Here is a 112,945-nt window from a genome sequence, read left to right as displayed (position 1 = left end):
AACCGCCCCATCGTGGCCTCGCCCAGGGGGGTGCGGCTCTGCCGTCCCTCCGAGGCGGTGCTGCCGCTGCTGGAGCGCCTGCCCGCCGGTCCGCTCTACAAGGAGGACGGCCAGATGATCCTGACCGAGGAGGGCCGGATCGTTGAGTGACCTGCCGAACCTGAACCCCGCCTGCTTCGACGCCATCGACCCCGCGCGGCTGCATCCGCCGACGCGCAGCAGCCATCCGGCCCGCATCCTGCTGCTCTACGGCTCGCTGCGCGAGCGCAGCTTCTCGCGCTTCGCGACCGAGGAGGCCGCGCGCCTGCTGACCGCCCTGGGGGCCGAGCCGCGGATCTTCGACCCGCGCGGCCTGCCCTTGGCCGATGCGGCGGAGGCCGACCACCCCAAGGTCGCCCAGCTGCGCGATCTGGTCGGCTGGTCCGAGGGCATGGTCTGGTGTTCGCCCGAACGCCATGGCGCGATGACTGGCGTGATGAAGACGCAGATCGACTGGATTCCGCTGTCCTTGGGCGGCGTGCGCCCCACCCAGGGCAAGACGCTGGCCGTGATGCAGGTCTGCGGCGGCAGCCAGAGCTTCAACACCGTCAACCAGCTGCGCATCCTGGGCCGCTGGATGCGGCTTCTGACCATCCCGAACCAGTCATCGGTCGCCAAGGCCTGGGACGAGTTCGACGAGGCCGGGCGCATGAAGCCCTCGCCCTATTACGACCGCATCGTGGACGTGATGGAGGAGCTGGTGCGCTTCACGCTACTTACCCGAGACATCAAGGATCACCTGGTCGACCGCTACTCCGAGCGCGTCGAGAGCCACGAGGCGCTGTCGAAGCGGGTCAACCAGTCGCAGGCGGTCTGAGGGCGGCATGCCGACAGGTTATGTCGCGGCCCGGCGATCTTCGGCAGGTCCTGCCGTCGCCCCGATGCTATAGCCGAAGGGACGACCCCGGCCCTTCGGCGCCGCGTCCCGGTGTTTCCCTCTTTCCATGCCGCCCGAGGCATGGTCGTCTTGGGCCGGTGGGACATGCGGGTGCCGGATCGGGCCTGCGGTCCGCATGCCGAAGGGGGGACGCCTATCCGATGCCTGACGAGACGCAGCGCCTGGTCGACAGCTTCAGCCTGTCCGCGCGACCGATCACCCCCGAGGCCATCCCGAAGCTGCACGAGCTGTCGGTCGGCGTCGGCTGGATGCACCGCACCGAGGACTGGGCCACCGCCCTGCGACTTGGCGAGGGTATCTATCTGACCGACGAGATCGGCCGGCCCTTCGGCTCCGCGATGTGGTTTCCCGTGGCCCCCGACCTGGCGCGGCTCGGCATGGTCATCACCACCCCCCGCCTGCAGGAGCGGGGCGCGGGGCGCTGGATGATGGAGCAGATCCTGGCGCGCACCGGCCCGCGCGATCTGGCGCTGCATGCGACCCACGCGGCCTATCGGCTCTATGTCGCCCTGGGGTTCCAGACCGGGCCGCGGGTCTGGCAGCATCAGGGGGTCGTGACCGCGGCGCCCAGCCCCGACCCCCGCGTCCGGCCGCTGCGCCCCGAAGACCAAGGCGCGGTCCGCGCGCTGGACGCCCGCGCCTATGGCGCCGAGCGGCGCGATGCGCTGACGCTGTTTCTGGAGCAGTCCACCGGCACGGTCATCGAGGAGGGCGGCGGCGTCACCGGCTATGCACTCTGCCGTCGCTTCGGGCGGGGCCATGTGGTGGGGCCGGTCGTCGCCGCGACGCCCGAGGATGGCGTGGCCCTGGCCGCGCCACACGTCGCCGCGCATCGGGGCCGCTTCCTGCGCATCGACACCGCCCGGACCGACGGTCCCTTCATCGAGATGCTGAGGGCCTGCGGCCTGCCCGCCCATGACACGGTGACCAGCATGTGGCGGGGCCGGCCGCGCCCGGTCGATCCGGGCGCGCAGATCTTTGCGCTGGCGAACCAGGCGCTCGGCTAGGCTCAGGAGCCATTGATTTCAGCCGCGCGGGATGCTTCAGGCTCGGTAAGTAGACTGGATCATGAGCAATCCTTTTTGGCTGACGGATGCGCAGATGGCTCGCCTTCGGCCGTTTCTCCCCAACAGCGACGGAAAGCCTCGCGTCGATGACCGGCGTGTTCTCAGCAGCATTATCTTCAGCAATCGCAATGGCTTGCGGTGGCAAGATGCGCCCAGGGAGTATGGTCCGCCGAAGGCCCTCTGCAATCGCTGGAAGCGGTGGGGCTACAACGGCGTCTTCGTCCGGATGATGGAAGGCCTGGCCTCCGAGGCGGCCGGTCCAAAGACGGTGATGATCGACGCGACCGATCTCAAGGCGCACCGCACGGCCTGCAGCCTGCGGGCCGAAGAAGGGGACCCGGGGACCAGAAGGGCCGCCTGATCGGCCGCATCAAGGGGTTTGAGGGAGACAGAAACTGTCCAGTGGACAGTTTCGCCCGAGAACGGAACACCAGACTGCACGCCGTCACCGACGCTGATGGGCGGCCGGTCCGGTGCCTCATGACGGCAGCTCAGGTGAGCGATCACAGCGGTGCTGCGGCCCTGTTGGGCAGCTTGCCGGCGGCAGAATGGCTGCTGGGCGACCGTGGCCATGATGCCGATTGGTTCAGAGATGCGTTGAAAGACAAGGGGATAAAGCCCTGCATACCGGGACGGAAGTCCCGTGGGAAACCCGCCGAGTATGACAAGCGCCGCGACCGCATCGAGATCATGTTCGGCCGGCTGAAGGACTGGCGACGGGTCGCAACCCATTACGACAGATGCCCGAAGGTCTTCCTCTCAGCCATCGCCCTCGACGCAACCGTCATGTTCCGGCCATGACCCGGGAACGAGTCCCGATCCTAGAACTCCGAGACCTTGCCCCAGCTGCCCTTGGCAAAGCGGTCGGGGTGATAGGCCGCGGGGTCCAGCGCCGGCACGGCGCCCGTGACCATGTCGGCGATCATCTCTCCGGCGCCCGGCCCGATGCCGAAGCCATGCCCGCTGAACCCCGCGGCCAGCACCAGGCCCGGCACGGCGGTCTCGCCGATGGCAGGAACGCCGTCGGGGGAGCTGTCGATGTAACCCGCCCAGGTCGCCTGGACGCGGGCCCCGGCCATGGCGGGGATCAGCGCGTCGGCACGCGCGCGGATGCGGCGCAGGGCGCGGGCGTCGGGGACCGGGTCCAGGACGCGCATCCGCTCCATCGGGGTCGGCGCGTCCAGCCGCCAGCGGCGGCGCGTCTCGTGGCCCGCGCGCCAGGCCTGCGTCCCGCCGGGCCGCAGGATGCGCCAGCGCTTGGCGAACATCGGCAGGAAGTGGCGGGCATGGACGATCTGCTGCGGCGTCGGGTCCACCCGCGCCGCCCCCGAGATGGCCAGCGCATAGCCCCCGTCGCCCCGCCGCGTGACCGAGATCCCGGCCGTGTGCAGCGCGTCCGGACCGTTGACGCCGGGCATCACGCTCATGATCGAGGAGCGGATCGAGGCCTGCGGAAAGCTGACCCCCAGCTGGTGGCAGAAGGACGAGGCCCAGGCCCCGCCCGCCATCACCACGGTCGAGGTGGCGATGGTGCCGCGTTCGGTGACGACGCCCGACACGCGCCCGCCCGACAGCTCCAGGCCCCGCGCAGCGCACATCTGATGGACCGTGCCGCCCGCCGCCATGATCCCGCGCGCGATCACCGGGCAGGCGCGCGACGGGTCGGCCACGCCGTCATCGGGCGAGAAGACCCCGCCCTTCCACGCCCGGCCCGTGGCGCGGCCCCGCTCGGCGGCCTGCGACGCGTCCAGCATGTGCGTCGTGACGCCCATTCCGCGGGCCATCTCGCGCCAGCGCGCCCAACCGGCGATCTCGGCCTCGCTGTCGGACAGATACAGCAGGCCACAGCGGCGAAAGCCGGGGTCCTGGCCGATGTCGCGGGCCATCGCCTCCCACAGGTCCAGGCTGCGCGTGGCCATGGGCAGCTCGCGCGCGTCGCGGTTCTGCTGGCGACACCAGCCCCAGTTGCGGCTGGACTGTTCGGCACCCACGCGGCCCTTCTCGACCAGCGCGACGCGGACGCCCTTGCGGGCCAGGTAATAGGCGGTCGAACAGCCGACGATGCCGCCGCCGATCACCACGACGTCGGCGCGGGCGGGCAGGTCGGAACCGGTCTGGATGGTCAGCAGGGGCGCGGGCATGGTCGTCTCCTTATTCTGAGGTCATTCTGCCCGCCAGCGCCCGCGGGATATGCCGGATCGTCTGCCCGCGCAGCAGGTCCTGCCGTTTGCGCAAAGGGACGCGGCAGCTTTGGGCAGCGGGCGGAATCCGGGCCGTCGGGGCCGAAATGGGCGCCGGAATCGTTGAGGTCGCCGCAGATCATGCTAGACCCGGCAGGCGCAGATCGGAGGCGCCGACCATGAAGCTGGACCGCATCGACATCCGCATCTTGCACGAGCTGCAGAAGAACGGCCGCATCACCAATGTCGAGCTGGCCGACCTGGTCCACCTGTCGCCCAGCCCCTGCCTGATGCGCGTGAAGAAGCTGCAGCAGGCGGGCTACATCACCGGCTATTCGGCGCAGATCGACGTGGCCAAGCTGGGCCCGACCCTGACCGTCTTCACCGAGATCACTCTGAAAAACCACCGCCAGATCGACTTTGCCCGCTTTCAGCAGGCGCTGGAGAAGGTCGAGGAGGCGGTGGAATGCCATCTGGTGTCGGGTGGCTACGACTATCTGGTCAAGTTCGTGACCGCGGGGATCGGCGACTATCAGGCGGTGATGGAGCGGCTGATCGATGCCGAGGTCGGCATCGACAAGTATTTCAGCTTCGTCGTCATCAAGACGCCCTTCTCCAAGGCGCATCTGCCGCTGCAGAACCTGTTCGACCTCTAGCCCGCCGCCCGCTGCGGCACGCGGTCCAGCCAGCCGGTGTCCAGCTGCGGCACCGAGGCGAACAGCAGCTGCGAATAGGGGTCGCGGGCCTCGGACAGGCGGTCGGCGGCCAGGGTCTCGACCACGCGGCCGTGATGCATGACCATGACCTCGTCGCAGATCGCCTCGACCGTGGACAGGTCGTGGCTGATGAAGACATAGGATAGGTCCAGCTCGCGCTGCAGCTCCTTCAGAAGGTCGATGACCGCGGCGGCCACCACCGTGTCCAGCGCCGAGGTGATCTCGTCGCAGAGGATCACCTCCGGATCGGCGGCCAGGGCGCGGGCCAGGTTCACGCGCTGCTTCTGCCCGCCCGACAGCTCTCCGGGCAGGCGGTGGCGCATGGCGCGGGGCAGGCGCACCATGTCCAGCAGCTGCGCCACGCGGGCCTCGCGGGCACTCCCCTTGGCACCGTGATAGAAGGTCAGCGGCCGCCCGATGATGTCGCCCACCGATTGCGCCGGGTTCAGCGCCGTGTCGGCCAGCTGAAAGACGATCTGCAACCGGCGCAGGTCCTCCTTGCTGCGCGCGGCGACCCCCGGCTCCAGCCGGTGCCCGTCCAGCAGGACCCGCCCCGAGACCGGCGGCAGCAGCCCCGCGATGGCGCGGGCCAGGGTCGACTTGCCGCTGCCGGATTCGCCGATCACGCCCAGGTTGCGGCCCTTGTCCAGACGGCAGCTGACATCGTGCAGCGCGATCTTCAGCGGCTGGCCGTCGCGGCCGCGGCCGTAGCCGGCCGTGACGCCCGTCACCTCCAGCGCGGGGACGCCCTGCGCAAGCGGGGGGGCCGCGCTGCGGGGCGCGGGGTGGAAGGCGTCCAGCAGCGATTTCGTGTAGGGATGGGCGGCGCGATGCAGGATCTGCTCGGCCGTGCCCTCCTCCTGCACCTCGCCGCCCTTCAGCACGATGATGCGGTCGGCGATCTGCGCCACCACGGCCAGGTCGTGGCTGACATAGACCCCCGCCATGCCGCCCGCCTTCATCACCGACTTGAAGGCGCGCAGCACCTCGATCTGGGTGGTCACGTCCAGCGCGGTGGTGGGTTCGTCGAAGATCACCAGCTTGGGGTCGCCGATCAGCGCCATGGCGGCGGCCAGCCGCTGCAGCTGCCCGCCCGAGACCTGGTGCGGATAGCGCTCTCCGATGCGGTCGGGGTCGGGCAGGGCCAGGGCGCGGAACACCTCGACCGCCTTGGCGCGGGCCTCCTCCATCGGCATCAGGTCGTGGATGCGCGCGACCTCGATCACCTGGTCGATCAGCCGGATCGCCGGGTTGAAGGCGGCCGCCGCACTTTGCGGGACATAGGCGACGGTGGTGCCGCGCATGGCCGCGCGCCGGGCCTCGGGCGCCGTGGCCATGTCCAGCCCGTCCACCATGACCGAGCCCGAGCGGATGCGACAGCCGGGGCGGCAATGGCCCATCAGCGACAGGGCGATGGTCGTCTTGCCGCTGCCGGATTCGCCGATCAGGGCCACGATCTCTCCGGGCGCGATGTCCAGCGAGACGCCGCGGATGATCTCGACCTCGCGGCCGCTGTCGGTGGTCGCGCCAAGGCGCAGGTCGCGGATCTGGACCAGGCTCATCATTCGCTCCTGTCGCGGATGCGGGTGGGAAGGTTGTCGATCAGCAGGTTGACGCTGATGGTCAGCGTGGCGATGGCCAGCGACGGGACCAGCACCGCCGGCGCCCCGAAGGACAGCCCGCCCATGTTCTCTCGCACCAGCGATCCCCAGTCCGCATTGGGCGGCTGCACGCCCAGGCCCAGGAAGGACAGGCCCGACAGCATCAGCACGATGAAGACGAAGCGCAGGCCCATGTCGGCCAGCACCGGCCCCAGGATGTTGGGCATGATCTCGGCCCGGATCAGGTAGCCGGTGCGCTCGCCCCGTGCGCGGGCGACGGTGACGTAATCCATCGTGTTCACGTTCACCGCCAGCGCGCGGGCGAAGCGGTAGGAGCCGGGCGTGTAGACCACCGCCAGGACCGCGATCAGCACCGGGATGGAGGAGCCGATGGCCGCGACCACGACCAGGCCGAACAGCTTCGAGGGGATCGAGCTGACCGCGTCCAGCACCCGACTGATCGCGGTGTCGGTCCAGCCGCCGATGACGGCCGCGGTCATGCCAAGGACGACCCCCGCCGTGCAGGCCAGCATCACCGCCGCCAGCGAGATGCCGACCGTGTAGCGTGCCCCGGCCAGCACGCGCGACAGCATGTCCCGGCCCAGATAGTCGGTGCCGAGCGGGAACTGCGCCGAGAGCGGCCCGAAGAAGTCGTAATCGACGATCTCTCCGGGCGGGTGGGGGGCGATCCAGGGGCCGATGACCGCGACGGCCGCCCAGAAGACGATGACGCAGGCGGCCAGCACGCCCAGGGGGCTGACCTTCCAGCCGAGGCGGCGGGGGGACAGCGCGCGGAGGGAAAGGGTCATGGCCATCACTGTCGCAACCTCGGATTGGCAAGGATCGCCACGACGTCGGCGATGGTGATCAGGAGCAGGTATCCCAGGCAGAAGATCATCGCGCAGCCCTGGATCAGCGGCAGGTCGCGCGTGGCGACCGCATCCACCATCAGCTTTGCGATGCCCGGATAGTTGAAGATCGTCTCGACGATGATCACGCCGCCCAGCAGGTAGGACAGCGACAGCGCCATCGCGTTCACGATGGGCCCGATCGCGTTCGGGAGCGCGTGGCGCAGCACGATGCGCGCGCGCGATGCGCCCTTCAGCAGCGCCATCTCGACATAGGGGGATTTCAGCGTCTCGATGACGGCGGCGCGGGTCATGCGGATCATCTGCGCCGAGACGACGAAGCTGAGCGTGATGACCGGCATCGCATAGGCGCGCAGCACCGCCCAGATGCTGGAGGTGTCGCCGCCGAAGGACAGCGCCGGCAGCCAGCCCAGCCAGACCGCGAAGATCAGCACGGCCAGCGTCGCGACCAGGAACTCGGGCACCGAGATCACCGCGACCACCACGCTGCTGACCAGCCGGTCGAACAGGCTGCCGCGCCAGATCGCGGTGGTGATGCCAAGCGCCAGCGCGACCGGCACCGCGAATGCCGCGGTGATCGCCGCCAGCTTCAGCGTATTGGCCAGCCGCCCGCCGATCAGATCGGCCACGGCCATGCGGTTGGCATAGGAATGGCCCAGATCGCCGGTCAGCATGCCGCCGATCCAGCCGAAGAAGCGCAGGATCGCGGGCTGGTCGAGGCCCATAGCCTCGCGCAGGCCGGCCACGGCCTCGGGGGTCGCGGCCTGGCCCAGAAGGATCTGCGCCACGTCGCCGGGCAGCATCTGGGTCGCGCCGAAGACGATGAAGCCGACGATCAGCAGGATGACGGCTGACACGCAGATACGGCCGAGGATCAGGTTCAGGACCTGGATATTCATGCGCCTCTCCTGTGAATGGGCCCCCGGCGCGCGGCCGGGGGCGGGCGGTTCACGCGCTGAGCCAGGCGTATTCGGCGAAGGCGAAGCCGCCCGTGCCGCCAAGCGGGTTCGGACGCACGCCGTGCAGCTTGTCGGTATGGATGTCCACGCCGGTCAGGAACAGTGGGATCGCGGTGCCGGCCTCGTTGGCGACCATGACCTGCATCTCGTCATAGATCTCCTTGCGGCGGGCAAAGTCCAGCTCGCCGCGCGCCTCGACCAGCATGCCGTCGAACTTCTCGGACTTGTACTGGCTCTCGTTCCAGGGCGCGTCCGAGGCATAGAGCAGCGAGAACAGGATGTCGGGCGTGGGCCGCGGGTTGATGTTGCCGAAATGGACCGGCGCCTGCAGCCAGTAGTTCGACCAGTAGCCGTCGGCGGGCACGCGCTGGATGTCGAAGTTCATCCCGATCTCGGACCCGGCCTGCTGCAGGATCATCGCCATCTCGTTGGCGCCGTTCGCCGCGTCCGAGCTGACGACCTCGATCCGCTGTCCCAGAAGGCCCGCCTTGTCGAACAGCGAGCGGGCGCGCTCGGGGTCGTATTCGCGGGGCTTCAGCTCGGCATTGTGATAGGGGTTCATCGGCGGGATGGGCTGGTCGTTGCCGATCTCGGCCAGGCCGCGCAGGGCCGAGCGCTGGATCGTCTCGCGTTCCAGCAGGTATTTCAGCCCCTCGGCAAAGCCCGCCTTGTCGCCCGGCGCCAGATCCAGCCGGACGTTGAGGTTGGTGTCGTTGCCCGCGGTGTTTCTGTTCAGCGCGATGCCCGGCTGACCCTCGACCATGCGCAGGAACTGCGGCTTGATGTTGGCGCCCATGTGGATGTCGCCGGCCAGCACCGCGTTCACGCGGGCATTGTCATCGGCGATGGCGAAGATCTCTAGGCTTTCCAGATGGGCAGGCTGGCGGAAATAGTTCTGGTTGCGCGACATCAGGCTGCGGATGCCGGGCTGGAAATCCTCCAGCACGAAGGCGCCGGTGCCGTTGCCCAGGCTGAAATCGGTCGTGCCCTCCGCGACGATCATGAAGTGATGCATCGCGAAGATGGTCGGCAGGTCGGCATTGGGCGCGGCCAGGGTGATGCGGACGGTCGTGGGGTTCTCGGCGCGGGCCTCCTCGATCTGCTCGACGATGGTCGCGACCTTGGAGCCCACGGCCGGGTCCTTGTGGCGCATCAGCGAGAAGACGACATCATCGGCGGTCAGCGTCTTGCCGTCATGGAAGGTGACGCCGGATTTCAGCGTGACCGTCCAGACGCGCGCATCGTCGGATTCGATGGCATCGGCCAGTTCCATCACCAGCTCGCCCTGCTCGTTCAGGAAGGTCAGGCGGTTGTAGATCGAACAGGCGCGGGTGTAGTCGGTGGCATTGGCCGCCGCCGCCGGGTCCAGCGTGTCGGCGGTCGAGGCCGACCAGGTCGCCGACCGCAGATGGCCGCCGCTGACCGGCGTCTGCGCCAGAGCAGCGCCCGCGCGGGTCAGGATCGCGCCGCCCGCGGCCATGGCGATGCCGCCGGCCATGAACATGCGCAAAAGCTCTCGCCGGTTGGCGCCCCGGCGGATGGCGGTCTCGACCATCGCGTCATCGGCGCGGGTCCAGTTGGTGACGTCCCTGTTGGTCATCATGTCTCTCCAGGTTGGGGCCGGGCCCTTGGGGGCTTCTGCGGCGGAAGGTCAGGCAAAGGCGGGTTCGACCGCTGCGGCCAGCTCGGCCATCGCGGTGAAGTGGTAATCGGGCACGGTGACGGCGGCGGGCGCGATGGTGCCGCCCCATCCCGGCTGGTCGTGGCGGCGCTGGATCCAGCAGGTGGCCAGGCCCAGGTCGCGCGCGACGCCCATGTCGTGATGCTGGCTCTGGGCGACATGCAGGATGTCGTCCCGCGCCACGCGCCGCGCCTCCAGCGCCGTCAGGACGTGGTGGAAGAAGGCCGGATCGGGCTTTTCGGTGCCGGTGTCGTCGGTGGTGAAGGACGCGTGGAACGGATGGCCCAGGGCTGCGTCGAAATGCGCGAAGGCCCATCGCTGCGCATTGGTCATCGCCACCAGCGTGTAGCGGCGCGACAGCGCCTGCATGGCCGCGACCGAATCCGCGAAGGGCTGCCAGCGGGCCGCGTCGTCGCGCAGCCGCCGGCCCAGCTCCGCGTCCCGCGGCAGGCCCAGTTGGGGTGCGATGGCCAGATAGACCCGCTCCAGGTCGTCGGGAAAGCGCTGCACGTCGGGGCGATAGCGTTCGGCGCGATAGGCGCTCAGCACATCCTCGCGCGCAAGGCGGGTGCCGTGTTCGGCGGCGATGGCGGACAGGCTGTCCATCAGGCCGCTTTCAAAGTCGATCAGCGTGCCCACCACGTCGAAGGTCAGGCATTTATAGGCGTTCAGGGGCTTCTTCGGCATGGATTCGTCCCGTCAGATGGCCGCGTCGCGGCGTTCCTGTGGCAGGCGGTGCGCCGGGTCGCCCCGGTCGTGACAGTCTGTTCCGCCTGCCGTCCTGTTCAGTCTCCGGCCATAGTCGCGACCGAAAACCCCGAAATCGTCGCCTGCGCCGCAGAAAGTTCCGTATTGGCGGCGCGCGGCGGCACGCTCAGTAGCCGCGGCCGCGGTCGATCAGGCCGGGTGCCGCGCGCCCCGCGCGGTCGGCGCGGATGCCCGCGATGACATGGGCCGCGCCATCGGCGGCATTGGTCTGGCTGGCCACATGCGGCGTGACGACAACGCGCGGGTCGCGCCACAGCGGATGATCCGCGGGCAGCGGCTCGGGGTTGGTGACGTCCAGCCAGGCCGAGGCCAGCCCCGCCTCCAGCGCGCGTTCCAGTGCGCCGGGGTCCAGCTGCGCGCCGCGGCCCAGATGGACCAGATGCGCGCCATCGGGCAGGCGGGCGAACAGGTCGTCGTCCAGAATGCCGCGCGTCTGCTCGGTCAGCGGCAACAGGCAGATCAGGATGTCCGTCCGCGCCAGGAAGGCGTCCAGATCGGTCATGCAGTCCACGCCGGCCAGGCTGCGCGGGCTGCGGCTCCAGCCCGCGCGCGCGAAGCCGAATGGCGCCAGCGCGTCCAGCACCGCCTGTCCCAGCTGGCCCAGACCCATGACCCCGATCCGCGTCGTCTCGGCCGGGCGGTTGGCGCGGGCCTGCCATCGCCCCTGCCGCGCCTGATCCAGATAGGCGGGCAGGTCGCGATGCAGCGCCAGGACCGCCATCACGGCCATCTGCACCATCTGCCGCGCGATGCCCGGCTCCAGCATCCGCACCACACCGACCTGCGGGGGCAGGGCGGTCAGGTCGAACTGATCCACCCCCGCCCCGACCGAGAAGATCAGGCGCAGGTTCGGATAGGCGGAGAGGTCGGCGGGGGGCGTCCAGGCGATCATGTATTCGACCGCCGCCGGATCGGGCGCATGGCCCAGATGGAAGGGCAGGTCGGGCAGGGCCTCCGCAAAGGCGCGTTCGAAGACCGCGCCCCGTGCCGGTTCGGACAGGAACAGGGCCGCCATCAGCGCATCACCGCGCGGATCTCGGGGTCGTCCAGGGTCAGGTCCAGGACGCGGCGGGTGCGCTCGACGATCTGGTCGATCTCGGCCTCGGTGCAGCACAGCGGCGGCGCAAAGCCCAGCACGCCCCAGCCAAAGGCGCGCAGGACCAGCCCCTCGGACCAGGCGCGGTCGAAGATGCGCGTGGCGGGTTCCGCCGTGGCGGGCAGGGGGGTCCTGGCCTCCTTGTCGGTGACCAGCTCGATCGCGGCCAGCATGCCGCGCCCGCGCACGTCGCCCACCAGCGGATGGTCCGACAGCGCCGCCAGCCCCGCCTGCAGTCGCACGCCCATCGCGCGCCCGTTGGCCAGCAGCCCGTCCTCATAGAGGTCCAGCACCGCCAGCCCCACCGCCGCCGAGACGGGATGCGCCGAATAGGTCTGGCCATGGCCGACCGCGGCCTTGCCCGCCCCGTCGGCGATCACCTGATAGACCCGGTCGGACATGAACACCGCCCCCATCGGCACATAGCCCGAGGTCAGCCCCTTGGCGGTGGTGATGAAGTCCGGCACGATCCCCTCATCCGCGCAGGCAAACAGCGGGCCGGTGCGGCCGAAGGCGGTGATGACCTCGTCGGCGATGAACAGGATGTCGTGTTCCGTGCACAGGTCGCGCATCGCCTTCATCCAGCCCGGCGGCGGTACCAGGACGCCGCCCGATCCCTGGATCGGCTCGACATAGAAGGCCGCGACATGCTCGGGCCCGCCCAGGGCCGCGATCCTGTCCAGCAGATGGCGGCGCGAGGCCTCGATCACCGCCTGCGGGTCGCGGCCCACCGGGTTGCGATAGAGGTCGTGCGACGGGATCTTGTGCTGCCAGTCGTAAGGGACACCGAAGCCCGCATGGAAGGACGGCAGCGCCGTCAGCCCAGCCCCGACCGTGGACGAGCCGTGATAGCCCTGCGCGACCGAGATGAAATGCTGCTTGGACGCCATGCCGCGCGCGTTCCAGTAATAGCGCACGAAGCGCACCGTGCTGTCGATCGCGTCCGAGCCGCCAAGCGTGAAATAGACATGGTCCAGATCGCCCGGCGCGGCCTCGGCCAGGCGGGCGGCCAGGCGCACGGCGGGTTCGGCGCCCAGGCCGAAATAGCCCGTCGCATAGCACAGCTGCTGCATCTGCCGCGTCGCGGCCTCGATGACCGAGGGCTGGCCATAGCCCGCATTCACGCACCACAGGCCCGAGAAGCCGTCGATCAGGGTCCGGCCTTCGCCGTCGCGCACGGTGGTGCCCTGACCGTGGGTCAGCAGGCGCAGGCCCGCGGCCTCATGGCCGCGCCAGCTGGCGACGGGGTGGATCAGATGGGCGCGGTCCAGTTCGACCAGGGAATTGGCAAGCATCGGAAGGGTCCTTATTCAACCAAGCGCCTGAGCGGCGAGGGCAAAGCTGTGGATCTGGGCGGCGTGGGGCACGGGGGCCGTGGACATGGCGACCCCGCCGCCCACGGGCGCCAGGCCAAGCGTTTCCAGCCAGGGCGACAGGCCGCTATCCTCGGGCACGTCCACGCGCAGGAACCGACCCTCCTGGCCCGCCATCAGCGCGGACAGGAGGCTGCGCGCCGTGGCGCCGTCCCGGGCGATGACCGGGCCCGCGACCTGTCCGCGCCCGAAGGGCCGGATCGCGCCCCATGCGATGGGCTGCCCCGCCTCGCGCAGCACCGCGACGCGGCCCTGGCGCAGCAGCGCCGCGATCAGGGGCGCGCGGTCCATGCCGGTCGCCTGCCGGTCCAGCGCAGTCAGCGCGGCATGATCTGCGGCACTGGCCCAATCGACGGGTGCTGTGGGCGGCGGCGCGACCGGACCCTGATGCTGGCGAATGCGGCCGGTCTCAAGAAAGCCCAGCTTGCGATAGAGGGGCAGGCCCGCCTCGGTCGCGATCAGGCGGTATTCGGGGATGTCGGCCTCGGCCATCAGCCCCTCGACCAGGCGGCGGCCCAGGCCCCGGCCGCGCAGCGCCTCGCCCACGATGATCATGTTCACCAGCCCCACGGGGCCGAAGCGGGTCAGCAGGGCCGTGCCCGCGACCTGGCCATCCGCCAGCGCGACGAGGCCCCGGCTGAGCGACGACAGCAGGGCCCAGTCCTCGGCGCGATGCGGCCAGGCCTCGGCGCGGGACAGGGCCAAGGCGGCCGGCAGATGCTCGGACGCGAAGGGGGCAAGGGTGATGGTGTCGGACATGGGGCCTCCGGATCGTGTGGGGCCAGTCTGGCGCGGCGGGCGCGGCATCTGCCGCCGTAAGCCCGGTCGCGGCACAATCTTGCGCCGTCATGTCGCGGCCCTGCCGCAGGATATGCCGTGCCCCGGTCGGCCATGCGCGCGGCGCGGCAGGCGCGCCGGACCCGCCGCGACATATCCTGCGGCAGGTCCGGGCCAGAACGGTGCAATCTGCCTTGGCGGCGCATGGATGCGGCGCGTGCGGCCTGCCGGGCGCGCCTAGGCTTGGGGCATCGCCAATCCAATCCAGAGGCCATGCCATGTCCCCCCGCCCCAAGTTCATCACCTTCGACTGCTACGGCACGCTGACGCATTTCGACATGGCGGGCGCCGCGCGGCGCATCTATGGCGAGGCCCTGTCCGAGCCGGCGATGGTGCAGTTCATCAAGAACTTCGCCGCCTATCGCCTGGACGAGGTGCTGGGCGCGTGGAAGCCCTATGCCGATGTGGTCCACAATGCGCTGGAGCGGACTTGCCGCGCGAACGGCGTGCCCTTCCGCCCCGAGGATGCGGTGCGCGTCTATGAGGAGGTGCCGACCTGGGGTCCGCATCCCGACGTGCCCGCGGGCCTGGCCAAGGTGGCGCAGGAGATCCCGCTGGTCATCCTGTCCAACGCGATGAAGAGCCAGATCATGTCGAATGTCGACAAGCTGGGCGCGCCCTTCCACATGGTCATCACCGCCGAGGAGACCGGCGCCTACAAGCCGCAGATGCGCGGTTTCGAGTACATGCTGGACAAGCTGGGCTGCGGGCCGGAGGACATCTGCCACGTCTCGTCGTCGTTCCGCTATGATCTGATGACCGCGCATGATCTGGGAATCACGCAGAAGGTCTGGGTCAATCGCGGCCATGAACCGGCGAACCCCTATTACGGCTATACCGAGATCAGGGATATCGGCGGGCTGCCGGGGGTCTTCGGGCTGTGAGGCAGGTTCCCTACTGGCAGGACAGCGCCACGCCCTTTGCCGGGGCGGTCCGCGGGCCGGTGTCGGGCGATTACGACGTGGCGGTGATCGGGGCGGGCTTCACCGGCCTCGGCGTCGCGCGGCAGCTGGCGATGGAGGGCAAGTCCGTCGTGGTGCTGGAGGCGCTGCGCGTGGGCGCGGGCGCCTCGGGGCGCAATGGCGGGCATCTGAACAACGGCATCGCACACAGCTATCCGGCCGCGATGGAGCGGTTCGGCGCCGAGAAGGCCCGCGCGCTCTACCGCGCCTTCGATGACGGCATCGCCACGATCGAGCGCATCATCGCGGAGGAGGGGATCGATTGCGGGTTCCGCCGGTCGGGCAAGCTGAAGCTGGCCTCCAAGGAGAGCCATGTCGCGGGTTTGCGCCGCAACTTCGAGGCGGTGCATCGCGAGGCGGATCCCGACACCGAATGGCTGGACCGCGCGGCGCTGGAGGCCGAGGTGGTCAGCGACGCGTTCCATGGCGGCATGCTGCAGCGGCGCAGCGCAATGATGCATATGGGCCGCTTCGTCGCCGGGCTGGCCGATGCCGCCGCCCGGCGCGGCGCGGTCATCCATGAGGAGGCGCCGGTGACCGCGCGGACCCGGTCCGGGGCGGGATGGCGGCTGGAGACGCCGCGCGGCGCGGTGACGGCGGGGCAGGTGGTGCTGGCGACGGGGGCCTATACGGGCGACGCCTTCCCGTGGTTCCGCCGGCGGATCGTGCCGGTGGGCAGTTTCATCATCGCGACCGCGCCCCTGACCGAGGCGCAGATCGCGGGCAGCGTGCCGGGCGACCGGACCTTTGTCAATTCGATGAACATCGGAAATTATTTCCGCCTGACGCCGGACCGGCGGCTGATCTGGGGCGGGCGGGCGCGGTTCTCGGCCCGGTCGGACCAGCGCTCGGACGCGCGCAGCGGCGCGGTGCTGAAGGCGGCGCTGGCCGAGGTGTTCCCGCAGCTGGCCGATGTGCGCATCGACTATTGCTGGGGCGGGCTGGTGGACATGACCGCCGACCGCTTTCCGCGCACGGGACAGGCGGACGGGGTGTGGTTCTCGATGGGCTATTCGGGCCACGGCGCGCAGATCGCCACGCATATGGGCGAGATCATCGCCGACCGCATCATGGGCCGCGCGCGCGCGAACCCATGGGAAGACCTGCCTTGGGCCGCGGTGCCGATGCATTCGGGCAAGCCGTGGTTCCTGCCTTTGGTGGGGATGTATTACAAGATGAAGGACAAGGTGAGCTGATGAGCCTGTTGAAGAAGATCGACCTGGCCGAGGCCGGGGAACCCGTGGCCGCGAAATGCGCGCCCGAACGCCTGATCGCAGGGGACCCGGACTTCCTGACCTGGGCCTTTGACGACACGAACGCGGGCAGGATCCGCACGGGCATCTGGCAGGCGACGCCCGGAGAGAACCATTCGATCAAGGGCGAGACGTTCGAGTTCTGCCACCTGCTGGAGGGCGTGATCGAGCTGACCGAGGAGGGGCAGGCGCCGCGCGTCTTCCGCAAGGGCGACAGCTTCGTCATGAAGCCGGGCTATCGCGGGGTGTGGAAAACCATCGAGACGGTGCGCAAGATCTATGTGATCGTCGGCTGACGGGGAAGGCGGGGGAGCCTGCTCCCCCGCACCCCTCGCCCAAGGGGCCCATCGGCCCCTTGGGGAACCCCGCGTCGCGCCAGGGGGCGGGCGTCGTGCCCGCCCTTCGGCGTCAGAGGCCCGCCATGTGGAAGGCCTTGGTCTCCAGGTATTCGTCGATGCCGGCGCGGGCGCCCTCGCGGCCCAGGCCCGACTGCTTGACGCCCCCGAAGGGCGAGACGGCCATGCTGAGCGCGCCGGTGTTCAGGCCCACCATCCCGAATTCCAGCGCCTCGCCCACGCGGAAGGCGCGCGACAGGTCGCGGGTGTAGAAATAAGCGGCCAAGCCGAAGGGGGTCGCATTGGCGGCGGCCACGGCCTCGGCCTCATCGCGGAAGCGGAAGATCGGGGCGACGGGGCCGAAGGTCTCCTCCGAGGCGAGGCGCATCGCGGTCGTGGCCCCGGTCAGCACGGTCGGGCGGGCATATTGCCCGGCGGGGGCGGGGGCCTGGGCCGCGATACGCGCGCCTTGGGCGGTCGCGTCGGCCAGATGCGCCTCGATCTTCTCCAAGGCGGCGGCGTTGATCATCGGGCCGATCTGCGTGTCCGCATCGGTGCCGGGGCCGACCTTGAGGGCCGAGACCCGCTCCGACAGGCGCGCGACGAAGGCGTCGTGGATGCCGTCCTGCACGAAGATGCGGTTGGCGCAGACGCAGGTCTGCCCGCCGTTGCGGAACTTGGCGGCGATCAGCCCCTCGACCGCGGCGTCCAGGTCGGCATCGTCGAAGACCAGGAACGGCGCGTTGCCGCCCAGTTCCAGCGACAGGCGCTTCACCGTGGGCGCGCATTGGCCCATCAGCATGGAGCCCACGCGGGTAGAGCCGGTGAAGGACAGCTTGCGCACCGTCGCGCTGTCGGTCAGCGCAGCGCCGATGGCGGTGGGCAGGCCGGTCACGATGTTGATGACGCCCGCGGGGATGCCCGCGCGTTCGGCCAGCACGCCCAGGGCCAGCGCCGAATAGGGCGTGAATTCCGACGGCTTGACCACCACCGTGCAGCCCGCGGCCAAGGCCGGGCCGACCTTGCGGGTGATCATCGCGTTCGGAAAGTTCCAGGGCGTGATGATGGCCGAGACGCCGACCGGCTCGCGCATGGCCAGGATGCGGCGGTCGGCGGTAGGGGCGGGGATGATCTGGCCCTCGATCCGCCGGGCCTCCTCGGCGAACCACTTGATGAAGCTGGCGCCATAGGCGATCTCGCCGCGCGATTCGGCCAGGGGCTTGCCCTGTTCCAGCGTCAGGATCAGCGCCAGGTCCTCGGTCGCGGCGACCATCAGGTCGTGCCAGGCCATCAGCAGATCGGCGCGCTCGGCTGAGGGGCGATGGCGCCAGTCGGCGAAGGCGGCATCGGCCGCCGCGATCGCGGCGCGGGTCTGGGCGGCGCTGACATCGGGCACCGTGCCCAGGGTCGCACCGGTCGCGGGGTCGGTGACCGCGACCGTGGCGCCGTCATCGGCATCGACCCACCGCCCCCCGATCAGCGCCTGCTGGCGCATCAGGTCCGGATCGGCCAGCCGGCTGATGGGGGCGTGGATGGTCATGGGTCAGTCCTCCAGATGGGCCAGAACGGCCGTTGTGATGGCGTCGGTGGTGTCGCGGCCCGGGCGGGTGCCGATGCCGCGACCGGTGGCGGCCTCCAGCGCGGCCATGATGCGGGCGGCGGGGGCGGTCTGGCCCAGATGCTCCAGCATCATCGCCGCTGACCAGAAGGTCGCCATCGGGTTGGCGATGCCCTTGTCCGCGATGTCGGGGGCCGAGCCGTGGACGGGCTCGAACATCGACGGGTTGCGGCGCGTCGGGTCGATATTGGCCGAGGCCGCGAAGCCCAGGCCCCCCTGGATGGCCGCACCCAGATCGGTCAGGATGTCGCCGAAGAGGTTGGAGGCCACGACCACGTCCAGCGTCTCGGGCGCCATGACCATCCGCGCGCAGATCGCGTCGATGTGGTAGCGGGTGACCGCGACATCGGGGTATTCGGCGGCGATCTGGTCGGTGACCTCGTCCCAGAAGACCATGCTGTGGCGCTGCGCGTTCGATTTCGTGACCGAGGCCAGCATTCCCCGCCGCGCCTGCGCCTGCTCGAAGCCGAAGCGCAGGATGCGTTCGACGCCCGCGCGGGTGAAGATCGAGGTCTCGACCGCGACCTCGTCCGGGGTGCCCTGATGGACGCGGCCGCCAGCGCCGGAATATTCGCCTTCGGTGTTCTCGCGGATGCAGAGGATGTCGAAATCGCGGGTCTTGAGCGGCCCCTCGACGCCGGGCAGCAGGCGGTGCGGGCGGATGTTGGCATATTGCACGAAGGCCTTGCGGATCGGCAGCAGCAGCCCGTGCAGCGACACGGCATCGGGCACGCGGGCGGGCCAGCCGACCGCGCCCAGGAGGATCGCGTCGAAGCGGCGCAGCGTCTCGATCCCGTCCTCGGGCATCATGCGGCCGTGCTGGAGGTAGTGGTCGCAGGACCAGGGCAGGCTCTCGGTCGCGATGTCGGCGCCCGAGGCCTCCATGACGCGCAGGGCGGCCTCGGTCACGGGAATGCCGATGCCGTCTCCGGGGATCAGGGCGATGCGATGTGTCATGGTAAGGCTCCTCAGATGTCGATCAGCACGGTCTTCTGCTGGCGGCTGGCACGATAGGCCTCGCGGCCCAGATCCTTGCCGATGCCCGACTGGCCATAGCCCCCGGTCGGCAGGATGTGATCGCGCGAGCGGCCATAGCGGTTGATCCAGACCGTGCCTGCCCGGACCCGCCGCATCGCCCGCATGGCCCGCGAGAGGTCGCGTGTAAAGATGCCCGCGCAAAGCCCGTAGGTCGGATGGTCCGACAGGGCCATGGCCTGATCCTCGTCGTCGAAGCCCTGCAGCGTCAGGACCGGGCCGAAGATCTCCTGCAGCAAAGCGGGGCTGTCCGGGGGCAGGTCGGTCAGCAGCGTGGGGGCATAGAACCAGCCCGCGCGGTCCAGCCTCCGGCCCCCGGCCAGGACCTGCGCGCCCTGCGCCACCGCGTCCGACACGATGGCGTCGATGCGCTGCAGCTGGCGTTCCGAGATGATCGGCGAATAGGCGCTGGCCCCGTCCCAGGTGGGGCCCACGCCCGTGGGCACCAGCCGCGCGGCCAGCTTCTGCGCCAGGGCGTCGATGATGCGCCGGTCGGCGATGACGCGGCTGCCCGCCACGCAGGCCTGGCCCGCGTTGAAGGTGATCGAGCGGGCGATGGCCTCGGCCGCCAGGTCCAGGTCGGCATCGGCAAAGACGATCTGCGGCGACTTGCCGCCCAGCTCCAGCGTCATCGGCTTCATGCCGGTGCGCGCGACATTGGCCATGATGGCCTGGCCCGCACCGGTCGATCCGGTGAAGCTGACCTTGGCGATGTCGGGATGGCCGGTGATCGCGTTGCCGGTCACCGGCCCGTCGCCCAGGACCACGTTGACCAGCCCCGCCGGGATGCCCGCCTGGACCGCCAGCAGCGCCAGGCGGATCGTGGAGAAGGGGGTCATCTCGGAGGGTTTCAGCACCACGGCATTGCCCGCCGCCAGCGCCGGGCCCAGCTTCCACCCCGCCATGGAGATCGGAAAGTTCCAGGGCGTGATCGCGCCCACCACGCCATAGGGCTCGGTCACCGTCATCCCCAGGGAGGCGTCGCGGGTGGGGGCCAGATCGCCGCCCTCCTTGTCGGCCATCTCGGCGAAGAAGCGAATCTGTTCGGCGGTGACGGCGATGTCGCCGGGCGCCAGCTGCGCCACCGGCCGGGTCGAGGACAGCGCCTCCAGCTGCGCCAGATGCGGGGCGTCGGCCTCGATCAGGTCGGCCCACCGGTGCAGCGCCCGCGTCCGGTCGCGCGGCACGGCCCCGCCCCAGCCCGCCGCCTGCGCGCGCCGTCCCGACTGCACGGCGCGGTCCACCATCTCGGCATCCGCGACCGGGCATGCGGCGTATTCGGCCCCGTCCGAGGGGCGGTGCATCGTCAGCGCGCCCGCCGCCGGGACAAGCGTGCCGTCGATGACATGGCCAAGCGGCAGCGTCAGGCGGTCGGGGTCGAAACTCAGGCTCATGGCGGCCTCCGGATGGGGTTCGGGGCAGGCTAGCCCCGCCGTCGCGGCAGGATTTGCGCGATTCGCGGCCAAGGCGGCGGATCGTTCCGTTCCCACCCCCCGGCTTCGGCAGCATCTGCGCCGCGCCCCGCGCAGACTGGCCGCAAAGGAGCCACCATGAGCCTGACCGACATCCTGGCGCGCCTCGTCGCCATCCCCTCGCTGCCCGGCACGCCGAATGCGGCCATCACCGACGCGATCTGCGACCTGCTGGACCGTCCAGGCATCGCGCTGCACCGCGTCCCCACGCCCGAGGGACGCTGGAACATCCTGGCCAGCATCGGCCCCGCGGACCGCCCCGGCCTGATGCTGTCGGGCCACAGCGACGTGGTCTCGGCCGAGGGCCAGGACTGGAGCAGCGACCCCTTCCGCCTGACGGTCCGGGACGACCGGCTGGTCGGGCGCGGCACCAGCGACATGAAGGGCTTTCTGGCGGTGATGCTGGATCTGGTGCCCGGCCTGCTGGCCATGCCGCTGACCCGGCCCGTGCATCTGGCGATCTCCTGCGACGAGGAGATCGGCTGTCAGGGCGTGCCGCATCTGATCGCGCGCCTGCCCGACCTGATCGCGCAGCCCCTGGGCTGCATCGTGGGCGAGCCGTCGGGCATGGCCCCGGTCCTGGCCCACAAGGGCAAGCGCACGGTGGAGGTCACCTTCACCGGCCGTCCCGGCCACAGTTCGGACCCCGCGCAGGGGGTGAACGCCATCTATCCCGCCGCGCGCCTGGCGCTGGCGGTCGAGGCGTTGGCCGCACGGCTGCGGCGTGACGGCCCGTTCGATCCGGCCTTCGATCCGCCCTGCACCACGCTGCAGGCGGGCGTGATCGCGGGCGGCACGGCGGTCAACATCATCCCCGACCACGCCCGCCTGCTGATCGAGGCGCGAAGCATCCCCGACCAGCCCGCCGAGGCGATCATCGCCGATCTGCTGCGCGACCTGCCGCCCGAGGCGGCGGTCCATCTGCGCGCCAGCTATCCGTCGCTGCGCCCCGCGGCCGATCCCGCGCTAGCGCGGCGCCTTGCCGCGCTGACGGGCCGGGCGCCCATCGCGGCGGTCAGCTACGGCACCGAGGCAGGCCTTTTCGCGCAGGCCGGCATCCCCGCGGTCATCTGCGGCCCAGGCTTGATCGAGCGTGCCCATCGCGCCGACGAGTTCGTCCTGACCGCCGAACTGCAGGAGGCGCGCCGCGTCCTCCACGCCATCGTCCGTGACCTGTGCACCGACCCTGCGGCGCCGGGTCCGACGGCACGGGGCAGGGCAGCAGACGGGCCGAACCTTGTCCTCCGCTGACGGCGCGATCGCCTAGTTGCGATGCCGTTGCAGGCTGTCCGGGTTCTTCAGCGCCGCGACCCAGGCCCCCGGCGCGAATGCCGTGGCCGAAGGTCGATCAGCAACGGGTCAACCAATTCCTTGGCATGGCGGTCGGTCGCCTGCAACGGCATTGCCCGCCAATGGATCCGCGTTGAGTGTCAGTCCCTCGATCACGGCTCATGTGCCAGTGTCCAGAGCCGCTGCATCGAATGAGGTGACGCCCGGATCGGGAACCGAAATTGTGACGGTAATCAGAATTATGTTTCGCGCACCCCATATTCCCGGTAGGCCCGTCGTATGCAGCGGCCGCATCGTGATTTGAGCGTGAGATCGGCGATCAGGATCGGCTTTCGAGGCAGGACGACCGAGAGCGTTCTGGCGGAGAAACCGTGACAATCGCGCGACACAGGAACCAAGGACATCACATCCCCGTCGTCCCGACAGCCGACCTGAACCGCGCGGCCTCTGGGGTCCGGGATGCTGGGGCCGCGACTGCGTACGGGACGCGACACGCAGATGGCCTTGTCGCGTCACAAAATCGGGAGAGCCGGACGCTGGATGGAATCAACCCGCCGGAACTAGCGTGATGACGGCGCCCGCTCGATCTCGATCGTCATGTGCGACAGGTCGTGGATATGCGAGAGCTTGGCACGATAGGCGTCCAGCGACAGCGGCGCCGTCGAACGTATCGCCGCGATCCCGGCGCGCTGCCCCGGCCCCAGCTGCCAGACGTGAAGGTCGGTGATCATGTCCGTGTCCGTCTCGAGGGCGGCGCGGATCTCGTCGGGCAGGTCCTCGTCGGCCGGCACATAGTCCAGCAGGACCCGCCCGGTGTCGCGGATCAGGCCCCATGACCACCGCGCGATGACCAGCCCGCCGACGATCCCCATGGCCGGGTCCAGCCGGTCCCAGCTGTAGAGGCTGCCCAAGGTCAGCGCGCCGATCGCCAGGACCGAAGTCAGGGCATCCGCAAGGACATGCATGTAGGCGGCCCGGAGGTTGTTGTCCGGCGCATGGGCGTGCCAGTGCGAATGCCCGTGCGCATGCTCATGCGAATGGTCCTCGCGCAGCAGCCAGGCGCAGAGCAGGTTGACCGCCAGGCCGATCACGGCCACCACGATGGCCTGCCGGAAATCGATCTCGACCGGCCGGTAGAAGCGCATCACGCTCTCCCAGGCAATCAGCAGGGCCACCAGGGCCAGCACGACGGCGCTGGCGAAGGCCGCCAGATCGCCCACCTTGCCGGTGCCGAAGGTGAAGCGGCTGTTGCCGGCGTTGCGCCGCGCATAGCGATAGGCCAGCGCCGCGATCAGCATGGCCCCGGCATGGGTCGACATGTGCCAGCCATCCGCGACCAGCGCCATGGAGCCGTAAAGGGTCCCGGCGGTGATTTCGACGACCATCATGGCGGCGGTGATCGCGATGACCAGCCAGGTGCGCCGTTCGTTCCGGTCGTGATTCCCGCCCAGATAGACGTGGTCGTGCGGCGTGGCGAAGCGCGCGGGGTCGAGGCTCATTTCAGATAGGTCCTGATGACGGAGATCAGCTCGCCCGCGGCCTGGGCGCGTTCGGGGTCGGGATCGTGGTCCGGGTCCGCGACATGGGCGCGGATGTGATCCTCGATCAGCTCTCCGGTCAGGCCGCCGATGGCGCCGCGGATAGAGGCGACCAGGTTCATCACCTCCCCGCAGGGGGCACCGGCCTCCAGCTGCCGTTCGACGGCCTCGATCTGCCCCTTGAGGCGACGGACGCGGGCCAGAAGCCTAGCCTGATGGTGGGATACATGGCTCATAGGCATAGGGGTATACCCTATACTCGGAATTCGCAACGGCGTTGTGCGCGACCCCTGCCGCGGGTCGGTTTCCGGCGATACGCTGCTCAACTCCCGCGCTGTCATCGAGGTCGACACACAGCCGCCGACCCAATCGCCGGCCGGTAGCCATCTTCCCGAAAGAGCGACCCGATACTGTCCCATGCCCGCCCCGCGGCCCATCTCGTCCACCGGATCGGCTGGCTGCGCGCCGCCGTGATGGGGGCGAATGGCGGCATCGTCTCGACCGCCTGCCTGATCGTCAAAGTGGCCGCCGCCAGCGGCGATCGCGGCCAGATCCTGATCGCGAGGATGGCCGGGCTGGCGGCGATCGTGTCCGCAGCGACCTTTGCGGCGGGCGCGGCGCTTGCCGCTCGGCACGGCGGCGGTGGCGCCGGACGGGGCGATCGCCGTTTGGGTCACGGGGGCCACGCTGCTGGCGCGGGCGGGGCCGGGGGCGGTCGGCGCGCGCGCCGGGGGCGCGGGCATGCGGCGCGGAACGCAGCGGGTGCGGGTCTGGGGCGCGATGGCCATGGCCGCCACCGCGGCGGTCGGGCATATGTTCGCTGTCGCCGCAGCGTGACCTCCGTCGCCTTGCCGATGCGACGGGGGCGAATTGTAAGGTTGGCGCAAGCTGGGGCGGGCATGGATGCCGGCATCGAAACACCGATGACGGAGCGTTCCATGCGTACCCCCCTTGCTGCCCTGATCCTGGCCGGTCTGGCCTTTCCGCCCTTGCCGCCGAGCGCTGCGCCGTGCGGCAGGCCGACTGGCGCCCGGTCGAGGAGCTGACCGCCGATCTGACCGCGAAGGGCTGGACCGTCAGCAACGTCAAGACCGAGGACGGCTGCTATGAGGTCTATGGCCATGATGCCGACGGCAAGCGGGTCGAGACCTTCTTCGACCTCGCCACCTTCGAGGCCGTGGGCGATGACGACTGAGCGTGTCCGCGTGTGGGACGGCTTTGTGCGGCTGTTCCACTGGTCGCTGGTCGCGGGCATCGCCACGGCCTGGCTGACCGCCGACGGGCCGAAGGTCCTGCATGAGGGCGTGGGCTATGCGATCGCCGGGCTGATCGCGCTGCGCGGGGTCTGGGGGCTGATCGGCCCCCGCCATGCCCGGTTCGCGGATTTCATCCGCGGCCCGCGGCCGGTCCTGGCCTATCTGCGCGACCTGCGCGCCGGGCGCGAACGCCGCTTTCTGGGCCACAACCCGGCGGGCGGCGCGATGATCCTGGCGCTGTTGCTGACGGTGACGGGGACCGCGCTGACCGGCTGGCTGCAGACGACCGACGCCTTCTGGGGATCGTCCGCGATGGAGGAGATCCATGAGGCCCTGGCCACGCTGATCCTGGTGCTGGCGGGGCTGCATGTCGCGGGCGTCCTGGTCGAGAGCCTGCGCCACCACGAGAACCTGGTCCTGTCCATGCTGACCGGCACCAAGCGCCCCCTGTCCGACCGGGACCGCCCGTGAGGCGGTGGGCCGCAGTGATTTTGGCTCTGTCGATTCTTGCCGTTATTGTCGGCGGCGGATGGGCTGCGTGGCTGCAGCAAAACGGCAACCTGCATGCGGTGCTGGAGGGCGAGGTCTACCGATCGGCCCAGCCCTCGGCAGCACAGCTTGTGGAGTGGACGGCGGCGTACGGGTTTCGCAGCGTCCTGAACCTGCGCGGGCCGTCGGATGCAGACTGGTATCGCGCCGAACGGCAGACCGCCGCGCGCCTGACCCTGACGCATGCTGACTTCGCCATGCGTGACAGCGAAATCCTGACGCTAGACCGTGCCGCTGCGTTGATGGCCCTGATGAAGGCCTTGCCCAAGCCGGTGCTGATCCATTGCAAGGCCGGGGCCGACCGGACGGGACTGGCCGCGGCGCTGCTTCTGGCAGGTGCAGGTCGGGGCGAGGCAGAGGCCGAGGCGCAGATGTCGTTCCGCTACGGCCATGTCTCGCTGCCGGTCAGCGCGGCCTGGCCCATGGATCAGAGCTGGGAGGCGATGGAGTCCTCATTCGGCTTTGACAGCTGACCCCTTCTCCGCCCGAGGCAGCCGAAGCGTAACTTTGGCGCGGCCCGCCTCCATCGCGTAATCGACCGCGATGCCCTGTGCGCCCGCGATCCGCGCGATGATGGCCAGCCCCAGCCCCGCCCCCTGAGAGCTGGCCGACTTGTCGAATGTCGCGTGCCGGAACGCCGCCCCCGGCCCGACCGCATTACCGACCGTCAGCACCGGCCCGGCCGCAATCACCACGCGGATGTCGCCCGCCCCGTGATCGGCCGCGTTGCGCAGCAGGTTGCGCAGGATCAGCGCCAGCGCGTCGGGATCGACCGCGACGGGGGCCGCCGTCATCTCTCCGTCGTCGAAGCGCAGGGGCAGGCCCAGATCGTCGATGACCATTCGCGCCACGCGGATCAGATCGCAGGGGCCCGCACCGGGCGATCCGGCCTCGGCCCGCGACAGCTGCAGCAGGCGGTCCACCAGATGTCCCATCCGGCCAAGCGCGCCCGCCAGCCGCCCCGCCGCCGCCCCGCCGCCGCCCCGTCGGCCAGCCCCGCCGCGATCAGCTGCGCCTGGCCCGACGCGGCGGCGATGGGGGTGCGCAGCTCATGCGCGGCATTGGTGGCGAACTGGCGCTCCGCGTCGATCCGGGCGCGGATGGTGTCCAGATAGCCGTTCAGCGCCTGCGGGATGGGGGCCAGCTCGACCGGCAGGTCGGGCGCATCGACCGGCGACAGGTCCTGCGCGTCCCGGCCGCGCAATTCGGTCGCAAAGCGCGTCGTGGGGCGCAGCGCCGATCCGACCGCGCGCCCGATGGCCAAGGGCGCGGCCAGCAGCACCGGCAGCATCAGCGCCACCAGCCAGATCAGGCTCTCGCGCAGCTCGTCGCGGCGCCAGGCGGTGGTGTGGCCGACCTCGACCACCAGGCCGCTTGCCGGATCGCTGAGCCGGAAGACCCGCCAGCCAGCCACGTCCTGCCCGCCATCGGCCGCGACCGGGGTCCAGGGGGCCTCGGTCACCGCCACGCCCGCGTCGATGACGCGGATGGCGCTGTCCTCGGGGAGCACCGCGCCGACCTGCCCGCCGCCCTGATACAGCGCCATCGACAGCCGGGCCGAGGCGGCCAGGCTGTCATCCATCAGCTCGGACATCTCGTGCGAGATCACCGTCGCGGCCAGCGCGACCCCCGCCAGCCAGGCGGCGCAGGCCCCCAGCCCACCCGGCGGACCAGCCGCCCGCGCCGGGACCACGGCCGCGTCACGGGATCAGGTATCCCAGGCCGCGCCGGGTCTGGATCGCGTCGGCCCCCAGCTTGGCCCGCAGGCGCGAGACATAGACCTCGACCGCGTTCCCCTCGATCGCGTCGTCGAAGGCATAGAGCCGGTCCTCCGGCGCCTGCTTGGACAGCACCCGGCCCCGCGCAGACAAAAGCGCGTCGAACAGCGCCCATTCGCGCGAGGTCAGGCGGATCTCGGTCTCGCCCCTGAACAGGCGGGCGCCGGCGCGGTCCACCCGCAGCCCGCCCAAGCGGCTCTCGGTCGCCGGATCGCCCGTGGCGCGGCGGGCATTGGCGCGCAGCCGCGCCTCGATCTCGGCCAGGTCATAGGGCTTGACGACATAGTCGTCCGCGCCCGCATCCAGCCCGGCGATGCGTTCGGTGATCTGGTCGCGCGCGGTCGCGATGATCACCGGCACGCGGTTGCCCGACCGCCGCTGTTCGCGCAGCAGCACCAGCCCCGAGCCGTCCGGCAGCGCCAGATCCAGCAGGATCGCGTCGAAACCCGCCACCTCCAGCGCCGCCCGCGCCGTGTCCAGGTCCGGCGCATGATCGACCGCATGGCCCTGCGCGCGCAGGTAGCGGACCAGCGCATCGGCGATGTCGGCCTCGTCCTCGATCAGCAGCACACGCATCGGATCTCCTTCCGTTGCGCCCAGACATGGCCGGGCCACGCGCCCGGATCAACGGAAATCGCGCCTCACGGCGTCGTGATGCGCGGCCGGGGGCCTGTAAGCCTGCTGCAAGCTTCGCCCGCCAGACGGGGGGCATGAACCACGCAAAGGTCCCGCCATGCAAGCCCTGCGCCACCTGTCCGACCACGCCATGCGCCTGCAGATCCTGCCGCCGTCGGACCCCGGCTGGCAGCCCGCCGCCCGGATGATCGAAGGCCATTTCCGCGACAGCCATGGCGCCGCCATGACCCTGCCCGCGGTGCCTCTGGCCGTGGCGCGGTCGGCCGCGGGGGCGGTGCTGGGGGCGGCGGGGCTGCGCGATGCGGCGACCGGCTTCTTCTCCCAGGTCTATCTGGACCGCCCGGTGGCGGACCTTCTGTCGGAGCGCAGCGGCGGCACGGTCCGCGACGGTGACATCCTGGAGGTCGTGTCGATGGCCTGCCCCCGCCCCATCGCCACCCTGCCCCTGATCGAGGCGATCGCCGCCGAAGGCCGCCTGCGCGGCAAGATCTGGGGCCTGTTCACCGCCACCGCCGCGCTGGTCGCGATGCTGCGGTGGACCGGCGTGCCGCTGCTGGCGCTGGCGCCGGCGCGGGCCGAATGCCTGCCCGAGGCGGCCTGCTGGAGCCGCTATTACGACACCGACCCCTGGGTCTGCGCGCTGGCCGAACGGTCCGAACCGCTGCGCTTCATGCCCCGCCCCCTCAGCAAGGTGGCCGCCCGATGACACCGATCTTCGACGCCCTCGCCCGCCATGCCCGCCAGCGGCCCGGTGCCACCGCCTTCCGCGACGGCGAACGCCACATCACCTGGGCGGGCCTTGCCCAGGCTGTCGGTCGCGCCGCCGCGGGCTTTGCCGACGGCCCCCGCACGGTGGGCCTGCGCCTTGCCGGGCTGGACTATGTCGTGGCCGATCTGGCGGCGACCCTGGCCGGATGCCGGGTGGTGCCGGTGCCGGGCTTCTTCTCGGCCGGGCAGGTGGGTCACCTGCTGGCCGATTCCGGGGCCGTGCTGATCGACCGCCTGCCGCGTTCGGATGCCGCGCTGCCGCTGGATTATGCGGGCGGTGCGGACCGGGTGATCTATACCTCGGGGACGAAGGGACGGCCCAAGGGGGTCGTGCTGGGCGACTGCCAGCTGAGTGCCCAGACCCGCGCGCTGGCGGCGGCCATCGGGGCCGACCCCCGCGACCGCTATCTGTCGGTCCTGCCGCTGTCGCAGCTGCTGGAGCAGATCTGCGGTATCTTCGTGCCCGTGCTGACCGGCGCCGAGACCGTCATCCTGGCCGAGGGGTCGGCCTGCCTCTTCACCGGCGACGGCACCGCCCTGGCGCGTGCGGCCGCCGCCTGCCGCCCGACCGTCACCGTGCTGGCCCCGCGCCAGTTGACGCTGTGGGTCGCAGCCCTGCGGCAGGGCGCGCAGGCGCCCGACAGCCTGCGCTACATCGCTGTGGGCGGCGCGCCGGTCTCTCCGGCGCTGCTGGCCGAGGGCTATGGCCTGTCCGAGGCGTCATCGGTCGTGGCCATGACGCCTGCGGGCGGCACGGCGATGCGGCCCCTGGACGGCGCGGAGCTGCGCATCGAGGACGGAGAGATCGTGGTCGACGGCCCCGCCGTGATGTCGGGCTATCTGGGCCATGCGCCCCATCGCGGGCCATGGCGGACCGGCGATCTGGGCCGGCTGGAGGGCGGGCGGCTGACCGTCCTGGGGCGGCGCGACGCGATGATCCTGCGCGCCTCGGGGCGCAACATCGCCCCCGAATGGGTCGAGGCCGCGGCCCTGGCCGATCCGGCCATCCCCGCCGCCGCCCTGATCCTGACCGGGGACGACCGGCTGATGCTGGTCCTGGCCGTCACGGGCAGCCCCCACATGGCGGCGCTGACGGCGCGTCTGGCCGCCCTGCCCGACTATGCCCGCCCCGACACGCTGGTCTTTGCCGACCCGCGCGAGGCCGGGCTGATCCGCGCCTCCGGCACCGCCGACCGGCAGGTGGCCGCGCGCATTGCCCGCTGCCCGGGGGCGCTGCTGGTGCCACTGCCCGGTCCCGCGGCGACCGCCAGGGCCACGGCGTGATCCTGGTCGGCCGCCGCGCGGGGCCGCTGGAACAGACCGCGGCGGGGCTGCGCGACGCGCTGATCCTGCCCGCCGATGTCACCACCCCCGACGGGCGCGCCGCCATCGCACGCGCGGTCGCCGAAACCGGGCTGGACATCCTGATCAACAATGCGGGCATGGTGCCTTCGGGCGCGGCCGACACCGCCGACGACGCGCAGATCGCGGCCACGCTGGCGCTGAACCTGGCCGCGCCCATGGCGCTGACCCGCGACCTGCTGGGACCGCTGACGGCCAGCCGGGGGCAGGTCGTGAACGTGGGCTCGGTCTTCGGCGATATCGGGTTTCCGTATTTCGCGCTCTATTCCGCGTCCAAGTTCGCGCTGCGGGGCTGGTCGGACGCGCTGCGGCGCGAACTGGCCCCGCGCGGCATCGCCGTCACCTATCTGGCGCCGCGCGCGACGCGGACCGATGCGGCGCAGGGCTTTGACGCGCTGATCGGGCCGATGGCGATGACGCTGGACAGCCCGGACGCCGTCGCGGCCCATGCCTGGCGCGCCATTACCGCGCGCCGGCGCGAGCAGATGCCCGCCTCGCGCGAGCGGCTGTTCGTGGTCCTGCAACGCCTGCGCCCCGGCCTGATCGACCGGGCGCTGATGCGCCTTGCCCGCGACCCGGCGGTCATCGCCGCCGCCACCCTTCCCAAGTGATGAGGATCCCCATGAGCTACAACATCCTGCGCCACCGCGACCATCCGGGCGGCCTGACCGATCCGGGGCTGCTGGCCACCATCCGCGAGGACCTGGCCCGCGACGGCTGGACGCTGCTGCGCGGCTTTCAGCCCGACATGGAGGCGTTCTCGGGCGTGGTGACGACGCTGTGCCGCCGCGTGACCTTCGATCCGGCGCGCAGCCACAGCACCGACACGACGCAGATGGTCGATGCGGGCCTGGGCCCCATCGGCCTGCATATCGAGAACGGCAACACGCCCCGCTGCCCCGACATCGTGACCTTCTTTGCCCAGACCGCCGCCTTCGAGGGCTCGCAGACCACCATCTGCGACGGCCGCGCGGTCTGGGACCGGTTCGACGATGCGCTCCAGGCCCGCTGGTCGCAGCGCATGACCGTCGAACGCGTCCTGCCCGAGGCGCTGTGGAAACGCTATCTGGCGAACGAGCACCCGGCCATCTCGGACCCGGCGCAGGTCACGATGGAGCATGTCCTTCAGTTCAAGGCGGCGATCCCGGATCAGGACTTTGCCCTGCACCCGGACGGCTCGCTGACCTATCGCCTGACGCTGGACCCGGTGCGCCCGTCGGCCTTCGGCGGAGAGACGCGCGGCTTTGCCAACGCCGTCCTGGGTCCGTCGCACAACTATCAGCCGCCGCGCTATGCCATGGCCGACGGCACCGAGGTGACCCCGGAGGAGATCGAGGAGATCCGCGCCCTGGCCGAGGAGGTCACGCACGAGATCAACTGGCAGGACGGCGACATCGCCATCCTGGACAACACCCGCGTCATGCATGGCCGCCGCGCCATCGCCGACGCCAACCGCAACCTGTTCATCGGTATGGGAACCATCTGACATGAAACCCCGCATGACCCGCCTTCTGTCGCTGCTGACCGCGCTGGCCCTGGCGCCCGCCGCCATCGCATCCCCCGGCGCCAGCGTCCCCGCCTCCGGGCGGCTGGCCTTCGACGTGATCCGCAAGGACCGCGACATCGGCGACTATGTCGTCACCTTCCGCGGATCGGGCGACGACGTCACCGTGGACATCGCCACCGACGTACATGTCCGGGTGCCGGTGATCGGCGTCAGCGCCTATCGCTTCACCCAGACCAGCACCGAGACCTGGCGCGGCGGCCGGCTGGCCGGCCTGACCTCGCGCACGGATGACAACGGCACGCCGCATGACATCACGGTGGGCGCGACCCCGCTGATCCCGGCCAGTCTGTGGAACGCCGACATGGTTCGGTCGCAGGCGGTGCTGAACACCATCGACGGCAGCACCGACCCGATCAGCGTCAGCAATCTGGGGACCGAGAACGTGGCCACCGGGTCCGGCACGGTCGCGGCCACCCATTACGCGCTGCGCGGCGGGCTGAACCGCGACCTGTGGTATGCGGGCGCGACGCTGGTCCATGTGCGCTTTGCCGCCGAGGACGGATCGCAGGTCGATTACGTCCTGCGGTGACGCGGTCGCGGGCGGCGGGGGCGGTTTTGCATGGCAGGCCCCCGCCGCCTTGTGCATGGTGTCCCGGCACGGCCCGTCCGCGGGTCCCAAACGCCGGAAAGGGCCCCCATGCGCCATGACGTCCTGTTGATGACCCCGACCCGCCCCGAAGCCCTGGCCCGGCTGGAGGCGGGCTATGCCCTGCACCGGCTGGACCGGGCGGACGATCCCGATGCCCTGCTGGACCGTCACGGTGCGAAAATCCGCGCCATCGCGGCCATCGGCCATGTGCCCATCGACGCGGCCCTGCTGGAGCGTCTGCCCGCGCTGGAGATCATCAGCTGCGGATCGGCGGGATATGATGCCTTCGACACCGATGCCATCGCCGCGCGCGGCATCGCGCTGACCAACGCCTCTCCGGCGCTGGCCGAGGAGGTGGCCGACATGGCGCTGCTGCTGGCGCAGATGGGCTGGCGCGACATGGTTGCAGCCGATGCCTGGGTGCGCCAGGGGGACTGGGCGCGCACGGGGTCGTTCCCGTTGCAGCGGTCCTTCCGCGGGCGCAGGCTGGGCATCGTCGGCATGGGGATGATCGGGCAGAAGATTGCGGAACTGGCTGGGATGCTGGGCCTACGGGTCGCCTATTGGAACCGCCGTGACAAGGGGATCGACCTGCCGTTCCAGCCCGACTTGGTGGCGCTGGCCGCCGACAGCGACATCCTGATCGCCATCGTCGCGGCCGGGGCCGGGACGCAGGGGCTGATCTCGGGGGAGGTGCTGGAGGCGCTTGGGCCTCAGGGGCTGTTCGTCAACGTGGCCCGCGGCAGCGTGGTGGATGAGGAGGCGATGATCGCCGCCCTGCAATCGGGCAGGCTGGGGGCGGCGGCGCTGGACGTCTTTGCCTCGGAACCCGACCCCGATCCGCGCCTGACCGCGCTGCGCAACGTCACCCTGTCGCCGCATCAGGGCTCGGGGACGGTGCAGACGCGCGACGCGATGGCCGCGCTGATGGTGGACAATCTGGACGCCCATTTCGCCGGGCGGCCGCTGATCAGCCCGGTGGTGCCGGCGTGACGCGGGTCGCCCGGATCACCGCGTCGCGGATGCGCGCGGCCAGGGGCGACAGCGGGCGGCGGCGCAGCGACAGCAGGTAATAGGGCGCCACCCGGATATCCAGCGGGTGGTCCAGCAGCGCGAATCCCGCATTGACCGGCGGGCGCATCAGGAGCTGCGCGACCTCCTCCGAGATCGAGGCGATCGCGTCGCCCTGCACCAGATAGGCGATGGTGAACAGGATCGAGGGGCTGTTCACGATGTTGCGCGGCTCGGGCAGGCCCGCGGCGGCAAAGGCCTCCACCGTGGCTTCGCGGATGGGGGCGCCGCGGGACTGCATGATCCATTCCTGGTCGTGCAGATCCGCCAGCCCGACCCGCGCCGCCCCGGCCAGCGGATGGCCCGCCCGCACGCAGAAGGTCACCTTCTCGTCGCGCAACGGCGTGATCTGGAATTCGCGGCTGTCAAAGTCCGGCAGGATGCGGGCCAGCGCGAAATCCATCTGCCCCAGGCTCAGCTGACCCAGCAGCTCGCGCGAGGGCATCACGTCCACGGTGATGTCGGCCTCGGGCGTGTCGCGCTTGATCGCGCGGATCGAGGCGGTCAGATAGCCGACCGCGGGTCCCGTCACCGCGCCCACATGCACCGACCCCGCCTGCCCGCCGCGCAGGGCGTTCACGTCCTCGGCCATGCCCTGCATCTCGCGCAGGATCACCCGCGCGCGGCGCAGGACGGTGGTGCCGATCTCGGTGGGCGACATGCCCTTGGGCTGGCGGATGAACAGGGGCGCGCCGCATTGCCGCTCGACCTCGGCCAGCATGCGCGATGCGGCGGGCTGGGTCATGGCGCAATGGGCGGCAGCCTGCTGCAGCTGGCCGGTCTCGGCGATCTCCAGGATCAGGCGCAGGGGGGCGGGCTTCAGATGCAGATGGGGCGACATGCGGTTTCCGGTATGCTGATCGTCGTCAATCTCATTTTACTGATATGCGGACGCTTTGCTATCGTCCTGATGAAGCCCCCGCAGAGGGGCCGCACAGGGGCGGCGCCACGGCGCCGATAGGGAGGGTAACATGACATTCAACACCGCCGCGGTCGCGCTGGCGATCGGAACCTCGTGGCTGGCCTTCGGCGCCGCGGCCCAGACCGTGGGCATCTCGATGCCGACGCAATCCTCGGCCCGCTGGATCGACGACGGCAACAACATGGTCCGCCAGTTCCAGGAGGCGGGCTACGAGACGACCCTGCAATATGCCGAGGACGACATCCCCAACCAGCTGGCCCAGGTCGAGAACATGATCTCCCAGGGCGTCGACGTGCTGGTCATCGCGGCCATCGACGGGACCACGCTGTCGAACGCCCTGGCCAATGCCGCCGCCTCGGACATCCCGGTCATCGCCTATGACCGGCTGATCCGGGATTCGCCGGATGTGGATTATTACGCGACCTTCGACAATTTCAGCGTGGGGGTTGAGCAGGCCAATTCCCTGGTCGCGGGGCTGGAGGAGCGCTTCCCCGACGTGACGCCCTGGAACGTGGAGCTGTTCGGCGGCAGCCCGGACGACAACAACGCCTATTTCTTCTATGACGGCGCGATGTCGGTCCTGCAGCCGCTGATCGACGAGGGCCGCATCAGTATCCCGTCGGGGCAGATGGGCATGGACACGGTCGGCACGCTGCGGTGGGACGGCGCGGCGGCGCAGGCGCGGATGGATAACCTTCTGTCCGCGAACTACACCCAGGCCGCGGTGCATGGCGTTCTGTCGCCCTATGACGGGCTGTCCATCGGCATCCTGTCCTCGCTCAAGGGGGTGGGCTACGGGTCGGGCGACCAGACCATGCCCATCGTCACCGGCCAGGACGCCGAGATCCCGTCGATCAAGTCGATCCAGGCGGGAGAGCAGTATTCCACCGTCTTCAAGGACACGCGGGAACTGGCCCGCGTCACCGTGGGCATGGTCGATGCCGTCCTGAAGGGGACCGAGCCCGAGGTGAACGACACCGAGACCTATGACAACGGCGTCAAGGTCGTGCCCTCCTTCCTGCTGGAGCCGGTGGGCGTCGATGCCTCGAACTGGCAGCAGGTGCTGATCGACAGCGGCTATTACACCGCCGAACAGCTGCAATAGGGCGCGTCGGGCCGTCCCCCGCGGGCGGCCCGGACCGACGGGAGGAGAGCCATGGGCGCGCTGTTGCGGATGGACCGGATCACCAAGACCTTTCCGGGGGTCAGGGCGCTGGACGATGTCAGCCTGGAGGTCGCCGAGGGCGAGATCCACGCCATCTGCGGCGAGAACGGCGCGGGCAAGTCCACGCTGATGAAGGTGCTGTCGGGCGTCTATCCGGCCGGCAGCTATGAGGGGCAGATCACCTATGACGGCCGCCCCGCCGCCTTCCGGTCCATCCGCGACAGCGAGGATCTGGGCATCATCATCATCCACCAGGAGCTGGCTTTGGTGCCGCTGCTGACCATTGCCGAGAACATCTTCCTGGGCAATGAACGCAGCCTCCGCGGCGTCATCGACTGGCCCGAGACCTTCCGCCAGACCGAGGCGCTGCTGGCCAAAGTCGGCCTGCGCGCCGCGCCCGGCACCCGCGTCGACACGCTTGGCGTGGGCCAGCAGCAGCTGGTCGAGATCGCCAAGGCCCTGTCCAAGAACGTGCGCCTGCTGATCTTGGACGAACCCACCGCCGCCCTGTCGGAACGCGACAGCCAGGCGCTGCTGGACCTGCTCTTGGAGCTGAAGGCGCAGGGGGTCACCAGCATCATCATCAGCCACAAGCTGAACGAGGTCCGCCGCGTGGCCGACAGCGTCACCGTCATCCGCGACGGCGCCACCATCAGCACGCTGGAGGCGCGCGGCCTGACCGAGGACCGCATCGTGCGCGACATGGTGGGCCGCGACATGGCGCATCGCTATCCCGAACGCCAGCGCCGCGCGGGCGACGTGGTGTTCGAGCTGCGCGACTGGAGCGTGGGGCATCCCGAACAGCGCGACCGCCGGATGATCCACGGCCTGTCCATGCAGGTCCGCGCCGGAGAGGTCGTGGGCATCGCGGGGCTGATGGGCGCGGGCCGGACCGAGCTGGCCATGAGCGTCTTCGGCCGCAGCTGGGGGCGCGACATCTCGGGGCAGGTGCTGATGCACGGGCGGCCGGTCGACGTCTCCACCGTGGACCGGGCCATCGCCGCGGGGCTGGCCTATGTGACCGAGGACCGCAAGACCCTGGGCCTGATCCTGGAGGAGACCGTGCGCCGCAACACGGTCCTGGCCAATCTGGGCGCGGTCGCCACGCGCGGCGTCGTCGATGACGGGCAGGAGACCGCGGTGGCCGAGACCTATCGCCGCTCGCTGCGCATCCGCACGCCCTCGGTGTTCCAGAAGGTCGTGAACCTGTCGGGCGGCAATCAGCAGAAGGTGGTGCTGTCCAAGTGGCTGTTCACCGATCCCGACCTGCTGATCCTGGACGAGCCCACGCGCGGCATCGACGTGGGCGCGAAATACGAAATCTACAGCATCATCAACGACCTCAGCGCGGCGGGCAAGGCCGTCATCCTGATCTCGTCCGAGATGCCCGAGCTGCTGGGCCTCTGCGACCGGATCCATGTGATGAACCAGGGCCGCTTCGTGGGCGAGCTGGCCGCCGCTGATGCCAGCCAGGAAGCGATCATGTCGCTGATCGTCAGGGAATAGGGAGCCGACATGACGGACCGGACCGACCTTGCGCCGCGCATCGGCATCGGCGCCTATGTGGCGCGCCACATCCGCGAATACGGCCTGCTGGTCGCGCTGATCGCGATCATGGCCTTCTTCCAGATCGTGACGGGGGGCGTTCTGCTGCGCCCCGTCAACATCACCAACCTGTTTTTGCAGAACAGCTACATCATCATCATGGCGCTTGGGATGCTCTTGGTGATCGTGGCGGGGCATATCGACCTGTCGGTCGGCTCGGTCATGGGCTTTGTGGGCGCCTTGGCGGCGGTGATGATCGTGACGATGGGCCTGCCGGTCTGGCTGACCATGGCGGTCTGCATCCTGGCGGGCATGGCGATCGGCGCGGTGCAGGGCTATTTCGTGGCCTATTGGAGGATCCCCTCCTTCATCGTCACGCTGGCGGGGATGCTTGTCTTTCGCGGGCTGTCGCTGTGGCTGCTGGCCGGGCAGTCGGTCGGCCCCTTCCCGCAGAGCTTTCAGCTGCTGTCCACCGGGTTCATCCCCGACCTGATGGGGGTGGGCCGTCCGAACGGGCTGGCCCTGGCCTCCGGCGTGCTGGCCGTGGGGCTGATCCTGTGGATCGGGCTGCGGGGGCGGGCGCGCAATGCGCGCTACGGCACCGATGATGAGCCCTTCGCGCTGTTTCTGGCCCGCAACGCCGTCATCGCCGCCGCGATCCTGTTCGTGACCTGGAAGCTGGCCTGGTTCCGGGGCCTGCCCAACGTGCTGCTGTCGATGGTGGTGCTGACGGTGATCTATGTCTTTTTGACCGAGCGCACGACCATCGGTCGGCGCATCTATGCGGTGGGCGGCAATGCCAAGGCCGCGAAACTGTCCGGCATCCGGACCGAGCGGCTGACCTTCCTGACCTTCGTCAACATGGGGATGCTGGCGGCGCTGGCCGGGCTGATCTTCGCCGCGCGGCTGAACACCGCCACCCCCCGCGCGGGCTTCGCGGTCGAGCTGGACGTGATCGCCGCCGTCTTCATCGGCGGGGCGTCGATGTCCGGCGGCGTGGGGCGCATTGTCGGCGCCGTCACCGGCGCCTTCATCATGGGGGTGATGAACAACGGCATGTCCATCATGGGCATCGGCATCGACTATCAGCAGGTCATCAAGGGCCTGGTGCTGCTGGCCGCCGTCTTCTTCGACGTCTACAACAAGAACCGCGAGGCCTGAGATGCTGTTGTCGCAACTGACCCTGACCGATGGCAGCCGCGCCGTCGCCGCCCGCACCCACGGACAGGCGCATCTGGTGCCGGGCGCCACCTCCACCCGCGATCTGGCGCTGGCCGCGTGGGAGGCACGCCGCGACCTGGCGGCCGAGGTCGCCGCACGCGGTCCCGGCGCGCCGGTCGATCTGACGGCCGCGCTGCGCGAGGGGCGGATGCTGCTGCCGCTGGACCATCCCGACCCCGCGCATCTGCACCTGACCGGCACCGGGCTGACCCATCTGGGCAGCGCCGCGACCCGCGACGCCATGCATCAGGGCGCGGACGAGACGCTGACCGACAGCATGCGGATGTTCCGCATGGGGCTGGAGGGCGGCAAGCCCCCGGCAGGCCAGGTCGGCGCGCAGCCCGAATGGTTCTACAAGGGCAACGGCCATGCCGCCGTGGCGCCGGGGGCGGCGCTGACCTCTCCGGCCTTCGCGCTGGACGGCGGAGAGGAGCCGGAGCTGGCGGGTCTTTACGTCATCGCCCCCGATGGCCGCCCGCTGCGGGTGGGCTTCGCGCTGGCCAACGAATTTTCGGACCATGTGACCGAACGCGGCAACTATCTGTGGCTGGCCCATTCCAAGCTGCGCCCGGCCAGCTTCGGCCCCGAACTGCGCGTGGGCCCCCTGCCCGACCATGTCGAGGGCCACAGCCGGATCATCCGCGACGGCACGACCCTCTGGGAAAAGCCCTTCCTGTCCGGAGAGGCCAACATGTCCCACAGCCTGGCCAATCTGGAACACCACCATTTCAAGTATGCGATCTTTCGCCAGCCCGGCGACGTGCATGTGCATTTCTTCGGCACGGCGACGCTGTCCTTCGCGGACGGGATCACCGCGCGGCCCGGCGACCGGTTCCGCCTAGACTGCGCCGAATTCGGGCTGCCGCTGGAGAATCCACTGGCCCATGACGACACGGAGGCGGCCCCGGTCGCCGTCGCAACGCTGTGAAGGTGCGCGCATGAGTTTCACCCCCGCCCCCTGGCCCCGCCGCCTGCGCTCGCAGGAGTGGTATGGCGGCACGTCGCGCGACACGATCTATCACCGCGGCTGGCTGAAGAATCAGGGCTATCCGCATGACCTGTTCGACGGCCGCCCGATCATCGGCATCCTGAACACATGGTCCGACCTGACGCCGTGCAACGGCCATCTGCGCGAGCTGGCCGAGAAGGTGAAGGCCGGCGTGTGGGAGGCGGGGGGATTCCCGGTCGAAGTGCCGGTCTTTTCCGCCAGTGAGAACACCTTCCGCCCAAGCGCGATGATGTTCCGCAACCTGGCGGCGCTTGCCATCGAGGAGACGATCCGCGGCCAGCCGATGGACGGCGCGGTGCTGATGGTCGGCTGCGACAAGACCACGCCCAGCCTGATGATGGCGGCGGCATCCTGCGACATCCCGTCGATCGTGGTCACCGGGGGGCCGATGCTGAACGGCTGGTTCCGGGGCGAGCGCGTGGGCTCGGGCACGCATCTGTGGAAGTTCAGCGAGGCCGTGAAGGCCGGAGAGATGAGCCAGGACGACTTCCTGGAGGCCGAGGCGTCGATGTCGCGATCGTCCGGGACCTGCAACACGATGGGCACGGCCAGCACCATGGCCTCGATGGCCGAGGCGCTTGGCATGGCGCTGTCCGGCAATGCCGCGATCCCGGCGGTGGACAGTCGCCGCCGCGTCATGGCGCAGATGTCGGGCAGGCGGATCGTGCAGATGGTCAAGGACGACCTGAAGCCATCCGACATCATGACCCGGCCAGCCTTCGAGAACGCGATCCGCGTGAACGGCGCCATCGGCGGCTCGACCAATGCGGTGGTGCATCTGCTGGCCATGGCGGGGCGCGTGGGCGTGGACATCACCCTGGACGATTGGGACCGCTGCGGCCGCGACGTGGCGACCATCGTGAACCTGATGCCCTCGGGGCAGTATCTGATGGAGGAGTTCTTCTATGCGGGCGGCCTGCCCGTGGTCATCAAGCGCCTGGCCGAGGCCGGGCAGCTGCATAAGGGTGCCCTGACCGTCAGCGGCCAGACCATCTGGGACGAGGTCAAGGGCGTCACCAACCACAACGAGGACGTGATCCGCCCCGTGGAGAACCCCCTGACGCCCCAAGGCGGCATCGCGGTCCTCAAGGGCAACCTGGCCCCGAACGGGGCGGTGCTGAAGCCCTCGGCCGCCAGCCCGCATCTGCTGGTCCATCGCGGCCGGGCGGTCGTCTTCGAGGATATCGACCACTACAAGGCCCGCATTACCGACGAGGCGCTGGACATCGACGAGACCTGCGTGATGGTGCTGAAGAACTGCGGCCCGCGCGGCTATCCCGGCATGGCCGAGGTCGGCAACATGGGCCTGCCGCCCAAGGTCCTGCGGCGCGGCATCACCGACATGGTGCGCATCAGCGACGCGCGCATGTCGGGCACGGCCTATGGCACGGTCGTGCTGCACACCGCCCCCGAGGCCGCGGCAGGCGGCCCCCTGGCGGTCGTGCGCGACGGCGACATGATCGAGCTGGACGTGCCGAACCGCCGCCTGCATCTGGACATTCCCGAGCCCGAGCTGGCCGCGCGTCTGGCCGCCTGGCGGCCCCTTCCCGATCAGCCGACCAGCGGTTACGCCTTCCTGCACCAGGCCCATGTGATGGGCGCCGATACCGGGGCCGACATGGACTTCCTGCGCGGCTGCCGGGGCAATGCGGTGGGAAAGGACAGCCATTGACGAAGATCGCGCTTGTGGGCATCGGCAAGATCGCCTTGGACCAGCATGTGCCGGCGCTGATGGCCAGCCCCGACTGGACGCTGGCCGCGACCGTCTCGCGCAGCGGGCGGGTGCCGGGCGTGCCGGGCTATGGCGACATCGACGCGATGCTGGCGGCGCATCCCGATATAGGCGCGGTCAGCCTGTGCCTGCCGCCGGTGCCGCGCTTTGCCGCCGCACAGGCGGTGCTGCGCGCCGGGCGGCACCTGATGCTGGAAAAGCCCCCCGGCGCCACCCTGTCCGAGGTCCACGCCCTGCAGGCCATGGCGGGGCGGGTCAGCCTCTATGCCACCTGGCACAGCCGCATGGCGCATGGGGTGGCCGCGGCGCGGGACTGGCTGGCCGGGCGACAGGTCCTGGGCGGGCACATCACCTGGCGCGAGGATATCCGCCACTGGCATCCCGGCCAGGACTGGATCATGGAGGCGGGGGGCATGGGTGTCTTCGATCCCGGCATCAACGCCCTGTCGATCCTGACCGCGATCCTGCCCCGCCCGGTGCATCTGATGGCGGCCGAGCTGGACCTGCCCGCCAACCGCCAGGCCCCGATCGCCGCGCGGCTGACCCTGTCGCAGGGCATCACCGCCGATCTGGATTTCCGCCAGGAGGGGCCGCAGAGCTGGGACATCGACCTGCGCACCGACGCGGGCAGGCTGTCCCTGCGCATGGGCGGGAACCTCTTGGAGATTGACGGGCGGCCGGTCGAGGGGCGGGACAGCATCATGCAGGAATATCCCGCGCTTTATGCCCGCATGGCGGCGCTGGTGCGCCAGGGCACCTCCGAGGTCGATCTGGCGCCGATGGTGCTGGTCGCGGATGCGTTCACCCTGGGACGGCGGATCACCGTCGCCCCATTCGATTTCTGAAGGACAGAGCATGACCCGATCCACGCATGGACATCACCTGATCGCGGGCGACTGGACCGCGGGCGATGGCGACCCGGTCGATCACGCCGCGCGGGCGGCCGAGGCGTCCTTCGCCGATTACGCCGCCACCTCCCGCACGGACCGCGCCGCCCTGCTGGAGGCCATCGCCGAGGAGATCGAGGCCCGCGCCGACGACATCACCCGGACCGCCGCCACCGAGACCGCCCTGCCCGAGGCGCGCCTGCAGGGCGAGCGGGGCCGCACCACCGGCCAGCTGCACCTCTTCGCGGACCATATCCGCGCGGGCGACTATCTGGACCGCCGCCATGACGCGGCCCTGCCCGACCGCCAGCCCCTGCCGCGCCCCGAGCTGCGGATGATCCAGCGGCCCATCGGCCCGGTCGCGGTCTTCGGCGCGTCGAACTTTCCGCTGGCCTTCTCGACGGCGGGGGGCGACACGGCCTCGGCGCTGGCGGCGGGCTGCCCAGTGGTGGTCAAGGGCCACCCTGCCCATCCCGACACCGGCCGGATCGTGGCCGAGGCCATCCGTGCCGCCATCCGCCGGACCGGCATGCCCGCGGGCATCTTCAGCTTCATCCAGGGCGACACGCATGCGGTGGGCGAGGCGCTGGTCCGCCATCCGCTGATCAAGGCCGTGGGCTTCACCGGGTCCTTGCGCGGGGGGCGGGCGCTTTACGATCTCTGCGCCGCGCGCCCCGAGCCGATCCCGTTCTTCGGAGAGCTGGGCAGCGTGAACCCCTGCTTCCTGCTGCCCGCCGCGCTGGCGGCGCGGGGCGCGCAGATCGCGCAGGGCTGGGCCGCCAGCCTGACCATGGGCGCGGGACAGTTCTGCACCAATCCCGGCCTGGTGATCCTGCCCGCGGATCGGGCCGACGGCTTTGCCCATACCGCCGCCGCGGCCCTGGCCGACGCCCCAGCCCAGACCATGCTGACCGACGGCATCGCCGAAGGCTTCCGCCAGGGGACCGACGCGCTGGCCGCCCTGGCCGAGCCGGTCCTGCGCCAGGACAGCGATGGCCGCAACGCCCGCCCCGCGATCTTCCGCGTCGACGCGGCGCGGTTCATGGCGGAGCCGGCCCTGGCGCACGAGGTCTTCGGCCCGGCGGGCGTGATCGTGGCGACCGACGGCGACGACCAGATGCTGGACCTGGCCCGCGCGCTGGAGGGGCAGCTGACCGTCACGCTGCATCTGGAGGCGGGCGACAGGGCGCTGGCCGCGCGGCTGATGCCGGTCCTGGAACGCAAGGCGGGCCGCATCCTGGCCAATGGCTGGCCCACCGGGGTCGAGGTCGCGGATGCGATGGTCCATGGCGGCCCCTACCCGGCCTCCACGAATTTCGGCGCGACCAGCGTGGGCACGCTGGCGATCCGGCGCTGGCTGCGCCCGGTCTGCTTCCAGAACCTGCCCGACGCCCTGCTGCCACCCGATTTGCGCGACTGAGGGGAGACAGGCGCGCAAAAACTCGCTCATATCACCCAAGGGAGGATACCATGACCAGAACTCTGATGACGACCGCCGCGGTGCTGGCGCTGTGCGGCGGGGCCGCCACGGCGCAGACCGTGGGCTTTTCGCAGATCGGCTCGGAATCGGGTTGGCGCGCGGCAGAGACCACGCTGACCCGGCAGCAGGCCGAGGAGCGCGGCTATCAGCTGCAATTCTCGGACGCGCAGCAGCGCCAGGAGAACCAGATCGCCGCGATCCGGTCCTTCGTGGCGCAGGGGGTCGATGCGATCCTGCTGGCGCCGGTGGTGGCGACCGGATGGGACAGCGTGCTGGAGGAGGCCGCCGAGGCCGAGATCCCCGTCGTCCTGCTGGACCGGCAGGTGGACAGCGACGAGAGCCTCTATCTGACCGCCGTCGGCTCGGATCTGGTCCATGAGGGCGAGGTCGCGGGACAGTGGCTGGTCGATCAGGTCGCGGGCGCGCCCTGCCGCATCGTGGAGCTGCAGGGCACCACCGGCTCCAGCCCCGCCATCGACCGCAAGACCGGCTTCGAGACCGCCATCGCGGGCCATGACAACCTGGAGATCGTGCGCAGCCAGACCGCCGACTTCACCCGCGCCCGCGGCAAGGAGGTGATGGAAAGCTTCCTTCAGGCCGAGGGCGGCGGGGCCGAGATCTGCGCGCTCTATGCCCATAACGACGACATGGCGGTGGGCGCGATCCAAGCCATCAAGGAGGCGGGGCTGGCACCCGGCAGCGACATCCTGATCGTCTCCATCGACGCGGTGCCCGACATCTTCCAGGCCATCGCCGCCGGAGAGGCCAATGCCACGGTCGAGCTGACGCCGAATATGGCCGGCCCCGCCTTCGACGCGCTGGAGGCCTTCTGGGCCGACGGCACCATGCCCGAGAAGTTCATCCAGACGGAATCGCGCCTTTATACGCAGGCCGACGATCCGCAGGGCGAATACGACCGCCGCAAGGACCTGGGCTACTGATGCCGCGCGGGCGGGCCGCATCAGGCCCGCCCGACCCCTGAGAGGAAACCGCATGCTGCTGTCGATCCGGTCGCTGACCAAGGTCTTTCCCGGCACCCGCGCGCTGGACGCGGTCGATCTGGACATCGCCGCGGGCGAGGTCCACGCCCTGCTGGGCGAGAACGGCGCGGGAAAATCCACGCTGATCAAGTGCCTGACCGGCGCCTATGCCCGCGACGGCGGCACGGTCGCGCTGGAGGGCGCGCCCATCGCCCCCCGATCGACCCGCGAGGCGCAGGAGCTGGGCATCGGCACGGTCTATCAGGAGGTGAACCTGCTGCCCAACCTGACCGTCGCGCAGAACCTGATGTTCGGGCGCGAACCGCGCCGCATGGGCCTGATCGACCGGCGCGCGATGCGGGCGCAGGCCCGCGCCACGCTGGCGCAATACGGGCTGGCCATCGACGTGGACCGCGATCTGGGCCGCTATTCGGTCGCGATCCGGCAGATCGTCGCCATCGCGCGTGCGGTCGAGATCTCGGGCAAGGTGCTGATCCTGGACGAACCCACCGCCAGCCTGGACGCGGCAGAGGTCGCGATGGTCTTTGACGTGGTGCGGGCCCTGCGCGACCGGGGCATGGCCATCGTCTTCGTGTCGCATTTCCTGGATCAGGTCTATGACCTGGCCGACCGGGTGACGATCCTGCGCAACGGCCGCCGCGTGGCCAGCCAGCCCATCGCGGGGCTGAGCCGCATGGCGCTGGTCGAACAGATGCTGGGCCGCGCGCTGGAGGCGGTGGTGGCCGACCCCGCCCCCGCGACCGCCGCCGCCCCCGCCATGCTGCATTTCGACGGCATCGGCCGGGCCGGGGTGGTGGCCCCCTTCGATCTAGAGATCGCGGCCGGAGAGGTCGTGGGTCTGGCGGGCCTTCTGGGGTCGGGCCGGACCGAGACGGCCGAGATGCTGTTCGGCATCCGCCCCGCCCAGACCGGCACCGCGCGCGACGCGGAGGGCCCGCTGGACCTGCGCCACCCGCGCGCGGCCATCGCCGCGGGCTTCGGCTTCGCCCCCGAGGATCGCAAGACCGACGGCATCGTGGCCGACCTGTCGATCCGCGAGAACATCATCCTGGGCCTGCAGGCGCGGCGGGGCTGGGCGCGTCCCATCCCGCGGGCCGAGCAGAACCGCCTGGCCGACGACTATATCCGGCAATTGGACATCCGCACCTCGGGCCGCGAGAAACCCATCGGAGAGCTGTCGGGCGGCAATCAGCAGAAGGCCGTGCTGGCCCGCTGGCTGGCGATGAACCCGCGCTTCCTGATCCTGGACGAGCCCACGCGCGGCATCGACGTGGGCGCCCATGCCGAGATCCTGCGCCTGATCCGCAGCCTGACCGCGCAGGGCCTGTCCCTGCTGATCATCAGCAGCGAGCTGGAGGAGCTGGTGGCCGTGGCCGACCGCGTGATCGTGCTGCGCGACCGCGCGCATGTGGCGCAGCTGACCGGCGCCGCCGTCACGCCCGACGCCATCATGCAGGCCATCGCCGCATCGGGGGACGCGGCATGAGCCTGATGTCGCGCATCGCCCCGCAGCTGATCGTGCTGGCCGCGCTGGTCGCGCTGGTCTCGGTCTTCTATCCGGGCTTCCTGTCCATTGACATCCAGAACGGCCGCCCCGTGGGGCCGGTCATCGACATCCTGAAACGCAGCGCGCCGGTGGCGCTTCTGGCGGTGGGCATGACGCTGGTCATCGCCACGCGCGGTATCGACCTGTCGGTGGGCACGATCATGGCGATCTGCGGGGCCGTGGCGGCCTGGGCGCTGACCCAGGGCATGGGCGTGGGGGCGGCGGTCGCACTGGCGCTCGCGGCGGGGCTGGCGGCGGGGCTGTGGAACGGGGTGCTGGTCGCGGTCGTGGGCATCCAGCCCTTTGTCGCGACGCTGATCCTGATGACGATGGGGCGCGGCGTGGCGCAGCTGATCACCGAAGGCCGCATCCTGACCTTCACCGATCCGGGCTTTGCCTGGATCGGGTCCGGCCTGGCCCTGGGCCTGCCGGTGCCGGTCTGGATCTGGCTGGCCACCGCCCTGGGCGTCGCCGCCCTGATGCGCCGCACCGCCCTGGGCCTGCTGGTCGAGGCGGTGGGCATCAACCGCCGCGCGGCCCATCTGGCGGGGGTGAACGCGACCGTCCTGCTGATCGCGGTCTATGTCGCCAGCGGCTTCTGCGCGGCGCTGGCGGGCATCGTCGTCGCCGCCGACATCCGCGGCGCGGATGCCAACAATGCGGGCCTGTGGCTGGAGCTGGACGCGATCCTGGCCGTTGTCATCGGCGGCAATTCCCTGCTGGGGGGGCGCTTCTCGGTCGCGGCCTCGGTGCTGGGGGCACTGATCATCCAGACGATCGGCGCGGGCATCCTGCTGGCGGGCTTCGCGGCGGAATACAACCTGATCATCAAGGCCGGGCTGGTGCTGGTCATCCTGGTCCTTCAATCGCCGCGCATCGCCGCCGAATGGCGGCTGTGGCGCGAGAGCCACCGCGCCGAGAGGGCCCGGACATGAACACCCGCCTGCTGCCCCTCTATGCCACCACGGCGATCTTCCTGCTGGCCTATGCTCTGGCCTACAGCCAGTTTCCGGCGATGCTGTCCACACGGGTCATCGGCAACCTGCTGACCGACAACGCCTATCTGGGCATCGCTGCGGTGGGGATGACGCTGGTCATCCTGTCGGGCGGGATCGACCTGTCGGTGGGCTCGGTCATCGCCTTCGCGGGGGTCTTCATCGCGGTCCTGCTGCGCGACACGGGGCTGCATCCGCTGGCGGTCTTTGCCGCGCTGCTGATGCTGACCACGGGTTTCGGGGCGGGGATGGGGTTCCTGATCGACCGGCTGGCCATGCCCGCCTTCATCGTGACGCTGGCGGGCATGTTCCTCGCGCGCGGGGCGGCGTATCTTATGTCGGTGCCGTCGGTGCCCATCACGCATCCCTTCTACAAGCTGCTGCAGGACGCCTATTGGCTGATGCCGGGGCGGGGGCGGCTGACGCTGATCGGAGTGCTGATGCTGGCCGTCGTGGCCCTGGGCGCGGTGGTCGCGCATCGCACGCGCTTCGGCGCCAGCGTCTATGCCCTGGGCGGCGGCGCGCAGACCGCGCGGCTGATGGGCGTGCGCCAGGGACGGACGACCGTGCTGGTCTATGCGTTCTCGGGGCTGATGGCTGGGCTCTCGGGGATCGTCTTCTCGGTCTATACCGGGTCGGGCTATTCGCTGGCCACGGTGGGGACCGAGCTGACGGCCATCGCCGCCGTGGTCATCGGCGGCACCCTGCTGAGCGGCGGCTCGGGCACCATGATCGGCACGCTGGTGGGCGTGCTGACGATGGGCCTCATCCAGACCTACATCGTCTTCGACGGCAGCCTGTCCAGCTGGTGGACCAAGATCGTCATCGGCCTGCTGCTCCTGGGCTTCATCCTGCTGCAGAAGGCCCTGCTGCGCCTGTCGCAGCGGACCGGCTGAGCGGCCGGTCCGCGCGTCACGACCCCGGGCCGAACCGCGCCTCCAGATGGGCCAGATAGGCCGCGGGATCGTTGGGCGTCAGCCCGAGACGCCCCAGGATCCCGCCGCGGCCAAGCGACCGGCCATGGCGCCAGACCGCATCCCCCAGACTGTCGCGCAGCGGCGCCAGATCGCCCGCCTCGGCCGCGGCGACGACCTGCAGCGATTTCTCCGCAAGATGGCGCATCAGCTGGGCCGCCGTCACGTTGCCGATCGTGTAGGTGGGGAAGGACCCGATATAGCCCGACGACCAATGGACGTCCTGCAGGCAACCCTGGGCATCGTCCTCGACCGCGACGCCCAGATCCTCGCGCATGGCGCGGTTCCAGGTGTCGGGGATGTCGGCGACCTGCAGGCTGCCGTCCATCAGCGCCATCTCGATGCGGACCCGCAGCATGATGTGCAGGTCATAGGTCAGCTCATCGGCCTCGACGCGGATCGGACCCGGCTCGACCCTGTTGATCGCGGCCACGAACGCCTCTTCTGTCACGTCGGACAGCGCCTCGGGAAAGGTGTCGCGCAGGCGCGGGAAATGCGTCCGCCAGAAGGCCGGACTGCGCCCGATATGGTTCTCCAGCAGGCGCGACTGGCTCTCGTGCATGCCGAAGCTGGTGCCGCCCACGGCATAGAGGCCGATCATGTCGGTCGCGAAGGCCCCGCGCGTATGCGCCGTATCGACGCCCTGTTCGTACAGCGCGTGGCCCACCTCGTGGATGGTGCCAAAGATCGACATGGGCAGATAGCGGCGCGGCCAGCGCGACGTGATGCGCACGTCGTTGCGGGTGAAGCTGACCTCGAACGAATGCACGGCGGTGTCCAGGCGGCCCCGGTCGAAGTCGTAGCCCAGGGCGCGCGCGGTCTCGGCCGCGAAACGCTGCTGAAGGTGCGGGTCGTAGTCGCGATAGAGAAAGTCGGTGCGCGGTGCGGGCCGGCCGCGGGCCCGGTCCAGGATCGGAAGGATGCCCGCCCGCAGGCGGTCGAACAGCGCGCCCAGGCTGGCCGCCGTCTCTCCGGGCTCGAACACCTGCACCATCGGATCATAGGGATGGCCCTCATGCCCCAGGGCCTCCGCCGTCCGCCGCGCCAGGGCCACGACCTGCTCCAGATGCGGCCGGAAGATGGCAAAGTCCCCCTGCGCGCGGGCCTTGGCCCAGGCCGCGCCCGCCACCGTCGCGTGGCGCGCCTTGGCCTCCAGCAGCTCAGCCGGCACGCGGGCGTGATGGTCGATCGCGTCGCGGACCGCCTGCGCCTGCGGATCGTCGCCCGCCGCCTCGACCGTGTCGCGCATGGCGGGGTCCAGGATCATCGCGCGCGCGATGCCCATCAGGGTGGCGACCTGATGACCACGCGTCTCGGCGCCGCCAGGCGGCATCTGCGTGCGCGCGTCCCAGTTCAGCATGTTGACCGTGCACAGCACATCGTTCAGCTGCCCGATGCGGGCGTGAAGGTCCTGGCTCATGCGGCACCTCTCTGCATGTCTGTCCCGCCGTCGTTCAGGTGGCAGGCCACGGTGCGGGCGACCCCGGCGGCGCTCAGCCGTGGCACCTCGGCCCGGCATCGCGGACCCGCGAGGGGGCAGCGGGGATGGAAGGCGCAGCCGGGCGGCGGCGCGATGGGCGACGGGATCTCTCCCTTGATGGCCTCGAACCGGCCGCGGCCCGTGCCGACGGTCGGGATCGAGGCGAACAGCGCGCGGGTATAGGGATGGCGCGGATCGGCATAGAGCCGATCGGCCGGGGCCAGCTCGACCAGGCGGCCCAGATACATGATCGCGACGCGGTCGCAGACATGGCGGACGACCGACAAGTCGTGGCTGATGAACAGCGCGGTCAGGCCCAGCTGATGGCGCAGGTCCATGAACAGGTTCAGCACCTGCGCCTGGATCGACACGTCCAGCGAGGCGACGGCCTCGTCCAGGACCAGCACCTCGGGCTGCATCGCCAGGGCGCGGGCGATGGCGATGCGCTGCCGCTGGCCGCCCGAGAACTGATGCGGCAGGCGGTCGGCATAGGCGCCCTCCAGCCCCACCTGCTCCAGCAGGGCGCGGATGCGGGCGCGCACCTGATCGGCGGGGATGATGCCGTGATGGCGCGGCCCCTCGGCCAGGGTCTCGCCGACCTTCATGCGGGGGTTCAGGCTGGCGAAGGGGTCCTGATGGATCATCTGGACCTGCGTCGTGCGCTTGTGGACGGTGCCGCCCCGCACGTCGGCGACGGGGCTGCCGTTCAGCGTCACCCGCCCGGATGTGGGCGCGTGGATGCCCGCGACCACCCGGCCAAGCGTCGACTTCCCGCAGCCGGATTCGCCGACGATGCCCAGGACCTCGCCCCGCGCCACGGTCAGCGACACGTCGGTCAGGGCATGCACCGTGACCGGCCTGCCGCCGCCGGTGAAGCGTCCGGCCAGACGCTCGGCCAGGCCGGGATTGCGGGTGAACCGCTTGGAGAGGGCGTCGATCGTCAGGATGGGATCGGTCATCGGTCCTCCAGCGGATGATGGCACAGGACGGCCTGCCCGTCGCGCACATCCGACGGCGGCGCGGTGCGGCACAGCGCGGTGGCGCGGGGACAGCGGGGGCGGAACGCGCAGCCCTCGGGCAGGCGCGACAGCTGCGGCGTCGAGCCGGGGATCTGCGGCAGCCGGCGCCCCGGCTCGTGCAGCGCCGGGATCGAATCCAGCAGGCCCCGCGTGTAGGGATGGCGCGGATGGCCGATCACCTGCTCGGCCGTGCCGCGTTCGACGATCCGGCCCGCATACATCACGCAGATGTCGTCGGCCAGGCTGGAGACCACGGCCAGATCATGCGTGATCCAGACGATGGCCGCACCGGTCCGGTCGGCCAGCGCGCGCACCTCGGCCAGGATCTGGCCCTGGATCGAGACGTCCAGAGCGGTCGTGGCCTCGTCCGCGATGATGACCGAGGGACTGTGCAGCAGCGCCATGGCGATCGCCACCCGCTGGCGCATGCCGCCCGACAGCTGATGGGGATAGGCCTTCAGGCGCTCGGCGGGGGACGGGATGCCCACGACCTCCAGTGCCTTGCGGGCATGCTCCAGCGCGTCGGGGCGCGACATGGGCCGATGCACCCGCACCGCCATGGCCATCTGGTCGCCCACCCGCAGGACCGGGTTCAGCGTCATCATCGGGTCCTGGAACACCATCGCGACCTTGCGCCCGCGCATCCGGCGCAGCGCCTCGGGCGACAGCCCGCGCAGGTCCACCCCGTCGACCAGCACCGCCCCCGCCGTCACCTCGCCCGGCGCGTCGATCAGGCCCAGGATCGAGAAGCCGGTGACGCTTTTCCCCGAGCCGCTTTCGCCGACCAGCCCCATGATCCGGCCGGGCTGGACGGCAAAGCTGACATCGTCGACGGCGGTGACATGGCCCGACCGCGTCTCGAACCGGGTGGTCAGGCCCCGGACGTCCAGTGCTGCGGTCATCGGTTGTTCCTCGGGTCGATCACGGTCCGGACCTGGTCGCCGACCAGGTTGATCGCCACCACGGTGATCATCAGGAAGACGCCGGGATAGATGGACAGCCACGACCGCCCGGCATGAATGTACTTGAACCCGTTCGAGATCAGCGACCCCAGGGACGGCTCGGTCAGCGGCAGGCCCACCCCCAGGAAGGACAGCGTCGCCTCCAGCGAGATGGCGCTGGCGACCTGGACCGTGGCCACCACGATCAGCGGCGGCAGGACGTTGGGTAGAAGGTGCCGGAACAGGATGCGCCGCGTCGGCAGCGGCGTCGAGCGGGCGGCCTCGATATAGTCCTTGCGCCGCTCGACCGAGGCCGCGCCGTGGGTGGTGCGCGCGAAGTAGGCGTATTGCGCCACGACCAGCGCCAGGATGATCTGCGCCACCCCCTGCCCCAGCACGGCCGCCATCACCAGAGCCAGCAGGATCGCGGGCATCGACAGCTGCAGGTCCACGATGCGCATCAGCAGCGCCTCGATCCGGCCGCCGAAATAGGCCGCGGTCAGGCCGATGCCGATGCCCAGGATCAGCGCCAGCGCCCCGGCGGTGATGCCGATCAGGAAGCTGGTGCGCAGCCCGTAGAGGATCGCCGACAGCATGTCGCGTCCCACATTGTCCGTGCCCAGCAGGTGGACATAGCCGCCCGACCCGGTCTGGCCCGGCCGCAGGAAGGCGTCCGCCCAGTCCAGCTGTCCCAGGTCGTAGGGGTCCTGCGGGACCAGCCAGGGCGCGCCGAAGGACGCGACCAGCAGGGTCACGATCACCGCCAGCGCGCCCATCGCGACCCAGGAGCGGCGATAGTCTGCCCAGAAGTGGCGCAGGCGCAGGGCCCGCGTCTCGGCGGGCGCTGCGGGAATGTCGGCGGCAGAGGTCATCATGCGCCTCCCTTCAGGCGGACGCGCGGATCCAGCCGCGCATAGATCAGATCGACGGCCAGGTTGATCATCACGAAGAGCAGCACGACCATGACCAGGTAGGACACCATCACCGGCCGGTCCAGCTGCAGGATGCTGTCGATGATCAGCTTGCCCACGCCGGGCCAGTTGAACACCGTCTCGGTCACCACGGCGAAGGCCAGGGTCGAGCCCAGCTCCAGCCCGAACACGGTCACCAGCGGGATCGAGATGTTGCGCAGGACGTGGCCGAAGACGATCTGCCGGTCCGGCAGACCCTGCGCGCGGGCGAAGCGGACATAGTCGGTGCCCATCGCCTCGACCATGCCGGCGCGGGTCAGCCGGATCATCAGGCCCATCTTGAACAGCGACAGGTTGATGGCCGGCATGATGACATGGGACCAGCCGTCGGCGGTGGCCAGGGACGTCTTGAACCACAGGACCTGCGCCACCTCTCCGCGCCCGCCCGAGGGCAGCCAGCCCAGGTTGACCGCGAAGGCCATGATCAGCAGCATCCCGATCCAGAAGGTCGGGACCGAGAAGCCCAGGACCGACAGCGCCATGATCAGCTTGGCCGGGATGCCGTTCGGGCGATAGCCCGCATACATGCCCGCCGGAACCCCGATCAGCGTGGCGATGCCGATCGACACCAGCACCAGCTCCAGCGTCGCGGGTAGGCGCGAGAAGACTAGCGACGTGACCGGGATGTTGTAGACCATCGACCGGCCCAGATCGCCCTGGAACACGTTGCCGACAAAGGTGAAGTACTGCTGCCACAGGGGCTGGTCGAAGCCGTATTGCCGGATCAGCGCCTCGCGGATCTCCTGGCTGGCGCCGGGGTCGATCATCACGTCGATCGGATTGCCGATCGCATAGACGCCGACGAAGACGATGATCGACATGACGAAGACGACCATCATCGCCTGGATCAGACGACCCACAAGATAGCCCAACATCGCTTTCCCCTGTGTCCTTCCTGTCCGCCTGCGCTCGACAGACGGCATCGGCGGCGCGCCCCGGGACGGGACGCGCCGCGCGGCGTTCCGATCAGCCCTTGGGGGTGATCGCGTAGGCGCGGGTCTCTTGGTCGACGCGGGGGGTGAAGTCGATCATCCCCGCCTTGGCCGCCCACACGCTCTGCAGGATGATGGTCGGGATCAGGGCACGGTCCTCCATCGCGATCTCGGAAGCCTGCTCGTAGAGTTCGCGCCGCGCATCCGTGTCCAGGGTCTGGCTGCCCTCGGCGAAGACGCGGTCGAATTCGGGGTTCGAATAGCCCGAGCGGTTGAAGTTGCCAAAGCCCTTCTCGGCGTCCTGCGTGTGGACCAGCGCGCCGTAGGTATAGGCCGCCTCGCCGGTCAGGGTGCCCCATGCGGACATGGTCATGGTGTATTCCTCGCGCTGCGCGGCGGGGAAGAACACCGTGCCGTTCAGCGCCTGCGCGTTGACCGTCAGACCAAGGCGCGACCACATCTGGGCCAGCGCCTCGCAGACCACCGCATCGCCCGGAACGCGGTTGTTGGTGCAGGTGAAGTCGATCTCGAACCCGTCGGGATAGCCCGCCTCGGTCAGCAGGGCCTTGGCCTGGTCGATGTCATAGGCCGGCGCCGGGATGTCGGAGGAATAGCCGAAGAACCCCTCGGGCATCAGCTGGTTGGCGGGCGTGCCCAGACCCTCCAGCACCACGTTCACCAGCACGTCGCGGTTGATCGCCAGGTCCAGCGCCTTGCGAACCCGCACGTCCTGCAGGGGGTTGCCCTCGATCTCCTGCCCGTTGACCTTGATGGGCTGGGGCTCCTCGTCCTTCACCGACGGCGCGATGTTCAGGATGTAGATCGAATCCGACACGAAGGTGTCCAGGCTGCCGTCGGACTGCATCGACAGATAGTCGGTGGCGGGGACATAGTTGATCATGTCGACCTGGCCCGACTTCAGGGCCGCCACGCGGGCGGCGTCGTCGGGGATCTCGCGGCGCACGACCCGCTGCCAGGCCGGGGCCTCGCCCCAGTAGTCGTCGTTGCGCTCGACCACCAGGTCGCCCTTGGGCTGCCAGCGGACGAATTTGTAGGGTCCGGTGCCGATGGCCTTCTCGCCCGAGTTGAACTGGTCGTTGCCGGCCTCCATGCCGGTCTCGGAGGGCACGACGAACAGGCGGGTGAAGTCGTTGGGCAACGACGGGGCCATGCCGTTCGTCTTGATGCGCAGCGTGTAGTCGTCCACGATCTCGACCGAGGCCACGTATTTCGTGTAGAGCGTCATCGGCATCGGACCGGTCACGACCGGGATCCGTTCGATCGAGAACTTGACGTCCTCGGCGGTGAAGGGGGTGCCGTCGTGGAAGGTCACGCCCTCGCGCAGCTTGAACTCCCACGTCGTGTCGTCGATGGGCTCCCAGCTGACGGCCAGGCCGGGCTGCAGCTGCAGCGTCTCATCGGCATCGACCAGCGTGTCGAACACGTGGCGCAGCGCCTCGGCCTGGCTGCCGAGCGTGGACCAGTGCGGATCGATCGAATCGGGTCCCGCACGCAGACCGATCGTCAGGTCTTGCGCCATGACCGCCGGCGCGGCGGCCAAGAGGGCGATGAGAGCGATTCCCGAGCAAAGAGCATTTCTGGCCATTTCCGAACCTCACCTGTTATCGTTGACTGTAACACTAGAGGCCGTTTTTTTTGCACGTCAAGAAATTTTCTTAATGAACCGCTGCCTGACAGGGCTACAACCAGCTATTCCACATAGCGGCGGCGGATAATCTGCACGAAAATTACTCTTGAGCGGTCAACTGTTATCATTCAATGATACGATATGAGCGCAACCCTTGCCCCCGATCTGGACGCCGCCCTGCTGCGGATCGCCCAAGCCATCGACCCGACCTCCTCGGTCCCGGTCTCCGTGCAGCTGCGCGGCGCGCTGGAATACGGCATCGCCGCCGGGGACATCCCCTCGGGCAGCCGCCTGCCCTCGGTGCGCCGGCTGGCCGCGACCCTGGGCTTGTCGCCGGTGACGGTCAGCAACGTCTTCGCCGCCCTGCAGGAGCGGGGCCAGATCGAGGGGCGCGTGGGGTCGGGCACCTTCGTCACCGATCGCGGCATCCCCTGCGCGGCGCGCGCGGCGCAGATGGCCGCGCTGGAGCGCCAGATCGCGGTCCTGGTGGCCGCCGGACGCGACCTGGGGCTCAGCGCGCAGGATCTCGCGCTGCGCGTGACGATGGCCGCCTGCGCGGCACCGCGCGCGCTGCGCATCGTGGTGCTGGGGACGTTCAGCGACGCAACCGCCGCCTATGCCCGCGACCTGGCGCCCTATCTGGCGCCCGAGGACGTGGCGATCGCCTGGACCACGGACCGCCGCGAGGACCTGCCCGGACACATCGACCTGGTCGTGTCCCCGCGCACGCTGGCGGCGCAGGCGGCCACGCTGTTTCCCGGCATCCCGCAGGTCAGCATGATCCTGATCCCGAACGAGGCGACGCGTGTCGCCCTGGCCGGCATCCGTCCCGATGCCCGGGTGCTGCTGGTGCCCTATTTCGACGACTTCCTCAGCGTGCTGAAGGCGGGGGTCGCCCGGTTCGCCCCGCATCTGGGCCGCGTGACCGCCGTCGCGCGCACCGCCGACGACCTGGAGCGGCTGATCGCGGAATGCGACGTGCTGATCCACGCGACCGGGGCCGACTATCTGGCAGCGCGTCTTGGCCCCCGTCAGACCGCGATCGAATACCGCCACACCCCCGACAGCCACGCCGTGCAGACCCAGCTGCTGCCGGCGCTGGACGGGCTGCGCGCCGCAGGCCCCATCAAAGGAGAGACGCCGTGAAGATTTCCGATTGCTCGTGGTTCGACGTCGAGGCCTATCTGCGAACGGACGACCGCTGCATCCTGCCCTTGGGCAGCACCGAACAGCACGCCCATCTGAGCCTGTCCGTCGACACGATCCTGTCGGAGAAGATCGCCGCCGACGCCGCCGAGCCCTTGGGCGTGCCGGTCTTTCCGGCCGTGGCCTATGGGTTGACGCCCTATTTCATGGCCTTTCCCGGCACGGTGTCGCTGCGGCTTTCGACCTATGCGGCGCTGGTGCGGGACATTCTGGACAGTCTTTACGACACCGGGTTCAGGCGCGTGCTGATCGTGAACGGACATGGCGGCAACAGCCCCGTCCAGCCGGTCTGCGCCGAATGGATGCAGGATCGCCCGGGCGCGCGCTGCCGGTTCCACGACTGGTGGCGGGCGCCGCGCACCTGGGAGGCGGTGCAGGCGGCCGATCCGGTCGCCTCGCATGCGTCCTGGATGGAGAACTTTCCCTGGACCCGCCAGCCCGGACGCCCCGTCCCGCCCGAGCAGAAGCCCTATGTCGATTTCGACCGCCTGCGCGACCGGAACGCGCAGGGCGTGCGCGAGTTGATCGGGGACGGCAACTATGGCGGTCACTACCAGAAGCCCGACGCGGTGATGGACGGCATCTGGCAGGTCGCCGTCGACGAGACCCGCGCCCTGATCGAAGGCGATTGGGCATGAGCGGTGCCGAGCCGGTCCTGATCTGGGGCGCGGGGGCCATCGGCGGCATCCTGGGCGCCTATGCCGCGCGCGCCGGCCACCCGGTGCAGATGGTCGACATCGAGGCCGACCACGTGGCCGCCATGCGCAGCGACGGATTGCGCATCGAAGGCCCCGTCGAGGAGTTCGTGCAGGTCCTGCCTGCCGAAACGCCCGCCACGCTGACCGGCACCTATCGCCGGGTGATCCTGGCGGTGAAGGCGCATCATACTCCGCAGGCCATGGCGATGCTGATGCCGCATCTGGCGCCGGACAGCTTTGTCGTCTCGGCGCAGAACGGGCTGAACGAACGGGTGATCGCGGAGATGATCGGCGCCGAACGCACGGTCGGCTGCTTCGTCAACTTCGGCGCGGACTGGTTGGAGCCGGGGCGCATCCTCTATGGCAACCGCGCCGCCGTCGCCTTGGGAGAGCTGGACGGCCGCATCACCCCGCGCCTGCGCGAGCTGCACGCGCTGTTCGCCCTGGTCGAACCCGAGGCGGTGATGACCGACAACATCTGGGGCTATCTGTGGGGCAAGATGGGCTATGGCGCGCTGCTGTTCGCCACCGCTCTGACGCCCCTGTCCATGTCGGACGCGATGGACCCGGCCGCCTGGCGCCCCGTCCATGCCGCCCTGGGCCACGAGGTCATGCGCCTGGCCCGCGCCGAGGGCGTCACCCCCCTAGGCTTCAACGGCTTCGACCCCGAGGCCTTCCTGACCCGCGACACGGCGCGGATGGCGGTGTCGATCGACGCGATGGTCGCCCATAACCGCAAGACCGCCAAGACCCATTCCGGCATCTGGCGCGACCTGGCCGTCCGCCGACGCAAGACCGAGGTCGATGCCCAGGTCGGCGTGCTGATCGGGATCGGCCGCGACCACGGCATCCCTACGCCGGCCCTGTCGGAACTCTGCGCCCTGATCCACGACATCGAGGACGGCACCCGCGCGCAGTCGACGGCGCTACTGGACCGGATGGTGGCGACATGCAGCTGACCCTGGCAGGGCGGGTCTTTGCCGTCACCGGCGCGGCGCAGGGAATCGGGGCCGCCATCGTGCGGACCCTGGCGGTTTCGGGCGCCGCCGTCGCAGCCCTGGACATCGACGCTGCGGGGCTGGCGCCCCTCGGCGCGCTGGAGGGGGTCACCTGCCATGCGGGCGACCTGGGCGGGCAGCAGGGCGCGCGCGACCTGTGCGGGGCCGTGCTGGCGCGTCACGGCCGCGTCGACGGGCTGATCACCGCCGCGGGCGGCGTACGCGGTCAGGTGGGCCGGCCGCTGGACAGCGTGGACGAAGCCGACTGGCGCGCGATCTTCGCGGCCAATGTCGATGCGGTCATGTGGTGTGCGCAGGCGCTGGCCCCCGGAATGAAGGCTGCGGGATCGGGGCGGATCGTCACCATCTCGTCGGGCGCGGGGCTGAAGCCCAGCCTGACCGGCATCCAGGCCTATACCGCCGCCAAGCATGCGCTGGTCGGGCTGACGCGGCAGCTGGCGCTGGAGCTGGGGCCGTCGGGCATCACCGTGAATTCGGTGGCGCCGGGGTTCATCCTGTCCAACCCCTCGACCGAGCGGCAGTGGCAGGCCTTCGGCCCGGACCGCCAGAAGCGCATCATCGACAGCATCCACCTGCGGCGCCTCGGGCAAGCCCAGGACATTGCCCATGCGGTCACGTTCCTCTGCTCGCGGCAGGCGGACTGGATCACCGGGCAGATACTGCAGGTGGACGGGGGGCATGGCTGATGGAACCGCACGAATGGCCCGAGGAGGTCTGGCGCGCCAAGGTCAGCGCGGTGCGCGCGGGCCGCAGCCTGCTGCCGGACCGCTGGCCGAACGGTGCGCGCTGCGCGGTGGCCCTGTCATTCGACAGCGACCACGAGACGAACGAACTGCGCGATGGCGGCCGGTCCGTCGCCCGGCTCAGCTGGGGCGAATACGGTGCCCGGCGCGGCATCCCCCGCATCCGGCGCGTGCTGGACCGCCACGGGGTCAAGGCGACCTTCTTCGTCCCGGCGGTCGCGGCGCTGCTGCACCCGGACGAACAGCGCGCCTTGGCCGGGGACGGGCACGAGATCGGCCTGCACGGCTGGATCCACGAGCTGAACACCACGCTGGACGCCGCGACCGAACGCGAACTGATGCTGCGCGCGGCCGACACGCTGGAACGGGTCAGCGGCCAGCGCCCCGTCGGCATGCGCACGCCGTCCTGGGACTACAGCCCCGCCACCCTGTCCATCGCGCGCGAGATGGGGCTGCTCTATGACAGCTCGCTGTTCTCGGACGACGACCCGTATGAGATCGTGCAGGACGGCGAAGCCACCGGCATCGTCGAGCTGCCCGTGGAATGGATCCGCGACGATGCGGTCTATTTCATGATGAACCGCTTCGGCGCGCAGCGCCCCTATACGCCGCCCGCCGACGTGCTGGACATCTTCCTGCGCGAGTTCGAGGGCGCCCATGCCGAGGGCGGGCTGTTCCTGCTGACCCTGCATCCGCATGTCACCGGATACCGCAGCCGGATCTTCATCCTGGAGCAGCTGCTGGCCCACATCATCGCCAAGGGCGACTGCTGGATCGCCACCCATGCCCAGATCGCGACCCATTGCGCCCGGCAGGCGGGCCTGAGCGGAGGACCCCGACCATGACACGATTTTCCCTGGCGGTGCATGGCGGGGCCGGCACCATCCTGCGCCACACCATGACCGACGACCTTCAGGCGCGCTATCACGCGGGCCTGCGCCGGGCGCTGCAGGCCGGGCACGACATCCTGGCGGATGGCGGTGCCGCGATGGACGCGGTCACCGCGGCCGTCTGCGCGCTGGAGGACGAGCCGCTGTTCAACGCGGGCCGCGGCGCGGTCTTCACCGCCGACGGCCGGCAGGAGATGGACGCCGCGGTGATGGACGGGGCCACGCGAAAGGCGGGTGCGGTCGCGGGCATCCTGGGACCGCGCAACCCGATCCTGGCCGCGCGCGCGGTGATGGAGCGGACCGACTACGTCCTGCTGATCGGGCCGAACGCGCTGACGGTCGCCCGCGACGCCGGGCTGCCCTTCGAGGAGGCGCCCTATTTCTTCACCCAGCAGCGGTGGGACGCGCTGCAGGCCACGCTGCGGATGCGCCGCGAGGGCATCGACGACCTGGACCCCGCCCGCCGTCACGGGACGGTGGGCGCGGTGGCGCGAGACGCTCGGGGCGATCTGGCCGCGGCGACATCGACCGGCGGCATGACCGCCAAGGCGCCGGGCCGCGTCGGCGACACCCCGGTGATCGGCGCGGGCACCTATGCGGACAACGCCACTTGCGCGGTCTCGGGGACCGGCCACGGAGAGATCTTCATCCGCTGGCACGCCGCGGCCGAGATCGCGGCCCGCATGCGCCATGCCGGGCAGAGCCTGGAGGAGGCGGCCCGGCACGTGGTCATGACCGACCTCGCATTGAACGAAGGGTCGGGCGGCCTCATCGCCGTCGATGCCGAGGGCACCCTGTCGCTGCCGTTCAACAGCGAAGGGATGTATCGCGGCACCGTCACCCAGAAGGGCGATTTCGTCACCGCGATCTATCGCTGACGGCGGGCCGCACAGGCGGGACTCGACGCACCCTCCGCGCCGCGCGATGATCGGGCAGGCATCGGCCGTCCGCCAGCGGACGGCCCCCATCCGGGAGGGCGGAGGCTTGGATCACGCAAGGACGGACCGGTTCCGGGTCCTGCTGCTGGTCATCGCCCTCGCGGGGCTGGCGGCGGGTCTGGCGCTGCATCTGGGCGGGCGCGCGGGCATCGCGCAGGCGGTGTGGATCGCCGGGGTGCTGCCCGTGCTGGCCGGCCTGCTGGTCGAGATCCTCCGCAGCCTGCTGCGCGGCGAGGTCGGGCTGGACATCGTCGCCGCCCTGTCGATGTCGGCCGCGCTGATCTTCGGAGAGACGCTGGCGGCGGCGGTCGTGGCGGTGATGTATGCGGGCGGCACCTTTCTCGAGGGGTTCGCCGAGGGGCGGGCGCGGCGCGAGATGCGCGACCTGCTGTCCCGCGTGCCGCGCATGGCCACGCGCCACCTGGACGGCGGGCTGGAGGACGTGCCCCTGGACGCCATCGCGCCGGGCGACAGGCTGCTGATCCGCCAGGGCGGCGTGGTGCCGGTGGACGGGCGGATCGCCTCGGCCACGGCCTTTTTGGATATGGCCGCGCTGACCGGGGAATCGCTGCCCGTCCGCCTGGATCGCGACGCCGAGGCGCTGAGCGGCGCGACCAACGCGGGCGACGCCTTCGACCTGACCGCGACGCACGAGGCCCGCGACAGCACCTATGCCGGCATCGTCCGTCTGGTCGAGGCGGCGCAGGCCTCCAAGGCGCCGATGGCGCGGCTGGCCGACCGTTGGTCGCTGTTTTTCCTGGCCCTGACCCTGGGCATCGCCGCGGCGGCCTGGTGGCTGACCGGCGATCCGATCCGCGCGGTGGCCGTGCTGGTCGTGGCGACGCCCTGCCCGCTGATCCTGGCCCTGCCGGTGGCGCTGGTCGCGGGCCTGTCGCGGGCCGCGCGCTCCGGCGTGCTGGTCAAGGGCGCCCGCCCGCTGGAGGCCATGGCGCGCGTCCATACGCTGATCCTGGACAAGACCGGCACGCTGACCGACGGACGGCCGCGGATCGTGCGGATCGACAGCTCCGAGGGGATGGGCGCGGACGACATCCTGCGCCTGGCCGCGGCCCTGGACCAGGCCTCGCGGCATCCGGTGGCGCAGGCCATCGTCACCGCCGCCCGCGAGCGGGGCCTGACCCTGCCCCTGCCCGACGCGGTGGCCGAGATCCCCGGAGAGGGGGTCACGGGCCTGATCGACGGGCAGCCGGTGGTCGTCGGGGGCTGGGGCTTTGTGGCGGGGCGCGTGGGGCGGGCGGCGGATGCGCCGCCCGATCTGGCGGCGGGGGCGGTGATGGTGGCCGTGGGCGTCGGCGGGCGCATGGCCGGGCATCTGGTGATGTCCGATCCGCTGCGCGAGGGCGCGGGGCGGATGCTGAGCGTCCTGCGGCAGCACGGTGTGCGCCGCATCCTGCTGGCCACCGGCGACCGCGCCGAGGTCGCCGCGCGCGTGACGCAGGGGCTGGGCCTCGACGCCATCCATGCCGGGCTGTCGCCCGACGACAAGGTGGCGCTGGTCCTGGCCGAACGCGCGGCGGGGCCGGTGATGATGATGGGCGACGGCGTCAACGACGCCCCTGCCCTGGCGGCCGCCGACGTAGGCGTGGCCATGGGCGCGCGCGGCGCCGCCGCCAGCGCCGAGGCGGCCGATGTCGTGCTGCTGATCGACCGCGTCGACCGCATCGCGCCGGGGATCGCCATCGCGCGGCGCGCACGCCGCATCGCGCTACAGAGCGTGGTCGCGGGGATCGGCCTGTCGGTCCTGGGCATGATCGCCGCCGCGACGGGCCACCTGACTCCGGTGCAGGGCGCGCTCTTGCAGGAGGCGATCGACGTGGCGGTGATCCTGAACGCCCTGCGCGCCCTGGGCGGCAGCCCGGCCCGGCCCGTCAGGCCCTGAACAGGTGCCGGAAGGCGTCCGGCCGTCCGGCCGCGTCCGTCAGCCGGACGCCGTCCAGCACCGTCATGAAGGCCTCGCGGGCCTGAGCGAAAACGGCGGGCAGGCCGCATCCCTGCGCAAGGCGGCAGGTGCTGCAATCGACCAGCCCCCCGTCGGCCTCGGTCTGGCGGACGACCTGTCCGATGGTGATCTGATCGGCCGGACGGGCCAGGCGCAGCCCGCCGTTCCGGCCGCGCACCGTCTCGACGAACCCGGCGCGGCCGAGGTCCTGGACGATCTTCATCAGGTGGTTCTGCGATATGCCGTGCGCCTCGGCGATCTGGCGGATCGACGCGAGATCGCCCTCATGGATCGCAAGATAGATCAGGGCACGCAGCGCATAATCCGTGTAACGGGTCAGTTTCATGCTGCGACAATAAAGGCAATTCCCATGCACGGATAGCCGATCCATACATTCATCACGGCTGCTTGTTTCAAGAAGCCGCACGATGCCCCGCCCACTGTCCGCCGACACCATCGCCACCATCAAGGCCACCGTCCCCGCGCCCAAGGCGCATGGCGGCCGGATCACCGAGGCGATGTATGCGCGCCTGTTCCGCGACCCCATAACGCGGCCCTGTTCAACCAAGCGAACCAGGCGCACGGCACGCAGCGGCTGGCCTTGGCGCAGGCGGTGCTGGCCTATGCCCGCAACATCGACAACTTGGGCGCGGCGGTCGAGCGCATCGCCCAGAAGCATGTCGGCTATGCCATCCATGCCGAATACGATCCCTTCGTGGCGCGCGCGCTGCTGGACGCGATGGGGATGTTCTGGGCGATGCGGCGACGCCCGCGATCGTCGCGGCCTAGGGCGAGGCCTACTGCTTCCTGGCCGATCTGCTGATCGAGCACGAGGCGGCGATCCGGGGTGCGATCGCGGCGCAGCCCGGCGGCTGGACCGATTGGCCCCGGTTCCGCATCGCGGACCGCACGGTTGACGCAGTGGGCATCGTCTCGTTCACGCTGCGCCCCAAGGACGGCGGGGCGGTCGTGGCGCACAGGTCGGGCCAGCGCCTGACGCTGCGCCTGAACGCCGCGGGCCTGCCGGGGGTCAAGCGCAACGACTCGATCTCCAGCGCGCCGGAGGCAGGGGGCTATCGCACCACCGTCAAGCGCGAGGGCGAGGCGTCGTCCTTCCTGCACGCGGCGCCCATCGGCACCGTCGCCAAAGCGACGCCCCCGGCCAGGGACTTCCATCTGGACGCCGACCCGCGGCGCCCGCTGATCCTGCTGTCGGGCGGGGTCGGGCTGACGCCCTTCGCCAGCAAGGTGCGGGTGATCGCCGAGGCGCATCGCGACGTGCCGGTCTTCTACGTCCACGGCACCGCAAGCCCCCGCCATCACGCCCTGGCGGCCGAGACGCGGACCGCCGCCGAACGCCACAGCAACATGCGGGTCGAGACCCTCTACGAAACCGCCGGCGGGACAGCCCGTCCGGGCCACATCAGCATGGACTGGCTGCGCGCGGACACACCCCTGGCCGAGGCCGACATCTATCTGTGCGGACCCCGGCCATTCCTGCGCCATTTCGTGCAGGGGCTGAACGAGGCCGGCGTCCCCGCGGACCGCATCCATTACGAGTTCTTCGGCCCCGCCGACGAGCCGCTTGCGACCCGAGCCGAAAAGGCCGACCATGCGCGCCGGGCACCGCCCGCCTGCCCCGCCGACAGGGGCGATCATCGGAAGGACGCTGCCCGTGAGAGAGGAAATCTGGTCGACGATCGTGGGCGAGTTCTCGGACATTCCGGACCTGTCGACCATCACCACCATCACGGTGCGGCTGACCATCGCCGCCGTGCTGGGCGGCATCCTGGGCTACGAGCGCGAGCACAAGCGGCGCAGCGCGGGCATCCGCACGCATATGCTGGTCGCGGTGGGTGCCGCGCTGTTCGTCATCGGCCCGCTGCAGAGCGGCATGTCCATCGGCGATCTGTCGCGCGTCCTGCAGGGCGTGGCGCAGGGCATCGGCTTTCTGGGCGCGGGTGCCATCATCATCCGCGCCAGGCAGCGCGAGGTCGAGGGGCTGACGACCGCCGCCGGCATCTGGGCGACCGCGGCCATCGGCGTCATCGCGGGCCTGGGGCTGGAGGCGACCGCGATCCTGTCGACCGCGATCGTCCTGATCATCCTGGGCGCGGTCCCGCTGATCCTGCCCAAGGCGGCGCGGACCGAGGACCCGGACTGAGGCCCGCTAGTCCGGGATGCGCTGGCCCAGGACCGAGCGCGAGGCGGGCGGCTCCTCGCGGCGGGGTTCGGGGATCACGGCCTCCTCCTTGGTCATCACGGCGACGGCGTCGGCGGCAATGCGGTCCAAGAGGTCCAGTTCGCCATCCTCGATCTCGCGCGGGGCGCGGTCCATCAGACACAGCGCGCCCAGCACGTGACCGTCCGCCGTGCGCAGGGGCGTTCCGACATAGAACCGCCCCTGCCACTGGCGCACCGCCGGGTTGTCGGAAAAGCGCGGATCGCGGTCGGTGTCAGGCACCACCAGCGTGTCGTCCATCGCGACGACATGATTGCACAGCGCGTCGGCGCGCGGCATCCAGGTCATTTGCGGCTCGGTTTCGGTGCGCAGGCCGGGCAGGTCCATGCTCTGCCCCACGATGTATTCGGCATCCGCGTCGATGGCCGAGATGAAGGCGAAGCCCACGTCGAACACATCCGCCGCCCGCGCGGCCAAATCGTCCAGATCCTCGCGCGCATGACCGTCCAGGACGGCGGTGCGGCGCAGCGCCTCCAGCCGCGCGGTCTCATCGGCCGGGGGCGCGGGCGGGGCAAGGGCTGCGGCGCGCTCATCCTGCATCAGCGACAGGCGGCGCACGGCCTCCTCCACCGACAGCACGATCCGGTCCACGCCAAGCGCCTCGGCATGGTCCTCGAAGGCGGCACCCTCGGGCGCGTTCCACAGGGCCAGCACGATGTGCAGGCCGGGCCAGCGGCGGCGCAGGCGGCGCACGAAGCCGCGCACCGCCGCATCGGGATCGCGGCTGAAATAGCCGATGCAGACCGTGTCCACCCCCTCCAGGTCCAGCCCGTCGACATAGCGCGCAGTCACCGCGCCGGCGGGGCGCTGCGCGGCGGGAACGCCTGCCAGGCACAGCGCGTGGACCAGCATCTCGGCCGCGACGGCATCGACCTGCCACTTGCCGCCGATGCAGACGGTGCGAACCGGACCCGAGGTCGGAGCGGGGTGATCCTCGCGCAGGTCGTCCAGCAGGCTGTCCATCCCCTCGACCACGCGCAGGCGGTGCTCGGCGCGGGCGACGGCGTGAAAGTCGTCGCTGGCCTGGCGCAGGACCTCCATGCCGGTCTCGTCATAGAACTCGGTCACGCCGGTCGCGCGGATCGCGTCGGAGGCGATGTCATAGGCCTCGTCCGGGTCGTCGGCGATCAGGCGCTGATAGATGCGCGTCGGCAGGTCCAGCGCGGGCGTCGACCCCAGCAGCGTGTCGAAGAAGGCCAGCTGCGGCAGGTTGCGGCCCACCACCAGCAGGCAGACCGTCAGCGGCGTCGACAGGATCAGGCCAAGCGGCCCCCAGAGCGCCGTCCAGAAGGTCGCGGCCGCGATCAGCGACAGGGCCGACAGCCCCGTCGAAGTGCCGTAGAGCATCGGCTCGACGATGTTGTTGCTGACCAGTTCCAGCGCCACGATCAGCGCCAGCGCCATCAGCACCATCTCCCATCCCGGATCGACCGCGAAGGCCAGGGCCAGCGGGAAGATCGCCGACAGCATCGGCCCGACATAGGGGATGAAGCGCATGACCGCCGCCAGCGTGCCCCACAGGATCCATCCCGGCACGCCGATGGCCCAGAGGCCGAGCGCCATGGGAATGCCATAGGTGACGTTCACCACGAGCTGCATCAGCAGGTATTTCGAGATCCGCTTGCCCGCCTCCTCCAGCGCGTCGGTCGAGCGGTGCAGGTTGCCGCCCAGCAGGCGGATCAGCCGGTCGCGCAGATCGCCCCGGTCCAGCAGGACCAGAAAGACGAAGACCACGACGATGCCCAAGGTCGCCAGCGGCGCCAAGGCCGGGGCGAGCCACGCCATCGCGGTCGCGAAGGGCGACGGCCCGTCCCCGATCACCGTGACCGGCAGCGGGTCGGCGACCGTGCCTGGCGCGTCCTGCAGGGCGGTGGCCAGCTGCTCCTGCACGGTGGCGATGGTCTGGAATACGCCGTCGAACAGGCCCGGCCCCTCCATCGACTGGCCCAAGGTCGCGATTTTGGTGCGGATGGTGGACTGATAGGCGGGCAGTTCGGCGCTCAGCACGCTGACCTGCGAGGCGATCAGCAGGCCAAGCCCCAGGAGCATCGCGATGACGGCCAGCATCACCACCGACACCGCCGCGACCTGCGGGACGCCGCGCCGCACTAGGATGCGCACCAGCGGGCTGAGCGCGAAGCTGACCAGGAAAGCGATGGCCAGCGGGATCAGAACCTCCTGCCCGAAGTAAAGGAGGCCGATGATCAGCGTCCCCGTCACCAGCCAGGCGGCCATGCGGACGATGTCGATGCCCGATGCTGGCACGATGTCCGGGCCCGGTGCACCGGAGGATGGCGGAAGCTGATGCGATGTCATGACGGTCCCTCGACGGACCCCGGATGGGGGTGCCGGTCAACACGACACGGTCGTGCAGGTTCCACCGGATCGCGGCTGTCGCGGCATCGCGGTGGGGATGAAAAAAGACGGGCGCCACTGGGGCGCCCGTCGGGTCAGAACTGTGCGGTGCCGTCGCCGGCGCCGGATATCACAGGATGCCACGATCGCGCAGCGGGTCGGCGGTCAGCGGCGTGGTGGCGGTCTGCCCCGGCGCGGCGACGCGCAGGTTGTTCTGCACATGCTTGACGCCCGAGGCACGCTCGGCCAGATCCTCGGCATGGCGTTTGGCATGGCGGTCGGAGACGGTGCCGTTCAGGGTGACCTCGCCGTCCTGCACGCTGACCTCGATGTCCGAGGCGTCCAGACGGCCGTCATCCATAAGACGCTCGCTGACGTCCTCCTTGACGCGCTCGTCCGAGCGGACATAGCCTTTGGGGCCGACGCCGCGATGCTTGTCCATTTCGCGACGGCGCTCGGCATCCTTGTCACCGAACCAAGACGCGACCTCGTCGCTGGCCTTGTCCAGGAAGCCGCGATCCTCATCTGCGTCACGACCGTAGGACCGGCCTGCGCCGTAACCGCCGGCATTGCCATAGGCGTCATACGAGCGACCCGACCGCGGGTCCATGGCCATGCCCGGCCGGCGTCCCGGCGCGTCATAGGAGCGGCCGTAGCCCGAGGCACGGTCGGCATCGCGGCCATAGCCCATGGCGTTGCGGCTCTCGCGCATCTCGTCCATGTCGCGGCGGCGTTCGGCCTGATCGTCGCCGACCCAAGACCGGACCTCGTCGGCGGCCTTGTCGCTCCAGTCGCGCGATCCGCGGTCCATGTCGCGGTTTGCATAGCCCTGGCCGGGACGGCCGTTGCGGTCGTAATATTCATTAGCCATGGTTTGCTCCTCCTAGAGCTGCGGGTGCGTCGCGGCACCTCATGACGGCAGAACCGCCCGCCCCTGCGCCGCGTTCCGGCAACAAAGAGCAATCGGCGGGAAGTGGCGGATGCGGCGCTGTGCGCCTTGCGACGACCCCGCGGGATGGAACCAAAGGCAGTCGCGCTGCGCAGCGAATGGGGTGCACGGACAGCGTTGTCATCGACGGCGCAGCAGACGGCCGCGTCCCCGCGCAGGAAATATCGATGGCCGGACCGCCAAGCGGCCAGCGGACCGTGCTCGACCCGACCGCCGCGGCAAGAATGCCCGTTCCGGTCATTCGCCACATGATGATGCGCTGCACGCTCTCGGGTGGCCTGAGCGTCACGATCGGGCTGTCCCGCCCGAAGGTCACGACGCAATGCGTGGCAGCAGCGCCGCGACCGAGCGAGCGTTCGCAGCGAGCCGATCTCTCTGAGACGACGGTGCCTCTTCCGGCGCCAGGCCTGCCGGTCGCGGCGATCATGCTGTTCGTCGGATCGTCGACGGCAGAGGCCGACAGCGCCGCCACCGACATGACGCTGATCACGTTCCCAAGCGGGCTGGCGGGCGCGTCGGTATCGGCGGTGGCCGATGCGGAATCGTCTGTCTCGATCATCGCTTCGATAATGCGCGAACAGGAGATCGAGACCCTGCCCCGCGCCAAAGCCGCCGCCCTGCGAGAGGCGCGGCACGAGGACATCCGGACGCTGCCCCATGCCTGTCATCATCGGCGGCGGCATTCGCCTCAGCGCGTATACGCCGTCCGCCGCGGTGGGAGTGATCGCACCCTCTGCCAACGACGTCTCGACCGTGATCCACCGCAAGCCGGCCTTTGCTACATGGCGACCCGCCATTACTCCATCGCCAAAATGTCCGATGTCCCGGGCCTGACGATACGGCAGGGCAACGCAGAGGCGATCAGGGTGCAGACTCATTGAGTCCCATCAGGATATAACGGTGGCCGCAAGGGCCGGAACGGACAGGTACGTCCTGGCGCATCTGTGGCAACGGGGTGCGACCCTGCGCCAGTCCTTCAGCCGTCCGACCATTTCGGGGTGCCGCGACGACAGGACCGCCCGTCAAGGCGAACAGCCTTGTCGCGTTGTTTCCGGGCAAAAGTGCAGGGGCACATCGCCATTTTTCAAAGCATCTCGAAAGCGGCCTGCGTCATGACCGTGATCATCCAGTTGGGGGCAGGCGGACGGTCCAGCAGGGTGGCCATTCCGCTATGGTCGTTGACCTGGCCCGAGGTCACGAAGACCGTCAGACGCCGCCCATTGGAATCAGAAACGTCATGCGACCTGATGTCCAAGCCCATCTTTCATGCGCCTGCTCTGGTCGTCGGGGCGGACTTTTTTGCCCGCAGGCTCAATGCCGTCCGGAGTGCCTTGCCTTGGCTCCTCGGAAGGAACGGCTCTATCTGATCAGCTTTCAGTCAGATGAGATTGCCCATCATAACCCCGGTCGCTTCGAGAACTCAAATCAAGCATACCGGGCAGCCACGCCAGTTAAATGAGCGCTGACCCAAAGCCTCCTGAATATCCCTTGGCCAATTCCGCATCGCGAGGCGAACTGTTCATCTCCGGTGGAGCAAGAGACTTTCAATGTCATGCATCATTCGCCCGAAAGGCACCGATGCCGGTCTTTTACGTCGAAACCGAAACGTCCTTTCCGTGTATAATTGATGCCAGCGATGAGATGGCATATTGATTGACGCTCCTTATTCGATGTAAACATTTGTTCAAATGTCATTCTGAAACCGGAAGCAATGCATGAATATCGACATCGACGCTCTCTCCCTCAAGGAACTGCGTGATCTGCGCATCAAGCTGGATCGCGCCATCGCCACCTTCGAGGACCGCAAGCGCCGCGAGGCCATGTCCGCAATCGAGGAGGCTGCGCGTAGCCACGGCTTCAACCTGGCCGAACTGACCGGAGCGAAGCCGCGCAAGACGGCCACCGTCGCGCCGAAATATGCCAATCCCGACGACGCGTCGATGACTTGGACCGGCCGCGGCCGCAAGCCGCGTTGGGTCCAGGAGCAGCTGGACGCGGGCAAGTCGCTGGACGACATGCTGATCTGATCGGCAGCAGCACCCGCCCCCGGCGCATGCGTGGAGGCGGGGCAGCGGGTCGCAGGCATCGCGCGGAACGACCCCCGTGCCGGGGCGTTGGCTGACAAGATCAGCGCAACGCGGAATTCCCATGCAAGACCCCCTTCAGGACCCCATCGCCATCGTGACCGGCGCCGATTCCGGCATCGGCCGCGCCGCAGCTCACGCCCTCGCGCGCGACGGCCATGACGTGGTCATCACCTACCGCTCGGATCGCGACGGGGCCGAGGAGACCGCGGCGCTGGTCCGCAAGGCGGGTCGTCGCGCCCGCATCCTTGGATGCGATCAAACCCGACCGGCGGATATAGACGCGCTGTTTGCCGATCTGGACGGCGACGGGGCCGTTGCGCGGGTTCTGGTCAACAATGCCGGCAAGGATGCCAGCGGGACCCGCGTGGTCGAGATGGCCGATGACGACTGGCTCTCCACCATCGCGACCGACCTGACCGGCCCGTTCCTGCTGTCGCGGGCCTTCGCGCGACGGGCGATCGATGCGGGAAAGGGCGGGCGGATCGTCAATGTCAGCTCGATCCATCAGGAAACGCCGCGCATCGGATCGGCCGCCTATGACGCGGCCAAGGGCGGGGTGCGGATGCTGACCCGCACACTGGCGCTGGAGCTGGCGGGTCAGGGGATCACCGTGAACGCGGTGGCCCCCGGCATGATCCTGACCCCGATGAACCAAGAGGCGCAGGACGATGCCGAAACGCGCCGCAATATGGAGAAGAACATCCCTTTGGGCCGCGCCGGTCGTCCGGAGGAGGTCGCGGGTCTGATCGCCTTTCTGGTTTCGGATGCCGGGGCCTATGTCACCGGGCAGAGCCTGTTCATCGACGGCGGCCTGTCGATCAATCTGGGTCAGGGCGCCTGATGGCGCGCGACGATGCGGGCTTTCTGCCCTTGGCCGATTACGCGGCGCTTGGCGATGGGCGCGCGGTGGCGCTGTCGGGGGTGGACGGGGGCATCGACTGGTGGTGCGTGCCGAACATGGACAGCCCGCCGCTGTTCGACCGCCTGTTGATCGGTCACGACGCGCTTGAGAACGGCGCGCGGGCCGGGCATTTTACCATCGCGCCGCAGGGCGCCTTCACCGCCACGCGCCGCTATCGTCCCGACAGCAACGTGCTGGAAACGCGCTTGGTCACGTCGTCGGGAACCGCCCTGCTGACCGAGAGCCTGAACAGCGGCACCGCCGGACGCCTGCCTTGGGCCGAACTGGCCCGCCGGGTTGAGGTGCTGGAGGGACAGGTCACCTTCGACATCACGCTGCAGCTGGGCCATCGCGCCGGGTCGCGCAGCCCCTACATGGCATGCAGCGGACCTTATGAGACCTTTCATGTCGGATCGGTCCTGGGGCTGTTCCTGCATGGCGACGGCGTCCGGGTCACGATGCGCGAGGACGACGCCATCCACGCCACACTGTCGCTGGCGGCGGGCGGGCGCGAGGTGCTGGCCATCGTCGCGGGCGCGAACGAGCCGCTGGTGGTGCCCGAGCTGAGCCAGATCGACGCGCGGATCGACCTGTCGGACCGCGAATGGCGCGACTGGTGCGCCGGGATCGAGACCGGCCCGCAGGATCGCGACTTCCTGCTGCGTCAGGTGCTGGCGCTGAAGCTGCTGCTCTATGCGCCCAGTGGGGCGATCGCGGCGGCGGCCACCACCTCGCTGCCGGAGCGGATCGCGGGCGACAAGAACTACGACTACCGCTTTGCCTGGGTGCGCGATGCGGGCTACGTGATCACGTCCTTCCTGCGCTTGGGCGTGATGGCCGAGGCCAAGGCCGCGCTGACTTGGCTGCTGAACCAGCTCTGCGCCCATGGCGCCCGCGTCTGCTTTGCGCTGGACGGCGGGGTGGAGGAGGAGATGGAGGAGGTCGCCGTTCCCGGCTATCGCGGATCGCGCCCGGTCCTGTCGGGCAACCGCGCCGCGCGCCAGCATCAGCACGGCACCTATGGCGACATCTTCGAGACGGTCTACGACTTCGTCGAGGCCGGCGGGCTGATCGACGGGCGCAGCGCGCGCACGCTGTCGATGCTGGCTGACGACTGCGCCGACCGCTGGAAGGAGAAGGATGCCGGCATCTGGGAACTGCCCGACCAGCAGCATTACACCATGTCCAAGATCAGCTGCTGGCAGGCCCTGAACCGCGCCGTGCAGCTGGCCGATGCGGGGCATCTGCCCACCACCTGCCGCGACCGCTGGAGCCGCGAGCGCGACCGCATCGCCGACTGGATCGACGCGCGCTGCTGGGACGAGGAGATCGGCGCCTATGTCATGCATCCCGGCACCACACGGCTGGATGCGGCGCTGATCCTGGCGGTGCGCTTCGGCTTTGACCGGCCCGAGCGGCTGCGGAGCACGCTGGACGCGATCCAGGCGCGCTTGGGCGCGGGCGGGCATCTGCATTACCGCTATACCGGCATGGACCGCGAGGAGGGGTGCTTTCTGGCCTGCTCCTTCTGGATGGTCGAGGCGCGGGCCCTGATGGGGCAGCACGACGCGGCGCGGGCGTTGATGGAGGGTCTGCGCGGGCGCATCGACGCCGCGCCCGGCATCTTGCCGGAGATGATCGACCCCGACAGAGGCGAATGGCTGGGCAACATGCCCCAGGGCCTCAGCCATCTGGCCGCATTGCAGGCCTGTCTGGCGCTGCAGCGGACCTGAGGGCGCCGCCCGGAACCGGGCATGACCGCCCTCGCTCGGCTGCGGTGCGAAGTCCTCGCAACGCCACGGTCCGTGCCATGGGTTGGTCAGCGGCTCGATGCCGACCAGCCCATGGCGCATCAGTGCCGTGCCGGCCGCGACTAAGCCGCGGTGACAAATGTCGGAGCCGAGGCGGATTGAGGTGATGGAGCGGCTCAGGCAATTCGACGTCTGACCCGCTGCAGCGACTTGTGCTTGCGATCTGGAGTATTCCACCCTGAACAGAACGATGGTTCAGGCCGCCGCGCCCGTCCGGCGCTCGGACAGCCAAGATGAGGCGCTCGTGAAGTGCCGGGTCGTCGTCCGAGATCATATCTCACGCAAGGCTGGTCTCCGTCGCAGAAGACAAGCATGAATCACGATAAACCTGCCCTATGCCCCCCTTTCGTTGATGCGCCCTGTCTTGACACGAGCCATCATGGATCGCCCGCGATCGGCCAAGTCCACCGGCGAAGGCGGGGCCGACCGAGACGTCATGCGCCATCCTGCAGCACGGGCTGCGCCGCCTCGACGAAGCGGCGGGTGCGCTCGGGGCAGACCGGGTTCCACCAGACCCCGCCCTCCTTGAGCGAGGAGGCCACGATCACGCCATTGGTGCGGCCCAGGATCGCCACGATGTTCTCGGCCGTCACGCCGGACCCCACCAGCAGCGGCAGATGCGTGGCGCCGCCGATCTCGTCGATCTCCTCCAGCGTAGCGCTGTCTCCGGTGCGCTGGCCCGTCGCGATGATGCAATCGCTGTCGAAAAAGGCCAGGTCGCGGGTCAGCTCCGGGATCGAGCGGTCGGCCACGATGGCGTGGCTGCCGTGCTTGACATGCGCGTCGGTGAAGATGCGCACCCGCTCGGCCCGCAGCAGGGACCGGTATCGCAGCGCCTCGGCCGCGCGGCCCTCCATAAAGCCTTCGTTGGCCACATAGGCGTTGGCCCATTGGTTCACGCGGATGAAGTCGGCGCCCCCCGCCACGGCCGTCGCCAGCGCCGGCAGCGGCGCGTTGGCCAGCACGTTGATGCCGATGGGCAGGCCGAAGGCGCGCCGGAGGCGGTCGGTCACCACCGCCAGGAAGGCCGGCGTCTCGGGGCCGATGTCCTGGGGCTTGGAAAAGGGGATGTCGCCGTGGTTCTCGACGATCAGCCCGTGCATTCCCCCTTGCGCCAGCCGTTCGGCATCGCGCATGCAGGCGTCGTAGATGTCATCCATCGACGCGCCGCGATACCGGGGCGCGCCGGGAAATGCGGGGCAGTGGATCATGCCGATCAGCGCCTTGTCGCGCCCGAAGATGTCGCGGATGGCCCCGGCGGGGCGGTCGGAGATCTGTGTCATGGCTTGCCCTTTCTGAACGGCGGAGAACGGCGATGAAGGCTTTCGTGATCGGCAACGCGGCGCTGGACGAGACGCTGTCGGTCGAGGACCTGCCCCGGCCCGGCGCGTCCATCTTCGGCCGCGCGCTGTCGCAGGATCTGGGGGGCAAGGGGGTGAACCAGGCAGTGGCCATGGCCCGCATGGCGCTGGACTGCCGGCTGGTTGCGGCGGTGGGCGACGATCCGCGCGGGCGCGAGATCGCGGCGCGGCTGGCGGCGGAGCCGGTGGCGGCGCGGCTGATCGTGCTGCCCGGCGTGGCGACCGACAGCTCGATCATCCTTATGGCCGGGCATGGCGAGAATGCGGTCATCACCACCCGCGCCGCGGCCGCCGCCCTGACCCCCGATCACGCGACCGGCGCGCTGGCCGAGGCCGGGCCGGGCGATCTGCTGGTGCTGCAGGGCAATCTGGGGGCGGGGGCCACGGGGGCGGCGCTGCGCGAGGCCCGTGCGCGCGGCATGCGCATCGCGCTGAACCCCTCGCCCCTGCAGGATTACGTGGCCGACCTGTGGCCCTTGGTCGATTGCGCCTTCGTGAACGAGGACGAGGCCGCAGCCTTGGGCGGCGCGGCGCGTCTGCTGTCGCAAGGCGTGGCCGAGGTCGTGCTGACGCTTGGCGCACGCGGCGCGGCGCTGGTCCGGGCGGGCGGGCGCATCGAGGTGCCCGCCGCCCCCGCGACCGTGGTGGACACGACCGGGGCGGGCGACTGCTTCATGGCGGTGGCGCTGGCCTCGGCCGCGCTGCGGGGCGTGGCGCTGGACGCGCGCGCGCTGCGCCACGGGGCGCGGGCCGCGGCCTGGACGGTCGGGCGCGCGGGCACTGTCGCAGCCTTTCCCGACGCGGCCGCGATGCGCGCGATCCTGGCCGGGGACTGATCCGCTCACCGCGCGACCAGCCAGCCGAAGAGGTTCCGCCACAGCGTCGCGTATCCCGGCCAGGCGCAGAACTCCGGCGACAGCCAATGCGGCCCCACGTCGGAGGTCCAGGCCGCCGTGCGCCCCTGCCCGTGCCGGCCCAGGACCAGCAGCGGATGGCCGCCCTGATCCTGGGGCAGGCGCGCGACGACGGTCGCACCGTCGCGGACCATCACCTCGTTCACGCCCAGGATCGGCGGCCAGGCCGCGGGCATGCCCGCCATCACGGCATGATCCGGCAGCAGGATCTCGGCCTGCGCGCCTTCGGGGATCTCGACGCGGTCGTCCCAGGGGTGGCAGGTGACGGGCAGCGTGTCCTCGACCGCGGTACCCCGCCAACGCGCGCGCCCGTCGATGCCCTGGAACGAGAAATATCCCCCGATCATCAGCAGGTTGCCCCCCTGCGCCACCCATTCCTTTAGCAGCCGCAGCCGGTTCGGCACGGTTTTCGACCGCAGCCAGACATCGGGCGGCAGCAGGAAGGTGTTCGCGCCGATGTCGGACAGGATGATGATGTCATAGGGCGCCAGCCCCTCCATCGCGAAGGGGAACCCCTCCGCGGCGTCATGGGCGGTCATGTAGTCGATCTGGAAATCGCTGTCCTTCATCGCCTCCAGCAGAGGCGTGGCCCCGGTGTGGAACCGGACCGAGCCGAACTGGTCGAAGCCCTTGTAATGCGTTTCCGAGGTGGTCCAGCTTTCGCCCACCAGAAGCACGCGGGTTGTCATGGGTCGTTCCTTTCGCGGATGTCAGAAGGTGGCGTCGAAGACGCGGCGCGGATTGGCGACCATCAGCCGGTCGCAGTCGGAGGCGGACAGGCCGTGGCGCATCAGGCGCGGCAGGAAATGGCGGGTGACGAAGGCGTAGCCGTTGCCGCCGTATCGGGTCAGCATCATCTTGATGAACACGTCCTGCGACAGCAGGATGCGGTCCAGAAACCCCTGTTCGGTCAGGCCCAGGATGGCGCGGGCGACCTGGTCGTCGGACGGGCACTGCACCCCCTGATCGGCATAGAAGAAATCCATGCCGATCATGTCGAACTCGACGAAGGCACCCCGCTGCGCCAGCGTCGCCTGATAGACCGGATCGTCATGCGAGGGGTTCATGTGGCACAGAACCGTGTGGCGCAAGTCCCCGCCCTCGGATTCGACCACGTCCAGCACGCGGTGCCCAAGCCGGAACCAGCCCGGCAGATGCACCATCAGCGGCAGGCCGGTGCGCGCCTGCGCCCGCGCCGCGCCGCGGAGCGACTTCTCCTCCTCGGGGGTGAAGTCGGACGACACGCCGATCTCTCCGATCAGGCCGATGCGGGCATCCGTGCCGTCGGTGCCGGTCAGCGCCTCGGCCACGATCTGATCCGCGATGGCGTCGATGGAGAGGCGCGCCACCGTGTCCGGCATGGAGCTGGCCAGGTAATAGCCCGCACCCATCACGATGTTGAGCCCGGTTTCCCCGGCGATCCGGCGCAGGGTCGCGGGGTCGCGCCCGATGCCGCGGCAGGTCGGGTCCACCACGCTGCGCCCGCCCGCGGCGGTGAAGGCGCGCAGCTCCGCGATGGCCAGGTCGGGGTCGTCCAGCGCAATGTTGTGGCGGTTCACGAACGGGTCCTGGCGCAATTCGGACAGGATCTCTATGCCGACCGGGCTGTCGGCCAGATATTGCCGCGCCGGGTCCGTGGGCGCGTTCCACCAGCAGCGGCAGTCGTTCTGCAGATGCTCGTGCATCAGCGTGTGGCCCAGATCGGCCGAGGGGATCGGGCCGGTGACGGTCATCACCCGGCCCGACCGGACATGGCAGGGGGACAGCTCGCTCATCCGCGCGCCCTCCCGAAGCGCAGGCCCCGGTCGAACAGCCTGGTGTTCAGCCAGATGGCGACCAGGATGATCGCGCCCGTCACGATCTGCGTGAAGAACGGAGAGATGTGCAACAGGATCAGCCCGTTGCCGATCACCGCGATGGTCATCGTGCCGAGGACGGTGCCCAGCATCGAGGCCTTGCCGCCCATCAGCGACGTGCCGCCCAGCACCACGGCGGCGATCACCTGCAGCTCGAACCCCTGCGCCGCGTTCGACGAGCCGGAGCCAAGCCGCGCCGCGATCAGCATGCCCGCCACGGCGGAGGCCAGCCCCGCTACGACATAGACCGAGGCCAGCACGCGTTTCGCGGGCATGCCCACCCGACGCGCGGCCTCCATGTTCGAGCCCACCGCGACGACCTGGCGGCCGTATTGGGTGCGCAGCATCACGACGAAGCCCAGGGCGGCGATCAGCAGCGCGATGATCGCCGGGACCGGAACCCCCGCCAGCGTGCCGCGCCCCAGCCACAGGAAGCCGGGCACCCCGGTGACGGGGATCGAATAGCCCTCGGTCAGATAGAGCGCGACCCCGCGCAGAATCGACAGGCCCGCCAGCGTCACGATGAAGGCCGGGATGCCCTGATAGGCGATGAACCAGCCCTGCGCCGCGCCGACCCCCGCGCCCAGGGCCAGCATCAGCAGCACCACGACCGGCCAGGGCAGGCCCGCGCCGATGGCGATGGCGCAGACCGCGTTGACCAGCGCCACCTGCGATCCGACCGACAGGTCGATCCCCGCGGTGGTGATGACCAGCGTCATAGCGACCGCCACGATCAGGATGGGCGCGGCCTGGCGCAGCACGTTCAGCAGGTTGCCCGCGCTGAGAAAGGTCGAACTGGCCAGCCCGAAGACCGCCATGCACAGCAGGAAGAACAGCGCGATGGACAGGACCTGCGCATGTTCGCCCACGAAATCGGCCAGCGGCGATCCGGCCTTGCGTTCAGTATAGACGGACATTAATGGCCCCCTTTGCCGACGATCAGGTCGACCAGTTCCTGAAGGGTGGTGTCCCCGGTCCGGCGTTCGGCGACCTTGGTGCCCTCGTACATGACGGCGATGCGGTCGCAGACGCGGAACAGGTCCTGCATGCGGTGCGTGACCAGCACGACCGCCACGCCGCGCGCCTTGACCCGGTTGATCAGGGCCAGCACGGCCTCGACCTCGGCCACGGCCAGGGCCGAGGTGGGTTCGTCCATGATCAGCACCCTGGGGTCGAAGCTGGCGGCGCGGGCGATGGCGATGGCCTGGCGCTGGCCGCCCGACAGCTTCTCCACCTTGGCGGTCAGGCGCGGGATGCGGATCTCCAGCGCGGCCAGCATCCGCTGCGCCTCGGCCAGCATGCGGGGCTGGTCCAGGAACGGCCCGCGCCGCAGCTCCCGGCCCAGGAACAGGTTGCCCACCACATCGACGTGATCGCACAGCGCCAGGTCCTGATAGACCATCTCGATCCGCTCGGCGCGGGCCTCGGAGGGGGTCGCGAAGCGGACCGGCCGCCCCTCCAGCAGGATCTGCCCGCCATCGGGGACATAGGTGCCGGACATGACCTTGGAGAGCGTGGACTTGCCCGCCGCATTGTCGCCGATCAGGCCGATGCATTCGCCCGCGCGGATGTCCAGATCGACCCCGCGCAGCGCCTGGTGAGAGCCGAAGGTCTTGGTGATGCCCCGCAGCGACAGGACGGCGGGGCCGGGCGCATCGGCGGGGGAGACCTCCCCCCGCCGGGCCGCGGTCGAAGGCGCGGCTGCCATCACTGGAAGGCCGCGCGATAGGGCTCGACATTCTCCTGCGTCACGATGGTGACCGGGACCGAGATCACCGGCTCGACCGTGCCGCCATCGGCCAGCGTGCCCAGGGCCTCGACGGCGGCGGCACCCATGCCGGCCGGGTCCTGCTGGATCACCGCCTTGACATAGCCCGCGTCGATCCCGGCGATGGCCTGCGCCGTCAGGTCCCAGCCATAGATCGCCACATCGGCCTGCCGCCCCTGGCTCTCGACCGCGGCGATGGCGCCCAGCAGGGCCGGCTCGCCCGTGGCATAGATCGCGGTCAGGTCGGGATTGGCGGTGATCAGGTTCTCGGCCGCGCCCAGGGCGGTGTCCTGCACGTTCTGGCCGTCCACGGTGCCCGCGACGGTGACCTTTGCCGCGTCCAGCGCACCCTCGAACCCGTCCTTGCGCAGGTTCTGGATGAACGAGTTCAGCGCCCCCACGATGCCCAGCTTCGTGGCATCCGCCGCGCCGTTCACCACCGCCGCCAGGTCCGCCCCGGCCTGCGCGTTGTCCACGCCGATCTGCGCGGATTGCGGGCCTTCGGGCAGGATCGCGTCGATGGCCACCACCGGGATGCCCGCATCGACCGCCTGCTGCACGGCGGGCATGATGCCGTTCACGTCGATGGCCACGACCGCGATGCCGTCCACGCCCTCCTGGATGTAGGTCTCGATGGCACTGTTCTGCGCCGCGGGGTCGTTGTTGGCGTTGAAGATCAGGAGTTCGGCGCCCGCGGCGTCGGCCGCCTCCTGCGCGCCGCGGTTCATGTCGTTGAAGAACAGGGCCTGCTGGTTGATCTGGACCAGCGCGAAGGTCCGGCCCTCCTGCGCCAGCGCGGGCAGGGCGGCGGCGATCAGGCCGGCGGTGGTCAGCGCACCAAGGGTGCGGCGGGTACGGGTCGTCATCTTCAGTCCTCGCTGTTACGGTTGGGTTCGAAGGCGCGGATCGGCGGCGCGACGGAGGCGCGCTCGATCAGCGTGACATCCAGCAGCACCTCTGGCGGGTGCCTTTCAGGATCGGTCCCGTCCAGGGACAGCAGCAGCTCCAGCGCCTGCTGTCCCAGCTCGCGGACGGGTTGGCGCACGGCCGTGACGGCCGGCGCGAAAAGATGCAGCGGCCCGACATCGTCGAAGCCGATGACCGAGACCTCCTGCGGAATGGCGACGCCCGCCCCCGACAGGACCTCGTAGAGGCCGATCACCAGCTCGTCCGAGGTGGCAAAGATCGCGGTCGGCCGCGTATGGGCGGGCCTGGCCAGCCACGCGCGGCCCGCGTCGCGCCCGGCCTCGATGGTGTAGTGCCCCTGCAGGCGGTCGATCCGGCAGGGGTCGGGGGCCTCGGCCATGCCGGCGGCAAAGCCCTGATGGCGGCGCGCGCCGCTGACCATGCCCTCGATCCCGCCCACGAACATCACGTGGCGATGGCCCGACCGGGTCAGGTACCGCGCGGCCAGCAGCCCGCCCTGACGGTTGTCGCAGAAGATCCGCGGCGCGACCGCGCCGGGCACGTCCTCGTCCACGATCACGCAGCGCGGCAGGCGGTCGATGCGCTCGGCCAGCGCGCGGCTGCCCTCGTGATTGGTGATGAAGATCAGCCCGTCGGCATGGCCCGTCCGCACCAGGTCCAGATAGGACAGCTCGCGTTCGGGGCGGTTCAGCGTGGCGTAAAGCGCCAGCGACAGGCCGCGCGCGGAGGCGGCCTCCTCGACCGCGCCCACCATCGTGGCGAAGAACGGCGTCGAGATGTCCGGCACGATCAGCGCGATCGTGTCCGACCGCCCCAGGCTCAGCCGGCGCGCATGCGGGTTCGGGCGATAGTCCAGCGCCTTGATGGCCCGGTCGATCGCCCCCGCCGTCCGCTCCGGCAGCTCCAGCGAGCCGTTCAGATAGCGCGACACGGTGGCCTTGGAGACCCCGGCGGCCGTCGCGACATCCTGAAGGTTCGCCATGCGCACTCCCTGTCAGCGGCACCGATAAATCGGTTTAGTAAACTGGTTTATAAGGTCACGATGCGGTGATTCGCGCATTCTGGCAAGCGGCATCCGCGTGGTCCCGCGGCGCTGCCCGAAAACAGGGCAGAGGCGCGGCCGCCGCCGCCCCCTTGACGCGGGCGGGCGGGCGGTGATTGCTGCGACGGGACGCAAGGAGGACGGATGGCGCGGCGGTTTCTGCATGTGGTGGACTGGCTGGACCGGCGGACCTCGGGCGTGGGCCTGGTCACGGGCGCGCTGTTCGTCGCCGGGTCGCTGACCCCCAGCCTGATCCCCCGCAGCCCCGAGATCCAGGGCATCCTGGCCGGGTTCTGCTTTGCCGCCGGATACGGGCTGATGGTGCTGGCGGGGGGGCTGTGGCGCTACATGCAGCTGCCGCAGGCCAGCGACCGGCAGGCGCGGCTTCTGGTGCCGCTGATGGGGGCGGCGGCGCTGGTCATCGTGACGCTGTTCCTGATCCGCTCGGCCCAGTGGCAGAACGACATCCGCGCGGTCATGACGCTGCCCCCCTCCGAAGGCTCGGCGCCGCTGGTCGTGGCGGGTCTGGGCACGGCGGTGGCGGCCGCCCTGCTGATCGTGGGCAAGCTGCTGGCCGCGGCGGGGCGCCAGATCAGCCGCCGCATCGCGCAGGTCCTGCCGCCGCGGCAGGCGCGGGTGCTGGGCGCGCTGGTCACGGTGTTCGTGGCCTGGCAGCTGTTCAGCGGCGTGCTGCTGCGTAATGTCGTGGCCAGCGTGGATGCCTCGGCGCAGGCGCTGGACGACCTGATCCCCGCCGATCAGGTCGCGCCGACCCGAGCCTGGCAGACAGGCAGCCCGCAATCGCTGGTCGCCTGGCAGGACCTGGGCCGCGAGGGGCGCATCTTCGTCGGCGCCACCCCGGACCCCGCGGCGATCAGCGCCGTGACCGGCCTGCCCGCCCGGCAGCCGCTGCGCGTCTATGTCGGGCTGAACGCCGCCGACAACCTGACCGCCCGCGCCGACCTGGCCGTGGCCGAGCTGGAGCGCGCGGGTGGGTTCGACCGCGCGGCCCTGGTCGTGGCCATGCCCACCGGCACCGGCTGGATGGACCCCGCCGCGATGGAGCCGCTGGAGCATCTGAACCACGGCGACGTGGCCACCGTCGCGATGCAGTATTCCTATCTGCAAAGCTGGATCTCGCTTCTGGTGCAGCCCGAACAGTCGGCCGAGGCTGGCCGGGCGCTCTTCGGCGCCGTCCACCGCCGCTGGCAGCAACTGCCGGCCGAGACGCGGCCGCGGCTCTATCTCTACGGGCTCAGCCTCGGGGCGCACAGCTCGCAGCAGTCGCTGCGCCTGCACGAGATGCTGGACCGGCCCATCGACGGCGCGCTGTGGGTCGGCCCGCCCTTCGTCAGCCCGCTGTGGCAGAGCCTGACGGCGGAACGCGACCCCGGCTCTCCGGCCTGGCTGCCGCGGCTGACGACCGGAGAGGCGGTGCGCTTCACCGACGGGCGGCAGGTGCTGCGCGACGGCGGCCCTTGGGGGCAGGTGCGCATCGTCTATCTGCAATACGGCAGCGACCCGATCGTGTTCTTCCGCCCCGACAGCGCGATCCGACCGCCCGACTGGCTGGACCACCCGCGCGCCCCCGAGGTGTCGGACGACCTGCGCTGGTATCCGGTCATCACCCAGCTGCAGCTGGCCTTCGACATGGCCATCGCGCTGGAGGTGCCGATGGGTCACGGGCATGTCTATGCCCCCGCCGACCATATCGAGGCCTGGCTGGCCGTGACCGACCCGCCCGGCTGGACGCCGGAGCGTCTGGCCCGGCTGCGGGCGCATTTCCTGGCCCGGCAGGCACAGGCGGTGCCCTGACGGTTATCCACAATTTCTGGGGACAGTTCCGGGGGAAGTCGCGGATCAGCGCGTCGGATCAGCGGCTTGCAGCCCGCCGAAATCGGGCGCATCGTCGGGCAGCACCAGCAGGTAGCGGGTGGAGCGGCCGCCCTCCGGGCCGCGGCGCAGGATGCCCGCCGCCTCCAGCTCGGCCAGGTCGCGGGTGGCCGTCGCGGCCGACACGCCCGCGATGCGCGCATAGGGCGCGGCCGAGATGCCCTGCGCCACCCGGCCCGGCCCTTCGGCGAACAGGCGGCGCAGCACCGCCTCGGCCCGCGCCGGCATCGCGTGGCGCAGGAAGAAGGCGTTGCGGCGCACCAGAAAGCGCGCATCCCCCACCGCCGCATCGACCCCCGCGATCAGCCGCTCCAGGAACCAAAGCACGAAGGGGGTCGCGTCGATCACCCCGCCCGCCACCCGCCGCCCCGCCTGCAGCGCCGCGTAATAGCCGCGCTTGTCCGCCTCGATCTGGCGCGAGAGCGAGAAGGGCAGCGCCGCCTCGCGCGCGAAGACATGCTCGACCAGCGCCCGGCCAAGCCGGCCGTTGCCGTCCGAGAAGGGGTGGATCGATTCGAACCACAGATGCGCGATGGCCGCGCGGATCGGCAGGGGCCGGCGGTCGGCCTCTAGCGCGGCCAGAAAGTCGTCCATCATCGCGGGCACCCGGTCGGGCGGCGGCGCGGCATAGAGGACATCCTCGCGCCCGGCGGCATTGCTGCGGGTGATGACCATATCGAAGCGCCGCCAGCGTCCCTTGTCCTCGACTTCGATGCCGTGGAACAGCAGGCGGTGCCAGTGCCACAGCGTCTCGGCCCGCATCGGACCGTCGCCCGCCCGCGCCTGAAGCATCAGGTCGGCGATCGCGTCGCTGCGCCGTTGTGGCTCGGCCCCGCGATGCGCCAGCGACGCCACGACCGAGGCCTGGACCTGCGCCGCGGGCAGGCTGGCGCCCTCGATCGCGAAGGAGGCGACGGCCTCCATCGTCACGGCGCGCAGGAAGGCCTCGCGCCGCTCATCGGGGGTCAGCGCGGCCTGCAGCCCGGCGATGGCGCCGAGCCGCGCCGAAAACGCCGCCAGCGGCCCTTCGGTGCGCGCGGCATCATGGGTGAAGTTCGGCCAGGCCAGATCGGTCCACAGGGTCATGCGGCGATCATGCTCGCGCTTTCCCCTCAAGGAAAGCCCATTCATGAGGGGAATGGTACGCGCCATTCCCCTCACGCCCCGGTCAATGCGGCGCCTGCCACCCACCGCCCGGCCTCCGCCGCGCCGTCATGCGCCCGTCACTCAGCGCGAAGAGGCTGATCCAGCCGTGATCGACCAGCTGGCGCGGCATCTCATGCGCGGCCAGGATGCGGTCGATCGCCTCGGCGGGCGCCTCCAGCAGGACGGACAGGCGCAGCGGCTCATGCGCGGGGCGGATGCCGTCATGGACCGCCTGCCACGGCAGGCCGGGACGCAGGACGCCGCCATTGCCCTCGACCACGCCCAGCCCGCCGGTGACGTTGTGCAGCATCTTGTTGCCGCCGCCGAACAGCGCGGGCGCCACGGTCGCGCCGTGATAGTGCAGGTTGATCCAGCTGGCCACGATCATCGGCGCGGTCAGGATCAGCTCCAGCGTGGCAAAGCCCTCATCCCCGCGCCAGTCATAGCTGTGCAGGAACACCCGCCCGCCCAGGTCGCGCCCCCGCGTCACCCCGCGCGGCGCGGCGATGAAGGCGCTGCACCCGGCCAGGCCCCATTCGGGGCGCGGCTCGGACCAATCGCGGGCGCGGCGCGCCAGATCGCGGACCGTCCCCGCGCCGGGCAGGCGCATGGCCCGTTCGGCCCCGGCGCGGCGTCCCGCCGCATCCAGCCAGCCGCGCGCCCGGTCCAGATCGGCGGCGTGGCTCTGATCGGCCCCGTCCGGGAACAGCGTCACCCGGTCGGTCACCGTGTCATGCAGCGCGCCCACGAAGACCGTGTCGGCGGGCAGCGCGACCCCCTGCCCTGCCAGACCCGCCCGCGTCTCGGGGTCGTTCAGCAGCGCGGCCAGCAGCCGGGCCGACACCTCGCCGCTGCGCCCGCCGCAGGCCCCGCAGTGATAGGCGCTGTGATGGGGGTTGTTCACCATCCCCGCCCCGTGCCCGACCAGCAGCACCAGCCGCGCGTGGCCGCGGGTCAGGCCCATGGCGCGCAGGATGCCCGCCGCAAGGCGGACTTTGTCGGCGGCCGGCAGAGGCGGGTCGAACCGGGGCCGCGCGCCGCCCGGGTCCGGGGCATGACCGCGCCCCAGGGCATCGCGCAGCAGCTTCGGCCCATAGGCCGGGCCCGCCGCCTCGACGAAGGCGAAGGAGGAGACCGCCGCCTGCCGGAACCGGCCCCAGGCCCGCCGGGCGCGGGCAGCGATGCGGCGCGCGGCCTCCGTCGGCGCGGGGCCCTGGGCGGTCGCGGTCAGCCGGGGCGCCAGCAGCACCGGCAGATGGGCCTGCACGCTGTCGCTGGCCCCGGGGCGGAAGGCCAGGGGCAGGCCGAAGAAGCCCGCGAAACCGATGGTCTCGATGCCCTCGTCCTGATCCTCCAGCGCGCGGCGCAGCACCTCGGAGCGCACGTCGATGCAGAAGGCCGCCTGCATCGCGGGCCGACCCGCGGGTGCCGCCGCCGCACCCAGCTGTCCCGCCAGGCGGCGCTGATGCGCGCGCTCGGCCGCGTCCTGCAGGATCGCGTCCAGCACCTGATCGGCCGTGGGCGCGACCGGTTCGGCATGGGCCGCCAGCGTCGCGCGCCAGTCCAGCTCCAGGTCGGGGTGACGGGCCAGCAGCGCCTCGTCCCAGATCAGGCGGATGGCCAGCAGGTCGGTCAGCGTCGCGTCGCCGCCCCCCGACAGCTCGGCCTGCCAGGACAGCCAGCGCGCGTGCTGCGCCCAACCGCCCCAATCGGTCAGCAGCCGGTGAAAGGCCGTGGGCGCCGAGGCCCCGTCGATCCCAAGCGCGGCGGCGGCCCGCAGGATCGCCCGGTCCGCCGTGTCGGGCGTGCCCGCCACATGGTCGCAGAACCCGGGCAGGCCCGCGATCTCGGGGGTCAGGTCGTGCATGGCCCAGTCCCGCCAGGACCGGAAGGCCCCCTCTCCGGGACGCGGGCTCCACAGCGCCTGGCCGCCGTCGAACCGCCCCGCGGCCCACAGCCCGGTGCTGCGCGCGATGACGCCCGGCCAGTCGGTGCGGCCCGCCCGCGCGGCCAGGTCGGCCACGGTGGGCAGGCGGCGCGGCGCGGGCGCGGGGCCGTGCAGCCGCGCCCGCAGCAGCGCCAGATCGGCGGGCTTCAGGGGCGATGGATGCGCGATCAGCGCCGCCGCCAGATCGTCGTCGGTGATGCGGCCCGCCGCCACCTGCCGGGCGATCTGCGCGCGGGGCTGGGTCAGGGCGACGCCGCCGACCCGCGCCAGCAGCGCCGCCGCATGCGCGAGGTCCATCCCGGCCTGGCCCAGGAAGGGGTTGACCGCGACGGTCGCCTCCAGCGGAAAGGCCGGGGGGATGGCGCGGGCGGCGGCATCGGCCGCCTCCAGGATCGGGGCGGCCAGCGTCGCGGCCATGGGGGCGTGGTCAACGAACATCATGGGTCTCCGTGAGGGGGTGGGTCGTGCGGAAGCCGCCGGTGATCCGGTCCAGCGCCGCGTTGACGTAAAGGCCGTTGGCCAGGTGGACGCGCATCCCCGCGACCGAGGGGTGGTGCCCCCACAGCGGGAACAGCGCCTGCGCCAGCGCCACCGCCCCGAAGGACAGCACCGCCAGCCCGATCAGCGCCCATTCCAGCGCGCCGGGCGCGGGGGCCGCGGGCAGCGACGGCCCCCACAGCGCCTGCGCCACGGTCTGGAACCCGAAATAGGCCAGCGCCGCGGCCAGCGACGCCGCCGCCGTGCGCCGCGTCAGCGCCCCCGGCGCCGCATCGGCCAGGCCCTGCGCGATCAGATAGGCCACGCCGAAGATCAGCATCGCGCCCAAGGCCAGGGCCTGCGGGGTCTTGGGGCCCACGGCCAGCACGAAGACCGCCGCCACCGCCGCATAGAGCAGCAGCGCCAGCGCGAAGGCCCGCCCGACCGCCCGCGCGCCCGGCACCGCGACCGGGCCCGGCCGACGGATCGCCGCCACCGCCTGCACCGCGCCGCCCGAGGACAGGAAGGCATGCGCCTTGTAGAGCGAATGGGCCACCACATGCAGCAGCGCCAGCGCCCAGAGGCCCAGCCCGCATTGCATCAGCATGAAGCCCATCTGCGCCACCGTGGACCAGGCCAGCGCCGTCTTGACCGCGCTCTGCGTCAGCATCACCACCGCGCCGAACAGCGCCGTCAGCCCGCCCAGGGCGACCAGCACCGCCATCGCGCCGGGGCTGTGGCGGATGACCTCGGACAGCGTGATCAGCAGGACGCCGCCCGCATTGATGATGCCCGCATGCAGAAGGGCCGAGACCGGGGTCGGGGCCTCCATCACCTCGGTCAGCCAGCCGTGCAGCGGAAAGGCGGCCGTCGTCAGCAGCGCGCCCAGCACCACCAGCGCCACGCCCGCGCGCGCCATGCCCGGCAGCCCGCCCGCCGCCGCGTCGCCCAGGGCGGCGATGCCCGCCGTGCCGAAGGCCTGCGAAAGCAGCGCGAAGCCCAGGGCCGCGGCCAGCGTGCCCGCCCCCCAGGCCAAGGTGAACTTGGCCGCAACGCGGCGCGCGGCGGGCCGGTCGGGATAGAACAGCAGCAGCCGGCGCAGCACCGCGCCCACCGCGATGAGGCCCAGGGCCAGCACCGGCAGGCTGGCCGCCTGCACCAGCACCAGCACGCAGGCGACCGCCGTCAGGGTCAGCGCGTGAAAGCGCCCCTCGCGCGGCTCTCCGTCCAGCGCGCGGCGCGAGAAGCGGATCACCACCCAGCCCACGAAGGAGACCAGCAGCGTCAGCGTCGCGCCGATCGCGTCCAGCCGCAGCAGCGGCAGCGCGGCGGGACCGGCCGTCAGCGGCCCCGACAGGACCAGCTGGACCACGGCCGCCAGCGCGGCCAGCAGGGCGGCCAGCGCCGCGGCTTCGGACCACAGCGGCAGGCGGCCCGGTCGCGGACCCGGACGGGCCAATGCGATCAGCGCCGCCGCCAGCAGCAGCGCGGGGCCGGGAAGGGACAGGGGAATGGGGATCATGGCGCACCTGCAGATTGGGGATGCCCCCGATCTAGCCTCTGGGCGTGGACCAGAAAATTAGTTATATTGCGCCAAACCATTCTGTGTGATCGAACCATGGCCCAGATCAACCTGCACCATCTGCGCCTGTTCCGGGCCGTCGCGCGCGACGGCACGCTGACCGGCGCGGCGCGCACTCTGAACCTGTCGCAATCGGCGCTGTCGACGCAGTTGCGCACGCTGGAGGCCTCCCTGGGCCAGGACCTGTTCGAACGGCGCGGCCGCGGGCTGGTCCTGACCGAGGCCGGGCGCATCGCGCTGGACCATGCCGAGGCGATCTTCCGCACCGCCGACGACCTGACCGCGACGCTGCGCGACACCGGCCGGGCGCGGCGGGCGCTGCGGGTGGGGGCGCTGGCCACGCTGTCGCGCAACTTCCAGATGCAGGTGCTGGGCCCGCTGGTCGCGCGCGGCGACGTGGAGGTGATCCTGCGGTCGGGCTCGCAGGAGGAGCTGCTGCGCGGCTTGCAGGGGCTGGCGCTGGACATCGTGCTGACGAACCTCGCGCCCGCGCGCGACGCGGCCAGCCCCTGGCTGGTGCAGCGGCTGGACGAACAGCCCGTGGGCCTGATCGGCACGCCCGCCCGCATCGGGCGGCCCGGCGCGGCCCTGCGCGACCTGCTGGCCGCGCAGCCGCTGATCCTGCCCACGCGCGAGACCGCGATCCGCGCCTCGTTCGACGCGCTGGTCGCGCGGCTGGACCTGACGCCCACCATCGCGGCCGAGGTGGACGACATGGCGATGATCCGCCTTCTGGCACGCGCGGATGCCGGTCTGGCGGTCATCCCGCCCATCGTCGTGCGCGACGAGCTGGAATCTGGGCTGCTGCGCGAGGCCGCGCGCCTGGACGGCATCGCCGAGACCTTCCTGGCCGTCACCCTGCAGCGCCGCTTTCCCAACCCCCTTCTGGCCGAGATCCTGGACCGCTGATCCGGATCTGCCCGGAACCTGTGCGCCAACCGCCGAAAAATGCGGCAGGCGCAAACCATTGCCTTGGAATGGTTCGCAAACATGGCGGTTCGGATTGCCGGCAGGACCGCCACAAAAGGGAATGTTGCGCCTTGGTTGCACCAATTTTAGCAAAGTTTCATTTGTGGCCTTGAACCGTGACGGAAATATGGCACGATGAACCAATAAGAAATTGGTTCGCCTGACAGCGGTGCCCCTGATGATCCCGACCGACATGCCGAACACCACCTCGACCTATGCGCTGGAACGGCTTCGGGCCTATCTGGACGGTGCGGCCGGACCCGACGGCACCCGCCTGCCCACCGAACGCCAGCTGGCCGAGGAGATGGGCGTGGGCCGCCGCGCCATCCGACGCGCGCTGGAGGTGCTGGAGGCCGAGGGCCGCATCACCCGCCGCCAGGGCGCGGGCACCTTCGTCGGCGCCCCCGATGCCGACGCCCCGCCCGCCCTGCCCGTCGGCGCGACCGATTTCCTGGAGATCATGGAGGTGCGGCTGCGCATCGAGCCGCAGCTGGCCGCCCTGGCCGCGCTGCGCGCCAAGCCCGCCCAGGTCGCCCGCATGTACGAGCTGGCCGACCGCATCACGCAATGCCTGGACGCGGACGAGGGCGAGCTGTGGGACGGCACCCTGCACCGCCAGATCGCGGAGGCCGCGGGCAACGCGCTGTTCCTGTCGCTGTTCGACATGGTGAACCGCATCCGCCAGGACGCGGCCTGGCAGGCGGTGCGCGAACGCGCCCGCGGCGGGCTGGCGGGCCACGCCCTGCCCGTGGCGCAGCACCGCGCGATCATCGACGCCATCGCCACCCGCGACCCGCAGGCGGCCGCCGAACAGATGCGTGTGCATCTGTTCATGCTTCAGGAAAAGCTGGTCCGCCTCGGCTCCGGCGACCTGCCCCCCATCGACACCGGACGGCCGGATCAACCGGCCCATGCGTGACCCCAACAGGAAGGACCTGCCATGACCAGACACCTTTGGACCGCCACCGCGCTTGCCGCCCTGCTGACCGCCCTGCCCGCCGCAGCCCAGGAGCTGCGCATTGGGCTGAGCGACGATGCCGACATCCTGGACCCCGACCAGTCGCGCACCTTCGTGGGCCGCATCGTCTATGCGGGCCTGTGCGACAAGCTGGTCGATGTCGATGCCGACGTGAACATCGTGCCGATGCTGGCCACAGACTGGAGCTGGTCCGAGGACGGGCTGCAGCTGGTCATGAACCTGCGCGAGGGCGTGGTCTTCCATGACGGCACGCCCTTCGACGCGGCGGCGGTGGTGGCCAACATCGAACGCTCGATGACGCTGCCCGAATCGCGGCGCAAGTCCGAGCTGTCCTCGGTCGCGGGGATCGAGGCCACGGGGCCGATGCAGGTGACCTTCACCCTGTCCGCGCCCGACGCCTCGCTCCTGGCGCAGCTGTCGGACCGGGCCGGCATGATGATCTCTCCCACCGCGGCCGAGGCGGCGGGCGCCGATTTCGGCCAGAACCCGGTCTGTTCGGGCCCCTTCAAGTTCGTCGAACGCATCCAGCAGGACCGCATCGTGCTGGAGAAGTTCGAGGATTACTATGACGCCGACCGCATCAGCATCCAGCGCGTGACCTATCGCCCGATCCCCGACACGACCGTGCGCCTGGCCAACCTGCGTTCCGGGGAGCTGGACATCGTCGAACGCATCGCCGCGACCGACGTGGCCTCGGTCCGCGACGATCCGAACCTGCAGATGCAGGAGGCGGTGGGCCTGGGCTACATGGGCATCTATGCCAACATCGCCAATGGCGAGCGCGCCCAGACCCCGATGGGGCAGGATGCGCGCGTGCGGCAGGCCTTCTCGCTGGCGATCGACCGCGAGGCGCTGAACCAGGTCGTATTCGAGGGCACCGCGCGGGCCGGCAACCAGCCCTTCCCGCCGACCTCGCCCTGGTACAACGAGGACCTGCCCGTCCCCGCCCGCGACGTCGAGGCGGCCCGCGCCCTGCTGGCCGAGGCCGGCCAGGACCGCGTCGCGGTCGAGATCCAGCACGCCAACACCCCCGTCGTCACCCAGATGATGCAGGTGATCCAGGCCATGGTGGCCGAGGCGGGCTTCGACGTGTCGCTGCGCGCGACCGAGTTCGCGACGCTGCTGTCGGAACAGACGGCCGGCAACTTCCAGCTGTCGCGGTCGGACTGGTCGGGACGTCCCGATCCGGACGGCAACCTGCATCAGTTCGTCACCTGCGAAGGCGGCATCAACGACCCGAAATACTGCAACCCCGAGGTCGACCGCCTGCTGAACGAGGCCCGCGCCCTGAGCGATCCCGCCGCCCGCAAGGAAAAATACGACGAGGCCGGGGTGATCCTGAACCAGGACCTGCCGGTGATCTATCTGGGCCACCAGACCTACATCTTCGCGCTGGACCAAGCCGTGCAGGGCTTCACCGCCTTCCCGGACGGGATGATCCGCCTGCAGGACGTCACGCTGGCCGAATGACCCCCGCGGCCCGGACGCGCGACCCCGCGTCCGGGCCTGCGGCGAAAGGAACCCCATGCTGATCTATATCGCCAAGCGCATCCTGATCGCGCTGCCGACGCTGCTCATCGTGTCGATGCTGGTCTTCGGGCTGCAGATGCTGCTGCCGGGCGACCCGGTCCTGGCCATGGCCGGAGAGGAGCGCGACCCCGAGACCCTGGCCCGCATCCGCGAGCAGCTGAACCTGGACGACCCGGTGCCGCTTCAGTACCTGCACTGGCTGGGCGGCGTGCTGACGGGCGATTTCGGCACCTCCCTGCGCACCGGAGAGCCGGTGGGCCAGCTGATCCTGCAGAAGCTGCCGGTGACGATCCAGCTGGCCGTGATGGCGATGATCTTCGCGGCTCTGATCGGGATTCCCGCGGGCATCATCGCGGCCATCCGCAAGGGCGGCGTGATGGACTGGACCGCCAACATCGTGGCGCTGTCGGGCCTGTCCATCCCGAACTTCTGGCTGGGGATCATGCTGATCCTGCTGGTCTCGGTCAATCTGGGCTGGCTGCCGGCCTCGGGCTATGAATCGGTCTTCGTCGATCCGCTGCGCTCGCTGCAGACGATGGTGATGCCCGCCTTCGTGCTGGGCACGGGGCTGGCCGCGACGCTGATGCGGCACACGCGATCGTCCATGCTGGGGGTGCTGTCGGCCGACTACATCCGCACCGCGCGCGCCAAAGGCCTGACCGGCCGCCAGGTGGTGCTGAAGCACAGCTTCCGCAATGCGCTGCTGCCGGTCATCACGCTGTCGGCGCTGCTCTTCGGCGAACTGCTGGCGGGGGCGGTGCTGACCGAGCAGATCTTCACCATCCCCGGCTTCGGCAAGCTGATCGTCGATGCGGTCTTCAACCGCGACTATGCCGTGGTGCAGGGCGTGGTGCTGTGCACGGCGGTGGGCTTTTTGCTGATGAACCTGATCGCCGACGTGCTGTCGGTGATGCTGAACCCCCGCATGAGGGCCGCCCTATGACCGCCATCGACATGCCCGCCCCCCGCGCCAAGAGCCGCTTCTGGCGCAAGTTCCGGCGCAACCGCGCGGCCCTGGTCGGCGGCATCATCGTGGCCTTCTTCGTCCTTCTGGCCTTGGCCGCGCCGATCCTGCCCATCGCCGACCCGCTGGCCACCAGCTGGACCGCGATCCGGCAGGCGCCCTCGGCGGAATACTGGATGGGGTCGGACGATATCGGGCGCGACATTCTGTCCAGGATGATCTGGGGCGCGCAGGCGTCACTGATGGCCGGGGTGATCTCGGTCGCCATCGCGGTCGTCACCGGCGTGCCCATCGGGCTGATCGCGGGCTATTTCGGCGGCTGGACCGACACGATCATCTCGCGCTTCACCGATGCGCTCCTGGCGATGCCCTTCCTGATCATGGCCATCGCGCTGGCCGCCTTCCTGGGGCCCAGCCTGACCAATGCGATGATCGCAATCGGCCTCTCGGCCATGCCGATCTTCATCCGCCTGACCCGTGCGCAGGTCATGTCCGTCAAGACCGAGGATTACGTCGAGGGCGCCCGCGCCATCGGTCTGGGCCACATGGCGATCATGGGCCGCTACATCCTGCCCAACATCGTGCCGCCGATCATCGTGCAAGCCACGCTGACCATCGCCACCGCCATCATCGCCGAGGCGTCGCTGTCCTTCCTGGGCCTGGGCCAGCAGGCCCCCGCGCCCAGCTGGGGGTCGATGCTGAACGTGGCCAAGAACTTCCTGACGCAGGCGCCCTGGATGGCCTGGTGGCCGGGGGCCGCGATCTTTCTGGTCGTCATCGGCTTCAACCTGATCGGCGACGGGCTGCGCGATGCGCTGGACCCGCGCGAACACTGATTTTCAAGGAGTCGCAATGACCCAATTCACCACCCGCCCCGAGATCACCGGCACGTTCGGCGTCGTCACCTCGACCCATTGGATCGCGACCGCCGTGGGCATGGCGATGCTGGAACGGGGCGGCAACGCCTTTGACGCCGCCGTGGCGACCGGCTTTGTGCTGCAGATCGTCGAGCCGCATCTGAACGGCCCGGCGGGCGACCTGCCCGCGATCATCCATTCCGCCAGGACCGGCAAGACCCAGGTGATCTGCGCCCAAGGCCCCGCCCCGGCCCGCGCCACGATCGAGCATTACCGCGCCGAGGGGATCGACCTGATCCCCGGCAACGGTCTGCTGGCGACCGTCATCCCCGGCGCCTTCGACGGCTGGATGCTGATGCTGCAGCAACACGGCACGATGAGCGTGGCCGAGGTCCTGGCCCCCGCCATCCACTATGCCCGCCACGGCCATCCGATGCTGCCCCGCGTGGCCGACAGCATCGCCGGTCTGGCCGAGTTCTTCGCCGCCGAATGGCCCACCTCGCATGCGACCTGGCTGCCCGGCGGGCAGGCCCCGCAGGCAGGCGCGCTGTTCAGGAACGAGGCGCTGGCAGACACTTACAGCCGAATCGTCGAAGCCTCCGAAGGCGCGCCCACGCGCGAGGCGGGGGTGCAGGCCGCCCGCGACGCCTTCTATCGCGGCTTCGTGGCCGAGGCGATCGACCGGTTCTGCAAGGAAACCGAGGTGATGGACGGCAGCGGTGCCAAGCATCGCGGCGTTCTCAGCGCCGACGACATGGCCGGCTATGCCGCCACGACCGAGGAGCCGGCCTGGGGCGACTATCACGGCTGGTCCATCGCCAAGACCGGGCCATGGGGCCAAGGGCCGGTGCTGCTGCAGGGGCTGAAGATCCTGGAGGGCATCGACATCGCCGCGATGGACCCGAACGGCCCCGACTTCGTCCATACCGTCATCGAGACGATGAAGCTCTCCTATGCCGACCGCGAGGTCTATTACGGCGATCCGCTGATGCATGACGTGCCGATGGAGGCGCTGCTGTCGGACGCCTACGCCGCCGACCGCCGCGCCCTGATCGGCGACCGCGCATCGCTGGAGCTGCGCCCCGGCACCGTGCCGGGGTTCGAGGATCAACGCGCCCGCACCCTATCGCTGCTGGACGGGCTGGGCAAAGGTGCGGTCTATGAGCCGACCATGGCGCACCTGTCGGAAAAGCGCGGCGATACCGTGCATATCGACGTGATCGACCGGTGGGGGAACATGGTCTCGACCACGCCCTCGGGTGGCTGGCTGCAATCCTCGCCGATCATCCCGGAGCTGGGCTTCTGCCTGAACAGCCGCGCGCAGATGTTCTGGCTGCAGCCCGGCCTGCCCACGTCGCTGGCGCCGGGGCGGCGCCCGCGCACCACGCTGACGCCGTCGCTGGCGCTGCGCGACGGGGTGCCGCATCTGTCCTTCGGCACGCCCGGCGGCGACCAGCAGGACCAGTGGCAGCTGGTCTTCTTCCTGCGCCATGTCCATTTCGAGCCGAACCTGCAGGCGGCCATCGACGCGCCGCTGTTCCATTCCACGCATTTCCCGGCCTCGTTCCACCCGCGCACTGCGGCACCGGGCGGCATGCTGATCGAGGATCGCGTGGGCCAGGCCACCATCGACGAATTGCGCCGGCGCGGCCATGACGTGACCGTCACCGGCCCCTGGGACATCGGCCGCCTGACCGCCGCCAGCCGCGATGTCCAAGGCCTTCTGCGCGCGGCCGCGACGCCGCGGCTGATGCAGGCCTATGCGGCGGGGCGGTAGGATGACGGACCCCATCCTCAGCCTGCGCGGCCTGACGGTCTCCTTCCCCACCGATGACGGGATGAAGGAGGTCGTGCGCAACATCAGCTTCGACATGGCATCCGGAGAGACCGTGGCCATCGTCGGCGAAAGCGGATCGGGAAAAAGCGTCACGTCCCTGGCGATCATGGGCCTGCTGGACAAGCGCGCGCGCGTCACCGGACAGGTCCTCTTGGGCCGGCGCGACCTGACGCGCCTGTTCGAGCCGGAGATGCGCCGGGTCCGCGGTAACGACATCGCGATGATCTTTCAGGAGCCGATGTCCTCGCTGAACCCGGTCTTTCCGGTGGGCGACCAGATCGCGGAGCTGCTGATCCGCCACGGCCAGGTGCCCCGTGATCAGGTCGGGGCCGAGGTGCTGCGCCTGATGGACCGCGTGCGCATCCCCAATGCGGCGGCGCGCATCAGGGACTATCCGCACCAGTTCTCGGGCGGCATGCGCCAGCGGGTGATGATCGCGATGGCCCTGGCCGCGCGCCCGCGCCTGCTGATCGCGGACGAGCCGACGACGGCGCTGGACGTGACCATCCAGGGCCAGATCCTGGACCTGATCAAGGAGATCCAGGAGGAGCAGGGCATGGCCGTCCTGTTCATCACCCATGACATGGGCGTGGTCGCCGAGATCGCCGACCGCACCGTGGTCATGTTCCGCGGCGACCACGTCGAGACCGGCACCACGGCGGGCCTGTTCCAGGATGCGGGCCACCCCTATACCCGCGCACTGCTGGCCGCGGTGCCGCGGCTTGGCCAGATGGCGGGCCAGCCCTGGCCGCTGCGCTTTCCCAAGGTCGACATGGTCAGCGGCGCGATCGCGGCCCAGCCCGCGGTGGTCGACACCGTGGACCGCACCGCGACCCCGGTCCTGTCGGTCCGGAACCTGGTGACGCGCTTTGCCGCGGGGTCGGACCTTCTGGGCCGCCCGACGGGCAAGGTCCATGCGGTCGAGGACCTGAGCTTCGATCTGTGGCAGGGAGAGACGCTGTCGCTGGTGGGCGAATCCGGCTGCGGAAAATCGACGACGGGGCGGTCGATCCTGCGGCTGGTCCAGCCAGAATCGGGTCAGGTGACGCTGGACGGGTTTGATGTGCTGAAGGCCGGCCCGGCCGATCTGCGCCGGATGCGCCGGTCGGGGCAGATGATCTTTCAGGACCCGTTCTCCAGCCTGAACCCGCGCATGACGGTGGGCCAGACCGTGGCCGAGCCGATCCTGGCGCACAAGCTGGCCGGCCGGGCCGAGGCGCGCGACCGCGCCGCCGAACTGCTGGCCCAGGTCGGCCTGGACGGGGCCATGCTGGACCGCTATCCGCATGAATTCAGCGGCGGGCAGCGCCAGCGCGTGGCGATCGCGCGGGTTCTGGGCCTGAACCCCAAGGTGATCGTGGCCGATGAAAGCGTGTCCGCGCTGGACGTGTCGATCAAGGCGCAGGTTTGCAACCTGCTGATGGACCTGCAGGAGCGGCTGAGCATCGCCTATCTGTTCATCAGCCACGACATGGCGGTGGTCGAGCGCGTCAGCCACCGCGTCGCGGTGATGTATCTGGGCGAGATCGTCGAGATCGGCCCGCGCGAGGCGATCTTTGCCGACCCGCAGCATCCCTACACGAAGAAGCTGATCGCCGCCGTGCCGGTCCCCGACCCCGCGCGCCGGGGCCTGCGCCGCGCCATGCAGGTCGAGGAACTGAAAAGCCCGGTCCGCCCCATCGGCTTTCAGCCGCCCGCCCGCGACTGGCGGCAGGTCTCGGACCGGCATTTCGTGATGGTGTGACGGGCGCCGCTTGACCTCCGGGCCTGCCGCATGGACGGATGGACCCACGGCGGCAGGAGGGCGGGCGTGAGCATGGCGGACGATCCCCGGATCCTGCTTCTGGGCGCGGGCCATGCCAGCCTGCTGGCGGCGCGCGACCTGCGGGCGCGGCTGCCGCGCGCGCCGGTCACCCTGGTCGATGCCGCGTCCGAGGCCCGCTATTCCGGCATGCTGCCCGGCACCATCGCGGGCCATTACGCGCCCGACCGGATGCGCACCGACCTTCGCGGCTTTGCAGCGCGGCATGGGCTGGACTTCGTGCAGGGCCGCGCCTGCGGTCTGGACCCGGTGGCGCGGCGCGTGTCGCTGGCCGACGGGCGGATGCTGTCCTATGACCTGGCCGCGCTGGATCTGGGCAGCCACGCGGCCATGCCCGAGATCCCCGGCTTTGACCGCCACGCGGTGCCCGCCAAGCCCATCGACGGGCTGGAGGCGCGCCTGGCGGGGGCCGCCTCGGCGGTGCTGATCGGCGGGGGGCTGGCCGGAGCCGAAATCGCCCTGGCGCTGCGCCATCGCGGCCTGGACCCGGTCACGCTGATCGAAGTGGGGCCGGTCGTGGGCGCCGCCCTGCGGCCCCGGACCCGCCGCCATCTGGCCGCCGCGCTCGACCGGTCGGGCGTCCGCGTCATCCCGCAGGCCCGCGTCGCGGCGGTCCGGGCCGATGGTGTGGTGCTGACCGACGGGCGCCACATCGCGGCGGCGCTGACCATCGGAACCGCGGGCGCGCGGGCGCAGGACTGGCCCGCCCGGACCCTGCCCGTGGACGCCGCGGGCTTCATCCGCGTGACCCCCACCCTGCAGGTCGAGGGGCATCCGACCCTGTTCGCGGCCGGCGACTGCGCGGCGATGATGCACGCGCCCCGCCCAAAGGCCGGCGTCTTTGCCGTGCGCCAGGCGCCGGTCCTGGCGGCGAACCTGATCGCCGCAGCCTCGGGCGGGCGGCTGCGGTGCCATCACCCGCAGCGCGACCATCTGCGCATCATCGCCTTGGGCGGGCGGGTGGCGCTGGCCGAATGGCGGGGCGTCACCCTGCGCGGGGCCTGGGTCTGGCGGTGGAAGGACCGGATCGACCGGCGCTTCATGGCGCGCCTGCAGGGCTAGGGGGCCCTCACCGGAAGGTCGTCCATCCCTGATGCCAGCGCAGCAGCGTCGTGACCCCGCAGGCCGCCGCAAAGATCCAGGCCATAACGGGAAAGTATTGCGGAAACAAGCACATGGCCGCGAAGACCGCGATTGTCTCGAACCCTTCGGTCAGCCCGCCCAGATAGTGGATGCCCTTGGCCCGGAACCGGCCCGGCGGCGTGCCCCGCCGCGCGGCCACGGCGGCGAAGGCCAGAAAGGACGACCCGGTGCCCACGAAGGCCGCGATCAGCACCGCCGCCGGCAGCGCGTTCGCCGCCGGATCGGCCAGCGCGAACCCCACCGGCACCAGCGCGTAGAAGACGAAGTCCAGCGCGATGTCCAGGAAGGCGCCGCGATCCGTCGGGCCGTGCAGGCGCGCCACGGCCCCGTCCAGCCCGTCCAGGATCCGGTTGGCCAGGATCACCGCCAGCGCCCCCCACCACCAGCCCAGGGCCAGGGCCGGCACCGCCAACAGCCCCACCGCGAAACCCGCGACGCTGATCGCATCCGCCCCGATGCCGCGCCGGGCCAGCAGCAAGGCCGGCGGGCGCAGCACCGCGCGCAGCAGTGGTTGCAGACGCGCGTCGATCATCCGCGCCTCCAGCGGTGATAGCGTTCGACCACGGCCAGCAGGTGCGGGGAGACATGCGCGCGCCGCCAGGTTCCAGCGACGGCGCGGTTGGCCTCGGACCAGCCGGGATAGATGTGGATGGTGTTCAGGACGGCCTTCAGGCCCAGCCCGTGCCGCATGGCCAGCACGAATTCGGCGATCATCTCGCCCGCGGCGGCGCCCACGATGGTGACGCCCAGGATGCGGTCGCGGCCGGGCGGGGTCAGCACCTTGACGAAGCCCTGCGCCGCCCCGTCGGCGATGGCGCGGTCCAGACCGGCCAGATCGTGGCGCGTGACCTCGACCGCGATGCCCCGGTCGCGAGCCTCGGCCTCGGAGAGGCCCACGCGGGCGATCTGGGGGTCGGTGAAGACCGCCCAGGGGATCGCCCGCTGATCGACCCGGAACCGCCGCAGCCCGCCGAACAGCGCATTGAGCGTGGCGAACCCCGCCTGATGCGCGGCCAGATGCGTGAATTGGAACGGCCCCGCCACGTCCCCGGCGGCCAGGATATGGGGAAAGCGCGTCTCCAGCCGGTCGTTCACCGAAAGCCCCTGCCCCGTGAGCAGCCCCAGTTCCTCCAGGCCGAACCCCTCCAGCCGCGGGCGGCGGCCCGTGGCCACGATGATCCGGTCGAACCCGACGCGGCGGGGGCCGCCATCGCCCTCGACCTCGATCCAGCGCCCGTCATCGTCGCCGCAGGCGCGCGCCCGGTGGCCGGTCAGGACCGTGACGCCGTCGGCCTCCAGCGATGCGGTGACCAGGGCCGCGGCCTCGGCATCCTCGCGCATCAGCAGGCGCGGGGCGCGCTCGATCAGCGTCACGGCCGATCCAAGCCGCGCGAAGGCCTGCGCCAGCTCGCAGCCGACCGGCCCGCCGCCCAGCACCGCCAGGCGCGGCGGCGCGCGGTCCCGATCGCGCAGCGCGTCCCACAGCGTGTCCGAGGTCAGCGGATTGACCCGCTCCAGCCCCGGCAGCGGCGGCAGGACCGGCCGCGCCCCGGTCGCGATGACGACGGCCCGCGTGGTCAGGTCCCGGACGGCGCCGGCGGCATCGGTGACCCGGACCGTCCAGGGGTCGATCAGGCGCGCATGGCCCTGCAGGACCTCGACGCCCAGTGCCTGGTAGCGTTCGACGCCGTCATGCGGGGCGATGCGGGCGATGACCGCATCCACCCGCGCCATGACCGCGCGGAACGGGATGTCGGGCGGCGTGTCGGTCAGCCCGTAACGTCCGGCATGACGCATCTGATGGGCCAAAGTCGCGCTGCGGATCAGGGTCTTGGAGGGCACGCAGCCGCGGTTCAGGCAGTCGCCGCCCATCGCCCCCGCCTCGACCAGCGTCACCCGCGCCCGCGCCGCCGCCGCGACATAGGCCGAGACCAGCCCGGCCGCCCCCGCCCCGATCACTATCAAGTTGCGGTCGAACCGCTTGGGGCGGGTCCAGCCCGCCAGCGCGCGCCGCCGCCGCCACGCGCCAATCGCCGCCCGCGCCAGCCATGGAAACAGCGCCAGAAGCGCGAAGGCGGCCAGCACCCGCCCCGAGACGATGCCCGACAGGCTGTCGATGCCCGCGAGCTGCGTGCCGGCATTCACATAGACCGCGGCGCCCGGCAGCATCCCCGCCTGGCTGACCCAATAGAAGGTCCTCGTCCGGATGGGTGTCAGCCCCATCAGCAGGTTCACCGCAAAGAACGGCACCACCGGGATCAGCCGCAGCGAGAACAGATGGAAGGCCCCATCCCGCGCGAGTCCCGCCTCGATCCCGCGCAGCCGCGCGCCGAACCGCGCCCGCAGCCGGTCGCGCAGCAGGTGCCGCGCCGCCAGAAAGGCCAGCACCGCCCCGATGGCCGAGGCGAAGGAGGCGATCGCCAGCCCCGCCCAGAACCCGAACAGCGCCCCCGCCGCCAGCGTCATCCAGACCGCGACCGGCAGCGACAGCGCCGCCACCGCGACATAGGCCGCGGCGAACAGCCCTGCCACCAGCACCGGGTGGTCCTGCCGCAGCGCCGCGACCGCATCCAGCCGCGCGCGCAGCGCGGCCGGGTCGATGTCGATCGCCCAGCCCGCCCACAGGATCAGCAGGAGGGCCGCGACAAGGGCGATGGGCGCAAGGCGGGTGGTCACGCGGTCTCCTTTCCAGGCTGTCGCGTCCTGCATCGCACCGAAGCACGCCCCGCCGCAACCGTCCCGACCCCACCACGGCGTCGCAGCGCGGCGGGATTGAGGCGCGCGCCCGCGCGGGCTAAGCCTGCGGCAGCACCGCCGCCCCGGTCCGGGCGGGGCGCGCCAGCCCGGAGGCACCATGATCGACACCATCGTCTTTGACATCGGCAACGTGCTGGTCCGGTGGGACCCGCATGCGGCCTTCGCCCCGCATCTGGGCGGGCCCGACGCCGTTCCGGCCTTTCTGGAGCGGATCGGCTTTCGCGCGCTGAACCTGCGCGCCGATGGCGGAGAGACCTTTGCCGATCTGGCCGCGACCATTCCCGATGCGGATGACCGGGCGCTGTTCCTGACCTATCTGGACGGGCATGCCGCCTCGATCCGCGAACCGATCGAGGAGAGCTGGGCGCTGATGGAGCGGCTGCGCGCCCGCGGCCACGCGATCCACGCGATCACCAACTGGTCGGCCGAGACCTGGCCCATCGGCCTTGCCACCCATCCGCGCCTGGCCCGCGCCTTCGGCGTCACCGTGGTCTCGGGGATCGAGGGGGTGGCCAAGCCCGGCCCCGAGATCTTCGCGCGCCTGTGCGCGAAGGCCGGGGTCGCGCCGGGGCAATGCCTGTTCATCGACGACAGCGCGGCCAATGTCGCGGGCGCGCGCGCCGCGGGGATGGAGGCGCATCACTTCATCGACGCGGCCGGGCTGGAGCGCGACCTGAGCGCGCGCGGCCTGCTGTAAGGCACGGCATCGACATTCCCCGCGGGCTGGGGAATGCTGCGTCCCGGAGGCGCGCGGCCGGACGTGTCGTCGCGCGGAGGGGAATGGGAGTGATCGATTTTGCCTTGGACGCCCGGCTGGAGGAGATCCGCCGCCGCACGCGGGATTTCGTCGAGGCGGAGATCCTGCCCGTCGAGGCCGACCGCGGCACTTGGGACGAACACGACAACATCGCGGACGCGCCCCTTCAGGCGCTGCGCGCGCGGGCGCGGGCGGCGGGGCTGTGGTGCCCGCAGGTACCCGAGGCCCTGGGCGGCATGGGCCTCTCCGTCACCGGCCGCGCGGTGATGTATGAGGAGGCGAACCGGTCCATCTTCGGGCCTGCGGTCTTCAACTGCGCCGCGCCCGATGACGGGAACATGGACATCCTGGCCCGCGTGGGCACCCCCGATCAGCAGGCGCGCTGGCTGGCGCCGCTGGTGGCGGGGGAGGTGCGGTCCAGCTTTGCGATGACCGAACCCGCGCCGGGCGGCGGGTCCGACCCCGGCATGATCGGCACGACCGCCGTGCGGGATGGCGATGTCTGGCGCGTCACGGGCCGCAAGTGGTTCATCACCGGGGCCGAGGGTGCCGCGCATTTCATCCTGATCGCGCGCACCGACCCCAATCCTGACGAGAAGCGCCGCCATCTGACGGCGTTCCTGTTCCACCGCGACCAGCCCGGCTGGAAGATCCTGCGCCGCATCGCCATCATGGGCCCCGAGGAGCATGGCGGACATTGCGAACTGGAATTCGACGGGCTGGAGATCCCCGACGGGAACCGCCTGATGGGCGTGGGCGACGGGCTAAAGGTCACGCAGATCCGGCTTGGCACCGCGCGGCTGACCCATTGCATGCGCTGGCTGGGACTGGCCAAGCGGGCCACGGCCGAGGCGCAGGCCTATGTCGACGCGCGCGAGGGCTTCGGCATCCGGCTGGCCGACCGGGAATCGGTGCGGCTGATGCTGGGCGGCGTGGCGCTGAACATCCAGATCGGGCGGCTGCTTACGATGAATGCGGCTTGGGCGCTGGATCAGGGCAGCCATGCCCGCAAGGAGGTGTCCATGGCCAAGATCCATGTCGCCGACACGCTGCATCAGGCCGCCGACGTGGCGATCCAGCTGAACGGCGCGCGGGGATACAGCCGCGACACGGTGCTGGAATGGATCTATCGCTATGCGCGGCAGGCGCGGCTGGTCGATGGCGCCTCCGAGGTGCATCGCATGGTGCTGGCCGATGCCTATGCGCGCGAAGGGGACGGTTTCTGGGGCTGGGGCGCATGAGCCTGCCCCCGGTGTCCTATACGGACAACCCCGCGCTGGATGCCTGGCTGGCCGCGACGCTGGACCTGCCCGGCGCGCGCGTCATCGCCGCCGACAAGCTGTCGGGCGGCGCGATCCAGGAGAACTGGGCCGTGACCGTCGCGGCGGGCGAGGCCACCCGCCGCCTTGTCATCCGCCGCGACGCCCCCGCCACCATCGCCGCCAGCCGCAGCCGCGCCGAGGAATACGCCCTGATCGCCGCCGCCCACCGCGCGGGCGTGCGCGTGCCCGAACCCCTGGGGTTCTGCGGCGACGCCGCGGTCATCGGCGCGCCCTTCGCGGCGATGGGCTGGGTCGGCGGCATCGGATACGGCCCCAAGGTCGTGCGCGACACCACGCTTGGCGGCGATCGCGAGGCCCTGGGCCGTGAACTGGGCCGCCAGATGGCGCTGATCCATGCCATCGACCCCGACCCCGCGCTGGCCGCCATCCTGGGGCCGCGCCCGGCGGACCCGGCCCGGCTGGCGGTGGCAGGCCTGCGCGCCTGGCTGGATGCGCGGCCCGCCCCCCGTCCGGGGCTGGAATGGGCGTTGCGTTGGGCGGAACGCCATGCGCCGCCGCCGGACCGCGTGACTCTGACGCATCAGGATTTCCGCAGCGGGAATGTCCTGATCGACGCCTACGGCCTGACGGCGGTGCTGGATTGGGAATTCGCCGGATGGTCGGACCCGGCCTGTGACATCGGCTGGTTCTGCGCGCGTTGCTGGCGCTTTTCCCGACCCGATCTGGAGGGGGGCGGCATCGCCAGCCGCGCGGCCGTGCTGGCGGGCTATGCCGAGGCCGGGGGCGCCGTGCCCGACCCCGCCCGCATCCGCTGGTGGGAGGTGCTGGCCCATGCCCGATGGGCGGTGATCGCGCTGCAGCAGGGCGACCGGCATGCCAGCGGGGCCGAACGCTCGCTGCATCTGGCGCTGACGGGGCGCATCGCCGACACGCTGGAGCACGACCTGCTGCCCATGACCGCACCGGAGGCCGCATGAGCCCCGCAGCGGACCTGCCCGCGCTGGACCTCATCGCCGAGGCCGAGGCGACGCTGCGCCGCGACATCGCCCCCGGCGGGCCGGATGCCCGATACCACGCGCTTCTGGCCGCGAATGCGCTGGCCATGGCGCGGCGCGAACTGAGCCACCCGCCGCCGGACGCGCCCGCCGACGTGGGCGCGATCCGCGCGGGCGCGCATGACGGCGACGCGGCCCTGCACGCGCGCCTGCTGGCCGCCGCCCGCCACCGCGCCTGGATCGCCGACCCCGACAGCATCGAGGAGCCGACATGACCCTGTTCCGCCTGGACGGGCGCACCGCCCTGGTCACCGGCGCCTCCGGCGCGCTTGGCGCGGAGTTCGCGCGAACGCTGGCCGGGGCGGGGGCGCGCGTCGTGCTGGCCGCGCGACGCCTCGATGCGATGCGGGCCCTGGCCGACAGCCTGCCCCAGGCCCATGCCATCGCGCTGGACGTAACCGACCCGGGCAGCGTTGCCCGCGCCGTGGCCGATGCCGAGGCCTGGGCCGGCGCCCCGGTCGATCTGCTGGTCAACAACAGCGGCATCGCCACGCCGGGCGCCGCGCTGGAGCAGGGCGACGAGGACTGGGCGCGGGTCATGGGGGTGAACCTTGACGGGGCGCGGCGGATGGCCGTGGCGGTGGCCGCGCGGCTGGTGGCCACCGGACGGCCCGGCGCGATCGTGAACGTGGCATCCATCCTGGGGCTGCGGCAGGGGGCGGGGGTGTCCGCCTATGCGACCTCCAAAGCCGCGCTGATCCAGCTGACGCGGCAGCATGCGCTGGAATGGGCGCGCCACGGCATCCGCGTGAACGCGATGGCGCCGGGCTATGTCGAGACCGACCTAAACCGCGACTTCTTCGCCACCGATGCGGGACAGGCCCAGATCCGCCGCATCCCGCAGCGCCGCTTGGGCCGCGCGGAGGAGCTGTCGGGCCCGCTGCTGCTTCTGTCTTCCGATGCCGGGTCGTTCATGACAGGCTCGGTCATCGTCGCCGATGGCGGCCATCTTCTGTCCCCGCTGTGAGAGCCCCCATGTCCGATTACGCCATCATCGCCACCGCCCCCGGCGGCCCCGAGACGTTCCGCCGCACCGACATCGCCACCCCCGAACCGGGGCCGGGCCAGATCCGCCTGCGCCAGACCGCGGTGGGGCTGAACTTCATCGACGTCTATCATCGCAGCGGCACCTATCCCTGGCCGCAGCCCGCCGACCTGGTCGTGGGCTCCGAGGGCGCGGGCGTGGTCGAGGCCCTGGGCGCGGGCGTCACCAATCTCGCGGTGGGCGACCGCGTGGCCTACACGCAGCCCCTGGGGGCCTATGCCTCGGCGCGCCTCATCGCGGCCGATCGGGTCGTGCCGATCCCCGCGGGTGTCGGCGACGATGTCGCCGCGACGCTGATGCTGAAGGGGCTGACCGCGCATTACCTGATCCACGACTGCCACCCCGCGCAGGCCGGAGAGACGGTCCTGGTCCACGCGGCCGCGGGCGGCGTGGGGCTGCTTCTGGGACAATGGCTGGCCGCCAAGGGCGTGACGGCCATCGGCACCGCCGGAGGCGCGCAGAAGGGCGCGCTGGCCGCGCGGCACGGCTATGCCCATGTCATCGACTATGACAGCGCCGATTTCGCGGCCGAGGTCACACGCCTGACCGACGGGCGCGGCGTCGCGGCGGTCTATGACGGGGTGGGGGCGCGGACCTGGCGCGGCTCGATGCAGGCGCTGGCGATGCGGGGGACCTATGTCTGCTTCGGGCAGGCCTCGGGGCCGATCACCGACTTCGCCTTTTCGGACCTGGCGCCGAAATCGGCACGCGCCACGCGGCCCTCGCTGTTCCACTTCATCGCCGATCCGGTCGAACTGCGCCGCCGCGCGGCGGATCTGTTCGCCGCGGTGGCTGACGGCACGCTGCGCTCGGAGCCGCACCAGACCCTGCCGCTGGACCAGGCCGCCCGCGCCCATGCCGACCTGGAGGCGCGCCGCACCACGGGCGCGACCGTCCTGATTCCATGACGAAAGGGGGCGCCGGTCCAGCCGGCGCCCCCCTTCATGGTCGATCCGAACCGCTCAGTCGGCGTTGCGCTGACCCAGCTGCAGGCCCGCCGGCGCGGCGGCCAGATCGGCGACCGGGGCGGGCTGCCCGACGGGCTGACCGGCCAGCGCGGCGTCGAACTGCGCCCGGTCCAGCGCGCCCTGCCAGCGGCTGACGACGACCGTGGCCACCGCGTTACCAATGAAGTTCGTGACCGAACGGCATTCCGACATGAAGCGGTCCACGCCCAGGATCAGCGCCATGCCCGCGACCGGCACGGTGGGCACGACCGACAGGGTCGCGGCCAGGGTGATGAAGCCCGCGCCGGTGACGCCCGCGGCCCCCTTGGACGACAGCATCGCGACCAGCAGCAGCAGGACCTGCTGCTGCAGCGACAGGTCGGTGTTGGTGGCCTGGGCGATGAACAGCGCGGCCAGCGTCATGTAGATGTTGGTGCCGTCCAGGTTGAAGCTGTAGCCGGTCGGCACGACCAGGCCCACGACGGGACGGGCGCAGCCGGCCTCCTCCATCTTCTCCATCAGCGAGGGCAGCGCCGATTCCGACGACGAGGTGCCCAGGACCAGCAGGATCTCGGCCTTGAGATAGGAGATCAGCCGGAAGATGGAGAAGCCGTTGACCATGCAGACCGTGCCCAGGATCACGACGACGAACAGCGCCGAGGTCAGGTAGAACGTGCCCACCAGCGCGGCCAGGTTCATGACCGAGCCGATGCCGTACTTGCCGATGGTGAAGGCGAAGGCCCCGAAGGCGCCGATGGGGGCGGCCTTCATCAGGATGTCGACCACGCGGAAGATCGCGAAGCTGGCCGATTCCATGACCGACAGGACCGGCTTGGCGCGGTCGCCGACCATGATCATGCCGATGCCGAACAGGATCGCCACGAACAGCACCTGCAGGATGTTGCCCTCCACGAAGGCCGAGACCAGCGTGGTCGGGATGATGTCCATGACGAAGCCCACCAGGCTGGTCTCATGCGCCTTCTCGGCATAGCCGGTGACGGTGCTGGCATCGAGCGTCGAGGGGTCGATGTTCATGCCGCGACCCGGCTGCACGACATTCGCCACGATCAGGCCCACGATCAGCGCCAGCGTCGAGAAGGTCAGGAAATAGGCGAAGGCCTTGCCCACGACCGACCCCACGCCGCGCAGCGTGCCCATCCCGGCCAGGCCGGTGACGATGGTCAGGAAGATGACCGGCGCGATGATCATCTTGACCAGCTTGATGAAGGCGTCGCCCAGGGGCTTCAGCGCCTCGCCGGTCTGGGGGTAGAAATGCCCGATCAGCGCCCCGGCGATGATGGCGCAGATCACCTGGACATAGAGATGGGCGTAGAAGGGCTTGGGGGCATGCGCAACGGGATGCGCGGGGGCGTTCAACTGCATCGGGTCTCCTCCGACCGGCATGTGACGGTGATGTGACGCAGGATAGCGCATCGGGCAGCGCTGCCCGTTTTCCGCGCGCATGGCAGCAATGCGTTGATTTCATGGCTTTCTGTGGCGGACCTGCCCGCAGAACCGTGTGGTTTTCCGCACAGTCCCGCCGTGCTAGTGTGGAAACCGAAACAACCCCGGAGACGGCCATGGCCGAGATCGCCCTGCCCCGCGAATCGCGCCGGCTCCCCCATACGGCCCTGTGGCTGCTGGTGCTGGCGCTGGTCGCGCTGCCCTGGGGCGCGGGGCGGGTCACCCAGGACCGCATGCTGGCGCAGCTGGACCAGGATGCCCAGATCGCCGCCGAAAGCGCCGCGCTGACGCTGGACAGCATCCTCGACCGGCAGCGCGCGGTGGCGACCGTGCTGTCGGTCGACGCGCAGGTCATCGACCTTCTGCTGCAGGGCGGCGCGGACCCAGACCACGCGGTTTCGGCCAAGATGGACCTGCTGCGGGAGGAAACGCAGAGCGACGTGATCTATCTGATGAACCGCGACGGGCGGGCGGTGGCAGCGTCGAACTGGGACCAGCCCACCAGCTTCATCGGCCACGACTATGGGTTCCGCAGCTATTTCCGGCAGGCGATGGCGCAGGGCACGGGGCAGGAATACGCGCTCGGCACGGTCAGCGGGCGGCCCGGCCTCTATCTGGCGCATGAAGTGCGCGCCGGGGGGGCCGTGCTGGGCGTGGTGGTGGTCAAGGTCGAGTTCGACGCGCTGGAGGCCGCATGGGCGCGCGACAGCGGCGCGACCCATGTGCTGGACGCCGAGGGGCGCGTGATGCTGTCGGGCCAGCCCGCCTTGCGCTTCGGCCGCCTGCCCGAGGCGCGCGGCAGCCTGGAGGCGCGGGCCGCGGTGCGCGGCACCGACTGGCGGCTGCTGGTGCGCCGTCCCGTGGCCGAGGCGCGGCGCATCGCGGCGCTGGCGGCCGGGACCACGGCGCTGGCGGTGCTGCTGGCCGGGGTCGGGGTCGGGCTGATCCTCGCGCGCCTGCGCCGCGCCGCCCGCCGCGCGCGGGCCGAGGCCGCCTATCGCGCCGATCTGGAACGCGCGGTCGAGGCCCGCACGCGCGACCTCTCCGACGAGATGCGCGAGCGGCGCGCCGCCGAACAGCGGCTGGTGCAGCTGCAGTCCGATCTGGTGCAGGCCAACAAGCTGGCCACCCTGGGCCAGGTCAGCGCCGGTTTCGCCCATGAGGTGAACCAGCCCCTGGCCACGATCCGCCTCTTGGCCGAGAACGGTCGCGCGATGCTGGACCGCGACCCCGCGCCGGTGGGCGCGAACCTGGACCGCATCATCGGCATGACCGACCGGATCGGCCAGATCACCGCCGAGCTGCGCAACTTCTCGCGCAAGGCCACGGGGGCGGTCGGGACGGTGGCCTTGGAGGACGCGATCCAGGCCTCGCTGATGCTGACGGCCAGCCGGCGGCGCACCAGCGCGATGGCCTTCGACCTGCCCGACCTGCCGCCGGGCTTGGCCGTGCGGGCCGAGGCCGTGCGGTTGGAGCAGATCCTGGTCAACCTGCTGACCAACGCCCATGACGCGCAGGAGGGCCGCCCCGACCCCCGCATCGCCATCACGGTGCGGGCCGAGGCCGACCGGGTGGCACTGACCATCCGCGACGACGGTCCGGGCCTGGCCCCGGCGATGGCCGCGCAGCTCTTCACGCCCTTTGCCACGGACAAGCCGCAGGGCCTGGGGCTGGGGCTGGTCATCTCGCGCGACATCGCCCGCGATTTCGGCGGCGAGCTGGAGGCGCTGCCCCCCGAGCCGGGCGCGGGGGCGGCCTTCCGCCTGACCCTGCCGCGTGCCGCATGAACGGGCCGGTGCGCCTCGTCGATGACGACGCCGACCTGTGCGAGGTCCTGGCCCAGACCCTCACCCTGGCCGGGCTGACGGTGGAACACTTCGCCGATGCGGCGACGGCGCTGGCGGGGCTGGACGGCGACTATCCGGGCATCGTGCTGTCGGACGTGCGCATGCCCGGCATGGACGGGCTGCAGCTCTTCGCGCATCTGCGCGGGCTGGACCCGGACCTGCCGGTGATCCTCCTGACCGGGCATGGCGACGTGGCCATGGCGGTCGCGGCGCTGCATCAGGGGGCCTATGACTTCCTCACGAAACCCGTCGCCGCGGATCGGCTGACCGCGTCGGTCGGCCGGGCGCTGTCGGCGCGGGCGCTGGTCCTGGAGAACCGCCGCCTGGCCCGCCGCGCCGGGCAGGAGGCCGTGCGGGTCGAACCGGCGCTGACGGGCGACAGCCCCGCCATGATCCATCTGCGCGACAGCCTGGACCGCCTGGCGGAGGCGCAGAGCGACGCGCTGATCCTGGGTCCGTCGGGGGCGGGCAAGTCGGTCGCGGCCCGCGCGATCCACCGGCTTGGCGGGCGGCGGTCGCGGGCGCTGATGGTGCTGGACTGCGCCGCGGTGGACGAGGCGGGCTTCGAGGCGCTGCTGCTGGGCGGACAGCCGCCGCGCGGGCCGCGCAGGCCGGGCCTGCTGGAACAGGTCCATCGCGGCATCCTGTGCCTGGAGGACGTGACCGCCCTGCCCGCCCCCCTGCAGGCCCGCCTGCTGGGCCTGGTCGAGGCCGGCGAATACTGGCCCGCGGGTACCGCCGCGCCGCGGCCGCTGTCGGTCCAGATCCTGGCCACCGCGACCGAGGACCCGCGGCCTGCCATGCATCCCGGCCTCTATTTCCGCCTGTCGCGCGCCGTGCTGCGCCTGCCGCCGCTGGCCGACCGGCGCGAGGACATCCCGGCGCTGTTCCGCCACTATCTCCAGGCCGCCGCCGACCGGCTGTCGCGGCAGGTGCCGCCCTTGACCGACCTGGTCCTGGCGCGGCTGGCGGCGCATGGCTGGCCGGGCAACCTGCGCGAGCTGCAGGCCTTCGCCGAGGCGCATGTGCTGGGCCTGACCCCTTGGGACGGGCCCGAAGGCGCGACCGACCGCCCCGCCCTGCCCGACCTGGTCGCCGCCTATGAGGCCGGGCTGATCCGCGAGGCACTGCGCCATACCGGCGGCAATGCGACCGGCGCCATGGCGCTGCTGCAGGTGCCGCGCAAGACCTTCTACGACAAGCTGACCCGCCACGGCATCCGCCCCGGCGACTATCGCGACTGAGCGACGAAAAATCTGCACGATCTGCAAATCAGGCAGTTGACCTTCCGCGACGCGATGCTTAGCTGGCTAACCATCGCCGCAACCGCATCGCAGGATCACCGCCCCATGGCGCAGGACAGCCCGATTCCCGACGACCCCGACACGCCGCGCGACGGCGTGCTGCTGGACCGGCTGCTGCTGGTCATGCGGCGGTTGCGCCACAGCTATGACCGGCACGCGCGCGAACTGGGGCTGACCTTGTCGCGGGCCCGCGCGCTGGCGACGCTGGCCCGCCATGACGGCGCCACCCAGGCCGAACTGGCGCAGCATCTGGCCATCGAGGCCCCGACGCTGAAACGCCAGATCGACGCGCTGGTGGCCGACGGCTTCGTCGAACGCCGCGCCGATCCGCATGACGCGCGCAAGACCGCGCTGATGCTGACCGCACGCGGCCGCGACAGTGCTATCATCGACTTCACCAACCGCCTGCGCCGCGACCTGCTGGAAGGAATCGGCCCCGCCGATCAGGCGCAGGCCACCGCGGTGCTGGAACGCATCGCCCAGAACATCGAACGGATCGACCGGCCATGACCGACACCGCCCCGCCGCCGCCGCCCCCCGCGCCCCATCCGCCGCTGCCGCCCCTGCGGGCGCTGGCCTACATGGCGGCGGCGACGGTCATCGGGCTGGCGCAGGGCCTCCAGCAGGGGATCGTCTCGACCAGCCTGCCCCAGATCGCGGGCGATCTGGGCATCACCACCACCACGGCCGCCTGGCTCCTGGCGATCTACATGATCCCGCGCGCGGCCCTGCCGGTGATGCTGATCAAGATCCGCACCCAGTTCGGCCTGCGCCGCTTTGCCGAGATCGGCATCATCGCCTATGCGGCGGTGGCGCTGGCCTCGATCTGGACGGTCGACTTCCGCTCGGCGCTGATCCTGCAGATGCTGGCGGGGATGGCCGCCGCGCCGCTCTCCACGCTGGCCTTCCTCTACATGCTGGAGCCGCTGTCGCCGCAGGCCAAGATGGTCCTGGGCCTGCCCTTGGCGCTGGTCGTGCTGATGGCGGGGCCGTCGCTGGCCCGCGTGGTCGGGCCGTCGCTGATCGGCGACGGGGGGCTGACGGCGGTCCACCTGACCGGGCTGGGCTTGGCGCTGGTCTCGCTGATGCTGGTCTTCCTGCTGCCGCTGCGCCCGGTGCCGCGCCAGAAGGTCATCGCGCCGATGGACTTCGTCAGCTTCCTCCTGATCGGGGCGGGCTTCGGCGGGCTGATCGTGGCGGGGGTGATGGGGCCGATCTACAACTGGACCGACGTCGCCTGGATCGGCTGGACGCTGGCCGGATCGGTGGCGGCGCTGGCCCTGGCGGGCGCGGTCGAACTGAACCGCCGCGCGCCGCTCCTGGACATCCGCTGGCTGGCCAGCCCGGCGATCCTGCACCTGACCGGGACGCTGTTCCTGTTCCGGCTGATCCTGTCGGAACAATCCGCGGGCGCCCCGCGCATGTTCCAGGTGCTGGGCGTCGCGCCCGAACAGATGACGGGCCTCTTCGCGGTCATCCTGACGGCCAGCCTGCTGGGCGCGCTGGCCTGCATCGCCTGGATGCGGCCGCATCGCGTGGCCGGGTTCCACCTGGTCGCGCTGCTGATGATCGCGGCGGGCGCGGCGCTGGATGCGGGGGCAAGCCTGGACACCCGACCCGCGCAGATGATCGTCAGCCAGGCCCTGATCGGCTTTGCGGCCATGCTGTTCATGCCGCCCGCGATGATGACCGGCCTGATCGCCGCCCTGTCGCGGGGGCCGCAATACATCCTGTCCTTCGTGATCGTCTTCATCTCGACCCAGAGCCTGGGCGGGGTGCTGGGATCGGGGCTGTTCACGACGCTGACCACCTGGCGTCAGGCCGCCCACCTGCAGGAGCTGTCGGCGCATCTCTCGGCCGCCGACCCGATCACCGCCCGCGCGCTGGCGGGCCGCGCGGCCCAGCTGGCCGCCCAGACCCCCGACGCCGCCGCCCGGCTGGCCCAGGCTGGGTCCGAACTGGCCGCCCGCGCCAGCGCCCAGGCCTGGGTCAGCGCCTATAACGACATCTATGCCCTGACCGCGGTGGCCGCGCTTCTGGCGGCGGCCCTGCTGATGCTTCACCTGTTGCGCGACGCGCTGGCCCTAAGGACCGCCGCCACGCCCGATACCGGAACCCGACCATGACCAAAGAGAACCGTCTTGCCACCGTCATCGCCCTGATCCTGGGCCTGGGGGGGGCGCTGCTGCTGCTCTATGCCTGGCACCTGCCGCCCTTCTCGGACGCCGCCCCCCGGACCGAGAACGCCTATCTGCGCGGCGAGGTCACCATGCTGGCCCCGCAGCTGTCGGGCAGCGTCACCGCGGTCGAGGTGGACGACTATCAGGCCGTCACCGCGGGCCAGGTCGTCGCCCGCATCGACGACCGCATCCCCCGCCAGCGCCTGGCCCAGGCCGAGGCGCAGCTGTCGGGCGCCCAGGCCGCGCTGAAGGTCGCCGAACAGGACGTGCTCTCCGCGGAGGCGGGCCTGCGCGCCGACCGGGCCGGGCTGGACGCCGCGGTCTCGGGGCTGGAGACGGCGCAGTCGCAGGCCGACCGTGCCGATCAGCTGCTGACGCGGGGGGTGACCTCGCAATCCTCGACCGACCAGGTGCAGCTGGCCCTGCAGCAGGCGCAGGCCGCCCGCACCCAGGCCGCCGCCAAGCTGGAGGTCCAGACCGAGGCGCTCAACTCGGCCCGCGTCGCGCTGGACGCCCGCAACGCCGACATCACCGCCGCCGAGGCCGCGGTCGAGCTGGCGCGGATCGACGTGCAGAACACCGTCATCCGCGCCCCCGCCGATGGCAGCCTGGGCCAGGTCTCGGTCCATGTGGGACAGTATGTGACGCCGGGGACCGCGCTGGTCCCGCATGTCGGCACCGATCTGTGGGTGGTCGCCAACTTCCGCGAGACCGCGCTGGCCGGGCTTCAGCCCGGCGCGGCGGTGGCCTTCACCGTGGACGCGCTGCCCGGCGCCGAGTTCACCGGCACCGTCGAGGCCCTCTCGCCCGCGACCGCCTCGGAATACAGCCTGATGGCGGGCGGCGCGACCTCGGGGAACT

Annotated in this window: 104 protein-coding genes and 1 pseudogene (2 of these 105 cut by a window edge); 64 read left to right on the top strand and 41 right to left on the bottom strand. The window is 70.6% G+C overall.

All coding sequences use genetic code 11. From position 1 onward, the window contains the following. The 4 genes from AC2SGK_RS07755 to AC2SGK_RS07740 form a co-directional block, all read left to right on the top strand. Window positions 1–150 carry the 3' portion of an arsenate reductase family protein gene (locus tag AC2SGK_RS07755; RefSeq protein WP_488323015.1) on the top strand. Its footprint begins 270 nt before the window's first position, so only the last 150 of its 420 coding nucleotides appear in the window; its start codon lies off the left edge, out of view; the stop codon is at window positions 148–150. Continuing rightward, window positions 143–856 (top strand): arsenical resistance protein ArsH, encoded by a 714-nt coding sequence (gene arsH / locus AC2SGK_RS07750; protein ID WP_488323014.1) that lies wholly within the window; start codon window positions 143–145, stop codon window positions 854–856. Before AC2SGK_RS07755 ends, arsH begins: the two co-directional genes overlap by 8 nt. Before the next feature lie 221 nt (window positions 857–1,077). Then, the gene (locus AC2SGK_RS07745) at window positions 1,078–1,944 is read left to right on the top strand and encodes an N-acetyltransferase (protein ID WP_488323013.1); all 867 of its coding nucleotides are present in this window, start codon (window positions 1,078–1,080) and stop codon (window positions 1,942–1,944) included. Between the two features lie 61 nt (window positions 1,945–2,005). Beyond that, window positions 2,006–2,805, top strand: a protein-coding gene (locus AC2SGK_RS07740; protein WP_488323012.1) for an IS5 family transposase whose coding sequence is annotated in 2 segments (ribosomal slippage) — window positions 2,006–2,327 and window positions 2,327–2,805 — 801 coding nt in all. Because the reading frame shifts where the segments join, the coding sequence is not laid out codon by codon here. 20 nt (window positions 2,806–2,825) lie between these two features. Here AC2SGK_RS07740 and AC2SGK_RS07735 read toward each other — a convergent pair. After that, a complete protein-coding gene (locus tag AC2SGK_RS07735; RefSeq protein ID WP_488323011.1) occupies window positions 2,826–4,145 on the bottom strand; it encodes an NAD(P)/FAD-dependent oxidoreductase in 1,320 nt (439 codons plus the stop codon). A gap of 218 nt (window positions 4,146–4,363) precedes the next feature. Between AC2SGK_RS07735 and AC2SGK_RS07730 the strand changes: the two genes are divergently transcribed. Next, the gene (locus AC2SGK_RS07730) at window positions 4,364–4,840 is read left to right on the top strand and encodes an Lrp/AsnC family transcriptional regulator (protein WP_411840387.1); all 477 of its coding nucleotides are present in this window, start codon (window positions 4,364–4,366) and stop codon (window positions 4,838–4,840) included. Here AC2SGK_RS07730 and AC2SGK_RS07725 read toward each other — a convergent pair. The 8 genes from AC2SGK_RS07725 to AC2SGK_RS07690 all read right to left on the bottom strand — a co-directional run bounded on the left by AC2SGK_RS07725 (window position 4,837) and on the right by AC2SGK_RS07690 (window position 14,006). Further along, window positions 4,837–6,462 carry an ABC transporter ATP-binding protein gene (locus AC2SGK_RS07725; RefSeq protein WP_488323010.1) on the bottom strand — a complete coding sequence of 542 codons (1,626 nt, stop codon included), beginning with the start codon at window positions 6,460–6,462 and terminating at the stop codon, window positions 4,837–4,839. The genes AC2SGK_RS07730 and AC2SGK_RS07725 overlap by 4 nt on opposite strands. Then, window positions 6,462–7,310, bottom strand: a complete 849-nt coding sequence (locus tag AC2SGK_RS07720; RefSeq protein ID WP_488323009.1) for an ABC transporter permease — start codon at window positions 7,308–7,310, stop codon at window positions 6,462–6,464. Before AC2SGK_RS07720 ends, AC2SGK_RS07725 begins: the two co-directional genes overlap by 1 nt. A 5-nt stretch (window positions 7,311–7,315) precedes the next feature. Beyond that, window positions 7,316–8,269 carry an ABC transporter permease gene (locus tag AC2SGK_RS07715; protein WP_488323008.1) on the bottom strand — a complete coding sequence of 318 codons (954 nt, stop codon included), beginning with the start codon at window positions 8,267–8,269 and terminating at the stop codon, window positions 7,316–7,318. Between the two features lie 49 nt (window positions 8,270–8,318). Then, window positions 8,319–9,929, bottom strand: coding sequence for an ABC transporter substrate-binding protein (locus AC2SGK_RS07710; protein WP_488323007.1), 1,611 nt, complete (start codon window positions 9,927–9,929; stop codon window positions 8,319–8,321). A 51-nt stretch (window positions 9,930–9,980) separates the two neighbouring features. Further along, window positions 9,981–10,697 carry an HAD-IA family hydrolase gene (locus AC2SGK_RS07705; RefSeq protein WP_488323006.1) on the bottom strand — a complete coding sequence of 239 codons (717 nt, stop codon included), beginning with the start codon at window positions 10,695–10,697 and terminating at the stop codon, window positions 9,981–9,983. A 187-nt stretch (window positions 10,698–10,884) separates the two neighbouring features. Next, window positions 10,885–11,793 (bottom strand): 2-hydroxyacid dehydrogenase, encoded by a 909-nt coding sequence (locus AC2SGK_RS07700; RefSeq protein ID WP_488323005.1) that lies wholly within the window; start codon window positions 11,791–11,793, stop codon window positions 10,885–10,887. Beyond that, window positions 11,793–13,169, bottom strand: a complete 1,377-nt coding sequence (locus tag AC2SGK_RS07695; protein WP_488323004.1) for an aminotransferase class III-fold pyridoxal phosphate-dependent enzyme — start codon at window positions 13,167–13,169, stop codon at window positions 11,793–11,795. Before AC2SGK_RS07695 ends, AC2SGK_RS07700 begins: the two co-directional genes overlap by 1 nt. Before the next feature lie 15 nt (window positions 13,170–13,184). Further along, complete coding sequence (locus AC2SGK_RS07690) at window positions 13,185–14,006, bottom strand: GNAT family N-acetyltransferase (RefSeq protein ID WP_488323003.1); 822 nt, start codon at window positions 14,004–14,006, stop codon at window positions 13,185–13,187. Between the two features lie 296 nt (window positions 14,007–14,302). Here AC2SGK_RS07690 and AC2SGK_RS07685 point away from each other — a divergent pair, with 296 nt between their 5' ends. The 3 genes from AC2SGK_RS07685 to AC2SGK_RS07675 are packed head-to-tail and all read left to right on the top strand — an operon-like array spanning window position 14,303 to window position 16,595. After that, window positions 14,303–14,968, top strand: coding sequence for a haloacid dehalogenase type II (locus AC2SGK_RS07685; RefSeq protein WP_488323002.1), 666 nt, complete (start codon window positions 14,303–14,305; stop codon window positions 14,966–14,968). Further along, a complete protein-coding gene (locus AC2SGK_RS07680) occupies window positions 14,965–16,242 on the top strand; it encodes an NAD(P)/FAD-dependent oxidoreductase (RefSeq protein ID WP_488323001.1) in 1,278 nt (425 codons plus the stop codon). Before AC2SGK_RS07685 ends, AC2SGK_RS07680 begins: the two co-directional genes overlap by 4 nt. Beyond that, window positions 16,242–16,595 carry a cupin domain-containing protein gene (locus AC2SGK_RS07675; RefSeq protein ID WP_411840397.1) on the top strand — a complete coding sequence of 118 codons (354 nt, stop codon included), beginning with the start codon at window positions 16,242–16,244 and terminating at the stop codon, window positions 16,593–16,595. The genes AC2SGK_RS07680 and AC2SGK_RS07675 overlap by 1 nt, the downstream gene beginning before the upstream one ends. Window positions 16,596–16,707: 112 nt before the next feature. On the opposite strand, the gene AC2SGK_RS07670 is transcribed toward AC2SGK_RS07675, so the two are convergent. From AC2SGK_RS07670 to AC2SGK_RS07660, 3 genes are read right to left on the bottom strand one after another with little or no spacing between them, the layout of a single operon-like run. Beyond that, window positions 16,708–18,174 (bottom strand): NAD-dependent succinate-semialdehyde dehydrogenase, encoded by a 1,467-nt coding sequence (locus AC2SGK_RS07670; protein ID WP_488323000.1) that lies wholly within the window; start codon window positions 18,172–18,174, stop codon window positions 16,708–16,710. Window positions 18,175–18,177: 3 nt separating this feature from the next. Continuing rightward, a complete protein-coding gene (locus AC2SGK_RS07665) occupies window positions 18,178–19,209 on the bottom strand; it encodes a tartrate dehydrogenase (protein WP_488322999.1) in 1,032 nt (343 codons plus the stop codon). An 11-nt stretch (window positions 19,210–19,220) separates the two neighbouring features. Continuing rightward, window positions 19,221–20,681 carry an aldehyde dehydrogenase family protein gene (locus AC2SGK_RS07660; RefSeq protein ID WP_488322998.1) on the bottom strand — a complete coding sequence of 487 codons (1,461 nt, stop codon included), beginning with the start codon at window positions 20,679–20,681 and terminating at the stop codon, window positions 19,221–19,223. Window positions 20,682–20,837: 156 nt separating this feature from the next. Here AC2SGK_RS07660 and argE point away from each other — a divergent pair, with 156 nt between their 5' ends. Then, window positions 20,838–22,010: an acetylornithine deacetylase gene (gene argE, locus AC2SGK_RS07655; protein ID WP_488322997.1), complete on the top strand. Its 1,173-nt coding sequence runs from the start codon at window positions 20,838–20,840 to the stop codon at window positions 22,008–22,010. A 599-nt stretch (window positions 22,011–22,609) separates the two neighbouring features. Here the strand turns inward: argE and dmeF are convergent. Both dmeF and AC2SGK_RS07645 read right to left on the bottom strand, forming a co-directional pair. Then, entirely contained in the window at window positions 22,610–23,548 is a 939-nt protein-coding gene (dmeF, locus tag AC2SGK_RS07650; RefSeq protein ID WP_488322996.1) for a CDF family Co(II)/Ni(II) efflux transporter DmeF, read from the bottom strand. Beyond that, complete coding sequence (locus AC2SGK_RS07645) at window positions 23,545–23,823, bottom strand: metal/formaldehyde-sensitive transcriptional repressor (protein ID WP_411840403.1); 279 nt, start codon at window positions 23,821–23,823, stop codon at window positions 23,545–23,547. Before AC2SGK_RS07645 ends, dmeF begins: the two co-directional genes overlap by 4 nt. 385 nt (window positions 23,824–24,208) lie before the next feature. Here AC2SGK_RS07645 and AC2SGK_RS07640 point away from each other — a divergent pair, with 385 nt between their 5' ends. The 4 genes from AC2SGK_RS07640 to AC2SGK_RS07625 all read left to right on the top strand — a co-directional run bounded on the left by AC2SGK_RS07640 (window position 24,209) and on the right by AC2SGK_RS07625 (window position 25,865). Continuing rightward, a complete protein-coding gene (locus AC2SGK_RS07640) occupies window positions 24,209–24,424 on the top strand; it encodes a hypothetical protein (protein WP_488322995.1) in 216 nt (71 codons plus the stop codon). 172 nt (window positions 24,425–24,596) lie between these two features. Continuing rightward, on the top strand, window positions 24,597–24,782 hold the full coding sequence (locus tag AC2SGK_RS07635) for a PepSY domain-containing protein (RefSeq protein WP_488322994.1): 186 nt from the start codon (window positions 24,597–24,599) through the stop codon (window positions 24,780–24,782). Further along, the gene (locus AC2SGK_RS07630) at window positions 24,772–25,314 is read left to right on the top strand and encodes a cytochrome b/b6 domain-containing protein (protein ID WP_488322993.1); all 543 of its coding nucleotides are present in this window, start codon (window positions 24,772–24,774) and stop codon (window positions 25,312–25,314) included. Before AC2SGK_RS07635 ends, AC2SGK_RS07630 begins: the two co-directional genes overlap by 11 nt. A 14-nt stretch (window positions 25,315–25,328) precedes the next feature. After that, window positions 25,329–25,865: a tyrosine-protein phosphatase gene (locus tag AC2SGK_RS07625; RefSeq protein ID WP_488322992.1), complete on the top strand. Its 537-nt coding sequence runs from the start codon at window positions 25,329–25,331 to the stop codon at window positions 25,863–25,865. Here the strand turns inward: AC2SGK_RS07625 and AC2SGK_RS07620 are convergent. The 3 genes from AC2SGK_RS07620 to AC2SGK_RS07610 are packed head-to-tail and all read right to left on the bottom strand — an operon-like array spanning window position 25,845 to window position 27,746. Then, the gene (locus AC2SGK_RS07620) at window positions 25,845–26,315 is read right to left on the bottom strand and encodes a sensor histidine kinase (protein WP_488322991.1); all 471 of its coding nucleotides are present in this window, start codon (window positions 26,313–26,315) and stop codon (window positions 25,845–25,847) included. The two genes, AC2SGK_RS07625 and AC2SGK_RS07620, sit on opposite strands and share 21 nt — an antisense overlap. After that, window positions 26,249–27,085: a histidine kinase dimerization/phospho-acceptor domain-containing protein gene (locus AC2SGK_RS07615; protein WP_488322990.1), complete on the bottom strand. Its 837-nt coding sequence runs from the start codon at window positions 27,083–27,085 to the stop codon at window positions 26,249–26,251. Before AC2SGK_RS07615 ends, AC2SGK_RS07620 begins: the two co-directional genes overlap by 67 nt. A gap of 7 nt (window positions 27,086–27,092) precedes the next feature. Beyond that, window positions 27,093–27,746: a response regulator transcription factor gene (locus AC2SGK_RS07610; RefSeq protein WP_488322989.1), complete on the bottom strand. Its 654-nt coding sequence runs from the start codon at window positions 27,744–27,746 to the stop codon at window positions 27,093–27,095. Between the two features lie 157 nt (window positions 27,747–27,903). On the opposite strand from AC2SGK_RS07610, the gene AC2SGK_RS07605 reads away from it, so the two are divergent. The 6 genes from AC2SGK_RS07605 to AC2SGK_RS07580 all read left to right on the top strand — a co-directional run bounded on the left by AC2SGK_RS07605 (window position 27,904) and on the right by AC2SGK_RS07580 (window position 33,085). Continuing rightward, on the top strand, window positions 27,904–28,512 hold the full coding sequence (locus AC2SGK_RS07605; protein ID WP_488322988.1) for a thermostable hemolysin: 609 nt from the start codon (window positions 27,904–27,906) through the stop codon (window positions 28,510–28,512). Next, on the top strand, window positions 28,509–29,858 hold the full coding sequence (locus tag AC2SGK_RS07600; protein ID WP_488322987.1) for an AMP-binding protein: 1,350 nt from the start codon (window positions 28,509–28,511) through the stop codon (window positions 29,856–29,858). Before AC2SGK_RS07605 ends, AC2SGK_RS07600 begins: the two co-directional genes overlap by 4 nt. Further along, window positions 29,855–30,547 (top strand): SDR family NAD(P)-dependent oxidoreductase, encoded by a 693-nt coding sequence (locus AC2SGK_RS07595; protein WP_488322986.1) that lies wholly within the window; start codon window positions 29,855–29,857, stop codon window positions 30,545–30,547. Before AC2SGK_RS07600 ends, AC2SGK_RS07595 begins: the two co-directional genes overlap by 4 nt. Before the next feature lie 11 nt (window positions 30,548–30,558). After that, window positions 30,559–31,422, top strand: a complete 864-nt coding sequence (locus tag AC2SGK_RS07590) for a TauD/TfdA family dioxygenase (RefSeq protein WP_488322985.1) — start codon at window positions 30,559–30,561, stop codon at window positions 31,420–31,422. A gap of 13 nt (window positions 31,423–31,435) precedes the next feature. Then, window positions 31,436–32,032 (top strand): DUF6134 family protein, encoded by a 597-nt coding sequence (locus AC2SGK_RS07585; RefSeq protein WP_488322984.1) that lies wholly within the window; start codon window positions 31,436–31,438, stop codon window positions 32,030–32,032. A 108-nt stretch (window positions 32,033–32,140) separates the two neighbouring features. Beyond that, the gene (locus AC2SGK_RS07580; RefSeq protein ID WP_488322983.1) at window positions 32,141–33,085 is read left to right on the top strand and encodes a 2-hydroxyacid dehydrogenase; all 945 of its coding nucleotides are present in this window, start codon (window positions 32,141–32,143) and stop codon (window positions 33,083–33,085) included. Here the strand turns inward: AC2SGK_RS07580 and AC2SGK_RS07575 are convergent. Continuing rightward, window positions 33,063–34,004 carry a LysR family transcriptional regulator gene (locus tag AC2SGK_RS07575; RefSeq protein ID WP_488322982.1) on the bottom strand — a complete coding sequence of 314 codons (942 nt, stop codon included), beginning with the start codon at window positions 34,002–34,004 and terminating at the stop codon, window positions 33,063–33,065. The genes AC2SGK_RS07580 and AC2SGK_RS07575 overlap by 23 nt on opposite strands. 130 nt (window positions 34,005–34,134) lie before the next feature. On the opposite strand from AC2SGK_RS07575, the gene chvE reads away from it, so the two are divergent. Genes chvE through yjfF form a run of 11 tightly spaced genes read left to right on the top strand, consistent with a single transcriptional unit; the run spans window position 34,135 to window position 47,562 of the window. Beyond that, window positions 34,135–35,190, top strand: a complete 1,056-nt coding sequence (gene chvE, locus AC2SGK_RS07570) for a multiple monosaccharide ABC transporter substrate-binding protein (RefSeq protein ID WP_488322981.1) — start codon at window positions 34,135–34,137, stop codon at window positions 35,188–35,190. Between the two features lie 51 nt (window positions 35,191–35,241). Continuing rightward, window positions 35,242–36,756: a multiple monosaccharide ABC transporter ATP-binding protein gene (gene mmsA, locus AC2SGK_RS07565; RefSeq protein ID WP_488322980.1), complete on the top strand. Its 1,515-nt coding sequence runs from the start codon at window positions 35,242–35,244 to the stop codon at window positions 36,754–36,756. A 9-nt stretch (window positions 36,757–36,765) separates the two neighbouring features. After that, window positions 36,766–37,956, top strand: coding sequence for a multiple monosaccharide ABC transporter permease (mmsB, locus tag AC2SGK_RS07560; RefSeq protein ID WP_488322979.1), 1,191 nt, complete (start codon window positions 36,766–36,768; stop codon window positions 37,954–37,956). Between the two features lies 1 nt (window position 37,957). Then, a complete protein-coding gene (gene araD1, locus AC2SGK_RS07555) occupies window positions 37,958–38,944 on the top strand; it encodes an AraD1 family protein (protein ID WP_488322978.1) in 987 nt (328 codons plus the stop codon). A 10-nt stretch (window positions 38,945–38,954) separates the two neighbouring features. Continuing rightward, window positions 38,955–40,697, top strand: a complete 1,743-nt coding sequence (gene araD / locus AC2SGK_RS07550; protein WP_488322977.1) for an L-arabinonate dehydratase — start codon at window positions 38,955–38,957, stop codon at window positions 40,695–40,697. Further along, a complete protein-coding gene (locus tag AC2SGK_RS07545; protein WP_488322976.1) occupies window positions 40,694–41,602 on the top strand; it encodes a Gfo/Idh/MocA family protein in 909 nt (302 codons plus the stop codon). The genes araD and AC2SGK_RS07545 overlap by 4 nt, the downstream gene beginning before the upstream one ends. A 10-nt stretch (window positions 41,603–41,612) precedes the next feature. Next, window positions 41,613–43,064 (top strand): aldehyde dehydrogenase (NADP(+)), encoded by a 1,452-nt coding sequence (locus tag AC2SGK_RS07540; protein ID WP_488322975.1) that lies wholly within the window; start codon window positions 41,613–41,615, stop codon window positions 43,062–43,064. Window positions 43,065–43,114: 50 nt separating this feature from the next. After that, window positions 43,115–44,065, top strand: coding sequence for a galactofuranose ABC transporter, galactofuranose-binding protein YtfQ (ytfQ, locus tag AC2SGK_RS07535; protein ID WP_488322974.1), 951 nt, complete (start codon window positions 43,115–43,117; stop codon window positions 44,063–44,065). A 52-nt stretch (window positions 44,066–44,117) separates the two neighbouring features. Next, the gene (locus tag AC2SGK_RS07530; RefSeq protein WP_488322973.1) at window positions 44,118–45,611 is read left to right on the top strand and encodes a sugar ABC transporter ATP-binding protein; all 1,494 of its coding nucleotides are present in this window, start codon (window positions 44,118–44,120) and stop codon (window positions 45,609–45,611) included. Next, on the top strand, window positions 45,608–46,606 hold the full coding sequence (locus AC2SGK_RS07525) for an ABC transporter permease (protein WP_488322972.1): 999 nt from the start codon (window positions 45,608–45,610) through the stop codon (window positions 46,604–46,606). Before AC2SGK_RS07530 ends, AC2SGK_RS07525 begins: the two co-directional genes overlap by 4 nt. After that, window positions 46,603–47,562 carry a galactofuranose ABC transporter, permease protein YjfF gene (gene yjfF, locus AC2SGK_RS07520; protein WP_488322971.1) on the top strand — a complete coding sequence of 320 codons (960 nt, stop codon included), beginning with the start codon at window positions 46,603–46,605 and terminating at the stop codon, window positions 47,560–47,562. Before AC2SGK_RS07525 ends, yjfF begins: the two co-directional genes overlap by 4 nt. 16 nt (window positions 47,563–47,578) lie before the next feature. On the opposite strand, the gene AC2SGK_RS07515 is transcribed toward yjfF, so the two are convergent. The 6 genes from AC2SGK_RS07515 to AC2SGK_RS07490 all read right to left on the bottom strand — a co-directional run bounded on the left by AC2SGK_RS07515 (window position 47,579) and on the right by AC2SGK_RS07490 (window position 54,523). Then, complete coding sequence (locus AC2SGK_RS07515) at window positions 47,579–49,060, bottom strand: carboxypeptidase M32 (RefSeq protein ID WP_488322970.1); 1,482 nt, start codon at window positions 49,058–49,060, stop codon at window positions 47,579–47,581. Continuing rightward, on the bottom strand, window positions 49,057–50,079 hold the full coding sequence (locus tag AC2SGK_RS07510; RefSeq protein ID WP_488322969.1) for an ABC transporter ATP-binding protein: 1,023 nt from the start codon (window positions 50,077–50,079) through the stop codon (window positions 49,057–49,059). Before AC2SGK_RS07510 ends, AC2SGK_RS07515 begins: the two co-directional genes overlap by 4 nt. Further along, window positions 50,076–51,041: an ABC transporter ATP-binding protein gene (locus AC2SGK_RS07505; RefSeq protein ID WP_488322968.1), complete on the bottom strand. Its 966-nt coding sequence runs from the start codon at window positions 51,039–51,041 to the stop codon at window positions 50,076–50,078. The genes AC2SGK_RS07510 and AC2SGK_RS07505 overlap by 4 nt, the downstream gene beginning before the upstream one ends. Continuing rightward, entirely contained in the window at window positions 51,038–51,952 is a 915-nt protein-coding gene (locus AC2SGK_RS07500; protein WP_488322967.1) for an ABC transporter permease, read from the bottom strand. The genes AC2SGK_RS07505 and AC2SGK_RS07500 overlap by 4 nt, the downstream gene beginning before the upstream one ends. Continuing rightward, complete coding sequence (locus AC2SGK_RS07495) at window positions 51,952–52,926, bottom strand: ABC transporter permease (protein WP_488322966.1); 975 nt, start codon at window positions 52,924–52,926, stop codon at window positions 51,952–51,954. The genes AC2SGK_RS07500 and AC2SGK_RS07495 overlap by 1 nt, the downstream gene beginning before the upstream one ends. Window positions 52,927–53,017: 91 nt before the next feature. Beyond that, window positions 53,018–54,523, bottom strand: coding sequence for an ABC transporter substrate-binding protein (locus tag AC2SGK_RS07490; RefSeq protein ID WP_488322965.1), 1,506 nt, complete (start codon window positions 54,521–54,523; stop codon window positions 53,018–53,020). Between the two features lie 249 nt (window positions 54,524–54,772). Here AC2SGK_RS07490 and AC2SGK_RS07485 point away from each other — a divergent pair, with 249 nt between their 5' ends. From AC2SGK_RS07485 to AC2SGK_RS07455, 7 genes are all read left to right on the top strand, one after another. Continuing rightward, window positions 54,773–55,777, top strand: coding sequence for a GntR family transcriptional regulator (locus tag AC2SGK_RS07485; RefSeq protein ID WP_488322964.1), 1,005 nt, complete (start codon window positions 54,773–54,775; stop codon window positions 55,775–55,777). Continuing rightward, window positions 55,774–56,475, top strand: a complete 702-nt coding sequence (locus AC2SGK_RS07480) for a creatininase family protein (protein WP_488322963.1) — start codon at window positions 55,774–55,776, stop codon at window positions 56,473–56,475. The genes AC2SGK_RS07485 and AC2SGK_RS07480 overlap by 4 nt, the downstream gene beginning before the upstream one ends. Continuing rightward, on the top strand, window positions 56,472–57,494 hold the full coding sequence (locus AC2SGK_RS07475; protein WP_488322962.1) for a ketopantoate reductase family protein: 1,023 nt from the start codon (window positions 56,472–56,474) through the stop codon (window positions 57,492–57,494). Before AC2SGK_RS07480 ends, AC2SGK_RS07475 begins: the two co-directional genes overlap by 4 nt. Continuing rightward, entirely contained in the window at window positions 57,485–58,240 is a 756-nt protein-coding gene (locus AC2SGK_RS07470) for an SDR family NAD(P)-dependent oxidoreductase (protein ID WP_488322961.1), read from the top strand. The genes AC2SGK_RS07475 and AC2SGK_RS07470 overlap by 10 nt, the downstream gene beginning before the upstream one ends. Further along, complete coding sequence (locus AC2SGK_RS07465; RefSeq protein WP_488322960.1) at window positions 58,240–59,142, top strand: polysaccharide deacetylase family protein; 903 nt, start codon at window positions 58,240–58,242, stop codon at window positions 59,140–59,142. Before AC2SGK_RS07470 ends, AC2SGK_RS07465 begins: the two co-directional genes overlap by 1 nt. After that, on the top strand, window positions 59,139–60,065 hold the full coding sequence (locus tag AC2SGK_RS07460; protein WP_488322959.1) for an isoaspartyl peptidase/L-asparaginase family protein: 927 nt from the start codon (window positions 59,139–59,141) through the stop codon (window positions 60,063–60,065). The genes AC2SGK_RS07465 and AC2SGK_RS07460 overlap by 4 nt, the downstream gene beginning before the upstream one ends. A 106-nt stretch (window positions 60,066–60,171) precedes the next feature. Beyond that, a complete protein-coding gene (locus tag AC2SGK_RS07455) occupies window positions 60,172–62,025 on the top strand; it encodes a heavy metal translocating P-type ATPase (protein ID WP_488322958.1) in 1,854 nt (617 codons plus the stop codon). On the opposite strand, the gene AC2SGK_RS07450 is transcribed toward AC2SGK_RS07455, so the two are convergent. Further along, complete coding sequence (locus tag AC2SGK_RS07450; RefSeq protein WP_488322957.1) at window positions 62,015–62,782, bottom strand: RrF2 family transcriptional regulator; 768 nt, start codon at window positions 62,780–62,782, stop codon at window positions 62,015–62,017. The two genes, AC2SGK_RS07455 and AC2SGK_RS07450, sit on opposite strands and share 11 nt — an antisense overlap. 224 nt (window positions 62,783–63,006) lie before the next feature. Between AC2SGK_RS07450 and AC2SGK_RS07445 the strand changes: the two are divergent. Together AC2SGK_RS07445 and AC2SGK_RS07440 are read left to right on the top strand one after the other, a co-directional pair. Beyond that, window positions 63,007–63,531 (top strand): annotated as a pseudogene (locus AC2SGK_RS07445) (NO-inducible flavohemoprotein); the annotation flags it as partial. A gap of 229 nt (window positions 63,532–63,760) precedes the next feature. Beyond that, a complete protein-coding gene (locus tag AC2SGK_RS07440; protein WP_488322956.1) occupies window positions 63,761–64,249 on the top strand; it encodes an MgtC/SapB family protein in 489 nt (162 codons plus the stop codon). Window positions 64,250–64,255: 6 nt separating this feature from the next. Here the strand turns inward: AC2SGK_RS07440 and AC2SGK_RS07435 are convergent, their stop codons facing one another. After that, entirely contained in the window at window positions 64,256–66,643 is a 2,388-nt protein-coding gene (locus AC2SGK_RS07435) for an AI-2E family transporter (protein WP_488322955.1), read from the bottom strand. Window positions 66,644–66,812: 169 nt separating this feature from the next. After that, the gene (locus AC2SGK_RS07430; protein WP_488322954.1) at window positions 66,813–67,553 is read right to left on the bottom strand and encodes a BON domain-containing protein; all 741 of its coding nucleotides are present in this window, start codon (window positions 67,551–67,553) and stop codon (window positions 66,813–66,815) included. 245 nt (window positions 67,554–67,798) lie between these two features. Here AC2SGK_RS07430 and AC2SGK_RS07425 point away from each other — a divergent pair, with 245 nt between their 5' ends. Beyond that, complete coding sequence (locus AC2SGK_RS07425) at window positions 67,799–68,512, top strand: hypothetical protein (protein WP_488322953.1); 714 nt, start codon at window positions 67,799–67,801, stop codon at window positions 68,510–68,512. A gap of 203 nt (window positions 68,513–68,715) precedes the next feature. Here the strand turns inward: AC2SGK_RS07425 and AC2SGK_RS07420 are convergent, their stop codons facing one another. Then, window positions 68,716–68,892, bottom strand: a complete 177-nt coding sequence (locus AC2SGK_RS07420) for a hypothetical protein (RefSeq protein WP_488322952.1) — start codon at window positions 68,890–68,892, stop codon at window positions 68,716–68,718. A gap of 454 nt (window positions 68,893–69,346) precedes the next feature. On the opposite strand from AC2SGK_RS07420, the gene AC2SGK_RS07415 reads away from it, so the two are divergent. The 3 genes from AC2SGK_RS07415 to AC2SGK_RS07405 all read left to right on the top strand — a co-directional run bounded on the left by AC2SGK_RS07415 (window position 69,347) and on the right by AC2SGK_RS07405 (window position 72,352). After that, a complete protein-coding gene (locus AC2SGK_RS07415; protein ID WP_411840446.1) occupies window positions 69,347–69,658 on the top strand; it encodes an H-NS histone family protein in 312 nt (103 codons plus the stop codon). A 121-nt stretch (window positions 69,659–69,779) separates the two neighbouring features. Then, on the top strand, window positions 69,780–70,559 hold the full coding sequence (locus AC2SGK_RS07410) for an SDR family oxidoreductase (RefSeq protein WP_488322951.1): 780 nt from the start codon (window positions 69,780–69,782) through the stop codon (window positions 70,557–70,559). After that, a complete protein-coding gene (locus tag AC2SGK_RS07405; RefSeq protein WP_488322950.1) occupies window positions 70,559–72,352 on the top strand; it encodes a glycoside hydrolase family 15 protein in 1,794 nt (597 codons plus the stop codon). Before AC2SGK_RS07410 ends, AC2SGK_RS07405 begins: the two co-directional genes overlap by 1 nt. Before the next feature lie 512 nt (window positions 72,353–72,864). On the opposite strand, the gene AC2SGK_RS07400 is transcribed toward AC2SGK_RS07405, so the two are convergent. Continuing rightward, a complete protein-coding gene (locus tag AC2SGK_RS07400) occupies window positions 72,865–73,713 on the bottom strand; it encodes a BtpA/SgcQ family protein (RefSeq protein WP_488322949.1) in 849 nt (282 codons plus the stop codon). A gap of 32 nt (window positions 73,714–73,745) precedes the next feature. Between AC2SGK_RS07400 and AC2SGK_RS07395 the strand changes: the two genes are divergently transcribed. Beyond that, complete coding sequence (locus AC2SGK_RS07395; protein ID WP_488322948.1) at window positions 73,746–74,627, top strand: ribokinase; 882 nt, start codon at window positions 73,746–73,748, stop codon at window positions 74,625–74,627. A 5-nt stretch (window positions 74,628–74,632) separates the two neighbouring features. On the opposite strand, the gene AC2SGK_RS07390 is transcribed toward AC2SGK_RS07395, so the two are convergent. From AC2SGK_RS07390 to AC2SGK_RS07365, 6 genes are read right to left on the bottom strand one after another with little or no spacing between them, the layout of a single operon-like run. Next, window positions 74,633–75,394, bottom strand: coding sequence for a glutamine amidotransferase (locus AC2SGK_RS07390; RefSeq protein WP_488322947.1), 762 nt, complete (start codon window positions 75,392–75,394; stop codon window positions 74,633–74,635). Between the two features lie 21 nt (window positions 75,395–75,415). After that, window positions 75,416–76,480 (bottom strand): phosphotriesterase family protein, encoded by a 1,065-nt coding sequence (locus AC2SGK_RS07385; RefSeq protein ID WP_488322946.1) that lies wholly within the window; start codon window positions 76,478–76,480, stop codon window positions 75,416–75,418. Then, window positions 76,477–77,478: an ABC transporter permease gene (locus AC2SGK_RS07380; RefSeq protein ID WP_488322945.1), complete on the bottom strand. Its 1,002-nt coding sequence runs from the start codon at window positions 77,476–77,478 to the stop codon at window positions 76,477–76,479. Before AC2SGK_RS07380 ends, AC2SGK_RS07385 begins: the two co-directional genes overlap by 4 nt. Further along, window positions 77,478–78,269, bottom strand: a complete 792-nt coding sequence (locus tag AC2SGK_RS07375; RefSeq protein ID WP_488322944.1) for an ATP-binding cassette domain-containing protein — start codon at window positions 78,267–78,269, stop codon at window positions 77,478–77,480. Before AC2SGK_RS07375 ends, AC2SGK_RS07380 begins: the two co-directional genes overlap by 1 nt. Further along, a complete protein-coding gene (locus AC2SGK_RS07370) occupies window positions 78,269–79,195 on the bottom strand; it encodes a substrate-binding domain-containing protein (RefSeq protein ID WP_488322943.1) in 927 nt (308 codons plus the stop codon). The genes AC2SGK_RS07375 and AC2SGK_RS07370 overlap by 1 nt, the downstream gene beginning before the upstream one ends. Before the next feature lie 2 nt (window positions 79,196–79,197). Then, a complete protein-coding gene (locus AC2SGK_RS07365; RefSeq protein WP_488322942.1) occupies window positions 79,198–80,238 on the bottom strand; it encodes a LacI family DNA-binding transcriptional regulator in 1,041 nt (346 codons plus the stop codon). 204 nt (window positions 80,239–80,442) lie between these two features. Here AC2SGK_RS07365 and AC2SGK_RS07360 point away from each other — a divergent pair, with 204 nt between their 5' ends. After that, window positions 80,443–82,113: an alpha/beta hydrolase gene (locus AC2SGK_RS07360; protein ID WP_488322941.1), complete on the top strand. Its 1,671-nt coding sequence runs from the start codon at window positions 80,443–80,445 to the stop codon at window positions 82,111–82,113. A 45-nt stretch (window positions 82,114–82,158) separates the two neighbouring features. Here the strand turns inward: AC2SGK_RS07360 and AC2SGK_RS07355 are convergent, their stop codons facing one another. The 3 genes from AC2SGK_RS07355 to AC2SGK_RS07345 form a co-directional block, all read right to left on the bottom strand. Continuing rightward, entirely contained in the window at window positions 82,159–83,277 is a 1,119-nt protein-coding gene (locus AC2SGK_RS07355) for a Fic family protein (RefSeq protein WP_488322940.1), read from the bottom strand. Window positions 83,278–83,359: 82 nt separating this feature from the next. After that, window positions 83,360–85,723, bottom strand: a complete 2,364-nt coding sequence (locus tag AC2SGK_RS07350) for a YbcC family protein (protein WP_488322939.1) — start codon at window positions 85,721–85,723, stop codon at window positions 83,360–83,362. Beyond that, entirely contained in the window at window positions 85,713–87,284 is a 1,572-nt protein-coding gene (locus AC2SGK_RS07345; protein ID WP_488322938.1) for a proton-conducting transporter transmembrane domain-containing protein, read from the bottom strand. Before AC2SGK_RS07345 ends, AC2SGK_RS07350 begins: the two co-directional genes overlap by 11 nt. A 96-nt stretch (window positions 87,285–87,380) precedes the next feature. Between AC2SGK_RS07345 and AC2SGK_RS07340 the strand changes: the two genes are divergently transcribed. The 8 genes from AC2SGK_RS07340 to AC2SGK_RS07305 all read left to right on the top strand — a co-directional run bounded on the left by AC2SGK_RS07340 (window position 87,381) and on the right by AC2SGK_RS07305 (window position 97,364). Beyond that, complete coding sequence (locus AC2SGK_RS07340; protein ID WP_488322937.1) at window positions 87,381–88,253, top strand: LysR family transcriptional regulator; 873 nt, start codon at window positions 87,381–87,383, stop codon at window positions 88,251–88,253. A 238-nt stretch (window positions 88,254–88,491) separates the two neighbouring features. Next, window positions 88,492–89,232 (top strand): FadR/GntR family transcriptional regulator, encoded by a 741-nt coding sequence (locus AC2SGK_RS07335; RefSeq protein ID WP_488323034.1) that lies wholly within the window; start codon window positions 88,492–88,494, stop codon window positions 89,230–89,232. A 21-nt stretch (window positions 89,233–89,253) separates the two neighbouring features. Continuing rightward, on the top strand, window positions 89,254–90,762 hold the full coding sequence (locus AC2SGK_RS07330) for an ABC transporter substrate-binding protein (RefSeq protein ID WP_488322936.1): 1,509 nt from the start codon (window positions 89,254–89,256) through the stop codon (window positions 90,760–90,762). 55 nt (window positions 90,763–90,817) lie between these two features. Then, window positions 90,818–91,765, top strand: a complete 948-nt coding sequence (locus tag AC2SGK_RS07325) for an ABC transporter permease (protein ID WP_488322935.1) — start codon at window positions 90,818–90,820, stop codon at window positions 91,763–91,765. After that, a complete protein-coding gene (locus AC2SGK_RS07320) occupies window positions 91,762–92,622 on the top strand; it encodes an ABC transporter permease (protein WP_488322934.1) in 861 nt (286 codons plus the stop codon). The genes AC2SGK_RS07325 and AC2SGK_RS07320 overlap by 4 nt, the downstream gene beginning before the upstream one ends. A gap of 16 nt (window positions 92,623–92,638) precedes the next feature. Beyond that, window positions 92,639–94,420, top strand: a complete 1,782-nt coding sequence (locus AC2SGK_RS07315; RefSeq protein WP_488322933.1) for a gamma-glutamyltransferase family protein — start codon at window positions 92,639–92,641, stop codon at window positions 94,418–94,420. Between the two features lies 1 nt (window position 94,421). Beyond that, entirely contained in the window at window positions 94,422–96,224 is a 1,803-nt protein-coding gene (locus AC2SGK_RS07310; protein ID WP_488322932.1) for an ABC transporter ATP-binding protein, read from the top strand. A gap of 72 nt (window positions 96,225–96,296) precedes the next feature. Next, complete coding sequence (locus tag AC2SGK_RS07305; protein WP_488323033.1) at window positions 96,297–97,364, top strand: FAD-dependent oxidoreductase; 1,068 nt, start codon at window positions 96,297–96,299, stop codon at window positions 97,362–97,364. Window positions 97,365–97,371: 7 nt separating this feature from the next. Here the strand turns inward: AC2SGK_RS07305 and AC2SGK_RS07300 are convergent, their stop codons facing one another. Continuing rightward, window positions 97,372–97,977 (bottom strand): CDP-alcohol phosphatidyltransferase family protein, encoded by a 606-nt coding sequence (locus tag AC2SGK_RS07300; RefSeq protein WP_488322931.1) that lies wholly within the window; start codon window positions 97,975–97,977, stop codon window positions 97,372–97,374. Continuing rightward, window positions 97,974–100,121, bottom strand: coding sequence for a dihydrolipoyl dehydrogenase family protein (locus tag AC2SGK_RS07295; RefSeq protein ID WP_488322930.1), 2,148 nt, complete (start codon window positions 100,119–100,121; stop codon window positions 97,974–97,976). The genes AC2SGK_RS07300 and AC2SGK_RS07295 overlap by 4 nt, the downstream gene beginning before the upstream one ends. A gap of 178 nt (window positions 100,122–100,299) precedes the next feature. Between AC2SGK_RS07295 and AC2SGK_RS07290 the strand changes: the two genes are divergently transcribed. The 6 genes from AC2SGK_RS07290 to AC2SGK_RS07265 all read left to right on the top strand — a co-directional run bounded on the left by AC2SGK_RS07290 (window position 100,300) and on the right by AC2SGK_RS07265 (window position 105,250). Continuing rightward, window positions 100,300–100,899, top strand: a complete 600-nt coding sequence (locus AC2SGK_RS07290; protein ID WP_488322929.1) for an HAD family hydrolase — start codon at window positions 100,300–100,302, stop codon at window positions 100,897–100,899. Between the two features lie 89 nt (window positions 100,900–100,988). Further along, window positions 100,989–102,200, top strand: a complete 1,212-nt coding sequence (locus tag AC2SGK_RS07285; RefSeq protein WP_488322928.1) for an acyl-CoA dehydrogenase family protein — start codon at window positions 100,989–100,991, stop codon at window positions 102,198–102,200. Beyond that, entirely contained in the window at window positions 102,197–103,219 is a 1,023-nt protein-coding gene (locus AC2SGK_RS07280) for a phosphotransferase family protein (protein WP_488322927.1), read from the top strand. Before AC2SGK_RS07285 ends, AC2SGK_RS07280 begins: the two co-directional genes overlap by 4 nt. After that, a complete protein-coding gene (locus AC2SGK_RS07275) occupies window positions 103,216–103,512 on the top strand; it encodes a hypothetical protein (RefSeq protein ID WP_488322926.1) in 297 nt (98 codons plus the stop codon). Before AC2SGK_RS07280 ends, AC2SGK_RS07275 begins: the two co-directional genes overlap by 4 nt. Then, on the top strand, window positions 103,509–104,264 hold the full coding sequence (locus AC2SGK_RS07270; RefSeq protein ID WP_488322925.1) for an SDR family NAD(P)-dependent oxidoreductase: 756 nt from the start codon (window positions 103,509–103,511) through the stop codon (window positions 104,262–104,264). The genes AC2SGK_RS07275 and AC2SGK_RS07270 overlap by 4 nt, the downstream gene beginning before the upstream one ends. Window positions 104,265–104,272: 8 nt before the next feature. Then, window positions 104,273–105,250: a quinone oxidoreductase family protein gene (locus AC2SGK_RS07265; protein WP_488322924.1), complete on the top strand. Its 978-nt coding sequence runs from the start codon at window positions 104,273–104,275 to the stop codon at window positions 105,248–105,250. A 54-nt stretch (window positions 105,251–105,304) separates the two neighbouring features. Here the strand turns inward: AC2SGK_RS07265 and AC2SGK_RS07260 are convergent, their stop codons facing one another. Next, on the bottom strand, window positions 105,305–106,672 hold the full coding sequence (locus tag AC2SGK_RS07260; RefSeq protein WP_488322923.1) for a dicarboxylate/amino acid:cation symporter: 1,368 nt from the start codon (window positions 106,670–106,672) through the stop codon (window positions 105,305–105,307). A gap of 197 nt (window positions 106,673–106,869) precedes the next feature. Here AC2SGK_RS07260 and AC2SGK_RS07255 point away from each other — a divergent pair, with 197 nt between their 5' ends. The 5 genes in view from AC2SGK_RS07255 to AC2SGK_RS07235 are tightly spaced (at most 54 nt apart) and all read left to right on the top strand, a layout consistent with a single transcriptional unit that may run on beyond the window. Next, the gene (locus tag AC2SGK_RS07255) at window positions 106,870–108,540 is read left to right on the top strand and encodes a sensor histidine kinase (RefSeq protein WP_488322922.1); all 1,671 of its coding nucleotides are present in this window, start codon (window positions 106,870–106,872) and stop codon (window positions 108,538–108,540) included. A gap of 8 nt (window positions 108,541–108,548) precedes the next feature. After that, window positions 108,549–109,844: a sigma-54-dependent transcriptional regulator gene (locus AC2SGK_RS07250; protein WP_488322921.1), complete on the top strand. Its 1,296-nt coding sequence runs from the start codon at window positions 108,549–108,551 to the stop codon at window positions 109,842–109,844. Window positions 109,845–109,898: 54 nt separating this feature from the next. Continuing rightward, window positions 109,899–110,414: a MarR family winged helix-turn-helix transcriptional regulator gene (locus AC2SGK_RS07245; protein WP_488322920.1), complete on the top strand. Its 516-nt coding sequence runs from the start codon at window positions 109,899–109,901 to the stop codon at window positions 110,412–110,414. Then, a complete protein-coding gene (locus tag AC2SGK_RS07240) occupies window positions 110,411–112,030 on the top strand; it encodes an efflux MFS transporter permease (RefSeq protein WP_488322919.1) in 1,620 nt (539 codons plus the stop codon). Before AC2SGK_RS07245 ends, AC2SGK_RS07240 begins: the two co-directional genes overlap by 4 nt. Next, window positions 112,027–112,945, top strand: the 5' portion of a protein-coding gene (locus AC2SGK_RS07235) for an HlyD family secretion protein (protein WP_488322918.1). 107 nt of this gene lie beyond the right edge of the window; 919 of the gene's 1,026 nt are visible here — the first part of the coding sequence; the start codon lies at window positions 112,027–112,029; its stop codon lies beyond the right edge, outside the window. The genes AC2SGK_RS07240 and AC2SGK_RS07235 overlap by 4 nt, the downstream gene beginning before the upstream one ends.

This window comes from Paracoccus sp. NIOT.M2S5SZ12 (assembly GCF_057748165.1).
The sequence above is the reverse complement of the archived record's forward strand: the minus strand, read 5'-3'. Positions and strand labels throughout refer to the sequence as shown.

Coding starts and splice junctions, on each gene's coding strand:
- AC2SGK_RS07255 (WP_488322922.1), top strand. CDS start 106,870: ATGGCCGAGATCGCCCTGCCCCGCGAATCGCGCCGGCTCCCCCATACG.
- AC2SGK_RS07330 (WP_488322936.1), top strand. CDS start 89,254: ATGACCAGACACCTTTGGACCGCCACCGCGCTTGCCGCCCTGCTGACC.
- AC2SGK_RS07280 (WP_488322927.1), top strand. CDS start 102,197: ATGAGCCTGCCCCCGGTGTCCTATACGGACAACCCCGCGCTGGATGCC.
- AC2SGK_RS07345 (WP_488322938.1), bottom strand. CDS start 87,284: ATGATCCCCATTCCCCTGTCCCTTCCCGGCCCCGCGCTGCTGCTGGCG.
- AC2SGK_RS07690 (WP_488323003.1), bottom strand. CDS start 14,006: ATGTCCGACACCATCACCCTTGCCCCCTTCGCGTCCGAGCATCTGCCG.
- AC2SGK_RS07725 (WP_488323010.1), bottom strand. CDS start 6,462: ATGAGCCTGGTCCAGATCCGCGACCTGCGCCTTGGCGCGACCACCGAC.
- AC2SGK_RS07355 (WP_488322940.1), bottom strand. CDS start 83,277: ATGACCCTGTGGACCGATCTGGCCTGGCCGAACTTCACCCATGATGCC.
- AC2SGK_RS07375 (WP_488322944.1), bottom strand. CDS start 78,269: ATGGCAGCCGCGCCTTCGACCGCGGCCCGGCGGGGGGAGGTCTCCCCC.
- AC2SGK_RS07505 (WP_488322968.1), bottom strand. CDS start 51,041: ATGACCGCAGCACTGGACGTCCGGGGCCTGACCACCCGGTTCGAGACG.
- AC2SGK_RS07610 (WP_488322989.1), bottom strand. CDS start 27,746: ATGCGTGTGCTGCTGATCGAGGACGAGGCCGACATCGCCGATGCGCTG.
- AC2SGK_RS07485 (WP_488322964.1), top strand. CDS start 54,773: ATGAGCGCAACCCTTGCCCCCGATCTGGACGCCGCCCTGCTGCGGATC.
- AC2SGK_RS07325 (WP_488322935.1), top strand. CDS start 90,818: ATGCTGATCTATATCGCCAAGCGCATCCTGATCGCGCTGCCGACGCTG.
- AC2SGK_RS07390 (WP_488322947.1), bottom strand. CDS start 75,394: ATGACAACCCGCGTGCTTCTGGTGGGCGAAAGCTGGACCACCTCGGAA.
- AC2SGK_RS07360 (WP_488322941.1), top strand. CDS start 80,443: ATGGCGCGGCGGTTTCTGCATGTGGTGGACTGGCTGGACCGGCGGACC.
- AC2SGK_RS07585 (WP_488322984.1), top strand. CDS start 31,436: ATGACCCGCCTTCTGTCGCTGCTGACCGCGCTGGCCCTGGCGCCCGCC.
- AC2SGK_RS07670 (WP_488323000.1), bottom strand. CDS start 18,174: ATGACCATCCACGCCCCCATCAGCCGGCTGGCCGATCCGGACCTGATG.
- AC2SGK_RS07510 (WP_488322969.1), bottom strand. CDS start 50,079: ATGACCGATCCCATCCTGACGATCGACGCCCTCTCCAAGCGGTTCACC.
- AC2SGK_RS07370 (WP_488322943.1), bottom strand. CDS start 79,195: ATGACGACCCGTACCCGCCGCACCCTTGGTGCGCTGACCACCGCCGGC.
- AC2SGK_RS07495 (WP_488322966.1), bottom strand. CDS start 52,926: ATGTTGGGCTATCTTGTGGGTCGTCTGATCCAGGCGATGATGGTCGTC.
- AC2SGK_RS07745 (WP_488323013.1), top strand. CDS start 1,078: ATGCCTGACGAGACGCAGCGCCTGGTCGACAGCTTCAGCCTGTCCGCG.
- AC2SGK_RS07580 (WP_488322983.1), top strand. CDS start 32,141: ATGCGCCATGACGTCCTGTTGATGACCCCGACCCGCCCCGAAGCCCTG.
- AC2SGK_RS07660 (WP_488322998.1), bottom strand. CDS start 20,681: ATGAGCCTGAGTTTCGACCCCGACCGCCTGACGCTGCCGCTTGGCCAT.
- dmeF (WP_488322996.1), bottom strand. CDS start 23,548: ATGAGCCTCGACCCCGCGCGCTTCGCCACGCCGCACGACCACGTCTAT.
- AC2SGK_RS07380 (WP_488322945.1), bottom strand. CDS start 77,478: ATGTCCGTCTATACTGAACGCAAGGCCGGATCGCCGCTGGCCGATTTC.
- AC2SGK_RS07675 (WP_411840397.1), top strand. CDS start 16,242: ATGAGCCTGTTGAAGAAGATCGACCTGGCCGAGGCCGGGGAACCCGTG.
- AC2SGK_RS07270 (WP_488322925.1), top strand. CDS start 103,509: ATGACCCTGTTCCGCCTGGACGGGCGCACCGCCCTGGTCACCGGCGCC.
- AC2SGK_RS07470 (WP_488322961.1), top strand. CDS start 57,485: ATGCAGCTGACCCTGGCAGGGCGGGTCTTTGCCGTCACCGGCGCGGCG.
- AC2SGK_RS07705 (WP_488323006.1), bottom strand. CDS start 10,697: ATGCCGAAGAAGCCCCTGAACGCCTATAAATGCCTGACCTTCGACGTG.
- AC2SGK_RS07665 (WP_488322999.1), bottom strand. CDS start 19,209: ATGACACATCGCATCGCCCTGATCCCCGGAGACGGCATCGGCATTCCC.
- AC2SGK_RS07305 (WP_488323033.1), top strand. CDS start 96,297: ATGGCGGACGATCCCCGGATCCTGCTTCTGGGCGCGGGCCATGCCAGC.
- AC2SGK_RS07435 (WP_488322955.1), bottom strand. CDS start 66,643: ATGACATCGCATCAGCTTCCGCCATCCTCCGGTGCACCGGGCCCGGAC.
- AC2SGK_RS07720 (WP_488323009.1), bottom strand. CDS start 7,310: ATGACCCTTTCCCTCCGCGCGCTGTCCCCCCGCCGCCTCGGCTGGAAG.
- ytfQ (WP_488322974.1), top strand. CDS start 43,115: ATGACCAGAACTCTGATGACGACCGCCGCGGTGCTGGCGCTGTGCGGC.
- AC2SGK_RS07425 (WP_488322953.1), top strand. CDS start 67,799: ATGGCCGGACCGCCAAGCGGCCAGCGGACCGTGCTCGACCCGACCGCC.
- AC2SGK_RS07450 (WP_488322957.1), bottom strand. CDS start 62,782: ATGGATGGCATAGCCGACATGCTTCTGGGCGATGCGCTCGACCGCCGC.
- AC2SGK_RS07260 (WP_488322923.1), bottom strand. CDS start 106,672: ATGCAGTTGAACGCCCCCGCGCATCCCGTTGCGCATGCCCCCAAGCCC.
- AC2SGK_RS07310 (WP_488322932.1), top strand. CDS start 94,422: ATGACGGACCCCATCCTCAGCCTGCGCGGCCTGACGGTCTCCTTCCCC.
- AC2SGK_RS07275 (WP_488322926.1), top strand. CDS start 103,216: ATGAGCCCCGCAGCGGACCTGCCCGCGCTGGACCTCATCGCCGAGGCC.
- AC2SGK_RS07715 (WP_488323008.1), bottom strand. CDS start 8,269: ATGAATATCCAGGTCCTGAACCTGATCCTCGGCCGTATCTGCGTGTCA.
- AC2SGK_RS07365 (WP_488322942.1), bottom strand. CDS start 80,238: ATGGCGAACCTTCAGGATGTCGCGACGGCCGCCGGGGTCTCCAAGGCC.
- AC2SGK_RS07405 (WP_488322950.1), top strand. CDS start 70,559: ATGGCGCGCGACGATGCGGGCTTTCTGCCCTTGGCCGATTACGCGGCG.
- AC2SGK_RS07530 (WP_488322973.1), top strand. CDS start 44,118: ATGCTGCTGTCGATCCGGTCGCTGACCAAGGTCTTTCCCGGCACCCGC.
- AC2SGK_RS07395 (WP_488322948.1), top strand. CDS start 73,746: ATGAAGGCTTTCGTGATCGGCAACGCGGCGCTGGACGAGACGCTGTCG.
- AC2SGK_RS07590 (WP_488322985.1), top strand. CDS start 30,559: ATGAGCTACAACATCCTGCGCCACCGCGACCATCCGGGCGGCCTGACC.
- yjfF (WP_488322971.1), top strand. CDS start 46,603: ATGAACACCCGCCTGCTGCCCCTCTATGCCACCACGGCGATCTTCCTG.
- AC2SGK_RS07540 (WP_488322975.1), top strand. CDS start 41,613: ATGACCCGATCCACGCATGGACATCACCTGATCGCGGGCGACTGGACC.
- AC2SGK_RS07525 (WP_488322972.1), top strand. CDS start 45,608: ATGAGCCTGATGTCGCGCATCGCCCCGCAGCTGATCGTGCTGGCCGCG.
- AC2SGK_RS07600 (WP_488322987.1), top strand. CDS start 28,509: ATGACACCGATCTTCGACGCCCTCGCCCGCCATGCCCGCCAGCGGCCC.
- AC2SGK_RS07335 (WP_488323034.1), top strand. CDS start 88,492: ATGATCCCGACCGACATGCCGAACACCACCTCGACCTATGCGCTGGAA.
- AC2SGK_RS07730 (WP_411840387.1), top strand. CDS start 4,364: ATGAAGCTGGACCGCATCGACATCCGCATCTTGCACGAGCTGCAGAAG.
- mmsA (WP_488322980.1), top strand. CDS start 35,242: ATGGGCGCGCTGTTGCGGATGGACCGGATCACCAAGACCTTTCCGGGG.
- AC2SGK_RS07245 (WP_488322920.1), top strand. CDS start 109,899: ATGCTTAGCTGGCTAACCATCGCCGCAACCGCATCGCAGGATCACCGC.
- araD (WP_488322977.1), top strand. CDS start 38,955: ATGAGTTTCACCCCCGCCCCCTGGCCCCGCCGCCTGCGCTCGCAGGAG.
- AC2SGK_RS07415 (WP_411840446.1), top strand. CDS start 69,347: ATGAATATCGACATCGACGCTCTCTCCCTCAAGGAACTGCGTGATCTG.
- AC2SGK_RS07465 (WP_488322960.1), top strand. CDS start 58,240: ATGGAACCGCACGAATGGCCCGAGGAGGTCTGGCGCGCCAAGGTCAGC.
- AC2SGK_RS07500 (WP_488322967.1), bottom strand. CDS start 51,952: ATGACCTCTGCCGCCGACATTCCCGCAGCGCCCGCCGAGACGCGGGCC.
- AC2SGK_RS07420 (WP_488322952.1), bottom strand. CDS start 68,892: ATGGGCTTGGACATCAGGTCGCATGACGTTTCTGATTCCAATGGGCGG.
- AC2SGK_RS07490 (WP_488322965.1), bottom strand. CDS start 54,523: ATGGCGCAAGACCTGACGATCGGTCTGCGTGCGGGACCCGATTCGATC.
- AC2SGK_RS07410 (WP_488322951.1), top strand. CDS start 69,780: ATGCAAGACCCCCTTCAGGACCCCATCGCCATCGTGACCGGCGCCGAT.
- AC2SGK_RS07265 (WP_488322924.1), top strand. CDS start 104,273: ATGTCCGATTACGCCATCATCGCCACCGCCCCCGGCGGCCCCGAGACG.
- AC2SGK_RS07460 (WP_488322959.1), top strand. CDS start 59,139: ATGACACGATTTTCCCTGGCGGTGCATGGCGGGGCCGGCACCATCCTG.
- AC2SGK_RS07475 (WP_488322962.1), top strand. CDS start 56,472: ATGAGCGGTGCCGAGCCGGTCCTGATCTGGGGCGCGGGGGCCATCGGC.
- argE (WP_488322997.1), top strand. CDS start 20,838: ATGAGCCTGACCGACATCCTGGCGCGCCTCGTCGCCATCCCCTCGCTG.
- AC2SGK_RS07290 (WP_488322929.1), top strand. CDS start 100,300: ATGATCGACACCATCGTCTTTGACATCGGCAACGTGCTGGTCCGGTGG.
- AC2SGK_RS07515 (WP_488322970.1), bottom strand. CDS start 49,060: ATGAGCCAGGACCTTCACGCCCGCATCGGGCAGCTGAACGATGTGCTG.
- AC2SGK_RS07735 (WP_488323011.1), bottom strand. CDS start 4,145: ATGCCCGCGCCCCTGCTGACCATCCAGACCGGTTCCGACCTGCCCGCC.
- AC2SGK_RS07605 (WP_488322988.1), top strand. CDS start 27,904: ATGCAAGCCCTGCGCCACCTGTCCGACCACGCCATGCGCCTGCAGATC.
- AC2SGK_RS07350 (WP_488322939.1), bottom strand. CDS start 85,723: ATGTTCGTTGACCACGCCCCCATGGCCGCGACGCTGGCCGCCCCGATC.
- AC2SGK_RS07240 (WP_488322919.1), top strand. CDS start 110,411: ATGACCGACACCGCCCCGCCGCCGCCGCCCCCCGCGCCCCATCCGCCG.
- AC2SGK_RS07695 (WP_488323004.1), bottom strand. CDS start 13,169: ATGCTTGCCAATTCCCTGGTCGAACTGGACCGCGCCCATCTGATCCAC.
- AC2SGK_RS07400 (WP_488322949.1), bottom strand. CDS start 73,713: ATGACACAGATCTCCGACCGCCCCGCCGGGGCCATCCGCGACATCTTC.
- AC2SGK_RS07340 (WP_488322937.1), top strand. CDS start 87,381: ATGGCCCAGATCAACCTGCACCATCTGCGCCTGTTCCGGGCCGTCGCG.
- mmsB (WP_488322979.1), top strand. CDS start 36,766: ATGACGGACCGGACCGACCTTGCGCCGCGCATCGGCATCGGCGCCTAT.
- AC2SGK_RS07645 (WP_411840403.1), bottom strand. CDS start 23,823: ATGAGCCATGTATCCCACCATCAGGCTAGGCTTCTGGCCCGCGTCCGT.
- araD1 (WP_488322978.1), top strand. CDS start 37,958: ATGCTGTTGTCGCAACTGACCCTGACCGATGGCAGCCGCGCCGTCGCC.
- chvE (WP_488322981.1), top strand. CDS start 34,135: ATGACATTCAACACCGCCGCGGTCGCGCTGGCGATCGGAACCTCGTGG.
- AC2SGK_RS07710 (WP_488323007.1), bottom strand. CDS start 9,929: ATGACCAACAGGGACGTCACCAACTGGACCCGCGCCGATGACGCGATG.
- AC2SGK_RS07300 (WP_488322931.1), bottom strand. CDS start 97,977: ATGATCGACGCGCGTCTGCAACCACTGCTGCGCGCGGTGCTGCGCCCG.
- AC2SGK_RS07685 (WP_488323002.1), top strand. CDS start 14,303: ATGTCCCCCCGCCCCAAGTTCATCACCTTCGACTGCTACGGCACGCTG.
- AC2SGK_RS07320 (WP_488322934.1), top strand. CDS start 91,762: ATGACCGCCATCGACATGCCCGCCCCCCGCGCCAAGAGCCGCTTCTGG.
- AC2SGK_RS07385 (WP_488322946.1), bottom strand. CDS start 76,480: ATGAGCGAGCTGTCCCCCTGCCATGTCCGGTCGGGCCGGGTGATGACC.
- AC2SGK_RS07430 (WP_488322954.1), bottom strand. CDS start 67,553: ATGGCTAATGAATATTACGACCGCAACGGCCGTCCCGGCCAGGGCTAT.
- AC2SGK_RS07630 (WP_488322993.1), top strand. CDS start 24,772: ATGACGACTGAGCGTGTCCGCGTGTGGGACGGCTTTGTGCGGCTGTTC.
- AC2SGK_RS07315 (WP_488322933.1), top strand. CDS start 92,639: ATGACCCAATTCACCACCCGCCCCGAGATCACCGGCACGTTCGGCGTC.
- AC2SGK_RS07575 (WP_488322982.1), bottom strand. CDS start 34,004: ATGTCGCCCCATCTGCATCTGAAGCCCGCCCCCCTGCGCCTGATCCTG.
- AC2SGK_RS07700 (WP_488323005.1), bottom strand. CDS start 11,793: ATGGCGGCCCTGTTCCTGTCCGAACCGGCACGGGGCGCGGTCTTCGAA.